Origin of the sequence: Klebsiella sp. AqSCr (assembly GCF_008452795.1) — a bacterium.
GTDB classification, from domain to species: Bacteria; Pseudomonadota; Gammaproteobacteria; order Enterobacterales; family Enterobacteriaceae; genus Klebsiella; species Klebsiella pneumoniae.
The window spans coordinates 1-115,343 of sequence record NZ_MJDM01000010.1; the positions used below are offsets into that span (position 1 = coordinate 1).

General features: G+C 56.5%; 95 protein-coding genes, 1 tRNA gene, 3 rRNA genes, 3 pseudogenes and 2 riboswitches. Of the genes and pseudogenes, 60 read left to right on the forward strand and 42 right to left on the reverse strand.

Features of this window, described 5'->3' with window-relative positions:
- From tuf to dcuB, 10 genes and pseudogenes are all read left to right on the forward strand, one after another.
- Positions 1-131 (forward strand): annotated as a pseudogene (gene tuf / locus BHE81_RS23865) (elongation factor Tu); the annotation flags it as partial.
- A gap of 336 nt (positions 132-467) precedes the next feature.
- On the forward strand, positions 468-851 hold the full coding sequence (secE, locus tag BHE81_RS23870) for a preprotein translocase subunit SecE (protein WP_002883772.1): 384 nt from the start codon (positions 468-470) through the stop codon (positions 849-851).
- 1 nt (position 852) lies between these two features.
- Entirely contained in the window at positions 853-1,398 is a 546-nt protein-coding gene (nusG, locus tag BHE81_RS23875) for a transcription termination/antitermination protein NusG (RefSeq protein ID WP_001287521.1), read from the forward strand.
- A gap of 156 nt (positions 1,399-1,554) precedes the next feature.
- Positions 1,555-1,983, forward strand: a complete 429-nt coding sequence (rplK, locus tag BHE81_RS23880) for a 50S ribosomal protein L11 (RefSeq protein WP_002884034.1) — start codon at positions 1,555-1,557, stop codon at positions 1,981-1,983.
- 3 nt (positions 1,984-1,986) lie between these two features.
- Positions 1,987-2,691, forward strand: coding sequence for a 50S ribosomal protein L1 (gene rplA / locus BHE81_RS23885; RefSeq protein WP_002884036.1), 705 nt, complete (start codon positions 1,987-1,989; stop codon positions 2,689-2,691).
- Between the two features lie 413 nt (positions 2,692-3,104).
- Entirely contained in the window at positions 3,105-3,602 is a 498-nt protein-coding gene (gene rplJ, locus BHE81_RS23890; protein ID WP_001207203.1) for a 50S ribosomal protein L10, read from the forward strand.
- 66 nt (positions 3,603-3,668) lie between these two features.
- Positions 3,669-4,034, forward strand: a complete 366-nt coding sequence (gene rplL / locus BHE81_RS23895) for a 50S ribosomal protein L7/L12 (RefSeq protein ID WP_002884142.1) — start codon at positions 3,669-3,671, stop codon at positions 4,032-4,034.
- A gap of 324 nt (positions 4,035-4,358) precedes the next feature.
- On the forward strand, positions 4,359-8,387 hold the full coding sequence (rpoB, locus tag BHE81_RS23900; RefSeq protein WP_004901914.1) for a DNA-directed RNA polymerase subunit beta: 4,029 nt from the start codon (positions 4,359-4,361) through the stop codon (positions 8,385-8,387).
- A 76-nt stretch (positions 8,388-8,463) separates the two neighbouring features.
- The gene (rpoC, locus tag BHE81_RS23905) at positions 8,464-12,687 is read left to right on the forward strand and encodes a DNA-directed RNA polymerase subunit beta' (protein WP_002884146.1); all 4,224 of its coding nucleotides are present in this window, start codon (positions 8,464-8,466) and stop codon (positions 12,685-12,687) included.
- Between the two features lie 400 nt (positions 12,688-13,087).
- A complete protein-coding gene (gene dcuB / locus BHE81_RS23910) occupies positions 13,088-14,428 on the forward strand; it encodes an anaerobic C4-dicarboxylate transporter DcuB (protein ID WP_002884148.1) in 1,341 nt (446 codons plus the stop codon).
- A gap of 42 nt (positions 14,429-14,470) precedes the next feature.
- Here dcuB and BHE81_RS23915 read toward each other — a convergent pair whose 3' ends face one another.
- The 10 genes from BHE81_RS23915 to BHE81_RS23960 form a co-directional block, all read right to left on the reverse strand.
- Positions 14,471-14,788 carry a PTS lactose/cellobiose transporter subunit IIA gene (locus BHE81_RS23915; protein WP_002884149.1) on the reverse strand — a complete coding sequence of 106 codons (318 nt, stop codon included), beginning with the start codon at positions 14,786-14,788 and terminating at the stop codon, positions 14,471-14,473.
- 3 nt (positions 14,789-14,791) lie between these two features.
- Positions 14,792-15,097 carry a PTS sugar transporter subunit IIB gene (locus BHE81_RS23920; protein WP_002884150.1) on the reverse strand — a complete coding sequence of 102 codons (306 nt, stop codon included), beginning with the start codon at positions 15,095-15,097 and terminating at the stop codon, positions 14,792-14,794.
- A 172-nt stretch (positions 15,098-15,269) separates the two neighbouring features.
- Positions 15,270-16,802: a sensor domain-containing diguanylate cyclase gene (locus BHE81_RS23925; RefSeq protein ID WP_004178221.1), complete on the reverse strand. Its 1,533-nt coding sequence runs from the start codon at positions 16,800-16,802 to the stop codon at positions 15,270-15,272.
- Between the two features lie 316 nt (positions 16,803-17,118).
- Positions 17,119-18,252 carry a 2-iminoacetate synthase ThiH gene (gene thiH, locus BHE81_RS23930; protein WP_023285700.1) on the reverse strand — a complete coding sequence of 378 codons (1,134 nt, stop codon included), beginning with the start codon at positions 18,250-18,252 and terminating at the stop codon, positions 17,119-17,121.
- Positions 18,249-19,019 (reverse strand): thiazole synthase, encoded by a 771-nt coding sequence (thiG, locus tag BHE81_RS23935; protein WP_004152308.1) that lies wholly within the window; start codon positions 19,017-19,019, stop codon positions 18,249-18,251. The genes thiH and thiG overlap by 4 nt, the downstream gene beginning before the upstream one ends.
- Before the next feature lies 1 nt (position 19,020).
- A complete protein-coding gene (gene thiS / locus BHE81_RS23940; protein ID WP_002884183.1) occupies positions 19,021-19,221 on the reverse strand; it encodes a sulfur carrier protein ThiS in 201 nt (66 codons plus the stop codon).
- The gene (thiF, locus tag BHE81_RS23945) at positions 19,205-19,960 is read right to left on the reverse strand and encodes a thiazole biosynthesis adenylyltransferase ThiF (RefSeq protein WP_004177871.1); all 756 of its coding nucleotides are present in this window, start codon (positions 19,958-19,960) and stop codon (positions 19,205-19,207) included. The genes thiS and thiF overlap by 17 nt, the downstream gene beginning before the upstream one ends.
- Positions 19,953-20,588, reverse strand: a complete 636-nt coding sequence (gene thiE, locus BHE81_RS23950) for a thiamine phosphate synthase (protein ID WP_004146300.1) — start codon at positions 20,586-20,588, stop codon at positions 19,953-19,955. Before thiE ends, thiF begins: the two co-directional genes overlap by 8 nt.
- The gene (thiC, locus tag BHE81_RS23955; RefSeq protein ID WP_023302347.1) at positions 20,588-22,483 is read right to left on the reverse strand and encodes a phosphomethylpyrimidine synthase ThiC; all 1,896 of its coding nucleotides are present in this window, start codon (positions 22,481-22,483) and stop codon (positions 20,588-20,590) included. The genes thiE and thiC overlap by 1 nt, the downstream gene beginning before the upstream one ends.
- An 85-nt stretch (positions 22,484-22,568) precedes the next feature.
- Positions 22,569-22,693: riboswitch (TPP riboswitch) on the reverse strand.
- A 52-nt stretch (positions 22,694-22,745) separates the two neighbouring features.
- Positions 22,746-23,243, reverse strand: coding sequence for an Rsd/AlgQ family anti-sigma factor (locus BHE81_RS23960; RefSeq protein WP_002884324.1), 498 nt, complete (start codon positions 23,241-23,243; stop codon positions 22,746-22,748).
- 93 nt (positions 23,244-23,336) lie between these two features.
- Here BHE81_RS23960 and nudC point away from each other — a divergent pair, with 93 nt between their 5' ends.
- The 6 genes from nudC (at position 23,337) to BHE81_RS23990 (ending at position 27,699) form a co-directional block, all read left to right on the forward strand.
- Positions 23,337-24,110, forward strand: a complete 774-nt coding sequence (gene nudC, locus BHE81_RS23965; protein WP_002884327.1) for an NAD(+) diphosphatase — start codon at positions 23,337-23,339, stop codon at positions 24,108-24,110.
- A 40-nt stretch (positions 24,111-24,150) separates the two neighbouring features.
- The gene (gene hemE, locus BHE81_RS23970) at positions 24,151-25,215 is read left to right on the forward strand and encodes a uroporphyrinogen decarboxylase (protein ID WP_004178235.1); all 1,065 of its coding nucleotides are present in this window, start codon (positions 24,151-24,153) and stop codon (positions 25,213-25,215) included.
- A 12-nt stretch (positions 25,216-25,227) separates the two neighbouring features.
- The gene (nfi, locus tag BHE81_RS23975) at positions 25,228-25,899 is read left to right on the forward strand and encodes a deoxyribonuclease V (protein ID WP_004152311.1); all 672 of its coding nucleotides are present in this window, start codon (positions 25,228-25,230) and stop codon (positions 25,897-25,899) included.
- Between the two features lie 42 nt (positions 25,900-25,941).
- Entirely contained in the window at positions 25,942-26,532 is a 591-nt protein-coding gene (locus BHE81_RS23980) for a YjaG family protein (RefSeq protein WP_002884331.1), read from the forward strand.
- Positions 26,533-26,718: 186 nt separating this feature from the next.
- Complete coding sequence (gene hupA / locus BHE81_RS23985; protein ID WP_002884342.1) at positions 26,719-26,991, forward strand: nucleoid-associated protein HU-alpha; 273 nt, start codon at positions 26,719-26,721, stop codon at positions 26,989-26,991.
- A gap of 12 nt (positions 26,992-27,003) precedes the next feature.
- Positions 27,004-27,699, forward strand: a complete 696-nt coding sequence (locus BHE81_RS23990; protein WP_002884344.1) for a DUF1481 domain-containing protein — start codon at positions 27,004-27,006, stop codon at positions 27,697-27,699.
- 3 nt (positions 27,700-27,702) lie between these two features.
- Here the strand turns inward: BHE81_RS23990 and zraP are convergent, their stop codons facing one another.
- Positions 27,703-28,140 (reverse strand): zinc resistance sensor/chaperone ZraP, encoded by a 438-nt coding sequence (zraP, locus tag BHE81_RS23995; RefSeq protein ID WP_002884346.1) that lies wholly within the window; start codon positions 28,138-28,140, stop codon positions 27,703-27,705.
- 259 nt (positions 28,141-28,399) lie between these two features.
- Between zraP and zraS the strand changes: the two genes are divergently transcribed.
- Positions 28,400-29,794 (forward strand): two-component system sensor histidine kinase ZraS, encoded by a 1,395-nt coding sequence (gene zraS, locus BHE81_RS24000; RefSeq protein WP_023302348.1) that lies wholly within the window; start codon positions 28,400-28,402, stop codon positions 29,792-29,794.
- A complete protein-coding gene (gene zraR, locus BHE81_RS24005) occupies positions 29,781-31,112 on the forward strand; it encodes a sigma-54-dependent response regulator transcription factor ZraR (RefSeq protein WP_004192667.1) in 1,332 nt (443 codons plus the stop codon). The genes zraS and zraR overlap by 14 nt, the downstream gene beginning before the upstream one ends.
- Here zraR and purD read toward each other — a convergent pair.
- On the reverse strand, positions 31,102-32,397 hold the full coding sequence (purD, locus tag BHE81_RS24010) for a phosphoribosylamine--glycine ligase (RefSeq protein WP_002884357.1): 1,296 nt from the start codon (positions 32,395-32,397) through the stop codon (positions 31,102-31,104). The genes zraR and purD overlap by 11 nt on opposite strands.
- Positions 32,398-32,412: 15 nt before the next feature.
- Entirely contained in the window at positions 32,413-34,002 is a 1,590-nt protein-coding gene (purH, locus tag BHE81_RS24015) for a bifunctional phosphoribosylaminoimidazolecarboxamide formyltransferase/IMP cyclohydrolase (RefSeq protein WP_002884359.1), read from the reverse strand.
- Between the two features lie 627 nt (positions 34,003-34,629).
- Between purH and BHE81_RS24020 the strand changes: the two genes are divergently transcribed.
- The 4 genes from BHE81_RS24020 (at position 34,630) to rrf (ending at position 39,626) form a co-directional block, all read left to right on the forward strand.
- Positions 34,630-36,169, forward strand: a 16S ribosomal RNA gene (locus tag BHE81_RS24020).
- A gap of 85 nt (positions 36,170-36,254) precedes the next feature.
- Positions 36,255-36,330 (forward strand) — tRNA-Glu (locus tag BHE81_RS24025).
- Positions 36,331-36,512: 182 nt separating this feature from the next.
- Positions 36,513-39,414: ribosomal RNA gene (locus BHE81_RS24030) — 23S ribosomal RNA — on the forward strand.
- A gap of 96 nt (positions 39,415-39,510) precedes the next feature.
- Positions 39,511-39,626 (forward strand): 5S ribosomal RNA (gene rrf / locus BHE81_RS24035).
- Together the 16S, 23S and 5S rRNA genes with 1 tRNA gene alongside form the textbook arrangement of a ribosomal RNA operon.
- 194 nt (positions 39,627-39,820) lie before the next feature.
- On the opposite strand, the pseudogene BHE81_RS24040 reads toward rrf, so the two are convergent.
- Positions 39,821-40,282: pseudogene (locus BHE81_RS24040) on the reverse strand (acetyltransferase).
- 156 nt (positions 40,283-40,438) lie between these two features.
- On the opposite strand from BHE81_RS24040, the gene metA reads away from it, so the two are divergent.
- The 4 genes from metA to aceK all read left to right on the forward strand — a co-directional run bounded on the left by metA (position 40,439) and on the right by aceK (position 46,501).
- Positions 40,439-41,368: a homoserine O-acetyltransferase MetA gene (metA, locus tag BHE81_RS24045; RefSeq protein WP_004146576.1), complete on the forward strand. Its 930-nt coding sequence runs from the start codon at positions 40,439-40,441 to the stop codon at positions 41,366-41,368.
- Positions 41,369-41,628: 260 nt separating this feature from the next.
- Complete coding sequence (gene aceB / locus BHE81_RS24050) at positions 41,629-43,230, forward strand: malate synthase A (RefSeq protein WP_002884559.1); 1,602 nt, start codon at positions 41,629-41,631, stop codon at positions 43,228-43,230.
- A gap of 79 nt (positions 43,231-43,309) precedes the next feature.
- Positions 43,310-44,614 (forward strand): isocitrate lyase, encoded by a 1,305-nt coding sequence (aceA, locus tag BHE81_RS24055; protein ID WP_004192658.1) that lies wholly within the window; start codon positions 43,310-43,312, stop codon positions 44,612-44,614.
- 102 nt (positions 44,615-44,716) lie between these two features.
- Positions 44,717-46,501, forward strand: coding sequence for a bifunctional isocitrate dehydrogenase kinase/phosphatase (gene aceK / locus BHE81_RS24060; RefSeq protein WP_023285706.1), 1,785 nt, complete (start codon positions 44,717-44,719; stop codon positions 46,499-46,501).
- Between the two features lie 50 nt (positions 46,502-46,551).
- Here the strand turns inward: aceK and iclR are convergent, their stop codons facing one another.
- Positions 46,552-47,382 (reverse strand): glyoxylate bypass operon transcriptional repressor IclR, encoded by an 831-nt coding sequence (iclR, locus tag BHE81_RS24065; protein WP_016946580.1) that lies wholly within the window; start codon positions 47,380-47,382, stop codon positions 46,552-46,554.
- 194 nt (positions 47,383-47,576) lie between these two features.
- On the opposite strand from iclR, the gene metH reads away from it, so the two are divergent.
- Together metH and BHE81_RS24075 are read left to right on the forward strand one after the other, a co-directional pair.
- A complete protein-coding gene (metH, locus tag BHE81_RS24070) occupies positions 47,577-51,260 on the forward strand; it encodes a methionine synthase (protein WP_004151753.1) in 3,684 nt (1,227 codons plus the stop codon).
- Between the two features lie 129 nt (positions 51,261-51,389).
- Positions 51,390-53,021, forward strand: coding sequence for a Na/Pi cotransporter family protein (locus BHE81_RS24075; protein WP_002884582.1), 1,632 nt, complete (start codon positions 51,390-51,392; stop codon positions 53,019-53,021).
- Between the two features lie 112 nt (positions 53,022-53,133).
- On the opposite strand, the gene pepE is transcribed toward BHE81_RS24075, so the two are convergent.
- A complete protein-coding gene (gene pepE / locus BHE81_RS24080; protein WP_004895000.1) occupies positions 53,134-53,823 on the reverse strand; it encodes a dipeptidase PepE in 690 nt (229 codons plus the stop codon).
- 198 nt (positions 53,824-54,021) lie between these two features.
- Between pepE and rluF the strand changes: the two genes are divergently transcribed.
- A complete protein-coding gene (gene rluF / locus BHE81_RS24085) occupies positions 54,022-54,897 on the forward strand; it encodes a 23S rRNA pseudouridine(2604) synthase RluF (protein WP_009309459.1) in 876 nt (291 codons plus the stop codon).
- On the opposite strand, the gene BHE81_RS24090 is transcribed toward rluF, so the two are convergent.
- From BHE81_RS24090 to lysC, 3 genes are all read right to left on the reverse strand, one after another.
- Entirely contained in the window at positions 54,894-55,166 is a 273-nt protein-coding gene (locus BHE81_RS24090) for a DUF3811 domain-containing protein (protein ID WP_002884625.1), read from the reverse strand. The genes rluF and BHE81_RS24090 overlap by 4 nt on opposite strands.
- Before the next feature lie 116 nt (positions 55,167-55,282).
- A complete protein-coding gene (panS, locus tag BHE81_RS24095) occupies positions 55,283-56,212 on the reverse strand; it encodes a ketopantoate/pantoate/pantothenate transporter PanS (protein WP_002884627.1) in 930 nt (309 codons plus the stop codon).
- Between the two features lie 138 nt (positions 56,213-56,350).
- On the reverse strand, positions 56,351-57,700 hold the full coding sequence (gene lysC / locus BHE81_RS24100; RefSeq protein ID WP_004146591.1) for a lysine-sensitive aspartokinase 3: 1,350 nt from the start codon (positions 57,698-57,700) through the stop codon (positions 56,351-56,353).
- Positions 57,701-57,879: 179 nt separating this feature from the next.
- Positions 57,880-58,115, reverse strand: a riboswitch (Lysine riboswitch).
- Positions 58,116-58,464: 349 nt separating this feature from the next.
- Between lysC and pgi the strand changes: the two genes are divergently transcribed.
- Positions 58,465-60,114 (forward strand): glucose-6-phosphate isomerase, encoded by a 1,650-nt coding sequence (gene pgi, locus BHE81_RS24105; RefSeq protein ID WP_002884631.1) that lies wholly within the window; start codon positions 58,465-58,467, stop codon positions 60,112-60,114.
- A gap of 49 nt (positions 60,115-60,163) precedes the next feature.
- Here the strand turns inward: pgi and BHE81_RS24110 are convergent, their stop codons facing one another.
- The 6 genes from BHE81_RS24110 to BHE81_RS24135 all read right to left on the reverse strand — a co-directional run bounded on the left by BHE81_RS24110 (position 60,164) and on the right by BHE81_RS24135 (position 64,060).
- Complete coding sequence (locus tag BHE81_RS24110; RefSeq protein ID WP_019725463.1) at positions 60,164-60,619, reverse strand: acyltransferase; 456 nt, start codon at positions 60,617-60,619, stop codon at positions 60,164-60,166.
- Positions 60,620-60,627: 8 nt separating this feature from the next.
- On the reverse strand, positions 60,628-61,137 hold the full coding sequence (locus BHE81_RS24115) for a GNAT family N-acetyltransferase (protein ID WP_023302349.1): 510 nt from the start codon (positions 61,135-61,137) through the stop codon (positions 60,628-60,630).
- Positions 61,138-61,244: 107 nt separating this feature from the next.
- Positions 61,245-61,625: a Rid family detoxifying hydrolase gene (locus BHE81_RS24120; RefSeq protein ID WP_002884637.1), complete on the reverse strand. Its 381-nt coding sequence runs from the start codon at positions 61,623-61,625 to the stop codon at positions 61,245-61,247.
- A gap of 20 nt (positions 61,626-61,645) precedes the next feature.
- Entirely contained in the window at positions 61,646-61,966 is a 321-nt protein-coding gene (locus BHE81_RS24125) for an AzlD domain-containing protein (RefSeq protein WP_004177855.1), read from the reverse strand.
- A complete protein-coding gene (locus tag BHE81_RS24130; RefSeq protein ID WP_004177854.1) occupies positions 61,959-62,699 on the reverse strand; it encodes an AzlC family ABC transporter permease in 741 nt (246 codons plus the stop codon). Before BHE81_RS24130 ends, BHE81_RS24125 begins: the two co-directional genes overlap by 8 nt.
- Before the next feature lie 83 nt (positions 62,700-62,782).
- Positions 62,783-64,060 carry a serine dehydratase subunit alpha family protein gene (locus BHE81_RS24135; RefSeq protein WP_021441021.1) on the reverse strand — a complete coding sequence of 426 codons (1,278 nt, stop codon included), beginning with the start codon at positions 64,058-64,060 and terminating at the stop codon, positions 62,783-62,785.
- Positions 64,061-64,433: 373 nt separating this feature from the next.
- Between BHE81_RS24135 and psiE the strand changes: the two genes are divergently transcribed.
- Positions 64,434-64,844 carry a phosphate-starvation-inducible protein PsiE gene (psiE, locus tag BHE81_RS24140; protein ID WP_002884721.1) on the forward strand — a complete coding sequence of 137 codons (411 nt, stop codon included), beginning with the start codon at positions 64,434-64,436 and terminating at the stop codon, positions 64,842-64,844.
- 191 nt (positions 64,845-65,035) lie between these two features.
- Here the strand turns inward: psiE and malG are convergent, their stop codons facing one another.
- From malG to malE, 3 genes are all read right to left on the reverse strand, one after another.
- Complete coding sequence (gene malG, locus BHE81_RS24145) at positions 65,036-65,926, reverse strand: maltose ABC transporter permease MalG (RefSeq protein ID WP_002884725.1); 891 nt, start codon at positions 65,924-65,926, stop codon at positions 65,036-65,038.
- Between the two features lie 14 nt (positions 65,927-65,940).
- A complete protein-coding gene (gene malF / locus BHE81_RS24150) occupies positions 65,941-67,485 on the reverse strand; it encodes a maltose ABC transporter permease MalF (RefSeq protein WP_002884726.1) in 1,545 nt (514 codons plus the stop codon).
- A 117-nt stretch (positions 67,486-67,602) separates the two neighbouring features.
- The gene (gene malE, locus BHE81_RS24155; RefSeq protein WP_002884740.1) at positions 67,603-68,793 is read right to left on the reverse strand and encodes a maltose/maltodextrin ABC transporter substrate-binding protein MalE; all 1,191 of its coding nucleotides are present in this window, start codon (positions 68,791-68,793) and stop codon (positions 67,603-67,605) included.
- 370 nt (positions 68,794-69,163) lie between these two features.
- On the opposite strand from malE, the gene malK reads away from it, so the two are divergent.
- From malK to ubiA, 5 genes and pseudogenes are all read left to right on the forward strand, one after another.
- Positions 69,164-70,273 carry a maltose/maltodextrin ABC transporter ATP-binding protein MalK gene (malK, locus tag BHE81_RS24160; RefSeq protein WP_002884743.1) on the forward strand — a complete coding sequence of 370 codons (1,110 nt, stop codon included), beginning with the start codon at positions 69,164-69,166 and terminating at the stop codon, positions 70,271-70,273.
- Between the two features lie 83 nt (positions 70,274-70,356).
- Positions 70,357-71,646, forward strand: coding sequence for a maltoporin (locus BHE81_RS24165; RefSeq protein WP_002884747.1), 1,290 nt, complete (start codon positions 70,357-70,359; stop codon positions 71,644-71,646).
- Between the two features lie 114 nt (positions 71,647-71,760).
- Positions 71,761-72,684 carry a maltose operon protein MalM gene (gene malM / locus BHE81_RS24170; protein ID WP_004151749.1) on the forward strand — a complete coding sequence of 308 codons (924 nt, stop codon included), beginning with the start codon at positions 71,761-71,763 and terminating at the stop codon, positions 72,682-72,684.
- A gap of 187 nt (positions 72,685-72,871) precedes the next feature.
- Positions 72,872-73,368: pseudogene (gene ubiC / locus BHE81_RS24175) on the forward strand (chorismate lyase).
- Between the two features lie 12 nt (positions 73,369-73,380).
- Positions 73,381-74,247, forward strand: coding sequence for a 4-hydroxybenzoate octaprenyltransferase (gene ubiA / locus BHE81_RS24180; protein ID WP_002884808.1), 867 nt, complete (start codon positions 73,381-73,383; stop codon positions 74,245-74,247).
- Between the two features lie 48 nt (positions 74,248-74,295).
- On the opposite strand, the gene plsB is transcribed toward ubiA, so the two are convergent.
- Entirely contained in the window at positions 74,296-76,719 is a 2,424-nt protein-coding gene (plsB, locus tag BHE81_RS24185) for a glycerol-3-phosphate 1-O-acyltransferase PlsB (RefSeq protein ID WP_004178269.1), read from the reverse strand.
- A gap of 128 nt (positions 76,720-76,847) precedes the next feature.
- On the opposite strand from plsB, the gene BHE81_RS24190 reads away from it, so the two are divergent.
- The 3 genes from BHE81_RS24190 (at position 76,848) to dinF (ending at position 79,333) form a co-directional block, all read left to right on the forward strand.
- The gene (locus BHE81_RS24190) at positions 76,848-77,216 is read left to right on the forward strand and encodes a diacylglycerol kinase (protein WP_002884819.1); all 369 of its coding nucleotides are present in this window, start codon (positions 76,848-76,850) and stop codon (positions 77,214-77,216) included.
- 122 nt (positions 77,217-77,338) lie between these two features.
- A complete protein-coding gene (gene lexA, locus BHE81_RS24195; RefSeq protein ID WP_002884822.1) occupies positions 77,339-77,947 on the forward strand; it encodes a transcriptional repressor LexA in 609 nt (202 codons plus the stop codon).
- A gap of 69 nt (positions 77,948-78,016) precedes the next feature.
- The gene (dinF, locus tag BHE81_RS24200; RefSeq protein WP_004151748.1) at positions 78,017-79,333 is read left to right on the forward strand and encodes an MATE family efflux transporter DinF; all 1,317 of its coding nucleotides are present in this window, start codon (positions 78,017-78,019) and stop codon (positions 79,331-79,333) included.
- 19 nt (positions 79,334-79,352) lie between these two features.
- Here the strand turns inward: dinF and BHE81_RS28380 are convergent, their stop codons facing one another.
- Entirely contained in the window at positions 79,353-79,502 is a 150-nt protein-coding gene (locus BHE81_RS28380; RefSeq protein WP_032410122.1) for a hypothetical protein, read from the reverse strand.
- Positions 79,503-79,567: 65 nt separating this feature from the next.
- Here BHE81_RS28380 and BHE81_RS24205 point away from each other — a divergent pair, with 65 nt between their 5' ends.
- The gene (locus BHE81_RS24205) at positions 79,568-79,777 is read left to right on the forward strand and encodes a CsbD family protein (RefSeq protein WP_004151747.1); all 210 of its coding nucleotides are present in this window, start codon (positions 79,568-79,570) and stop codon (positions 79,775-79,777) included.
- A 95-nt stretch (positions 79,778-79,872) separates the two neighbouring features.
- Here the strand turns inward: BHE81_RS24205 and zur are convergent, their stop codons facing one another.
- The gene (gene zur, locus BHE81_RS24210; RefSeq protein WP_002884931.1) at positions 79,873-80,388 is read right to left on the reverse strand and encodes a zinc uptake transcriptional repressor Zur; all 516 of its coding nucleotides are present in this window, start codon (positions 80,386-80,388) and stop codon (positions 79,873-79,875) included.
- A 249-nt stretch (positions 80,389-80,637) separates the two neighbouring features.
- Here zur and BHE81_RS24215 point away from each other — a divergent pair, with 249 nt between their 5' ends.
- The 3 genes from BHE81_RS24215 to pspG all read left to right on the forward strand — a co-directional run bounded on the left by BHE81_RS24215 (position 80,638) and on the right by pspG (position 82,607).
- Positions 80,638-81,126: a cupin domain-containing protein gene (locus BHE81_RS24215; protein WP_002884935.1), complete on the forward strand. Its 489-nt coding sequence runs from the start codon at positions 80,638-80,640 to the stop codon at positions 81,124-81,126.
- Between the two features lie 100 nt (positions 81,127-81,226).
- On the forward strand, positions 81,227-82,225 hold the full coding sequence (gene dusA, locus BHE81_RS24220; protein WP_024623071.1) for a tRNA dihydrouridine(20/20a) synthase DusA: 999 nt from the start codon (positions 81,227-81,229) through the stop codon (positions 82,223-82,225).
- A 139-nt stretch (positions 82,226-82,364) separates the two neighbouring features.
- The gene (gene pspG / locus BHE81_RS24225) at positions 82,365-82,607 is read left to right on the forward strand and encodes an envelope stress response protein PspG (RefSeq protein WP_002884940.1); all 243 of its coding nucleotides are present in this window, start codon (positions 82,365-82,367) and stop codon (positions 82,605-82,607) included.
- 182 nt (positions 82,608-82,789) lie between these two features.
- Here the strand turns inward: pspG and BHE81_RS24230 are convergent, their stop codons facing one another.
- A complete protein-coding gene (locus tag BHE81_RS24230) occupies positions 82,790-83,773 on the reverse strand; it encodes a quinone oxidoreductase (protein ID WP_002884941.1) in 984 nt (327 codons plus the stop codon).
- Between the two features lie 169 nt (positions 83,774-83,942).
- On the opposite strand from BHE81_RS24230, the gene dnaB reads away from it, so the two are divergent.
- The 6 genes from dnaB to BHE81_RS24260 all read left to right on the forward strand — a co-directional run bounded on the left by dnaB (position 83,943) and on the right by BHE81_RS24260 (position 89,650).
- On the forward strand, positions 83,943-85,358 hold the full coding sequence (dnaB, locus tag BHE81_RS24235) for a replicative DNA helicase (RefSeq protein ID WP_002884942.1): 1,416 nt from the start codon (positions 83,943-83,945) through the stop codon (positions 85,356-85,358).
- A 31-nt stretch (positions 85,359-85,389) separates the two neighbouring features.
- Positions 85,390-86,469, forward strand: coding sequence for an alanine racemase (gene alr / locus BHE81_RS24240; RefSeq protein WP_004214117.1), 1,080 nt, complete (start codon positions 85,390-85,392; stop codon positions 86,467-86,469).
- A 176-nt stretch (positions 86,470-86,645) separates the two neighbouring features.
- Entirely contained in the window at positions 86,646-87,839 is a 1,194-nt protein-coding gene (tyrB, locus tag BHE81_RS24245) for an aromatic amino acid transaminase (RefSeq protein ID WP_110246482.1), read from the forward strand.
- A 190-nt stretch (positions 87,840-88,029) separates the two neighbouring features.
- The gene (gene aphA, locus BHE81_RS24250) at positions 88,030-88,743 is read left to right on the forward strand and encodes an acid phosphatase AphA (RefSeq protein ID WP_004151745.1); all 714 of its coding nucleotides are present in this window, start codon (positions 88,030-88,032) and stop codon (positions 88,741-88,743) included.
- Between the two features lie 130 nt (positions 88,744-88,873).
- Entirely contained in the window at positions 88,874-89,290 is a 417-nt protein-coding gene (locus BHE81_RS24255; protein WP_002884951.1) for a secondary thiamine-phosphate synthase enzyme YjbQ, read from the forward strand.
- A 3-nt stretch (positions 89,291-89,293) separates the two neighbouring features.
- Complete coding sequence (locus BHE81_RS24260; protein WP_002884953.1) at positions 89,294-89,650, forward strand: MmcQ/YjbR family DNA-binding protein; 357 nt, start codon at positions 89,294-89,296, stop codon at positions 89,648-89,650.
- Here the strand turns inward: BHE81_RS24260 and uvrA are convergent, their stop codons facing one another.
- Positions 89,651-92,476: an excinuclease ABC subunit UvrA gene (uvrA, locus tag BHE81_RS24265; RefSeq protein ID WP_149888840.1), complete on the reverse strand. Its 2,826-nt coding sequence runs from the start codon at positions 92,474-92,476 to the stop codon at positions 89,651-89,653.
- A 251-nt stretch (positions 92,477-92,727) separates the two neighbouring features.
- Here uvrA and ssb1 point away from each other — a divergent pair, with 251 nt between their 5' ends.
- A complete protein-coding gene (ssb1, locus tag BHE81_RS24270; RefSeq protein WP_004151744.1) occupies positions 92,728-93,252 on the forward strand; it encodes a single-stranded DNA-binding protein SSB1 in 525 nt (174 codons plus the stop codon).
- A 124-nt stretch (positions 93,253-93,376) separates the two neighbouring features.
- Here ssb1 and BHE81_RS24275 read toward each other — a convergent pair whose 3' ends face one another.
- Positions 93,377-94,957 carry a lytic transglycosylase F gene (locus BHE81_RS24275; RefSeq protein WP_023302354.1) on the reverse strand — a complete coding sequence of 527 codons (1,581 nt, stop codon included), beginning with the start codon at positions 94,955-94,957 and terminating at the stop codon, positions 93,377-93,379.
- A 586-nt stretch (positions 94,958-95,543) separates the two neighbouring features.
- On the opposite strand from BHE81_RS24275, the gene BHE81_RS24285 reads away from it, so the two are divergent.
- Positions 95,544-97,802: a TonB-dependent siderophore receptor gene (locus tag BHE81_RS24285; protein WP_021441030.1), complete on the forward strand. Its 2,259-nt coding sequence runs from the start codon at positions 95,544-95,546 to the stop codon at positions 97,800-97,802.
- A 263-nt stretch (positions 97,803-98,065) separates the two neighbouring features.
- Here the strand turns inward: BHE81_RS24285 and BHE81_RS24290 are convergent, their stop codons facing one another.
- The 3 genes from BHE81_RS24290 to BHE81_RS24300 form a co-directional block, all read right to left on the reverse strand.
- Positions 98,066-98,434, reverse strand: a complete 369-nt coding sequence (locus tag BHE81_RS24290; RefSeq protein ID WP_004177844.1) for a helix-turn-helix transcriptional regulator — start codon at positions 98,432-98,434, stop codon at positions 98,066-98,068.
- Positions 98,435-98,467: 33 nt separating this feature from the next.
- The gene (locus tag BHE81_RS24295; RefSeq protein WP_004177843.1) at positions 98,468-100,228 is read right to left on the reverse strand and encodes a tannase/feruloyl esterase family alpha/beta hydrolase; all 1,761 of its coding nucleotides are present in this window, start codon (positions 100,226-100,228) and stop codon (positions 98,468-98,470) included.
- Between the two features lie 373 nt (positions 100,229-100,601).
- Entirely contained in the window at positions 100,602-100,832 is a 231-nt protein-coding gene (locus tag BHE81_RS24300) for a potassium:proton antiporter (protein ID WP_004146634.1), read from the reverse strand.
- 21 nt (positions 100,833-100,853) lie between these two features.
- Between BHE81_RS24300 and bamA the strand changes: the two genes are divergently transcribed.
- Together bamA and iraM are read left to right on the forward strand one after the other, a co-directional pair.
- Positions 100,854-103,277, forward strand: a complete 2,424-nt coding sequence (gene bamA / locus BHE81_RS24305; protein ID WP_023285711.1) for an outer membrane protein assembly factor BamA — start codon at positions 100,854-100,856, stop codon at positions 103,275-103,277.
- A gap of 551 nt (positions 103,278-103,828) precedes the next feature.
- Complete coding sequence (gene iraM / locus BHE81_RS24315; protein ID WP_002885039.1) at positions 103,829-104,182, forward strand: anti-adapter protein IraM; 354 nt, start codon at positions 103,829-103,831, stop codon at positions 104,180-104,182.
- Positions 104,183-104,220: 38 nt separating this feature from the next.
- Here the strand turns inward: iraM and BHE81_RS24320 are convergent, their stop codons facing one another.
- The 3 genes from BHE81_RS24320 to BHE81_RS24330 are packed head-to-tail and all read right to left on the reverse strand — an operon-like array spanning position 104,221 to position 106,773.
- Positions 104,221-104,982, reverse strand: coding sequence for an inositol monophosphatase family protein (locus BHE81_RS24320; protein WP_004198387.1), 762 nt, complete (start codon positions 104,980-104,982; stop codon positions 104,221-104,223).
- A 10-nt stretch (positions 104,983-104,992) separates the two neighbouring features.
- Positions 104,993-106,006, reverse strand: a complete 1,014-nt coding sequence (locus tag BHE81_RS24325) for a LacI family DNA-binding transcriptional regulator (RefSeq protein ID WP_002885046.1) — start codon at positions 106,004-106,006, stop codon at positions 104,993-104,995.
- Entirely contained in the window at positions 106,003-106,773 is a 771-nt protein-coding gene (locus tag BHE81_RS24330; protein ID WP_002885048.1) for an MBL fold metallo-hydrolase, read from the reverse strand. Before BHE81_RS24330 ends, BHE81_RS24325 begins: the two co-directional genes overlap by 4 nt.
- 163 nt (positions 106,774-106,936) lie before the next feature.
- Between BHE81_RS24330 and BHE81_RS24335 the strand changes: the two genes are divergently transcribed.
- Genes BHE81_RS24335 through BHE81_RS24350 form a run of 4 tightly spaced genes read left to right on the forward strand, consistent with a single transcriptional unit; the run spans position 106,937 to position 110,884 of the window.
- Positions 106,937-107,968, forward strand: coding sequence for an ABC transporter ATP-binding protein (locus BHE81_RS24335; RefSeq protein WP_004177837.1), 1,032 nt, complete (start codon positions 106,937-106,939; stop codon positions 107,966-107,968).
- 29 nt (positions 107,969-107,997) lie between these two features.
- A complete protein-coding gene (locus tag BHE81_RS24340; protein WP_004177835.1) occupies positions 107,998-109,137 on the forward strand; it encodes an extracellular solute-binding protein in 1,140 nt (379 codons plus the stop codon).
- A 59-nt stretch (positions 109,138-109,196) separates the two neighbouring features.
- On the forward strand, positions 109,197-110,030 hold the full coding sequence (locus BHE81_RS24345) for an ABC transporter permease (protein WP_004177833.1): 834 nt from the start codon (positions 109,197-109,199) through the stop codon (positions 110,028-110,030).
- Entirely contained in the window at positions 110,027-110,884 is an 858-nt protein-coding gene (locus tag BHE81_RS24350; RefSeq protein WP_004186517.1) for an ABC transporter permease, read from the forward strand. Before BHE81_RS24345 ends, BHE81_RS24350 begins: the two co-directional genes overlap by 4 nt.
- Before the next feature lie 46 nt (positions 110,885-110,930).
- Here the strand turns inward: BHE81_RS24350 and BHE81_RS24355 are convergent, their stop codons facing one another.
- Positions 110,931-111,212 (reverse strand): YjcB family protein, encoded by a 282-nt coding sequence (locus BHE81_RS24355; protein ID WP_004177826.1) that lies wholly within the window; start codon positions 111,210-111,212, stop codon positions 110,931-110,933.
- Positions 111,213-111,718: 506 nt separating this feature from the next.
- Here BHE81_RS24355 and BHE81_RS24360 point away from each other — a divergent pair.
- Positions 111,719-113,323 (forward strand): EAL domain-containing protein, encoded by a 1,605-nt coding sequence (locus BHE81_RS24360; RefSeq protein WP_023283136.1) that lies wholly within the window; start codon positions 111,719-111,721, stop codon positions 113,321-113,323.
- Here BHE81_RS24360 and soxS read toward each other — a convergent pair.
- The gene (gene soxS / locus BHE81_RS24365; protein WP_004151738.1) at positions 113,308-113,637 is read right to left on the reverse strand and encodes a superoxide response transcriptional regulator SoxS; all 330 of its coding nucleotides are present in this window, start codon (positions 113,635-113,637) and stop codon (positions 113,308-113,310) included. The genes BHE81_RS24360 and soxS overlap by 16 nt on opposite strands.
- Before the next feature lie 84 nt (positions 113,638-113,721).
- Between soxS and soxR the strand changes: the two genes are divergently transcribed.
- Both soxR and BHE81_RS24375 read left to right on the forward strand, forming a co-directional pair.
- Positions 113,722-114,180, forward strand: a complete 459-nt coding sequence (gene soxR / locus BHE81_RS24370) for a redox-sensitive transcriptional activator SoxR (RefSeq protein ID WP_002885077.1) — start codon at positions 113,722-113,724, stop codon at positions 114,178-114,180.
- 259 nt (positions 114,181-114,439) lie between these two features.
- Positions 114,440-115,108: a glutathione S-transferase family protein gene (locus BHE81_RS24375; RefSeq protein ID WP_002885078.1), complete on the forward strand. Its 669-nt coding sequence runs from the start codon at positions 114,440-114,442 to the stop codon at positions 115,106-115,108.
- The last annotated feature ends 235 nt before the right edge of the window (positions 115,109-115,343 follow it).

Consider the following 115,343-nt stretch of genomic DNA (forward strand, 5'->3'; position numbering starts at 1 on the left):
TGCCGGGCGACAACATCAAAATGGTTGTTACCCTGATCCACCCGATCGCGATGGACGACGGTCTGCGTTTCGCAATCCGTGAAGGCGGTCGTACCGTTGGCGCGGGCGTGGTTGCTAAAGTTCTCGGCTAATCGCTGATAACATTTGACGCAATGCGCAATAAAAGGGCATCATTTGATGCCCTTTTTGCACGCTTTCACACCAGAACCTGGCTCATCAGTGATTTTATTTGTCATAATCATTGCTGAGACAGGCTCTGAAGAGGGCGTTTATACACCAAACCATTCGAGCCTCAGGGCGACGGCTAATCAACTCCTTCTTTGCAACAGCAGGGCAGGGGTGACACCACCGTCAACATTGAAGCAATTTGAATAGTTAAGTGTATAATCCGAAACTTAATTTCGGTTTGGATCGCCTCGCCCCCGCGGGGTGAAATTGTTTGTAGAATACTTCTGACAGGTTGGTTTATGAGTGCGAATACCGAAGCTCAAGGGAGCGGGCGCGGCCTGGAAGCGATGAAGTGGATTATCGTTGCCGTGCTGCTGATCGTGGCGATCGTGGGCAACTTCCTTTATCGTGACATTATGCTGGCGGTGCGTGCGCTGGCCGTGGTTATTCTTATTGCTGCTGCCGGTGGCGTCGCGCTGTTGACGACGAAAGGTAAGGCGACCGTTGCTTTTGCTCGCGAAGCGAGAACCGAAGTTCGTAAAGTGATTTGGCCGACTCGCCAGGAAACGCTGCATACTACGCTGATTGTTGCTGCCGTGACTGCAGTAATGTCACTGATCCTGTGGGGACTGGATGGTATTCTGGTTCGCCTGGTCTCCTTTATCACTGGCCTGAGGTTCTGAGATGTCTGAAGCTCCTAAAAAGCGCTGGTACGTCGTTCAGGCGTTTTCCGGTTTTGAAGGTCGCGTAGCCACGTCGCTGCGTGAACATATCAAATTACACAACATGGAAGAGTTATTTGGCGAAGTCATGGTCCCGACCGAAGAAGTGGTTGAGATCCGTGGCGGCCAGCGTCGCAAAAGCGAACGTAAATTCTTCCCGGGCTATGTCCTGGTTCAGATGGTCATGAACGACGCAAGCTGGCACCTGGTGCGCAGCGTACCGCGCGTGATGGGCTTCATCGGCGGCACCTCTGACCGTCCGGCGCCGATCAGCGACAAAGAAGTCGACGCCATCATGAATCGTCTGCAGCAGGTTGGCGATAAGCCGCGTCCGAAAACGCTGTTTGAACCGGGTGAAATGGTTCGCGTTAACGACGGTCCGTTCGCTGACTTTAACGGCGTGGTGGAAGAAGTGGACTATGAGAAGTCCCGCCTGAAAGTTTCCGTTTCTATCTTCGGTCGTGCGACCCCGGTAGAACTGGACTTCAGCCAGGTTGAGAAGGCGTAAGCCGGCGATCAAAAAAGCAGCGATTTAATCGTTGCATAGGGCGCGAAATTGGCATACAATTCCGCGCCTTTTGTTTTTATGGGCCCGGCCCGTAAAACGATGTTTAATCACGGGGAGCTTCTCTGAAGCGTTAATACCCATTTTGAGGATTTAAGAATGGCTAAGAAAGTCCAAGCCTACGTCAAGCTGCAGGTTGCAGCTGGTATGGCGAACCCGAGCCCGCCGGTCGGCCCAGCACTGGGTCAGCAGGGCGTGAACATCATGGAATTCTGCAAAGCGTTCAACGCCAAAACTGATTCCCTGGAGAAAGGTCTGCCGATCCCGGTTGTTATCACCGTTTACGCTGACCGTTCCTTTACCTTTGTTACCAAGACTCCGCCGGCTGCTGTTCTGCTGAAGAAAGCTGCAGGCATCAAGTCTGGTTCCGGTAAGCCGAACAAAGATAAAGTGGGTAAAATCTCCCGCGCTCAGCTGCAGGAAATCGCGCAGACCAAAGCTGCCGACATGACTGGTGCCGACATTGAAGCGATGACTCGCTCCATCGAAGGTACTGCACGTTCCATGGGCCTGGTAGTGGAGGACTAAGAAATGGCTAAACTGACCAAGCGCATGCGCGTGATCCGTGAGAAAGTTGATGCAACTAAACAGTACGACATCAACGAAGCCATTGCTCTGCTGAAAGAGCTGGCCACCGCTAAATTTACCGAAAGCGTAGACGTTGCCGTTAACCTCGGCATCGACGCTCGTAAATCTGACCAGAACGTCCGTGGCGCAACTGTACTGCCGCACGGTACTGGCCGTTCCGTTCGCGTAGCCGTATTTACCCAAGGCGCAAACGCTGAAGCTGCTAAAGCTGCAGGCGCTGAGCTGGTAGGTATGGAAGATCTGGCTGAGCAGATCAAAAAAGGCGAAATGAACTTTGACGTTGTTATTGCTTCCCCGGATGCAATGCGCGTTGTTGGCCAGCTGGGCCAGGTTCTGGGTCCGCGTGGCCTGATGCCGAACCCGAAAGTAGGTACCGTAACTCCGAACGTTGCTGAAGCGGTTAAAAACGCGAAAGCAGGCCAGGTTCGTTACCGTAACGACAAAAACGGCATCATCCACACCACCATCGGAAAAGTGGACTTTGACGCTGACAAACTGAAAGAAAACCTGGAAGCTCTGCTGGTTGCGCTGAAAAAAGCAAAACCGACTCAGGCGAAAGGCGTGTACATCAAGAAAGTTAGCATCTCCACCACTATGGGTGCAGGTGTTGCAGTAGATCAGGCTGGCCTGAACGCTTCTGCAAACTAATGCCTTTACGTGGGCGGTGATTTTGTCTACAATCTTACCCCCACGATTCTGTCAATAAGACAGACGCTATGCGAGTCATTTGAATTGCAGCAAGGCAGCAATCGAGTGAATCACCGGGAGTGTAGTTAACTACATGACCGGTGTGAACGAGAGCAGCTAACGCCGCTGCGGTTCGAAGGACGAAGTCATAGGAAGAATTTGTTCGTTGGAGCCTGGCCTATCCAGGCCTCCGTCGAAGACCGCAGGTGTTTCGCAAGAAACTTAATCCCCTGCGTAGACGGTGACAGAACGCTAAGATTATTTTTGGATATTCTGGCTTGTTTCTGCTCACCGTATTTAGACGCTCTTTTCGTTGAATTGAGTGAAGTGAGTTCCAGAGCATAGGCTCTGGCAAACATCCAGGAGCAAAGCTAATGGCTTTAAATCTTCAAGACAAACAAGCGATTGTTGCTGAAGTCAGCGAAGTAGCCAAAGGCGCGCTGTCTGCAGTAGTTGCGGATTCCCGTGGCGTAACTGTAGATAAAATGACTGAACTGCGTAAAGCAGGTCGTGAAGCTGGCGTATACATGCGTGTTGTTCGTAACACCCTGCTGCGCCGCGTCGTTGAAGGTACTCAGTTCGAGTGCCTGAAAGACACGTTTGTTGGTCCGACCCTGATTGCATACTCTATGGAACACCCGGGCGCTGCTGCTCGTCTGTTCAAAGAGTTCGCGAAAGCGAATGCAAAATTTGAGGTCAAAGCCGCTGCCTTTGAAGGTGAGCTGATCCCGGCGTCGCAGATCGACCGCCTGGCAACTCTGCCGACCTACGAAGAAGCAATTGCACGCCTGATGGCAACCATGAAAGAAGCTTCGGCTGGCAAACTGGTTCGTACTCTGGCTGCTGTACGCGATGCGAAAGAAGCTGCTTAATCGCAGTTATCTTTGTAAAGCATTCGCTTACGTATAAACTTATTCTGATATTCAGGAACAATTTAAATGTCTATCACTAAAGATCAAATCATTGAAGCAGTATCCGCTATGTCCGTAATGGACGTTGTTGAGCTGATCTCTGCAATGGAAGAAAAATTCGGTGTTTCCGCTGCTGCTGCTGTAGCTGTAGCTGCTGGCCCGGTTGAAGCTGCTGAAGAAAAAACTGAATTCGACGTAATTCTGAAAGCTGCTGGCGCTAACAAAGTTGCTGTTATCAAAGCAGTACGTGGCGCAACTGGCCTGGGTCTGAAAGAAGCTAAAGACCTGGTAGAATCTGCTCCGGCTGCACTGAAAGAAGGCATCAGCAAAGACGACGCTGAAGCTCTGAAAAAATCTCTGGAAGAAGCTGGCGCTGAAGTTGAAGTTAAATAAGCCAACCCTTCCGGTTGCAGCCTGAGAAATCAGGCTGAGGCTGGTGACTTTTTGGTCACCAGCCTTTTTGCGCTGTAAGGCGCCAGTAGCGTTTCACGCTGTTTGACTACTGGTTTGCCTCTCAATGCTTGTTTCTATCGACGACTTAATATACTGCGACAGGTTAGGGTTCCTGGGCTGTGTAAATCGCAATGAAATGGTTTAAGCGTGATAGCAACAGGCATTGCGGAAAGTGTTCCATTTTCCGGTCAACAAAATAGTGTTGCATAAAAAACTGCCCTCTGCGGGCAGATGGGTCGACTTGTCAGCGAGCTGAGGAACCCTATGGTTTACTCCTATACCGAGAAAAAACGTATTCGTAAGGATTTTGGTAAACGTCCACAAGTTCTGGATGTGCCATATCTCCTTTCTATCCAGCTTGACTCGTTCCAGAAGTTTATCGAGCAAGATCCTGAAGGGCAGTATGGTCTGGAAGCTGCTTTCCGTTCCGTATTCCCGATTCAGAGCTACAGCGGTAATTCCGAGCTGCAATACGTCAGCTACCGTCTGGGCGAACCGGTTTTTGACGTTAAAGAATGTCAGATCCGTGGCGTGACTTATTCTGCACCGCTGCGCGTAAAACTGCGTCTGGTGATCTACGAGCGCGAAGCGCCAGAAGGCACCGTCAAAGACATTAAAGAACAAGAAGTCTACATGGGCGAAATTCCGCTCATGACCGACAACGGTACCTTTGTTATCAACGGTACCGAGCGTGTTATCGTTTCTCAGCTGCACCGTAGCCCGGGCGTCTTCTTTGACAGTGACAAAGGTAAGACCCACTCCTCCGGTAAGGTTCTGTATAACGCACGTATCATCCCTTACCGCGGTTCCTGGCTGGACTTCGAATTCGACCCGAAAGACAACCTGTTCGTTCGTATCGACCGTCGTCGTAAGCTGCCGGCTACCATCATCCTGCGCGCGCTGAATTACACCACTGAGCAGATCCTTGACCTGTTCTTCGAAAAAGTGGTCTTTGAAATTCGCGACAACAAGCTGCAGATGGAGCTGATTCCGGAGCGTCTGCGCGGTGAAACTGCCTCCTTCGATATCGAAGCCAACGGCAAAGTGTACGTTGAGAAAGGCCGTCGCATCACGGCTCGTCATATCCGTCAGCTGGAAAAAGACGATATCAAGCATATCGAAGTGCCGGTTGAATATATCGCGGGCAAAGTGGCGGCTAAAGACTATATCGATGAAGCGACTGGCGAACTGATCTGCCCGGCGAACATGGAGCTGAGCCTGGATCTGCTGGCTAAGCTGAGCCAGTCTGGCCACAAGCGTATCGAAACGCTGTTCACCAACGATCTGGACCACGGCCCGTACATCTCTGAAACGGTACGCGTCGACCCGACTAACGATCGTCTGAGCGCGCTGGTAGAAATCTACCGCATGATGCGCCCTGGCGAGCCGCCGACTCGTGAAGCCGCTGAAAGTCTGTTTGAGAACCTGTTCTTCTCTGAAGACCGCTACGATCTGTCCGCGGTTGGTCGTATGAAGTTCAACCGTTCTCTGCTGCGCGACGAAATCGAAGGTTCCGGTATCCTGAGCAAAGACGACATCATCGAAGTGATGAAGAAGCTCATCGATATCCGTAACGGTAAAGGCGAAGTGGACGATATCGACCACCTCGGCAACCGTCGTATCCGTTCCGTTGGCGAAATGGCGGAAAACCAGTTCCGCGTTGGCCTGGTACGTGTAGAGCGTGCGGTGAAAGAGCGTCTGTCTCTTGGCGATCTGGATACCCTGATGCCTCAGGATATGATCAACGCCAAGCCGATTTCCGCAGCAGTGAAAGAGTTCTTTGGTTCCAGCCAGCTGTCTCAGTTTATGGACCAGAACAACCCGCTGTCTGAGATTACGCACAAACGTCGTATCTCCGCACTCGGCCCAGGCGGTCTGACCCGTGAGCGCGCAGGCTTCGAAGTTCGAGACGTACACCCGACCCACTACGGTCGCGTATGTCCGATCGAAACGCCTGAAGGTCCGAACATCGGTCTGATTAACTCCCTGTCCGTGTACGCGCAGACCAACGAATATGGCTTCCTTGAGACGCCGTATCGTAAAGTGACCGACGGTGTGGTTACTGACGAAATTCACTACCTGTCTGCTATCGAAGAAGGCAACTACGTTATCGCTCAGGCGAACTCCAACCTGGATGAAAACGGCCACTTCGTAGAAGATCTGGTTACCTGCCGTAGCAAAGGCGAATCCAGCTTGTTCAGCCGCGACCAGGTTGACTACATGGACGTATCCACCCAGCAGGTGGTATCCGTCGGTGCGTCCCTGATCCCGTTCCTGGAACACGATGACGCCAACCGTGCATTGATGGGTGCGAACATGCAACGTCAGGCGGTTCCGACTCTGCGCGCTGATAAGCCGCTGGTTGGTACCGGTATGGAACGTGCTGTTGCCGTTGACTCCGGTGTTACTGCCGTGGCTAAACGTGGCGGTACCGTTCAGTACGTGGATGCTTCCCGTATCGTTATCAAAGTTAACGAAGACGAGATGTACCCGGGCGAAGCAGGTATCGACATCTATAACCTGACCAAGTACACCCGTTCTAACCAGAACACCTGCATCAACCAGATGCCTTGCGTGTCCTTGGGCGAACCTATTGAGCGCGGCGACGTGCTGGCAGACGGCCCGTCCACCGACCTCGGTGAGCTGGCGCTGGGTCAGAACATGCGTGTAGCGTTCATGCCGTGGAACGGTTACAACTTCGAAGACTCCATCCTCGTTTCCGAGCGTGTTGTCCAGGAAGACCGTTTCACCACTATCCACATTCAGGAACTGGCGTGCGTGTCCCGTGACACCAAGCTGGGGCCGGAAGAGATCACCGCTGACATCCCGAACGTGGGTGAAGCTGCGCTCTCCAAACTGGATGAATCCGGTATCGTTTATATCGGTGCGGAAGTGACCGGCGGCGACATTCTGGTTGGTAAGGTAACGCCGAAAGGTGAAACCCAGCTGACGCCGGAAGAGAAACTGCTGCGCGCGATCTTCGGTGAGAAAGCGTCTGACGTTAAAGACTCTTCTCTGCGCGTACCGAACGGTGTCTCTGGTACCGTTATCGACGTTCAGGTCTTTACCCGTGACGGCGTAGAAAAAGACAAACGTGCTCTGGAAATCGAAGAGATGCAGCTGAAGCAGGCCAAAAAAGACCTGTCTGAAGAACTGCAGATCCTCGAAGCCGGTCTGTTCAGTCGTATCTACGCGGTGCTGGTCTCCGGTGGCGTTGAAGCTGAGAAGCTCGACAAGCTGCCTCGCGATCGCTGGCTGGAACTGGGCCTGACCGACGAAGAGAAACAAAATCAGCTGGAACAGCTGGCTGAGCAGTATGACGAACTGAAACACGAGTTCGAGAAAAAACTCGAAGCGAAACGCCGTAAAATCACCCAAGGCGACGATCTGGCACCGGGCGTGCTGAAGATTGTTAAGGTATATCTGGCCGTTAAACGCCGTATCCAGCCTGGTGATAAGATGGCGGGTCGTCACGGTAACAAGGGTGTTATCTCTAAGATCAACCCGATCGAAGATATGCCGCACGATGCTAACGGTACGCCGGTAGATATCGTACTGAACCCGCTGGGCGTACCGTCTCGTATGAACATCGGTCAGATCCTTGAAACTCACCTGGGTATGGCTGCAAAAGGCATCGGCGATAAGATCAACGCCATGCTGAAACAGCAGCAGGAAGTCGCGAAACTGCGCGAATTCATCCAGCGTGCTTACGATCTGGGCGCTGACGTTCGCCAGAAAGTTGACCTGAATACCTTCAGCGATGAAGAAGTTCTGCGTCTGGCTGAAAACCTGCGTAAAGGCATGCCGATCGCAACGCCGGTATTCGACGGTGCGAAAGAAGCTGAAATCAAAGAGCTGCTGCAGCTGGGCGACCTGCCGACTTCCGGTCAGATCACCCTGTTTGATGGCCGCACCGGTGAACAGTTCGAACGTCCGGTAACCGTGGGTTACATGTACATGCTGAAACTGAACCACCTGGTCGACGACAAAATGCACGCTCGTTCCACCGGTTCTTACAGCCTGGTTACTCAGCAGCCGCTGGGTGGTAAGGCACAGTTCGGTGGTCAGCGCTTCGGTGAGATGGAAGTGTGGGCGCTGGAAGCATACGGCGCGGCCTACACCCTGCAGGAAATGCTCACCGTTAAGTCTGATGACGTGAACGGTCGTACCAAGATGTATAAAAACATCGTGGACGGCAATCACCAGATGGAACCGGGCATGCCGGAATCCTTCAACGTACTGTTGAAAGAAATTCGCTCGCTGGGCATCAACATCGAACTGGAAGACGAGTAATTCTCGCTCAAACAGGTCACTGCTGCCGGGTTAACGCCCGGCAGCGGAATGTGCTAACTCCGACGGGAGCAAATCCGTGAAAGACTTATTAAAGTTTCTGAAAGCGCAAACTAAAACCGAAGAGTTTGATGCGATCAAAATTGCTCTGGCTTCGCCAGACATGATCCGTTCATGGTCTTTCGGTGAAGTTAAAAAGCCGGAAACCATTAACTACCGTACGTTCAAGCCTGAGCGTGACGGCCTTTTCTGCGCCCGTATCTTTGGGCCGGTAAAAGATTATGAGTGCCTGTGCGGTAAGTACAAGCGCCTGAAACACCGCGGTGTGATCTGTGAGAAGTGCGGCGTTGAAGTGACCCAGACTAAAGTGCGTCGTGAGCGCATGGGCCACATCGAGCTGGCATGTCCGACTGCGCACATCTGGTTCCTGAAATCCCTGCCGTCCCGTATCGGTCTGCTGCTGGATATGCCGCTGCGCGATATCGAACGTGTACTGTACTTTGAATCCTATGTGGTTATCGAAGGTGGCATGACCAACCTCGAACGCAACCAGATTCTGACGGAAGAACAGTACCTGGACGCGCTGGAAGAGTTCGGTGACGAATTCGACGCGAAAATGGGCGCGGAAGCGATCCAGGCGCTGCTGCGCAATATGGATCTGGAGCAGGAATGCGAGCAGCTGCGTGAAGAGCTGAACGAAACCAACTCCGAAACCAAGCGTAAAAAGCTGACCAAGCGCATTAAGCTGCTGGAAGCTTTCGTTCAGTCTGGCAACAAGCCGGAGTGGATGATCCTGACCGTTCTGCCGGTACTGCCGCCAGATCTGCGTCCGCTGGTTCCGCTGGACGGTGGTCGTTTCGCGACGTCTGACCTCAACGATCTGTATCGTCGCGTGATCAACCGTAACAACCGTCTGAAACGTCTGCTGGATCTGGCTGCGCCGGATATCATCGTACGCAACGAAAAACGTATGCTGCAGGAAGCGGTTGACGCCCTGCTGGATAACGGTCGTCGCGGTCGTGCGATCACCGGTTCTAACAAACGTCCTCTGAAATCTTTGGCCGATATGATCAAAGGTAAACAGGGTCGTTTCCGCCAGAACCTGCTCGGTAAACGCGTTGACTACTCCGGTCGTTCTGTTATCACCGTAGGTCCATACCTGCGTCTGCATCAGTGCGGTCTGCCGAAGAAAATGGCGCTGGAGCTGTTCAAACCGTTCATCTACGGCAAGCTGGAACTGCGTGGCCTGGCCACCACCATCAAAGCCGCTAAGAAGATGGTTGAGCGCGAAGAAGCTGTCGTTTGGGATATCCTGGACGAAGTTATCCGCGAACACCCGGTCCTGCTGAACCGTGCGCCAACCCTGCACCGTCTGGGTATTCAGGCATTCGAACCGGTTCTGATCGAAGGTAAAGCCATCCAGCTGCACCCGCTGGTTTGTGCGGCATACAACGCCGACTTCGATGGTGACCAGATGGCTGTTCACGTACCGCTGACGCTGGAAGCCCAGCTGGAAGCGCGTGCGCTGATGATGTCTACCAACAACATCCTGTCCCCGGCGAACGGCGAACCAATCATCGTTCCGTCTCAGGACGTTGTACTGGGTCTGTACTACATGACCCGTGACAGTGTTAACGCCAAAGGCGAAGGCATGGTGCTGACTGGCCCGAAAGAAGCTGAGCGTATTTATCGCGCCGGCCTGGCCTCTCTGCATGCGCGCGTTAAAGTGCGTATCACTGAATACGAAAAAGACGACAATGGTGAGTTTGTCGCGAAAACCAGCCTGAAAGACACGACCGTTGGCCGTGCCATTCTGTGGATGATCGTACCGAAAGGTCTGCCGTTCTCTATCGTGAACCAGGCGCTTGGTAAGAAAGCGATCTCCAAGATGCTGAACACTTGTTACCGTATTCTGGGTCTGAAACCGACCGTTATTTTTGCGGACCAGACGATGTACACCGGCTTTGCTTACGCAGCGCGTTCAGGTGCATCCGTTGGTATCGATGACATGGTCATCCCGGAGAAAAAATACGAAATCATCAGCGAAGCGGAAGCGGAAGTTGCTGAGATTCAGGAACAGTTCCAGTCCGGTCTGGTGACCGCGGGCGAACGCTACAACAAAGTTATCGATATCTGGGCTGCGGCGAACGATCGTGTATCCAAAGCGATGATGGATAACCTGCAAACCGAAACCGTGATTAACCGTGACGGTCAGGAAGAGCAGCAGGTTTCCTTCAACAGCATCTACATGATGGCCGACTCCGGTGCGCGTGGTTCTGCGGCACAGATTCGTCAGCTGGCTGGTATGCGTGGTCTGATGGCGAAGCCGGATGGCTCCATCATCGAAACGCCGATCACCGCGAACTTCCGTGAAGGTCTGAACGTACTCCAGTACTTCATCTCCACCCACGGTGCTCGTAAAGGTCTGGCGGATACCGCACTGAAAACAGCGAACTCCGGTTACCTGACTCGTCGTCTGGTTGACGTTGCGCAGGACCTGGTCGTCACTGAAGACGACTGCGGCACCCTGGAAGGCATCACCATGACGCCGGTTATCGAAGGTGGCGACGTTAAAGAGCCGCTGCGCGATCGCGTACTGGGTCGTGTGACTGCGGAAGATGTTCTGAAGCCGGGTACCGCGGATATTCTGGTTCCACGCAACACGCTGCTGCATGAGCACTGGTGTGACCTGCTGGAAGCGAACTCCGTTGACTCCGTCAAAGTGCGTTCCGTTGTATCCTGTGACACCGACTTTGGCGTCTGCGCGCACTGCTATGGTCGTGACCTGGCGCGTGGCCACCTCATCAACAAAGGTGAGGCTATCGGCGTTATCGCGGCACAGTCCATCGGTGAGCCGGGTACACAGCTGACGATGCGTACGTTCCACATCGGTGGTGCGGCATCTCGTGCGGCTGCTGAATCCAGCATCCAGGTGAAAAACAAAGGTAGCATCAAGCTCAGCAACGCGAAGTCGGTTGTGAACTCCAGTGGTAAGCTGGTTATCACTTCCCGTAATACCGAGCTGAAGCTGATCGACGAATTCGGTCGTACCAAAGAGAGCTATAAAGTACCTTACGGTGCGGTTATGGCGAAAGGCGACGGTGAGCAGGTTGCCGGCGGTGAAACCGTCGCAAACTGGGATCCGCACACCATGCCGGTTATCACCGAAGTTAGCGGTTTCATCCGTTTCACTGACATGATCGACGGCCAGACCATTACTCGTCAGACTGACGAGCTGACCGGTCTGTCTTCGCTGGTGGTTCTGGACTCTGCAGAACGTACCGCAGGTGGTAAAGATCTGCGTCCAGCACTGAAAATTGTTGATGCTCAGGGCAACGACGTTCTGATCCCAGGCACTGATATGCCTGCTCAGTACTTCCTGCCGGGTAAAGCGATTGTTCAGCTGGAAGATGGCGTACAGATCAGCTCTGGTGACACCCTGGCGCGTATTCCGCAGGAATCCGGCGGTACCAAGGATATCACCGGTGGTCTGCCGCGCGTTGCGGACCTGTTCGAAGCACGTCGTCCGAAAGAGCCGGCTATCCTGGCTGAAATCAGCGGTATCATTTCCTTCGGTAAAGAAACCAAAGGGAAACGTCGCCTGGTTATCACCCCGGTAGACGGTAGCGAGCCGTACGAAGAGATGATCCCGAAATGGCGTCAGCTTAACGTGTTCGAAGGTGAACGTGTGGAACGTGGTGATGTGGTTTCCGACGGTCCGGAAGCACCGCACGACATTCTGCGTCTGCGTGGCGTACATGCTGTGACCCGTTACATTGTTAACGAAGTCCAGGACGTATACCGTCTGCAGGGCGTTAAGATTAACGATAAGCACATCGAAGTTATCGTTCGTCAGATGCTGCGTAAAGCCACCATCGAAAGCGCAGGCAGCTCCGACTTCCTCGAAGGCGAGCAGGTGGAATACTCCCGCGTCAAGATCGCGAACCGCGAACTGGAAGCGAACGGCAAAGTGGGCGCAACGTTCTCCCGCGATCTGCTGGGTATCACCAAAGCGTCTCTGGCCACCGAGTCCTTCATCTCCGCGGCATCGTTCCAGGAGACCACTCGCGTGCTGACCGAAGCAGCCGTTGCGGGCAAACGCGACGAACTGCGCGGTCTGAAAGAGAACGTCATCGTGGGTCGTCTGATCCCGGCCGGTACCGGTTATGCGTATCACCAGGATCGTATGCGCCGTCGCGCTGCTGGCGAGCTGCCGGCGGCACCGCAGGTGAGCGTGGAAGAAGCGTCTGCCAACCTGGCAGAGCTGCTGAACGCAGGTCTGGGCGGTTCTGACAACGATTAATCGTTGATGCACTGCTAAAAAGCCGGTCAGGTTTCCTGACCGGCTTTTTTTATTGTCTATTTTTCGCCGCTTTCCCGGCCCTTAATTACATTTACGACATATTAAATCTTCATTTTCTTAGCAATTAATTCATGCAAAATATCTATTAGAAGCCTTTTTCTAAAACCTTTCTTTATGTATGGGTAAAACTTCTACTCATATCAAAAAATAATCAATTCAAAGGGTATATATTCAAAATACCTGATGAATCATGGGATTACTTCTGTTGCTGTATCTTCGGCGCGACGGCGCTGGAGAGGGATAGCCGCATCTCATGCTTCTCCCGGTCAGGCGCAGAAATAATCCCGACAGGCAGGTAGGGATCATTTTTAGATCTGAGTGGACAGGCTCTGGGGGCTGCATGGAATTCGCGATACAACTCATTATTATATTAATTTGTCTGTTTTATGGTGCCCGAAAAGGGGGGATTGCGCTGGGGCTGCTGGGCGGCATCGGTTTGGTGATCCTCGTCTTTGTTTTTCATCTCCAGCCGGGCAAACCGCCGGTTGATGTGATGCTGGTGATCATTGCAGTGGTAGCCGCCTCGGCGACCCTGCAGGCGTCCGGCGGGTTAGACGTGATGCTGCAGATTGCCGAGAAGCTGCTGCGGCGTAACCCGAAATATGTTTCTATCGTGGCGCCTTTCGTCACCTGCACGCTGACCATCCTCTGCGGTACCGGCCACGTGGTGTATACCATCCTGCCGATTATCTACGATGTGGCGATTAAGAATAACATTCGTCCGGAGCGTCCGATGGCCGCCAGCTCCATTGGCGCTCAGATGGGGATCATCGCCAGCCCGGTCTCGGTGGCGGTGGTATCGCTGGTGGCGATGCTGGGAAATTTTACCTTTAACGGGAAACACCTGGAGTTTCTCGATCTGCTGGCGATAACCATTCCGTCCACGCTGCTGGGTATTTTAGCCATCGGTATCTTCAGCTGGTTCCGCGGCAAAGACCTGGATCAGGACGAAGCCTTCCAGGCGTTTATTGCGCTCCCGGAGAACCGCCATTACGTCTATGGCGATACGGCGACGCTGCTGGACAAAAAGCTGCCGACCAGCAACTGGATAGCAATGTGGATTTTTCTGGCCTCTATCGCCGTGGTGGCGCTGCTTGGCGCTTTTTCTGAACTGCGCCCGGCCTTTGACGGTAAACCACTGTCGATGGTGCTGGTTATCCAGATGTTTATGCTGCTCTCCGGAGCGCTGATCATCATCATTACAAAAACTAACCCGGCATCGATTTCCAAAAATGAGGTCTTTCGTTCGGGAATGATCGCTATCGTCGCGGTGTACGGCATCGCGTGGATGGCGGAGACCATGTTTGGCGCGCACATGACCGAGATTAAAGGCGTGCTTGGTGAGATGGTAAAAGAGTATCCGTGGGCTTATGCCATCGTGCTGCTACTGGTTTCGAAATTTGTGAACTCCCAGGCGGCAGCGCTGGCGGCGATTGTGCCAGTAGCCCTGGCCATCGGCGTCGACCCGGCCTATATCGTGGCTTCTGCGCCGGCCTGCTATGGCTATTATATTCTGCCGACCTACCCAAGCGATCTGGCGGCGATCCAGTTTGATCGCTCAGGGACCACCCATATCGGCCGCTTTGTGATTAACCACAGCTTTATCCTGCCCGGGCTCATCGGCGTCGGCGTCTCCTGCGTGTTTGGCTGGGTATTCGCGGCGATGTACGGCTTTCTGTAAGAAGGACGGGCGCCGACAGCGACGCCCGTTAAATCCGTGAGATTATTGCGCGAGGGGCAGACGACGATAGAGTTCAATCATGTCGGTCGCCAGATCCTGAATGACCATAGCGTTCATCAGATGGTCCTGGGAATGCACGGTGATCAAGTTGACCGGCAATTTACCGCTGCCTTCATCCATGCCGATAAGCTGGGTCTGAATTTTATGCGCATGTTTGACGAACTCATGGGATTCAGCCATGGCCTGCTCCGCGGCGACAAAATCGCCTTTGCGCGCCAGCTGTAGCGCCGTCAGCGCCGCGCTACGTGCGGAACCCGCGTTAACCAGCAGCTCCATGATGATCGTTTCTAAATCTTCCATCGATTACTCCAGCATCTTAAGGGCTTTATCCAGAACGGCATCACCTTTCATCATGCCGTAGTCCATCATATCGATCACGGCGACCTTCTTGCCGAACGGGTCGGCCAGCGCCTGCAGCTTCGCCTGCTCATATTTCACCTGCGGGCCGAGCAAAATAATGTCGGCGGCGGCCAGATTATCTTTAAACTCAGCGACCGGTACGGCCTTGATAGAGACCTCAACACCCTTCTTCTGCGCGGCATCTTGCATACGCTGAACCAGCATGCTGGTAGACATACCGGCGGCACAGCACAAAACGATATTCTTCATAGTCAGTGGCCCTTGTGTTCCGTGATGTCTTATCTTTATCGCGGCCCTGGCGATGCGACAACCGCTTTACCGTGATTGTGTGTAAGGCATCACACAATAATTGAAACCGGTTTCATTTTTTCCGGAAAAAATAAAAAAGCCCACCGAAGTGGGCGGTGGCGGCGCTGAAGTCTTACGCGCGCAGGATACGGTTTTTACCCTGCTGTTTGGCTTTGTACAGCGCTTCATCGACGCTCACCACCAGCTTATCCAGTGGCTCCATATTCCATTCCCCGAGGCCGGCGCTGAAGGTGACCGTCAGGCCATCTTCGCGCCAGGTGCGTCGTTCGACGTTTACCCGCCATGTTTCCAGCAGCGTGCGGGCGTTATCGATATGTTCGGCAGGAAAGACCACCGCGAACTCTTCGCCGCCGTAGCGATAGAGAGATATCTCCAGCGGCTGGAGGACCTGCAGCCCTTCGCGGGCGACGTTACGCAGGACGATATCGCCATTGAGGTGGCCCCAGGTGTCGTTGATCGATTTAAAGTTATCGATATCGACCAGCGCGAGGGCGAACGGCTGGTGATCGTTCATCAGGGCGGCAATATCGCTGTCGAAGGCGCGGCGGTTTTTGCAGCCGGTGAGAGCGTCGATGGTCGCCTGGCGGACGTAGGACAGTTCGCGCTGTTTATTGGTTTCAATCGCTTTACTCAGCATCGCCTCAAGGCGCGGGGCGCGTTTGACGTCACCGGTTTTAATCGCATTGATGATATTCATCAGCACGGTACGGGAAGCATGACGCAGATAAAGACCGAACAGGATAATAATGATCGCTGCGAGAGTGAAACCGCCGATCACTAAATTGGTCTCATGACGTGTCAGATTGACCAGGGTGGCGTTATCGACACGGAAAATCACAAACCAGTCGGGATTGGTAAAGGAGTAATAGTAATACCAGGTGTCGCTCCCGGGATCGTAAAGCTGCCCCTCTCCGCTGGTCATTTTATCCATCAGTTCGTCCCTGACGAAGGGTTTAAACAGCGCGCCCGGGTCGGAGTGCAGGACCACTTTGCCATCCCGTTGCACCACAAAAAATTCCCCCTGTACGGGCGCCACCATCTGGCGCAGCGCGAACCCCATGGAGGTGAGATCGAGATGAAAGGCGAGGCTGCCCTTGAGTTTCCCTTCCGGGGTAATGATGGGTTTGAAAATGGTAATCGTCGGATGGTGGGTGAAATAATCCATATACGGACTGGTGTAGTGGCTGAAGGTGCTGGCTTCCGCCTGTTTGATAAACCAGGGCCGCGTTCTGGGATCGAAAGCCCGGCTGTCTTCGTTTTCCAGCACCTCCGGGGCGCGCAGATAGTGGCCCTCGGTATCCGCCAGCGAGATGGATGAGACGCTTGGCATCATGTTCTGTAACTGCATCAGCGTGGTTAACCCTTTCTCCGGCTCCACATTGACTGCGCGATTCAGTTCGTCATTGCGGGCAAAGAAGGCGGCTGCGCGCCCGAGGATAAAATCATTTTCCCGCAGCAGGGTTTCCGTATAGTTAATCGCCAGGTTATGGGTAAAATTGCGGTTAATATCGTGATAATCTTCGAGAAAATCTTTCTGTTGCGCCAGAGTCACAAAAATAGCGATCAGCATAAAACTGAGCAAAATACCGGCAAACCCCACGACGATCGGCGTCGTAAAAGAGAGCTTTCTGTTGTGTAGAGCCATGAATCGTTAATCGTCCCGGATGTATAAACCATGGGTCCGAACGCAGGTTGCGTCTGGGACGCCTGCCGATCGAATCAGTTCACTATTGCTCAATTATAACTCTGAGGCCTTCATGTATCGTGATTTATATTCGGCGATAATGTGCAGGCCTCTGCTCAGCGCGGAGAGGCAGGGCGAAAATGAGGAAGAAAAGGTTCGCCCTGGTCAGCGTCCGCTGCTGACCCGGGCAGAATAGAAAAACGGCGTCGGGCGGGCCAGCCTCCGTTTTTCATCTCTCGTGCAGGCGCGCAAAATTATCAGGCGTTTACACTGTACATCATGAGGTTTGCGAAGCGCGTCCCAGCCAGCTATCCCAGTCTTTCCATACCGGCTGCAGGCCGCGGGCGGCCAGCGCGCTGGCGACCACTTCAGGGCGGCGATCGTCGTGCGGGGCAAATTGCTCGAGCTCCGGATGATCGTCGGCGTAGCCGCCGGGCTGGGTTTTAGAGAAGGCGCTGACGTTATTGATCGCCAGCGGGATCACCCGGTCGCGGAACCAGGGTGATTCGCGGGTGGATAGCGACAGCTCAACCTCTGGCGCCAGCAGGCGGAAGGCGCAGATAGTTTGCACCAGCTGGCGCTCATCCATCAGCGAAGCCGGTTCAATACCGCCGGCGCAGGGACGCAGGCGCGGGAAGGAGACCGAATAGCGGCTGCGCCAGTAGCGCTGCTGCAGCCACAGCAGGTGCTCAGCGACTATAAAGCAGTCCACTCGCCAGCTGTCGGAAAGGCCGATGAGCGCGCCAAGGCCGATCTTATCGATCCCCGCCGCGCCTAAGCGATCCGGCGTATCCAGCCGCCAGAAGAAATCCTGCTTTTTTCCTTTCAGATGGTGTTGGGCGTACATGCTTTCATGATAGGTCTCCTGATAGACCATCACCCCGTCGAGCCCCAGGGTTTTCAGCTCGGCATACTCTTCAGTCGCCAGCGGCTGCACCTCCATATGCAGCGAGGCAAACTGGCTGCGGATAGCCGGTAGGTGCCGACGGAAATAATCCATTCCCACCTTACCCTGATGTTCGCCGGTCACCAGCAGCAGATGCTCAAAGCCCAGGTTGCGGATTGCGGCGCACTCGCGGGCAATCTCGGCGGCATCCAGTGTCTTGCGCTTAATGCGGTTGCTCATCGAGAAGCCGCAGTAGGTGCAGTCGTTAGCGCACAGGTTGGAGAGATACAGCGGCACGTAGAAGCTGACGGTATTGCCGAAGCGCTGCCGGGTGAGGCGCTGCGCGCGCTGGGCCAGCGGTTCAAGGTAATTGGCCGCGGCAGGCGAGAGCAGGGCCATCATATCGTCGCGGGTGAGCTGTTTGGCCGCCAGCGCCCGTTCGACGTCGGCGGCGGTTTTGCTGTTGATGCGCAGGCGGATATCGTCCCACTCCAGCTGCCGCCAGCGATCGCTAAAGGTTTTCATGCTAGCGCCTCCAGGAATCCGGTGAGCGGGCTGGTGGCCTGCGCCTGCGTACTGCGTGCCCCCGGTCCGGCCTGACGCGCCAGTAATCCGGCATCGATCGCCATACGGAAGGCGCGGGCCATGGCCACGGGGTCGTCGGCGACGGCAATGGCGGTATTGACCAGCACCGCGTCCGCGCCCATCTCCAGCGCCTGCGCTGCATGGCTCGGGACGCCGATCCCGGCGTCGACCACCACCGGGACCGTCGCCTGCTCGATAATAATCTCCAGCATGGCTTTGGTTTCCAGCCCCTGATTGGAGCCGATCGGCGCACCCAGCGGCATCACCGCCGCGCAGCCCACCTCTTCCAGTCGTTTACACAGCACCGGATCGGCGCCGCAGTAGGGCAGCACCACGAACCCTTCGCGGACCAGCAGCTCCGCCGCTTTCAGGGTTTCAATCGGGTCGGGCAGCAGCCAGCGGGCGTCCGGGTGGATCTCCAGCTTCAGCCAGTGGGTACCCAGGGCTTCCCGCGCCAGACGGGCGGCAAACACCGCCTCTTCCGCCGTCTTGGCGCCCGAGGTATTCGGCAGCAGGTTAACCCCCGCCGCCAGCAGCGGGGCGAGGATGGCGTCATTGCGCTGGCGTAAATCGACGCGCTTCATCGCCAGGGTTACCAGTTGGCTGCCCGAGGCGCGAATCGCCTCGACCATCACCTCCGGGGCGGCGAATTTGCCGGTACCGGTGAAAAGATGGGATTCAAACGTTTTGTCTGCAATACGTAACATGTCAGCCTCCAGCGATAACCTGAAAAAGCAGGACCCGATCGCCTTCCTGCAAGAGATGATCTTCCCACCGGTCGCGCGGCAGGATGTGTTGATTGAGCGCCAGCGCAACGCCAGGCTGCTGCTGTTCGAGCTGGGTCAGCAGGGCGCTGACGCTGAGATTGTCGGCGCACGCCAGCGGCTCGTCGTTAAACCAGATCTGCATGCCGCCCTCCGCACACCGGGCAGCTCCGGGAACGCTGTAGCGCAAGGGCGCGCCAGTTGCTGGTGCGGGCGTCGAACAGCCGCAGGGTGTTGCGCGGCGTCGCCATGCCGCTGAGCAGCTTAATCGTCTCCAGCGCCTGCAGGGTGCCCATCATGCCGACCACCGGGCCGACGATCCCCGCGGTGCGGCAGTTGCGCTGCGGTTCATCGCTTTCCGGCCACAGGCAGCGATAGCAGCCCTGCGTCCAGGGCGGGGTGAGCACCATCAGCTGACCGCCGAAGCCCACGGCGCTGGCGGTCACTAACGGGGTATCGAGGGCCACACAGGCGGCATTGATCGCCTGGCGGGTGACCATATTATCGGTACAGTCCAGCACCACGTCCGCTTTCGCCACTTCGGCGCGGAGCGCCTCGCCGCTTAAGCGCTGCTGGAGCGCTACCAGTTTGATCTGCGGGTTTAGCTGGCTGAGCCGGGTCTGTGCCGCTGCGGCTTTTGGCCGATCGATATCCGCGCTAGTGAACAAGATCTGCCGTTGCAGGTTGCTGAGATGCACCGCGTCGTCATCGGCCAGGGTCAGCGTCCCGACGCCAGCCCCGGCCAGATAGAGCGCCGCCGGGGAGCCCAGCCCGCCAAGGCCGATAATCAGCACTCGACTGGCTAACAGCTTCTGCTGCCCTTCGATGGCAATATCCTCCAGCAGCAGCTGGCGGCTATAGCGCATAAAGTCGTGATCATTCATCGCCCGCTCCCGCCAGCGCCAGCAGTTGGTTGGTCGCTGCCCGCCAGTCCGCCGCCTGGGTGATGGCGCTGACCACCGCGATGCTGCCGACGCCGGTCGCCAGTACCCCCGGCGCCTTTTCCAGGCTAATTCCGCCGATCGCCACGGTGGGGTAATCCGCCAGGCGTTGAATATGTCTGGCAAGCTGCTCGAGGCCCTGCGGCGCGGAAGGCATCTGTTTGGTTTGCGTCGGGAAGACGTGACCTAGCGCGATGTAAGAGGGGCGCGCCGCAAGGGCGACATCAATTTCCATATCATCGTGAGTAGAGACGCCAAGACGCAGCCCGGCCTGGCGGATAGCGCTCAGATCGGTGGTTTCCAGATCTTCTTGTCCGAGATGCACGCCATAGGCCTGGTGCTTAATCGCCAGTTGCCAGTAATCGTTAATGAACAGTCGGGCGTGATAGCGGCGACCAAGGGCGATGGCGGCGATCACGTCATCCTCAACTTCGCTGTCGCGCCGGTCTTTGATGCGTAACTGAAGGGTACGTACCCCAGCTTCGAGCAGGCGCTCAATCCACGCCACGCTGTCCACCACCGGGTAGAGTCCGAGACGAAACGGGACGGGTGGAAAATCAGGTTGATACATCAGGCTTCCTCCTGTTTCAGGTAGATTTCGCCGCCGCGGGCGCGGAAGTTATTCGACATATCGGCCATGCCGGCTTCGATACTTTGCTTCGCGGCGTAGTCGCGGACCTCCTGAGTGATTTTCATCGAACAGAATTTCGGCCCGCACATGGAGCAGAAGTGGGCGACTTTGCCGGACTCCTGCGGCAGGGTTTCATCGTGATAGGCCCGCGCGGTGAACGGGTCGAGCGCGAGGTTGAACTGGTCTTCCCAGCGGAATTCAAAACGCGCTTTAGACATCGCGTTGTCGCGGATCTGCGCCCCGGGGTGGCCTTTCGCGAGGTCGGCGGCGTGGGCGGCGATTTTGTAGGTAATCAGCCCCTGTTTGACATCCTCTTTGTTGGGCAGGCCGAGATGCTCTTTCGGCGTGACATAGCACAGCATGGCGCAGCCGAACCAGCCGATCATTGCCGCGCCGATACCGGAGGTGAAATGGTCGTAGCCCGGCGCGATATCAGTGGTGAGCGGCCCCAGGGTGTAGAACGGCGCTTCGTGGCAGTGCTCCAGCTGTTCGGTCATATTGCGGCGGATCATCTGCATCGGCACGTGGCCAGGGCCTTCAATCATCACCTGCACGTCATATTCCCAGGCGATTTTCGTCAGTTCGCCGAGGGTGCGCAGCTCGGAAAACTGCGCCTCGTCGTTGGCATCCTGAATGGAGCCGGGGCGCAGGCCATCGCCCAGCGACAGCGACACGTCATAGGCGGCGCAGATTTCGCAGATTTCGCGGAAATGCTGGTAGAGGAAGTTTTCCTGATGATGCGACAGGCACCACTTAGCCATGATTGAGCCGCCGCGCGAGACGATACCGGTCAGGCGCTTCGCCGTCATCGGGACGTAGCGCAACAGTACGCCGGCGTGAATCGTGAAGTAGTCGACGCCTTGCTCGGCCTGTTCCAGCAGGGTATCGCGGAAGACTTGCCAGGTGAGATTCTCGGCGATGCCGTTGACCTTCTCCAGCGCCTGGTAAATCGGCACGGTACCAATCGGCACCGGGCTGTTGCGCAGGATCCACTCGCGGGTTTCGTGGATATAGCGGCCGGTGGAGAGGTCCATCACCGTGTCGGCGCCCCAGCGGGTTGACCAGACCAGTTTCTCGACCTCTTCTTCGATGGAAGAGGTCACCGCCGAGCTGCCGATATTGGCATTCACTTTCACCAGGAAGTTGCGGCCGATAATCATCGGTTCAGACTCCGGGTGGTTGATGTTGGCGGGGATGATGGCGCGTCCGGCGGCCACTTCATCGCGAACAAACTCGGGGGTGATGTTTTCCGGAAGGTGGGCGCCGAAGCCTTCACCTGCGTGCTGCTGGCGCAGAACCTCGCTGCGGATACGTTCGCGACCCATGTTTTCGCGAATGGCGATGAACTCCATCTCCGGGGTGACTATCCCCTGGCGGGCGTAATGCAGCTGGGTAACGCATTTGCCAGCGACGGCGCGTTTGGGCGTCAGCAGGCCGCTGAAGCGCAGCTCATCGAGACCGTCGTCGGCCAGCCGCGCTTTGGTATAGGCCGAGCTGCGTTCGCTGAGCGGCGCGCAGTCGTTACGCGCGTCGATCCACGGCTGGCGCAGCTTTGCCAGCCCCTGGCGGACATCAATGCTAATATCCGGGTCGCCATACGGCCCGGAGGTGTCATACACCGGGATCGGTTCGTTGGTTTCGTACCGGGGGTTATCTTTATCGCCGCCGACGAGAGTTGGGCTGAGCTGAATTTCACGCATCGGGACGCGGATATCCGCTTGTGAGCCGTGAACATAGATGCGGCGTGAATTAGGAAAAGCGGTACCCGCCAGCGTATCAATGAATCGCTGCGCGTGCTCGCGTTGTTCCCGACGGGTTAGTTTGGTAGTAGACATAGCGCATTCCAGTTAAAAAAGGACATGGCTTGTCAGACGACGGATGGAGTAACAGATGCGATCGGCCCTGACGGACTGACGCGAACAGCAGTTTACTCTTGTTCCCTTCGCAGGTATTAGCCTGATCAGGTTCCGCGGATCCCGAATTAACGGTCTCAGCCTTTTCCACGTTAGCCTGCGCATGGAAAATAGGCACTCCGACAAGATGAAATCCCTCCGCAGAGGGATAATGTACGTAAATTACGCGTTAACGGTTCACAACTCAAGCGGTCGGCGCAATATTATCGCGCACGTCATTGCTCAGGTTATGGGCGACAGCCAGGGCGATCAGTTTATCTTCCAGCGCGAAACGCGCCTCCAGCGACTCGCCGATATCCGACAGCGCCTGCTGAAATTCAAGATAGTTATCGTGATCGATGGCGTTTTCGAGGCAGGTATCGTAGTAGTCCATCATCTGCTGGGTATTGGCTTCCAGCTGCGGGTAAAGCCGGGTGGCGGCTAAAAGAGGGGTATCGCCTTCCATTTCGCCAATAATGCGTTCATAAATACTAAAATGACCGGATGAGAGGTAATCCACCAGACTTTGGCAAAAGTCATCCAGCGCCTTTTCGTTTAGCCGCATAAACGACTCTTTGCCCGGTTTCAGGCCAACCAGGTTGTAGTAAGCCACGAGCAGATGCTTACGCACTTGTAGCCAGCGATCGACCAGTTCATTACTACCGCCAACGCGCTCCGTCAGATTTTCCAGCTGGTTTAGCATGATTGACTCCGCTAGTTTTGATTTAAATCTGCTCACCAAAATGTAAATATAATGTTAACAACATGCCAGTGAAGCAAAGGTAGTGCAATAGATATGGATCGTATTATTGAAAAATTAGATCGCGGCTGGTGGGTTGTCAGTCACGAACAAAAATTATGGTTGCCTGGTGGAGAATTACCACATGGCGAAGCGGTTAATTTCGATCTTGTCGGCCAGCATGCGCTGCATATTGGCGAGTGGCAGGGCGAGTCCGTGTGGATGGTGCGCCAGGATCGTCGCCATGACATGGGATCGTTGCGCCAGGTGCTGGATCAGGATCCGGGACTCTTCCAGCTGGCTGGGCGGGGGATCCAGCTCGCCGAATTTTATCGCTCGCATAAATTTTGCGGTTACTGCGGCCACCCGATGCATGCCAGCAAAAGCGAATGGGCGATGCTGTGCAGCCACTGCCGCGAACGTTACTACCCGCAAATTGCCCCCTGCATTATCGTGGCAATCCGTCGCGACGATGCGATCCTGCTGGCGCAACATACGCGGCATCGCAACGGCGTGCACACCGTGCTGGCCGGCTTTGTCGAGGTCGGCGAAACCCTTGAGCAGGCGGTGGCTCGCGAGGTGATGGAGGAGAGCGGTATTCGGGTAAAAAATCTGCGTTACGTGACCTCTCAGCCATGGCCGTTCCCGCAGTCGCTGATGACCGCCTTTATGGCGGATTACGCAGATGGCGAGATCGTGGTCGACAAAAAAGAGTTACTGACCGCGGACTGGTATCGCTATGACGACCTGCCGCTTCTGCCGCCGCCGGGGACAGTGGCGCGGCGGCTTATCGAAGATACCGTCGCGATGTGTCGGGCAGAGTTCGAGTGACATGTTACACTGGGCGTATCAACGCTAAAGGAATGTAAAAATGACCGAACTGAAGAACGATCGTTACCTGCGCGCGCTGCTGCGTCAGCCGGTTGATGTCACCCCGGTGTGGATGATGCGCCAGGCGGGCCGCTATTTACCGGAGTACAAAGCCACCCGTGCGCAAGCGGGCGACTTTATGTCGCTGTGTAAAAATGCCGAGCTGGCCTGCGAAGTGACGCTCCAGCCGCTGCGCCGTTACCCGCTGGACGCGGCGATCCTCTTTTCGGACATCCTGACCATCCCGGACGCCATGGGGCTGGGGCTGTACTTTGAAGCTGGCGAAGGTCCGCGCTTCACCTCGCCGGTAAAAAGTAAAGCCGACGTCGACAAACTGCCGATCCCGGATCCGGAGCAGGAGCTGGGCTATGTAATGAACGCCGTGCGCACCATTCGCCGCGAACTGAAAGGCGAAGTGCCGCTGATCGGTTTTTCCGGTAGTCCATGGACGCTGGCTACGTACATGGTGGAGGGCGGCAGCAGCAAGGCCTTCACCGTGATTAAAAAGATGATGTACGCCGAGCCGCAGGCGCTGCATGCGCTGCTGGATAAGCTGGCGAAGAGCGTTACCCTGTATCTCAACGCGCAGATCAAAGCCGGCGCGCAGTCGGTGATGATTTTTGACACCTGGGGCGGGGTGCTGACCGGCCGCGACTATCAGCAGTTCTCCCTCTACTACATGCATAAGATCGTCGATGGCCTGCTGCGGGAAAACGAAGGCCGTCGCGTGCCGGTGACCTTGTTCACCAAAGGCGGTGGTCAGTGGCTGGAAGCGATGGCGGAGACCGGCTGCGATGCGTTGGGTCTCGACTGGACCACCGATATTGCCGATGCTCGCCGTCGCGTGGGTAACAAAGTAGCGCTACAGGGCAATATGGATCCGTCGATGCTCTATGCGCCCGCCCCGCGTATTGAAGAAGAAGTGGCGACCATTCTTGCCGGCTTTGGCCAGGGGGAAGGCCACGTCTTTAACCTTGGACACGGTATTCATCAGGACGTTGACCCCGAGCATGCGGGCGTCTTTGTTGAGGCTGTGCACCGTCTGTCCGCACCCTATCACCAGTAGGAGATAAGCCCTATGGATTTAGCCGCACTACGTACCCAACAGCAACAGTTAGCCGCGTCGGTAGAGCGTGCGGATCGACTGGATCGCGACCCGCCGGCGTTGATCGGCGGCGCGGACGTCGGGTTTGAGCAGGAAGGGGAGATCACCCGGGCTGCGATGGTGCTGCTGACCTGGCCTGAGCTTGAGCTGGTGGAATACCAGGTGGCGCGGGTCGCCACCTCTATGCCCTATATTCCCGGCTTTCTCTCGTTTCGCGAAACGCCTGCGCTGCTGGCGGCGTGGGAGCAGCTTTCGCAAAAACCGGACCTACTCTTCGTTGACGGACACGGCATTTCTCATCCCCGGAGATTGGGCGTCGCCAGCCATTTTGGCCTGATGATTGATGTGCCGACTATCGGAGTGGCGAAAAAACGCCTGTGCGGCAAAATCGGCGACCTGGGTGATGAGCCTGGCGCGCTGGCCCCGCTGATGGATAAAAATGAGCAACTGGCCTGGGTCTGGCGCAGCAAAGTGCGCTGCAACCCGCTGTTTATTAGCACCGGCCACCGGGTAGGCATGGACAGCGCTTTAATGTGGGTTGAGCGCTGCATGCGAGGCTACCGTCTGCCCGAGCCGACGCGCTGGGCCGATGCGGTGGCGTCCCGTCGTCCGTCGTTTGTGCGTTGGCAAGCAAATCACAGCTGATTCAGGTACACTGCGCCTAATTTCTGACTTCGAGAATTCATCATGTTACAAAACCCGATTCACCTGCGCCTGGAGAAGCTGGAAAGCTGGCAGCATGTCACTTTTATGGCCTGCCTGTGCGAACGTATGTATCCCAACTACGCGATGTTCTGCAAGCAAACCGAGTTTGGCGACGGCCTGCTTTATCGTCGTATCCTGGACCTGATCTGGGAAACGCTGACGGTTAAAGATGCGAAGGTGAATTTCGACAGCCAGCTGGAGAAGCTGGAAGAGGCGATCCCGGCGGCAGATGATTTCGACATGTACGGTGTCTATCCGGCCATAGACGCTTGCGTGGCGTTGAGTGAACTGATTCATTCTCGTCTGAGCGGCGAAACGCTCGAGCACGCGATCGAGGTGAGCAAGACCTCCATCACCACCGTGGCGATGCTGGAAATGACCCAGGAAGGTCGCGAAATGACCGACGAAGAGTTGAAAGCGAATCCGGCGGTAGAGCAGGAATGGGATATTCAGTGGGAAATTTTCCGCCTGCTGGCCGACTGTGAAGAGCGTGATCTTGAGCTGATAAAAGGCCTGCGCGCGGACCTGCGCGAGGCTGGCGAGAGCAATATTGGTATAAATTTTCAGCAGTGAGACCAGAAAACGTGATTTACCGCCTGAATTGTAGCGTCTGAAGGCTTCCATTCCGCCCCCCGTCTGGTCTACATTTGGAGGGCGAAAAAAAGTGGCTATCGGTGCGTGTATGCAGGAGGGTGCTTTTTTGGCATTTCCGTCGCACTCGATGCTTAGCAAGCGATAAACACATTGTAAGGATAACTTATGAACAAGACTCAACTGATTGATGTAATTGCGGACAAAGCTGACCTGTCCAAAGCACAGGCTAAAGCTGCCCTGGAATCTACCCTGGCTGCAATTACTGAGTCTCTGAAAGAAGGTGATGCTGTTCAACTGGTTGGTTTCGGTACCTTCAAAGTGAACCACCGCGCTGAGCGTACTGGCCGCAACCCGCAGACCGGTAAAGAGATCAAAATCGCTGCAGCTAACGTGCCGGCATTTGTTTCTGGCAAAGCACTGAAAGACGCAGTTAAGTAAGACCGCGTGGCAGTGAACAGTTTTATCGAAGGGGCTATTAAGCCCCTTTTGTCTGTCTGGCGCCGGCCTCTGGCGCTGGCGGGCATCCTGTTGCTGACTGCCTGCAGCCACGACACGTCGCTACCGCCGTTTACCGCCAGCGGATATGCGGACAATCAGGGAGCGATGCGCATCTGGCGTAAAGATTCTGGCGATGAAGTCCATCTTCTCGCCGCCTTCAGCCCGTGGCGTCACGGGGACACCTCGACCAGCGAATATCGCTGGCAGGGCGATCAACTGGCGCTTATCGAACTCAATGTCTATGGCAAACCGCCGGAACATATTCGCGCCCGTTTCGACGCGCAGGGCGATCTGAGCTTTATGCAACGGGAAGTGGACGGGCAGAAGCAGCAGCTCTCCAGCGACCAGGTCGCGCTATATCGTTATCGCGCCGAACAGATCCGCCAGACCAGCGACGCCCTCCGCCAGGGGCGGGTCGTCCTGCGCCAGGGGCGCTGGAACGCTGCCGCGCATACCGTGCTGACCTGCGAAGGGCAGACGGTTACGCCCGACCTCGATAGCCGGGCCCTGGCGCACATTGAACGCCGCCAGAGCCACGCTTCCGCCGCAGTGAGCATTGCCTGGCTTGAGGCGCCGGAAGGCTCTCAACTGCTGCTGGTCGCCAATGAAAACTTCTGCACCTGGCAGCCGACGGAAAAAAGCTTCTAACCTTTACCAGTGGTTCATGCCCATATGACCGCCGGCGCTACCGCGACAGCCGCCATATCCCATTCCTGCGCCGCGGGGAACGCCTGCCTCAGCCAGGGCGATATCAAACTTCACCCGCTGCTGATCCAGCTTCTGGCGTAAGCCTTCCATCTCCTGAGCGACAGCTTCAATCTTCCCGCTGTCCGGCTTTTGCGCCGTGAGCAGCGCATTGTACTCATAGCGTTTGGACTGCAGCTGCTGGCGCAGGGCGCTGGTTTGCGCATAGTAATCGTTATGCAGCTTTTGCACGGTAGCCTGCTGCTCCTGGGTCAGCTGACTGTAGCCCTGGTTGCCCATCCCGTTATTGTTGCCCCAGTGGTGGTTGGCCCAGGCCGCGTTGCTGGCGAAGGTCAGCGCGGCAAAGGTAACGAGGGCGAGAGGTAAGGTACGGTTCCGTTTCATGGCATTTTCTCCTGTGTGGTTTCCCTCGGTATTGCATCTTCCATGCCAGTCTGAAAAAGCCCGTCTGTGTCGGCCTGCCGAAGCCTTTGCCGAGGAGAGCGAGTAAAAATGACCCGTTCCGCCAGGGTCAGGCGAGTCATTTTTACTCGCTTAAGCGCAGGCGATATGTTTGAGAGCAGGATTGGCCGCGCGGAAACATGGCATGATTTCTGCTGAAGGAGCCTGCAGATAGTGAAAAAGAGATGACAAGGACTCGCCGATGAAGATCAAATCTCTCTCCCGGGACGCCGCCGCTGGCGCGCTGAGCTGGCTGCTGACCGGCACGGTTGTGCTGCTGGTCATGCTGTTCTCCGCGATGATCGTCCGCGACTACGGTCGCGAGACGACCGCTGCCCGACAAACCATTGAAGAGAAAGGGAGCGTGCTGATCCGCGCGCTGGAGTCCGGCACGCGCGTCGGGATGGGGATGCGTATGCATCATGCGCAGCTGCAGGCCCTGCTGGAAGAGATGGCCTGGCAACCGGGCGTCCTGTGGTTCGCGGTGACCGATGAAAACGGTAAAATTATCGCCCATAGCGATCCGCAGCAGGTGGGTAAAACGCTGTATAGCCCGGCGCAGATGCGTGCGTTAGCGGTTGGCGAACAGGCCCGCTGGCGCCGGCTTAGCGAACCGCAGCCGGCGCTAGAGATCTATCGCCATTTTCGCCCGCTTAATCCGGCCCGCGGCCACCATATGGGAATGATGAACCGCGGCAATAGCGCCCTGGCTCAGGCCATCGTCCCGCAGGTGATTTTTATCGCCTTTGATAGCCGCGAGCTGGATGCCGCGCAGGCCCGCGGGCAGCGGAATATGGCCATCATGCTGGGTGCCGCCGCGCTGGTGATAGCGGCGACGATCCTCGCTCAGTTCTGGTTCCGCCGCTATCGTCGCTCGCGGAAACAGCTGCTGGAGGCGATGGCCCGCAAGGAAAAGCTGGTGGCGCTTGGCCATCTGGCGGCGGGGGTCGCGCACGAGATCCGCAACCCGCTCTCGTCGATTAAAGGGCTGGCGAAATATTTTGCCGAGCGCACGCCGCCTGGCGGCGAGTCGCATCAGTTAGCCCAGGTGATGGCCAAAGAGGCTGATCGCCTGAACCGGGTGGTCAGCGAGCTGCTGGAGCTGGTCCGGCCCGCCCATCTAAACTACCAGACAGTCGATATCAACGCGCTTATCCGCCACTCATTGCAGTTGGTAAGCCAGGATGCGCAGAGCCGCGGGATCGCGCTGCAATTTACTCCGCGACCTGAGTTAACCACGATCAGCGCCGACCCCGATCGCCTGAATCAGGTGCTGTTGAATCTGTACCTGAATGCAATGCAGGCGATTGGCCGTGACGGCGTCATTCGCGTAACAGCAAGCGAAGCCGATCGTCAGCGGGTGAAAATCGTCGTCACGGATAGCGGTAAGGGGATGAGCGATGAAGAGTTACAGGCTATCTTCACGCCGTATTTCACCACCAAGGCGGACGGCACCGGGCTGGGGCTGGCCGTAGTGCAGAATATTATCGAACAACATGGCGGGACGATCCGCGCCGAAAGTCAGCCGGGAGCTGGAGCGATATTTACGCTTTGGTTACCGGTGGATGCTCAACGGAGGGAAGATGAGCAGCGATAAAGTACAGATTCTGGTCGTTGATGATGACATCAGCCACTGCACGATCCTGCAGGCGCTGCTGCGCGGCTGGGGCTATCAGGTGGGGTTGGCTCACAACGGCCTGCAGGCGCTGGAGCAGATCCATCAGCAGGTCTTCGACCTGGTGCTGTGCGATATCCGTATGGCGGAGATGGACGGTATCGCAACGTTAAAAGAGATTAAGGCCTATAACCCGGCGATACCGGTTCTGATCATGACGGCGTTTTCCAGCGTCGGTACGGCGGTAGAAGCTATTAAGTCCGGGGCGCTGGATTATCTGGTTAAACCGCTGGATTTTGACACCCTGCAGCAGACGCTGGTTCAGGCATTGGCGCACACCCGGCAGAGCGAGAGCGACCCCAGCGTTGCGACGGATTCACGGTGGGGCATGATTGGCGACAGCCCGGCGATGCAGGCGCTTCTTAACGATATTACGCTGGTGGCCCCTTCGGACGCGACGGTGCTGATTTATGGGGAGTCGGGAACCGGTAAGGAGCTGGTGGCGCACGCCATCCACGCCTGCAGCGAGCGTCGTGACAAGCCGTTGGTCACGCTCAACTGCGCGGCGCTGAATGAGTCACTGCTGGAATCCGAGCTATTCGGTCATGAAAAAGGGGCGTTTACCGGGGCGGATCGGCGGCGGGAAGGACGCTTTGTCGAAGCGGATGGCGGCACGCTGTTTCTTGATGAGATAGGCGATATCTCGCCAGTGATGCAGGTCCGCTTGCTGCGGGCGATTCAGGAGCGGGAGGTGCAGCGGGTCGGCAGCAACCAGACGCTTGCCGTTGATGTGCGGCTTATCGCCGCCACCCATCGCAACCTTGCGGAAGAGGTGAGCGCCGGGCGCTTTCGCCAGGATCTCTATTACCGACTCAACGTCGTGACCATCGAGATACCGCCGCTGCGCCGGCGACGGGAAGATATTCCGCAGCTGGCGCAGCATTTTCTCAAACGCTATACCGAACGCAATCGTAAGACGGTAAAGGGGTTCACGCCACAGGCGATGGACCTGCTGATCCACTACCCCTGGCCGGGCAATATTCGCGAGCTGGAAAACGCGGTGGAGCGGGCGGTGGTGCTACTGACCGGAAACTATATCTCTGAGCGAGAACTGCCGCTGGCGATCGCCGGTACGCCGCTGCCATCAGTCGGGAGCGAGGAGGGGGGAATTCAGCCGTTAGTGGAAGTGGAGAAAGAGGTGATTCTGGCGGCGCTGGAAAAAACGGGCGGCAACAAAACCGAAGCCGCCCGTCAGTTAGGCATTACGCGCAAAACGCTGCTGGCGAAACTTAGCCGTTAGCCTTTTCACGTTCGATGGCGCGCCAGCCGATATCGCTACGGCTAAAGCTACCGTCCCAGCGAATGTCGGTCAGCAGCTGATAGGCGCGCTGCTGCGCCTGCGCCACGGAGTCACCCAGCGCGGTGACGCACAGCACGCGCCCGCCGTTGGTGACCACGCGCTGGTCGTCAGACAGTTTGGTGCCGGCGTGGAAGACCTTACCGTCTGCGACTTCCTGCTGCGGCAGGCCGTAGATCTCATCGCCCGTATTGTAGCTGCCCGGATAGCCGCCGGCGGCAACCACCACGCCCAGCGACGCGCGGTCATCCCACTCGGAGGTTTTCTCGTCCAGCTTGCCCGCGCAGGCGGCGAGGCACAGCTCGACCAGGTCGGACTTCATGCGCAGCATGATCGGTTGGGTTTCCGGGTCGCCAAAGCGGCAGTTGAACTCAATCACCTTCGGGTTGCCCTGCTTGTCGATCATCAGACCGGCGTAGAGGAAACCGGTATAGGTGTTGCCTTCAGCGGCCATGCCTTTCACGGTTGGCCAGATAATCCGCTCCATGGTGCGCTGGTGGACTTCGTCAGTAACCACCGGCGCCGGGGAGTACGCCCCCATCCCGCCGGTGTTCGGGCCGGTATCGCCGTTGCCGACGCGCTTGTGATCCTGGCTGGTGGCCATCGGCAGGACGTGCTCGCCGTCGACCATCACAATAAAGCTAGCCTCTTCGCCATCGAGGAACTCTTCAATCACGATGCGGTGGCCTGCGTCGCCAAAGGCGTTGCCGGCCAACATATCTTTGACCGCCGCTTCGGCTTCCTCGAGGGTCATCGCCACGATAACGCCTTTACCCGCCGCCAGACCGTCGGCTTTGATGACGATCGGCGCGCCTTTCTCGCGCAGATAAGCCAGCGCAGGCTCCACTTCGGTGAAGTTCTGGTATTCCGCCGTCGGAATATGATGACGGGCGAGAAAATCTTTGGTGAAGGCTTTTGAGCCTTCCAGCTGTGCGGCGCCTTCGGTTGGCCCGAAGATGTTCAGCCCGGCGGCACGGAACGCGTCGACCACGCCAATGACCAACGGCGCTTCCGGGCCAACGATGGTCAGATCGATGTTCTCATCCTGCGCGAAGCGAAGCAGCGCCGGAATATCGGTGACGCCGATGGCGACGTTTTGCAGCGACGGCTCCAGGGCGGTACCGGCGTTGCCCGGCGCGACGTAGACGGTATCAACCAGCGGCGACTGAGCCGCTTTCCACGCCAGCGCGTGCTCGCGCCCGCCGTTGCCGATTACTAATACTTTCATCTGCTGCTCCAGGAATTAATGGCGGAAGTGGCGCATGTCGGTGAAGATCATGGCGATGCCGTGTTCGTCAGCGGCGGCAATCACTTCGTCGTCACGGATAGAGCCGCCCGGCTGAATAACGCAGGTGATGCCTACCGCGGCTGCGGCATCGATGCCGTCGCGGAACGGGAAGAAAGCGTCAGAGGCCATGGCGGAACCTTTCACTTCCAGACCTTCATCACCGGCTTTAATTCCGGCGATTTTCGCCGAGTAGACGCGGCTCATCTGACCGGCGCCTATGCCGATGGTCATATTATCTTTGGCATACACAATGGCGTTGGATTTGACGAATTTCGCCACTTTCCAGCAGAACAGCGCATCGCGCAGTTCCTGCTCGGTTGGCTGACGTTTGCTGACCACGCGCAGTTCACCTGCGGTGACCATGCCGAGATCGCGGTCCTGAACCAGCAGACCACCGTTAACGCGTTTGAAATCGAGGCCGGCAACGCGAGTATCCCACTGGCCGCAGGTCAGTACGCGGACGTTCTGCTTCGCGGCGGTGATTTTCAGCGCTTCTTCGCTGGCGGACGGCGCGATGATCACTTCGACGAACTGGCGAGAGATGATCGCCTGCGCGGTTTCAGCATCCAGCTCGCGGTTAAAGGCAATGATGCCGCCGAACGCGGAGGTCGGGTCGGTTTTGTAAGCGCGATCGTAGGCGTCAAGAATCGAGTCGCTGACGGCAACGCCGCACGGGTTGGCATGCTTGACGATAACGCAGGCCGGCTCGTTGAACTCTTTCACGCACTCCAGCGCCGCATCGGTATCGGCAATGTTGTTATAGGAGAGCGCTTTGCCCTGCAGCTGAGTGGCGGTCGCCACGGAGGCCTCTTTTACATTCTCTTCTATATAGAAAGCCGCCTGCTGGTGGCTGTTTTCGCCGTAGCGCATATCCTGCTTCTTAATGAAGTTCAGATTCAGGGTACGCGGGAAGCGGCCAGCGGCTTCTTTGCTTTCGCCGTGATAGGCCGGAACCATGCTGCCGAAGTAGTTGGCGATCATGCTGTCGTAAGCGGCGGTGTGTTCGAAGGCTTTAATGGCGAGGTCGAAGCGGGTGGCCAGCGTGAGGGAACCTTCGTTGGCGTCCATCTCATTAATGATGGCGTCGTAGTCGCTGCTCTTAACTACGATGGCGACATCTTTATGGTTCTTCGCCGCGGAGCGCACCATGGTCGGGCCGCCGATATCGATGTTTTCCACCGCGTCTTCCAGCGAGCATCCTTCACGAGCGACGGTCTGGGCGAACGGGTAAAGGTTAACGACAACCATATCGATAGGCGCGATACCGTGTTGCTGCATGATACCGTCATCCTGACCGCGACGACCGAGGATGCCGCCGTGTACTTTCGGATGCAGGGTCTTCACGCGTCCATCCATCATTTCCGGGAAACCGGTGTAGTCAGAGACTTCGGTAACCGGCAGGCCTTTATCTGCCAGCAGGCGAGCGGTGCCGCCGGTGGACAGCAGCTCGACACCACGAGCGGAAAGCGCCTGCGCGAATTCGACGATACCGGCCTTGTCAGAAACACTGAGCAGAGCGCGGCGGACTGGACGACGTTGTTGCATGGTATTAAATCCCCAGGATTTGAACATTACAGAGAGCGTTAGGTGAGTTTTTGCCTAAAAACTCACCTAACGCACCCAACCGGGCATCCGTGTCATAGCGCGGCATTGTAACGAAAACGTTTGCGCAACGCTCGCGAATTTTTATGTTTCTCTCCAGTCCGGTGATTCTCCTTCTATATAGCTGGCGATCCACGGGGCTAGCGGTCATGTTTTTACGCTCTCCTGTGGATAATTCTGTGTGTAACGAGGTATAAAGCGGGGTTTTGCTGGGGAATGCAGCAGTCAGTCATTTTTCTGCCATTTTTCTATTGCGGACGCTCGAGAACTCCCTATAATGCGCTCCCACTGACACGGCGGATGTGAATCACTTCACACAAACAGCCGGTTCGGTTGCAGAGAAAAATCCTGAAAAACGGGTTGACTCTGAAAGAGGAAAGCGTAATATACGCCACCTCGCGACAGAGCGCTAAAGCGCGTCGCAACTGCTCTTTAACAATTTATCAGACAATCTGTGTGGGCACTCAAAGTGACATGGATTCTTAACGTCCTCGGACGAAAAATGAATACCAAGTCTCAAGAGTGAACACGTAATTCATTACGAAGTTTAATTCTTTGAGCATCAAACTTAAATTGAAGAGTTTGATCATGGCTCAGATTGAACGCTGGCGGCAGGCCTAACACATGCAAGTCGAGCGGTAGCACAGAGAGCTTGCTCTCGGGTGACGAGCGGCGGACGGGTGAGTAATGTCTGGGAAACTGCCTGATGGAGGGGGATAACTACTGGAAACGGTAGCTAATACCGCATAACGTCGCAAGACCAAAGTGGGGGACCTTCGGGCCTCATGCCATCAGATGTGCCCAGATGGGATTAGCTAGTAGGTGGGGTAATGGCTCACCTAGGCGACGATCCCTAGCTGGTCTGAGAGGATGACCAGCCACACTGGAACTGAGACACGGTCCAGACTCCTACGGGAGGCAGCAGTGGGGAATATTGCACAATGGGCGCAAGCCTGATGCAGCCATGCCGCGTGTGTGAAGAAGGCCTTCGGGTTGTAAAGCACTTTCAGCGGGGAGGAAGGCGTTAAGGTTAATAACCTTGGCGATTGACGTTACCCGCAGAAGAAGCACCGGCTAACTCCGTGCCAGCAGCCGCGGTAATACGGAGGGTGCAAGCGTTAATCGGAATTACTGGGCGTAAAGCGCACGCAGGCGGTCTGTCAAGTCGGATGTGAAATCCCCGGGCTCAACCTGGGAACTGCATTCGAAACTGGCAGGCTAGAGTCTTGTAGAGGGGGGTAGAATTCCAGGTGTAGCGGTGAAATGCGTAGAGATCTGGAGGAATACCGGTGGCGAAGGCGGCCCCCTGGACAAAGACTGACGCTCAGGTGCGAAAGCGTGGGGAGCAAACAGGATTAGATACCCTGGTAGTCCACGCCGTAAACGATGTCGATTTGGAGGTTGTGCCCTTGAGGCGTGGCTTCCGGAGCTAACGCGTTAAATCGACCGCCTGGGGAGTACGGCCGCAAGGTTAAAACTCAAATGAATTGACGGGGGCCCGCACAAGCGGTGGAGCATGTGGTTTAATTCGATGCAACGCGAAGAACCTTACCTGGTCTTGACATCCACAGAACTTTCCAGAGATGGATTGGTGCCTTCGGGAACTGTGAGACAGGTGCTGCATGGCTGTCGTCAGCTCGTGTTGTGAAATGTTGGGTTAAGTCCCGCAACGAGCGCAACCCTTATCCTTTGTTGCCAGCGGTTAGGCCGGGAACTCAAAGGAGACTGCCAGTGATAAACTGGAGGAAGGTGGGGATGACGTCAAGTCATCATGGCCCTTACGACCAGGGCTACACACGTGCTACAATGGCATATACAAAGAGAAGCGACCTCGCGAGAGCAAGCGGACCTCATAAAGTATGTCGTAGTCCGGATTGGAGTCTGCAACTCGACTCCATGAAGTCGGAATCGCTAGTAATCGTAGATCAGAATGCTACGGTGAATACGTTCCCGGGCCTTGTACACACCGCCCGTCACACCATGGGAGTGGGTTGCAAAAGAAGTAGGTAGCTTAACCTTCGGGAGGGCGCTTACCACTTTGTGATTCATGACTGGGGTGAAGTCGTAACAAGGTAACCGTAGGGGAACCTGCGGTTGGATCACCTCCTTACCTTAAAGAACCTGCCTTTGTAGTGCTCACACAGATTGTCTGATGAAAGTAAAGAAGCAAGGCGTCTTGCGATTGAGACTTCAGTGTCCCCTTCGTCTAGAGGCCCAGGACACCGCCCTTTCACGGCGGTAACAGGGGTTCGAATCCCCTAGGGGACGCCACTTGCTGGTTCGTGAGTGAAAGACGCGTGCCGAACTATCTCAAAACTCATCTTCGGGTGACGTTTGAGATATTTGCTCTTTAAAAATCTGGATCAAGCTGAAAATTGAAACGACACACAGTCAATGTGTGTTCGAGTCTCTCAAATTTTCGCAACCAGAAGTGAAACATCTTCGGGTTGTGAGGTTAAGCGACTAAGCGTACACGGTGGATGCCCTGGCAGTCAGAGGCGATGAAGGACGTGCTAATCTGCGAAAAGCGTCGGTAAGGTGATATGAACCGTTATAACCGGCGATGTCCGAATGGGGAAACCCAGTGTGATTCGTCACACTATCGTTAACTGAATACATAGGTTAACGAGGCGAACCGGGGGAACTGAAACATCTAAGTACCCCGAGGAAAAGAAATCAACCGAGATTCCCCCAGTAGCGGCGAGCGAACGGGGAGCAGCCCAGAGTCTGAATCAGCTTGTGTGTTAGTGGAACGGTCTGGAAAGTCCGACGGTACAGGGTGATAGTCCCGTACACCAAAATGCACAGGTTGTGAACTCGAAGAGTAGGGCGGGACACGTGGTATCCTGTCTGAATATGGGGGGACCATCCTCCAAGGCTAAATACTCCTGACTGACCGATAGTGAACCAGTACCGTGAGGGAAAGGCGAAAAGAACCCCGGCGAGGGGAGTGAAAAAGAACCTGAAACCGTGTACGTACAAGCAGTGGGAGCACCTTCGGGTGTGACTGCGTACCTTTTGTATAATGGGTCAGCGACTTATATTCTGTAGCAAGGTTAACCGTATAGGGGAGCCGCAGGGAAACCGAGTCTTAACTGGGCGTTAAGTTGCAGGGTATAGACCCGAAACCCGGTGATCTAGCCATGGGCAGGTTGAAGGTTGGGTAACACTAACTGGAGGACCGAACCGACTAATGTTGAAAAATTAGCGGATGACTTGTGGCTGGGGGTGAAAGGCCAATCAAACCGGGAGATAGCTGGTTCTCCCCGAAAGCTATTTAGGTAGCGCCTCGTGAATTCATCTTCGGGGGTAGAGCACTGTTTCGGCTAGGGGGTCATCCCGACTTACCAACCCGATGCAAACTACGAATACCGAAGAATGTTATCACGGGAGACACACGGCGGGTGCTAACGTCCGTCGTGAAGAGGGAAACAACCCAGACCGCCAGCTAAGGTCCCAAAGTCATGGTTAAGTGGGAAACGATGTGGGAAGGCACAGACAGCCAGGATGTTGGCTTAGAAGCAGCCATCATTTAAAGAAAGCGTAATAGCTCACTGGTCGAGTCGGCCTGCGCGGAAGATGTAACGGGGCTAAACCATGCACCGAAGCTGCGGCAGCGACACTATGTGTTGTTGGGTAGGGGAGCGTTCTGTAAGCCTGCGAAGGTGTGCTGTGAGGCATGCTGGAGGTATCAGAAGTGCGAATGCTGACATAAGTAACGATAAAGCGGGTGAAAAGCCCGCTCGCCGGAAGACCAAGGGTTCCTGTCCAACGTTAATCGGGGCAGGGTGAGTCGACCCCTAAGGCGAGGCCGAAAGGCGTAGTCGATGGGAAACAGGTTAATATTCCTGTACTTGGTGTTACTGCGAAGGGGGGACGGAGAAGGCTATGTTAGCCGGGCGACGGTTGTCCCGGTTTAAGCATGTAGGCTGGTTGTCCAGGCAAATCCGGATAATCAAGGCTGAGGTGTGATGACGAGGCACTACGGTGCTGAAGTAACAAATGCCCTGCTTCCAGGAAAAGCCTCTAAGCATCAGGTAACATCAAATCGTACCCCAAACCGACACAGGTGGTCAGGTAGAGAATACCAAGGCGCTTGAGAGAACTCGGGTGAAGGAACTAGGCAAAATGGTGCCGTAACTTCGGGAGAAGGCACGCTGGTGTGTAGGTGAAGTCCCTGCGGATGGAGCTGAGACCAGTCGAAGATACCAGCTGGCTGCAACTGTTTATTAAAAACACAGCACTGTGCAAACACGAAAGTGGACGTATACGGTGTGACGCCTGCCCGGTGCCGGAAGGTTAATTGATGGGGTTATCCGTAAGGAGAAGCTCTTGATCGAAGCCCCGGTAAACGGCGGCCGTAACTATAACGGTCCTAAGGTAGCGAAATTCCTTGTCGGGTAAGTTCCGACCTGCACGAATGGCGTAATGATGGCCAGGCTGTCTCCACCCGAGACTCAGTGAAATTGAACTCGCTGTGAAGATGCAGTGTACCCGCGGCAAGACGGAAAGACCCCGTGAACCTTTACTATAGCTTGACACTGAACATTGAGCCTTGATGTGTAGGATAGGTGGGAGGCTTTGAAGCGTGGACGCCAGTCTGCGTGGAGCCAACCTTGAAATACCACCCTTTAATGTTTGATGTTCTAACGTTGGCCCCTTACCGGGGTTGCGGACAGTGTCTGGTGGGTAGTTTGACTGGGGCGGTCTCCTCCCAAAGCGTAACGGAGGAGCACGAAGGTTAGCTAATCCTGGTCGGACATCAGGAGGTTAGTGCAATGGCATAAGCTAGCTTGACTGCGAGCGTGACGGCGCGAGCAGGTGCGAAAGCAGGTCATAGTGATCCGGTGGTTCTGAATGGAAGGGCCATCGCTCAACGGATAAAAGGTACTCCGGGGATAACAGGCTGATACCGCCCAAGAGTTCATATCGACGGCGGTGTTTGGCACCTCGATGTCGGCTCATCACATCCTGGGGCTGAAGTAGGTCCCAAGGGTATGGCTGTTCGCCATTTAAAGTGGTACGCGAGCTGGGTTTAGAACGTCGTGAGACAGTTCGGTCCCTATCTGCCGTGGGCGCTGGAGAATTGAGGGGGGCTGCTCCTAGTACGAGAGGACCGGAGTGGACGCATCACTGGTGTTCGGGTTGTCATGCCAATGGCACTGCCCGGTAGCTAAATGCGGAAGAGATAAGTGCTGAAAGCATCTAAGCACGAAACTTGCCCCGAGATGAGTTCTCCCTGAGACTTTAAGTCTCCTGAAGGAACGTTGAAGACGACGACGTTGATAGGCCGGGTGTGTAAGCGCAGCGATGCGTTGAGCTAACCGGTACTAATGAACCGTGAGGCTTAACCTTACAACGCCGAAGATGTTTTGGCGGATTGAGAGAATTTTCAGCTCTGATACAGATTAATCGATACGTTGGTGAGACGTGTTGATAAAACAGAATTTGCCTGGCGGCACTAGCGCGGTGGTCCCACCTGACCCCATGCCGAACTCAGAAGTGAAACGCCGTAGCGCCGATGGTAGTGTGGGGTCTCCCCATGTGAGAGTAGGGAACTGCCAGGCATCAAATAAAGCAGAAAGCCCGGTCGAAAGACCGGGCTTTTTGTTTTTGCGTTTAAAAAGAACCCCGTCCCGAAAGGTGCGGGTTTTTTTGCTGTGTGGGGTATATCTCCCCCGGTGGCGCTGCGCTTACCGGGGCTACAGATCCTCGGCCACCTGCTGGCCGAGGGGACATCAATGCCGCAAAGTTACCGACGTCAATCGTAGTCTGCTTCAGCCTGCTGCTCATACATCAAATTCAATAACGGATACGGTTGCCCCAGATCGTCCGTTTCAGAGCGCCCTGTCACCCTAAAACCCATCTTCTGATAAAACCCGACCGCTTGTTCATTCTGCTCATTTACATTGGTCGTCAGCTTCGGCGTTAACGACAGCGCATGCTCAATCAGCAACTTCCCCACGCCACAGCCGCGGACATCCGGATCGACGAACAGCGCATCCATATGATCTCCGGTCAGCAGCATAAAGGCGATCGGCTGGTCTTCCGTATTAACCGCCACTCACAGCGGAGCCTCCGGTAAAAATGCGCGTACCATCTCCTCCAACTCCTTTCGATACGCTTTTGTCAGAAAATCATGCGTGGCGTCGACCGACCGACACCAGATCGCAGTCAGTTTATCCCCTTCATCAGGCCGGGAACGGCGGATGTTAATAACCATACTTTCTCCTTTTCTACATTCTTATATTCTAACTCAACAAGCGCCGTGAAATTTTCTCACCGTGTACATGCAGACTCGACATTCACCCGATTCCTGGTTATCTTCAGCTATCTGGATGTCTAAACGTTTATACGTATGCTATGAGGTAATACAGTTATGCCAATTCGGGTGCAGGACGAGCTGCCAGCCGTCAATTTCTTGCGCAATGAAAACGTCTTCGTAATGACGACAACACGTGCAACGACTCAGGAAATCCGCCCCCTGAAGGTGTTAATCCTCAACCTGATGCCGAAGAAAATCGAGACGGAAAACCAGTTCCTGCGTCTGCTATCAAACTCTCCGCTGCAGGTGGATATCCAGTTATTACGTATCGATGCGCGCGAGTCGCGTAATACCCCTGCGGAGCATCTGAATAACTTTTACTGTAATTTCGATGAGATCTGCGATCAGAACTTTGACGGCCTGATTGTTACCGGCGCTCCTTTAGGCCTGGTTGAGTTTAACGATGTTGCTTACTGGCCGCAGATCAAACAGGTGCTGGAGTGGGCCAAGGATCACGTCACTTCGACGCTGTTCGTCTGTTGGGCGGTTCAGGCCGCGCTGAACATTCTGTACGGCATTCCCAAGCAGACCCGCGCCGAAAAGATTTCCGGCGTCTATGAACACCATATTCTTCATCCGCACGCCTTACTGACCCGCGGTTTCGACGACTCTTTCCTGGCCCCGCACTCACGCTATGCTGATTTTCCGGCCGGACTTATTCGCGACTATACCGATCTCGAGATCCTCGCGGAGACGGAAGAGGGCGATGCGTATTTGTTCGCCAGCAAAGATAAGCGCATCGCCTTTGTCACCGGCCACCCGGAGTACGATGCCAATACCCTGGCAAGCGAATATTTCCGCGATGTGGAAGCCGGTTTGAACCCTGAGATACCTCATAACTATTTCCCACAAAACGACCCGCAGAACAAACCGCGCGCCACCTGGCGCAGCCACGGCAATCTGCTGTTCGCTAACTGGCTTAACTATTACGTCTACCAGATTACGCCATACGATCTGCGTCATATGAATCCGACGCTGGAATAATACTCTACGTGAGACGATCCTAAAGCGTTTCAGCATTTTGCCTCTGGCACCTTCGGGTGCCTTTTTTATTTCCGAAATTCACTTCATACGCGAGGATAACTTTAATTTCATTGTTATCAATGTGTTAATGATAAATTAAAATTAAAATGGAAATTGTTTTTGATTTTGGAAATTAATTGAGTAGTCTTAATTGTGCTGAGCGAAAACTGCACAACGATCTTTCGCTCGCTTCCAGCGGATCAACCAAGAGGAGCAGCACAATGACGCAGCAGGCGACAATCACCGATGAACTGGCCTTTAGTCAGCCCTATGGCGAGCAGGAGAAGCAGATCTTAACGCCTGAGGCGGTAGAATTTCTGACGGAACTGGTGAGCCGCTTTACGCCGGCGCGCAATAAGCTGCTGGCCGCGCGCTTGCAGCAACAGCAGGCTATTGACGACGGGCAGCTTCCGGATTTTATTTCGGAAACTGCTTCCATTAGAAATGGCGACTGGACTATTCGCGGTATCCCGGCTGATTTGCAGGATCGCCGCGTGGAAATCACCGGCCCCGTCGAGCGCAAGATGGTCATTAACGCGCTGAATGCCAACGTCAAAGTCTTTATGGCGGACTTTGAGGATTCGCTGGCGCCTGACTGGCGCAAAGTCATTGATGGTCAAATCAACCTGCGCGATGCCGTGAACGGAACCATCAGCTACACCAACGAGGCCGGCAAAATCTATCAGTTGCAGCCCAATCCCGCTGTGCTGGTATGCCGTGTGCGCGGCCTGCATCTGCCGGAAAAGCATGTGACCTGGCGTAATGAGGCCATCCCCGGCAGCCTGTTCGATTTTGCGCTCTATTTCTTTCATAACTACCAGGCGCTGCTGGCGAAAGGAAGTGGTCCCTACTTCTATCTGCCAAAAACACAGGCCTGGCAGGAGGCGGCATGGTGGAACGATGTCTTCAGTTTTACGGAAGATCGCTTTGACCTGCCGCGCGGCACCATCAAGGCCACGCTGCTGATTGAGACGCTGCCAGCGGTGTTCCAGATGGATGAGATCCTGCATGCGCTGCGCGACCATATTGTTGGCCTGAACTGCGGCCGCTGGGATTACATCTTCAGCTATATCAAAACGCTGAAAAACCATCCGGACCGCGTGTTGCCGGACCGGCAGGTGGTGACGATGGATAAACCGTTCCTCAGCGCCTACTCACGCTTGTTGATTAAGACCTGCCACAAACGCGGCGCGTTTGCGATGGGCGGTATGGCGGCGTTTATCCCGAGCAAAGATACCGAACGTAACCGCCAGGTGCTGAGTAAAGTCACCGCCGATAAAGAGCTGGAGGCCAACAACGGTCACGATGGGACCTGGATCGCCCACCCGGGCCTGGCGGATACCGCCATGGCGGTGTTTGACCGCGTGCTGGGCGATAAGCCGAATCAGCTCTCGGTCACCCGGAGCGAGGATGCGCCAATTACCGCTGAACAACTGCTGGCTCCCTGCGAGGGCGAACGCACGGAAGCCGGAATGCGCGCCAACATTCGCGTGGCGGTGCAGTACATCGAAGCGTGGATCTCCGGCAACGGCTGCGTACCGATTTATGGCCTGATGGAAGACGCCGCAACGGCCGAGATCTCGCGCACCTCTATCTGGCAGTGGATCCATCATCAGAAAACCCTGAACGACGGTACCCCGGTCACTAAGGCGCTGTTCCGCCAGTGGCTGGCGGAAGAGCTGATGGTGATTCAGGAGGAGCTGGGAGAGCACCGCTTCAGCCACGGCCGCTTTGACGATGCGGCGCGACTGATGGAGCAGATCACCACCTCCGACGAGCTAATTGATTTTCTGACATTGCCGGGCTACCGCCTGCTGGCCTAATCGCCAGATGGTGTGGTTCGCCATTTAGTCCTTCACCTATGAGCCTGGGGAGCCAGGAAATTATATGGAGCATCTGCACATGAAAACCCGTACCCAACAAATCGAAGAATTAAACAAAGAATGGACGAATCCGCGCTGGGAAGGCATTACCCGTCCCTACAGCGCGGAAGAGGTGGTGAAGTTACGCGGCTCGGTGAATCCGGAATGCACGCTGGCGCAGCTTGGCGCGGCGAAACTGTGGCGTCTGCTGCACGGGGAGGCGAAAAAAGGGTACGTCAACAGTCTCGGCGCGCTGACCGGCGGCCAGGCCTTGCAGCAGGCGAAGGCGGGTATCGAAGCCATTTATCTCTCCGGCTGGCAGGTGGCGGCGGATGCTAACCTGGCGTCCAGCATGTATCCGGATCAATCACTGTATCCGGCCAACTCGGTACCGGCGGTGGTGGATCGGATCAACAACACCTTCCGCCGCGCCGATCAGATCCAGTGGTCAGCGGGAATTGAACCGAACGATCCGCGCTTTATCGACTACTTCCTGCCGATCGTGGCGGATGCAGAGGCCGGTTTTGGCGGCGTCCTGAACGCCTTTGAGCTGATGAAATCGATGATTGAAGCCGGTGCAGCGGCTGTTCACTTCGAAGATCAGCTGGCATCGGTGAAGAAGTGCGGCCATATGGGCGGTAAAGTGCTGGTTCCGACTCAGGAGGCGATTCAGAAGCTGGTGGCGGCGCGTCTGGCGGCCGACGTGATGGGGGTCCCGACGCTGGTCATCGCCCGTACCGATGCCGACGCCGCGGATTTAATTACCTCAGACTGCGATCCGTACGATCGTGAGTTTATTACCGGGGATCGCACCAGCGAAGGGTTCTTCCGCACCCACGCCGGGATCGAGCAGGCGATCAGCCGCGGGCTGGCCTACGCGCCGTATGCGGATCTGGTGTGGTGTGAAACGTCGAAACCGGATCTCGAGCAGGCGCGCCGCTTTGCCGAGGCTATCCATGCGCGTTTCCCGGGCAAACTGCTGGCCTATAACTGCTCGCCGTCGTTTAACTGGAAGAAAAATCTCGATGATAAAACCATCGCCAGCTTCCAGCAGCAGCTGTCGGACATGGGATACAAGTACCAGTTTATTACCCTCGCGGGGATCCACAGCATGTGGTTCAACATGTTCGACCTCGCCCATGCCTACGCTCAGGGTGAGGGGATGCGCCACTATGTTGAGAAAGTGCAGCAGCCGGAATTCGCCGCCGGGCCGGAAGGCTACACCTTCGTCTCGCATCAGCAGGAAGTGGGCACCGGCTACTTCGACAAGGTCACCACCATTATCCAGGGCGGTACCTCGTCGGTAACGGCGCTGACCGGCTCGACCGAAGAAGATCAGTTTTAAGCCATGCCCGGTGGCGCGACGCTGACCGGGCCTGCAAGAGGACGCAGGCCGGATAAGCGAGCGCGCCATCCGGCATGACGTGGCGCCGGATGGGGGAAAGCGATGACGCGTGGTCTTGAATTACTGATTGCCCAAACGATATTGCAGGGATTTGACGCGCAGTATGGGCGTTTTCTTGAAGTCACTTCCGGCGCGCAGCAGCGCTTTGAACAGGCTGACTGGCACGCCGTGCAGCAGGCGATGAAGCAGCGGATCCATCTCTACGATCACCACGTGGGCCTGGTAGTAGAGCAGCTGCGCTGCATCACCGAAGGGAAAAGCACCGACGTCGATTTTCTTCTGCGGGTGAAACAGCAGTACATCCAACTTTTACCGGATTACCCTCGCTTTGAAATTGCTGAGAGCTTTTTCAATTCGGTCTACTGCCGCCTGTTTGACCACCGCTCGCTGACCCCCGAGCGGCTCTTTATTTTCAGCTCGCAGCCCGAGCGACCCTTTCGTACCCTCCCGCGACCGCTGGCGAAAGATTTCTTTCCGGAACGCGGTTGGTCGCACCTGCTGGGTAAAGTACTGTCCGATCTGCCGCTGCGGCTACCGTGGCAAAACAAAGCGCGGGATATCGGCTATATCATTGCCAGTCTGCAGGAGGCGCTGGGGGAGGAACTGCTCGCCACCTGTCATCTGCAGGTCGCCAATGAGCTGTTCTACCGCAATAAAGCCGCCTGGCTGGTGGGCAAACTGGTCATGCCGATGGCGACGCTGCCTTTTTTGCTGCCGATCCACCGCAGCGAAGAGGGTGAGCTGTTTGTTGACACCTGCCTCACAACCCATGCCGAAGCGAGTATCGTTTTTGGCTTCGCGCGTTCCTATTTTATGGTTTATGCGCCGTTGCCCGGCGCGCTGGTGGAATGGCTGCGCGAGATCTTGCCGGGTAAAACGACGGCCGAGCTGTACATGGCGATTGGCTGTCAGAAGCACGCCAAAACCGAAAGCTATCGCGAATATCTACACTACATTACTCGCTGCGATGAGCAGTTTATTGAAGCGCCGGGTATTCGCGGGATGGTGATGCTGGTGTTTACCCTGCCGGGCTTTGACCGGGTGTTTAAGGTGATCAAGGACCGCTTCGCGCCGCAGAAAGAGATGACTGCCGCCCATGTGCGGGCTTGCTATCAGCTGGTAAAGGAGCATGACCGCGTCGGGCGGATGGCGGACACCCAGGAGTTTGAAAATTTCGTGCTGGATAAACGGCAAATCGCGCCGGCGCTGCTGGCGCTGCTGCAGGCGGAAGCGGGGAACAAACTCACCGATCTCGGCGACCGCATCGTCATCAGCCATCTCTATATTGAACGGCGAATGGTGCCGCTCAACCTGTGGCTGGAGCAGGTTAACGGCCAGGCATTGCGTGATGCGGTAGAAGAGTATGGCAATGCTATCCGCCAGCTGGCCGCCGCCAACATCTTTCCCGGCGATATGTTATTTAAAAACTTCGGCGTCACCCGCCATGGCCGGGTGGTGTTCTACGACTATGATGAAATCTGCTATATGACGGAAGTGAATTTTCGCGAGATCCCGCCGCCGCGCTATCCGGAGGATGAGCTGGCCAGCGAGCCGTGGTACAGCGTTTCGCCTGGCGATGTGTTTCCGGAGGAGTTCCGCCACTGGCTGTGCGCCGACCCGCGCATTGGGCCACTGTTTGAAGAGATGCATGCCGACCTGCTGCGCGCCGACTACTGGCGCGCACTGCAGATGCGGATTAAAAACGGCCATGTGGAAGATGTCTACGCCTACCGGCGCAAGCAGCGTTTTAGCGTGCGCTATGGCGCCGACAGTAGACCGGATAAGGTGTTTACGCCGCCATCCGGCAAGGTGCGCCGATCTGCCTGATGGCGCTACGCTTATCAGGCCTACTTAAAATGCCCTTCTGGGGCATTTTTTTATTTAACCCCGCCATACGCCAGCGTCACTTCCTTCGCCGCCTTGATCACCAGCGCGCCCAGCTCAGTCACCCGATCATCGGTCATACGCGAGATGGGGCCTGAGATGGAGATTGCCGCGAACGGTTCGCGATGTTCATCGTAAATGCAGGCGGCGACGCAGCGCAGGCCGAGCGCGTGCTCCTCATCATCGAAAGAGTAGCCCCGCTTGCGGGTCTGGGCTAAATCTTCCTTCAGATGCAGCGGGGAGACCAGCGTGGCATGCGTATAGGCATGCAGCCCTTTACGGTGCAGCAGACTGGTGACCTGCTCTTCGCTCAATTGCGAGAGAAACGCCTTCCCGGCGCCGGAAGCGTGCATCGGCAGTTTACCGCCGATTGGCGCCGACATCCGCATCAGCTGGGTGCACTGCACCTGATCGATAATGATCGCCTGGTGGTCGCTCTGGTCGAGCACCGCCAGATTCACCGTTTCACCGGAATCTTCCATCAGCTGGCGCAGGATCGGGTGGACAATGGCCAGCAGATTGCGGCTTTGTAGAAAGCTGCTGCCGACCACGAAAGCATGCGCCCCGACGGCCCAGTGACCCAGCTCGCCAACCTGGCGGACGAAGCCCAGCTGTTGCATGGTGGTCAGCAGACGGTGAGTCGTGGAGTTGGGCAGACCCGCCTGCTGCGCCAGTTCGGTCAGCGCGACGCTGCTGTGGGACTCGGCAATCCATTCGAGTAATTTCAGGCCGCGGGTCAGCGACTGAACCTGACCGCCAGCCTGCTGGGCAGTGGCAGCCGCGGGTTTTCTGCCGCGTTTCGCGGGAATGGGGGTAGTGGCCATCGCGAACTCCTTTTTCTGTATCGTGGAAATAATTTTCGTTTTATTTGGCAATAATGCAATCACAACCGGACTCATCGGAGGAGTGAAGCTGAACATGTCTCATATTGCCCGTTGTTGTCTTTTCCGCTCCGGTGGTTTATGCCAGTATGGTTTGTTGGCTATTTGGCCTGAGTCGAGCGTTGTCGGGAGCAAGTGTGAGCAGCAAAGTTGAGCAACTGCATCAGCAGTTAAAAGAACGTATTCTGGTTCTGGATGGGGGCATGGGCACCATGATCCAGGGCTATCGTCTGAGTGAGCAGGACTTTCGCGGTGAGCGCTTTGCTGACTGGCCGTGCGACCTGAAAGGCAACAACGACCTGCTGGTGCTCAGCAAACCCGAAGTGATCCGCGAGATCCACGACGCCTATTTCGAGGCCGGCGCGGATATCATTGAGACCAACACCTTTAACTCGACGACCATCGCGATGGCGGATTACCAGATGGAATCCCTGTCGGCCGAGATCAACTTTGCCGCGGCGAAGCTGGCCCGCGCCAGCGCCGACGCCTGGACGGCCCGCACGCCGGAAAAGCCGCGCTATGTCGCGGGCGTGCTTGGCCCGACCAACCGCACCGCTTCTATTTCGCCTGATGTGAACGATCCGGCGTTCCGTAATATTACCTTTGACCAGCTGGTGGCCGCCTATCGCGAATCCACCCGGGCGCTGGTGGAAGGTGGCGTGGATCTGATCCTGATTGAAACGGTATTTGACACCCTGAACGCTAAAGCGGCTATCTATGCGGTGAAAGAGGAGCTGGAGGCGTTAGGCGTTGACCTGCCGCTGATGATCTCCGGGACCATTACCGATGCCTCTGGCCGCACGCTTTCCGGACAGACCACCGAAGCCTTTTATAACTCGCTGCGTCACGCCGAAGCCTTATCGTTTGGTCTGAACTGCGCCCTCGGGCCGGACGAGCTGCGGCAGTACGTCCAGGAGCTGTCGCGCATTGCCGAATGCTACGTCACCGCGCACCCGAACGCCGGCCTGCCCAACGCCTTCGGCGAATACGATCTGGACGCCGACACCATGGCGACGCAAATTCGCGAATGGGCGGAAGCCGGTTTCCTCAATATCGTTGGCGGCTGCTGCGGTACCACCCCGGAGCATATCGCCGCCATGAGCCGGGCGGTAGCGGGCCTGCCGCCGCGTCAGTTGCCGGAAATTGCGGTGGCCTGCCGCCTCGCCGGCCTGGAGCCGTTGAATATCGGCGACGATAGCCTGTTCGTTAACGTCGGTGAACGAACTAACGTCACCGGCTCGGCGAAATTTAAGCGGCTGATTAAAGAAGAGAAGTACAGCGAAGCGCTGGACGTTGCGCGTCAGCAGGTGGAAAGCGGCGCGCAGATTATCGATATCAACATGGACGAGGGGATGCTCGACGCGGAAGCGGCGATGGTGCGTTTCCTTAACCTGATTGCCGGCGAGCCGGACATTGCCCGCGTGCCGATCATGATTGACTCCTCCAAGTGGGAAGTCATTGAAAAGGGCCTGAAATGTATTCAGGGCAAAGGCATCGTTAACTCGATTTCGATGAAAGAGGGCGTCGAATCCTTTATCCACCATGCGAAACTGGTTCGCCGCTACGGCGCCGCGGTGGTGGTGATGGCTTTCGACGAGGTTGGTCAGGCCGACACTCGCGAACGTAAAATAGAGATTTGCCGTCGCGCCTACAAAATCCTCACCGAAGAGGTCGGCTTCCCGCCGGAAGATATTATCTTCGACCCCAATATCTTTGCCGTCGCCACCGGTATCGAAGAGCATAACAACTACGCACAGGACTTTATCGGCGCCTGCGAAGACATCAAACGCGAGCTGCCGCATGCGTTAATCTCCGGCGGGGTCTCCAACGTCTCCTTCTCCTTCCGCGGTAATGACCCGGTACGTGAGGCGATCCACGCCGTATTCCTCTACTACGCGATCCGCAACGGCATGGACATGGGGATCGTCAACGCCGGTCAGCTGGCCATCTATGATGACCTCCCGGGCGAGCTGCGCGACGCGGTCGAAGACGTGATCCTCAACCGCCGCGATGACAGTACCGAACGGTTACTTGAGCTGGCGGAAAAATATCGCGGCAGCAAAGCGGACGACGGCGCGAATGCCCAGCAGGCGGAGTGGCGCACCTGGGAAGTGAAAAAACGCCTCGAATATTCGCTGGTTAAGGGCATTACCGAATTTATCGAACAGGACACCGAAGAAGCGCGTCAGCAGGCCGCCCGCCCGATTGAGGTCATTGAAGGGCCGCTGATGGACGGCATGAACGTGGTCGGCGATCTGTTCGGCGAAGGCAAAATGTTCCTGCCGCAGGTGGTGAAATCCGCCCGTGTAATGAAACAGGCGGTGGCCTACCTTGAGCCGTTTATTGAAGCCAGTAAAGAGCAGGGCTCCAGTAACGGCAAAATGGTGATTGCCACGGTAAAAGGCGACGTTCATGACATTGGCAAAAACATCGTCGGCGTGGTGCTGCAGTGCAATAACTACGAAATCATCGATCTTGGCGTGATGGTCCCGGCGGATAAAATTCTCAAAACGGCCAAAGAGGTAAACGCGGATCTAATTGGTCTTTCCGGGCTGATTACCCCATCGCTGGACGAGATGGTTAATGTGGCGAAAGAGATGGAGCGCCAGGGCTTTACCATCCCGCTGCTGATAGGCGGCGCGACCACCTCGAAAGCGCATACGGCGGTGAAAATCGAGCAGAACTACAGCGGCCCGACCGTTTACGTACAGAACGCCTCGCGCACCGTCGGCGTGGTGTCTGCGCTGCTCTCGGACACGCAGCGCGACGAGTTTGTCGCCCGCACGCGCAAAGAGTATGAAACGGTGCGTATCCAGCATGGGCGTAAAAAACCGCGTACGCCGCCGGTGACCCTTGCCGCCGCGCGGGAAAACGATCTGGCCTTTGACTGGGAGAGCTACACGCCGCCGGTGGCTCATCGTCTGGGAGTACAGACGGTGGAAGCCAGTATCGAGACTCTGCGCAACTACATCGACTGGACGCCGTTCTTCATGACCTGGTCGCTGGCGGGTAAATATCCGCGCATTCTGGAAGATGAAGTGGTAGGGGAAGAGGCGCAGCGCCTGTTCAAAGATGCTAACGAGCTGCTGGATAAGCTGAGCGCAGAGAAAACCCTGAACCCGCGCGGCGTGGTGGGTCTGTTCCCGGCCAACCGCGTGGGCGACGATATTGAAATCTATCGCGATGAAACCCGCACCCACGTGCTGACGGTGAGCCATCATCTGCGCCAGCAGACGGAGAAGGTCGGCTTCGCCAACTACTGCCTCGCCGATTTTGTCGCGCCGAAGCTGAGCGGCAAGGCGGACTACATCGGCGCCTTCGCCGTGACCGGCGGCCTGGAAGAGGACGCGCTGGCGGACGCCTATGAAGCGCAGCATGATGACTATAACAAGATCATGATCAAGGCCATCGCCGATCGCCTGGCGGAGGCCTTTGCCGAGTATCTGCATGAGAAAGTGCGCAAGGTTTACTGGGGATATGCGGCCAATGAGAACCTCAGCAATGAGGAGCTTATTCGCGAGAACTACCAGGGGATCCGACCGGCGCCGGGATATCCGGCCTGTCCGGAGCATACCGAAAAGGGGACCATCTGGCAGCTACTGGACGTCGAAGCCCATACCGGCATGAAGCTCACCGAATCGTTCGCCATGTGGCCGGGCGCATCGGTTTCCGGCTGGTACTTCAGCCATCCGGATAGCAAGTACTTCGCCGTGGCGCAGATCCAGCGCGATCAGGTCGAAGATTACGCGCTGCGTAAAGGAATGACGCCGGCGGAGGTCGAGCGCTGGTTAGCGCCTAATCTGGGCTATGATGCGGACTAGTCGTCATCTTTCCTTACAACAAACAAGGCGCTCTGTGAGCGCCTTGTCTCTTTATTGAGGTTAACCCCTTATACTGAGATAGGTTCCTGAACTTCGGAAAACCTATAACGATAAGGAGAAGCTGATTCCGTGTTAACTCTGCTACACCTGTTGTCCGCGGTTGCTCTGCTGGTGTGGGGCACGCATATCGTGCGTACCGGGGTGATGCGCGTCTATGGCGCTCGCCTGCGTACCGTTCTCAGTAGCAGCGTAGAGAAAAAGCCGCTCGCCTTCTGCGCGGGTCTTGGCGTGACTGCGCTGGTGCAAAGCAGTAACGCCACCACCATGCTGGTGACCTCATTTGTCGCCCAGGATTTAGTGGGTCTGATGCCAGCGCTGGTGATGGTGCTGGGGGCCGACGTCGGGACGGCGCTGATGGCGAGGGTGTTGACCTTCGACCTGTCGTGGCTGTCGCCGTTGTTGATATTTATCGGGGTGATTTTCTTCCTCGGCCGCAAGCAGACCCGCGCCGGGCAGCTTGGACGGGTGGGGATTGGTCTGGGGCTGATCCTGTTGGCCCTCGAGCTGATTGTCCAGGCCGTACACCCCATAACCCAGGCGAACGGTGTGCAGGTGATTTTCGCCTCGCTGACCGGCGATATCATGCTGGATGCTTTGATTGGCGCCGTATTTGCAATCATTAGCTACTCCAGCCTGGCGGCGGTGCTGTTAACGGCGACGCTGACCGCGGCGGGAGCGATCTCTTTCCCGGTGGCGCTGTGTCTGGTGATTGGCGCCAACCTGGGATCGGGGCTGCTGGCGATGCTTAACAACAGCGCGGCGAACGCGGCGGCGCGCCGGGTGGCGCTGGGCAGCCTGCTGTTTAAGCTGGTGGGGAGTCTGATTATTCTGCCGTTCGTCCATCCGCTGGCCGCGGCGATGCAAAAGCTGCCGTTGGCCGAGTCCGAGCTGGTTATCTACTTCCACGTCTTTTACAACCTGCTGCGCTGCATCGCGATGGTGCCCTTTGCCGGACCGATGGCGAAGCTGTGCCAGCGTCTGATCCGCGATGAGCCCGAGCTGGATAACCATCTCAAACCCAAGCATCTCGACCCGTCGGCGCTGGACACCCCGGCGCTGGCGCTGGCCAATGCCGCGCGTGAGACGCTGCGCATTGGTGACGCGATGGAGCAGATGCTGGAGAGCCTGCACAAGGTGATGCATGGCGAACCGCGTCAGGAGAAAGAGCTGCGCCGTATGGCGGATGATATCAACGTACTTTACACCGCTATTAAGCTCTATCTGGCGCGAATGCCAAAGGATGAGCTGGCGGAAGAGGAATCCCGGCGCTGGGCGGAAATTATTGAGATGTCGTTAAACCTCGAACAGGCGTCCGATATCGTCGAGCGAATGGGCAGCGAGATCGCCGATAAATCGCTGGCGGCGCGGCGCGCCTTCTCGGTAGAAGGGTTAAAGGAGCTTGATGCGCTGTACGATCTGCTGCTCAGCAACCTGCAGCTGGCGATGTCGGTCTTCTTCTCCAGCGATGTGCCCAGCGCCCGCCGCCTGCGGCGCAGCAAACACCGGTTCCGCATTCTTAACCGCCGCTACTCGCATGCGCACGTTGACCGTCTGCATCAGCAGAACGTGCAGAGCATCGAAACCAGTACGTTGCACCTGGCGCTGCTGGGGGATATGAAGCGTCTGAACAGCCTGTTCTGCTCGGTGGCTTACAGCGTGATGGAGCAGCCGGATGAAGACGACGAACGAGATGACTACTGAGCCATTCCCCGGCGGCGCTGTACTAACCGGGGTTTTGCGTTTGGACGTTCCGTTGAGGCAGCCCGGATAAGGCGCAATGCGCCGCTATCCGGGAAACGTTAGCCACCCAGGCTCAGAAGCGGTGGCCCGCAGGCAGGGTTATCGCTTCTTCCCCCGCTTTGAACAACAGCGTCGGGTTCGGGCCACCGAGCGTCGCGTGACCATCGGTGACCTGGATCCAGTTTCCTTCCGGCAAACCAATCACCGTTAATTCCGGCGCCACGACCAGCAGTTCGCGGATACGCTGTTCGCGGGTTTCGCCCTGATGCCCGGTCGGCAACGCGTTGGTGAAGTGCGGGTTAATCTGTAGCGGGAACAGCCCCAGCGCATCAAATCCCTGCGGATCGACAATCGGCATATCGTTGGTGGTGCGAATGGTCGGGCAGGCAAGGTTTGAACCTGCACTCCAGCCGATATACAGCGCCCCGCGTTTGACGACATCGACAATCGGCGCCAACAAACCGCGACTGCGGCACTCTTTCAACAGCTGGAAGGTGTTCCCGCCGCCGACGATCACCATCTCGGTGCTTTCAATGGCGGCGATAGGGTCGTCGACGCTGTGGATACCGGTTACGCTGACCGCCATGGGCGCCATAACCGCAGCCACTTTGGCCGTATAATCATCCCAGGATTGCGTCACGCCAGCGAAGGGGATGAATACCGCCTTACGGCGGCCTTTGACCTGACCGGCAATCAGCGGCAGGGCGTGTTCCAGCCAGGCTTTCCCCGGCAGCGTGGAGTTACTGAGTAACAGCAGTTCCATCTTTTCTTCCTGTTTTAAAAATATTATTGAAGCAGAAATTCTAGCATCGCCCCCATACCGACGCGCTGATATGGCGCATGATGTGGGTAAGCGGAATGCTGTTCACAAGCCCGACGAAGCTTCTGGATAATGAATCACACAATCCAGGTTTTTTCTCGCCCACAAGGTAGGGTATATTTCGCTTTTACAGGAGAATCTATGCTGCCCGACTCATCAACCCGATTAAACAAATACATCAGTGAAAGCGGCATCTGCTCGCGTCGCGAAGCGGACCGCTTTATTGAACAAGGCAACGTCTTTATCAATGGCAAGCGCGCCACGATTGGCGATCAGGTGAAGCCTGGCGATTTAGTCAAAGTGAACGGACGGTTGATTGAGCCGCGCGAAGCGGATGATCTGGTACTGATTGCGCTGAATAAGCCGGTCGGCATTGTGAGCACCACCGAAGATGGCGAGCGCGACAACATTGTCGATTTCGTCAATCACAGCAAGCGTATCTTTCCTATCGGCCGTCTGGATAAAGATTCTCAGGGGCTGATCTTCCTCACCAACCATGGCGATCTGGTGAACAAGATCCTGCGCGCCGGCAACGACCATGAAAAAGAGTATCTGGTCACGGTCGATAAGCCGGTAACCGATGAGTTCATTCGCGGCATGGGCGCGGGGGTACCGATTCTCGGGACCGTGACGAAAAAATGTAAAGTGAAGAAAGAGGCGCCGTTCGTTTTCCGCATCACCCTTGTGCAGGGGTTAAACCGCCAGATCCGTCGCATGTGCGAGCACTTTGGCTATGAAGTGACGAAGCTTGAGCGTACGCGGATTATGAACGTCAGCCTGACGGGGATCCCGCTGGGAGAGTGGCGCGATCTGACCGATGACGAGCTGATCGACCTGTTCAAGCTGATTGAAAACTCCTCTTCCGAAGCGAAGCCGAAAGCCAGGCCGAAGCCTAAAGCGGCGACCCCCGGCATCAAGCGCCCGGTAGTGAAAATGGAAAATAGCAACGATAAGGGCCGCCCGGCTGGCAACGGGAAACGTTTCACCCAGCCGGGACGTAAAAAGAAAGGTCGTTAACGCCTGCCGCGGGTCGGCGTATTCGCCGACCAGGAAAAGGTCGCTTCCTTGTCCGTTTTGTAAGCCTGCTGTTTTCTCACCTGGCGGGCTTTCTTCGCTTCCGCTTCGCGCTGCGCCATCAGCTTATCGATATATTCCTTTTTTACGCTGTTCGTTTCCGCATTGCTCAGCGGGCGGCCGTGCGCGATACGCGCGCGGTCCAGCAGCGTTTTCAATTCGCGCTGTTCGCGCTCGGTCATCTCTTTTTGTGTAATACGGGGGAGTGCCATGGTGGTGCCCTCAGTCAGACCAGAGCATCCAGTGTACGGCAATGAATATTTTACTGATAGCCTGTATGGCAACTAAAGCAGGCACACGCCCGGGCCTGCGCCCGGACGTATCACGCTCAGCGCTTGTCGGCTTTTTTGGCGATGGGCTTTCCTGACCAGTACCCGGCCAGCAGCGAACCGGACAGGTTATGCCAGACGGAGAACAGCGCGCCTGGCAGCGCCGCCAGCGGGCCAAAGTAAATTTTACCCAGCGCGGCCGCCAGGCCGGAGTTCTGCATCCCCACCTCGATCGCCAGCGTACGGCAGGTGGATTCATCAAAACCAAACAGACGTCCGCCCCAGTACCCGCCAAGCAGACCAATAGTGTTATGCAGGATCACCGCGATAATCACCACCAGGCCGACGGAGGCGATATGGGCGGCGGAACCCGCCACCACCGCGCTGATGATCGCCAGAATGCACACCATCGAGAAGGCAGGCAGGAACGGCTCTACCGCTTTCACCACCTTCGGCAGCAGATGATGGACAATCAGTCCCAGCGCGATGGGAATGACCACAATCTGCAGAATGCTGAGCAACATGCCCATGACGTCGACCTGAATATGCGCGTCGACGTACAGACGGGTGAGCAGCGGTGTCGCCACGACGCCGACGAGGGTGGAGACCGAGGAGATGGTTACCGACAGCGCCACATCCCCTTTGGCAAGAAAGATCATCACGTTGGAGGCGGTCCCGCTGGCGACGCTGCCGACCAGCACCATCCCGGCGGAAAGCTCCGGCGGCATATGAAACAGCAGCGCCAGCAGCCAGGCGGCGAGCGGCATCACCAGATAGTGCAGAAATATCCCCGCAGCGACCGGCGCCGGACGCGACAGGACGCGTTTGAAATCCTCCAGCTTCAGATGCACGCCCATACCGAACATGATCAGCATCAGCAGGGTGGTGACCCATGGGCCAATTGGGGTGAAGGTTGTGGGAGTGTAATAGGCCAGAACGGAGAGCAGCAGTGCCCATAACGGGAACAGCCGCGTCAGAGTTGCGAGCATGTTGTGTTCCTTGCGATACGCGAACCGGGCCGCGCCATCCCGATGGGCGGCGAGCAGGTCAGCTGGTTGTGTTGATGTTGTTATAAAAAAGCCGGGTTCGAGCCCGGCTATAGGTATTGTTTATCGTGCTAAGGAATTTTATTCAAACAAATTATGATGCAGCTTCTGCACAACCTTCTCCGCATCGTCGCCCGGCACCAGGAAGCACAGGTTGTGGCTGGAGGCGCCATAGCAGATCATGCGGATGTTAAACGGCTCGAGGACGCCAAAGACCTCTTTGCCGACGCCGCAGGCTTTCGACAGCTCATTGCCAATCAGGGCGACCAGCGCCAGATTTTCTTCCACTTCCACGCGGCACAGCGAAGAGAGCTCGGTCAGCAGCGCCTGGGTCAGCAGGGTATCGCCCGCAGAGGTCGAGCCGGTGGTGTCCATGGTCAGGGCCACGCTCACTTCGGAGGTGGTGATCAAATCAACTGAGATGTTATGGCGCGCCAGAATACCGAACACTTCGGCGAGGAAGCCGCGGGAGTGCAGCATATTCAGGCTGTGCAGCGTCAGCAGCGTTTGCCGGCGACGCAGCGCCAGCGCGCGGAACAGCGGCGGGTTCTCGGTGGTTTTACACACCAGCGTACCGCCCGCTTTAGGCTCTTTACTGGAACCGACAAACACCGGGATATCGCTGCGCACGGCAGGCAGCAGGGTTGCCGGATGCAGCACTTTGGCGCCAAAGGTGGCCATTTCCGCAGCCTCTTCAAAGGCGATGACGTCGATGCGTTTCGCCGCCGGCGCGACGCGCGGGTCGGTAGTATAGATCCCCGGGACATCGGTCCAGATATCGACGCGGGTGGCATTCAGCGCTTCGCCGAGCAGAGCGGCGGTATAATCGCTGCCGCCGCGGCCGAGGGTGGTGGTGCGGCCTTTCGCTTCGCTGCCGATAAAGCCCTGGGTCACCACCAGGCCTTCCGCCAGGCGCGGCGCCAGCTGCTGCTGGGTCAGTTCGGCGACGGCGGCGATGTCCGGTTCGGCGCGGCCAAAGCGATCGTTAGTGCGCAGCACTTTACGGGCGTCAAACCACTGCGCCTGAATACCGCGTTCACGCAGAATTTCCACAAACAGCAGGGTAGACATCAGTTCGCCATGGCTGACCAGTTCGTCAGTCAGGGCGGTTGAGGAGGCGAGCGCGGCGGCTTCCGCCAGCGTCGTGATATTTTCCAGCAAGCGCTCAATCTCTTCGCGGATCACGTTGGGATAACGCAAACGCTCCAGAATATTGAACTGGATCTGACGCAGAGCGTCCAGCTGGGAAAAACGTTCGGTGGGTTCCAGCCCTCCCGCTAAGGCCACCAGAATGTTGGTCACGCCGGCAGAGGCGGAGAGCACAACAATACGGGTATTGGCATCGAGCAGCGCCACATCGATGCTGCGGTTCATTGCGTCAAAATCAGCAACGCTGGTGCCGCCAAATTTGGCGACGACTAGATCTGTCATAACAACCTCGTGTCAGGGGGCCTGACTTATTAAAACGATTCCTGAGCACCGATCCTGGCAGGGGCTGGACGCCGCCGGATCGCAACAAAATGTCTTAATAAGCCAGGCCAAATTATTCAGCCATGGCACAAGGGAAGAGCGATAAACAGGGTGGCGCAGAGTGATAAACAACTACGATGTCACCCAGAAGTGCTCCACCTTGTAGACCCGACTCACCGCTTTGGGCGCTGAGGTGTTCGGGTATGAAACGCCCGACTGCGAACGTTTCTGGTGACAACCCAGGGGATTCAGCCCCTGTGGCCGGCGAGGAGCGTGACCAGACGCTCTTTCACCTCGGCGTTGCTCCCCCTCACGTATCTTCCCCGGACTGGTTCCTCCAATACGGTTACCTGGGCAACGCACCTCTTCTGGCAATTACTGACGTCTTTCACCTGGCCGGGGGAACAGGGACATTATATCCCCCGCGAATACCCTTTCGCTGTAGCGTGAAATGCGCGAGCAATAGATACCTACCAATACGTAAGCACTGCGGATATATAAAGGCTTAACGCCAGCTATGTCAACGCTGCGGTTATGCGGATTTTTCATGCCTCTGCGGCTAACAGAAAAAAGCCTTATGATAGCTATACTAATGGGGCTTTTTACTCCGTTTTGACCCGATTCCTGACCGGCGTCAGGGTCAAGTCACAAAAATCATCACAATTTTCCGTCACCGGCGCTACAATCGACCGAAGTCACAATCTCAAATCAGAAGAGTATTGCTAATGAAAAACATCAACCCAACGCAGACCTCTGCCTGGCAGGCATTACAGAAACACTTCGACGAAATGAAAGATGTCACTATCAGCGAGCTTTTCGCCAAAGATAGCGACCGTTTTTCTAAATTTTCCGCGACGTTCGACGATCTGATGCTGGTGGACTTCTCCAAAAACCGCATCACTGAAGAGACGCTGGCTAAACTGCAGGATCTGGCGAAAGAGACTGACCTGGCGGGCGCTATCAAGTCGATGTTCTCAGGTGAGAAGATCAACCGCACCGAAGACCGCGCGGTACTGCACGTCGCGCTGCGTAACCGCAGCAATACGCCGATTGTGGTTGATGGCAAAGATGTGATGCCGGAAGTGAACGCTGTGCTGGAGAAGATGAAAACCTTCTCCGAAGCGATTATCTCCGGTAGCTGGAAAGGCTACACCGGCAAACCGATCACCGACGTGGTTAACATCGGTATCGGCGGCTCCGACCTCGGTCCTTTCATGGTGACCGAGGCGCTGCGTCCGTATAAAAACCACCTCAACATGCACTTTGTCTCTAACGTCGATGGCACCCATATCGCCGAAGTGCTGAAGAACGTGAATCCGGAAACGACTCTGTTCCTGGTGGCGTCCAAGACTTTCACTACCCAGGAAACCATGACCAACGCCCACAGCGCGCGCGACTGGTTCCTGGCAACCGCGGGCGACGACAAGCACGTGGCGAAACACTTCGCCGCGCTTTCCACCAACGCGAAAGCGGTTGGCGAGTTCGGCATCGACACCGCCAACATGTTCGAATTCTGGGACTGGGTTGGCGGCCGTTACTCCCTGTGGTCGGCGATTGGTCTGTCCATCATTCTCTCCGTGGGCTTCGACAACTTCGTTGAGCTGCTGTCCGGCGCGCATGCGATGGATAAGCACTTCTCCACCACTCCGGCGGAGAAAAACCTGCCGGTGCTGCTGGCGCTGATCGGCATCTGGTACAACAACTTCTTCGGTGCGGAAACCGAAGCGATTCTGCCGTACGACCAGTACATGCACCGCTTTGCCGCTTACTTCCAGCAGGGCAACATGGAGTCCAACGGTAAGTATGTTGACCGTAACGGCCACGCGGTAGACTACCAGACTGGCCCAATCATCTGGGGTGAGCCGGGCACCAACGGTCAGCACGCGTTCTACCAGCTGATCCACCAGGGCACCAAAATGGTACCGTGCGATTTCATCGCTCCGGCTATCACCCACAACCCGCTGTCTGACCACCATCAGAAACTGCTGTCTAACTTCTTCGCCCAGACCGAGGCCCTGGCCTTTGGTAAATCCCGCGAAGTGGTTGAGCAGGAATATCGCGATCAGGGTAAAGACCCGGCGACCCTGGAGCACGTGGTGCCGTTCAAAGTGTTCGAAGGTAACCGCCCGACTAACTCCATCCTGCTGCGTGAGATCACCCCGTTCAGCCTCGGGGCGCTGATTGCCCTGTACGAGCACAAAATCTTCACCCAGGGCGCGATCCTCAACATCTTCACCTTTGACCAGTGGGGCGTTGAGCTGGGCAAACAGCTGGCTAACCGCATCCTGCCGGAGCTGAAAGACGGCAGCGAAGTTAGCAGCCACGACAGCTCTACTAACGGCCTGATTAACCGTTATAAAGCCTGGCGCGCATAACGCTTGCGCAGCTAAGACGGAATGCCGACCCTTTGGTCGGCATTTTTATTTATAGCCGCCGCAGCAGCCTCGCCGGATTCCCCGCCCACACGCCTTTCTCGGTAATGGACTTCGTTACCACGCTGCCCGCGCCTATCACCACCCCATCGCAGATGCTGACGGCCAGAATCGTGGCGCCGCTGCCGATCGACACGTCATCGCCAATCTCGATCCGCCCCCAGCTGGCGCGGTCGGCGTTTGGTTTACCCTCGCGAAACAGGTCGTTGGCAAACATCACGCCGTGACCGATAAAGCAGCGCTGGCCGATGGTGACGTACTCGCAGATAAAGGTATGGGACTGAATTTTACTGTTCGCGCCGATGCGGGTATTCCCCTGGATCTCAACGAACGGCCCGACGAAGACGTTATCGCCGAGCTGGCAATTATAGAGGTTGGCGGGCTGGTAAATAACGACATTTTCCCCACAAACGACGTTACGTACGCCGGTATCACGAAGCTCAGGCATAGTTCCTCTCAAATCGGTTTGGCCAGAATATGTAAGATGCTTTGCTGGCTGGCGGAGTGGAAAGTCGTGTCTCTGATGTGCTGCATCCCCTGGCGTTCGTAAAAACGGCGCGCGGCGGGATTCGCGGCGAGTACTTCCAGCCACAGCCAGCTTTCACCGGCCGTTTTTGCTCGCGTCTCGACGGCGTGAAAAATATGCTCGCCGTAGCGGTGGCCAGTCTTCCCCGGCATCAGGTAGAGCTTATGCAGCAGCGTACCAATCTTGCCGTCGTCAGCCATTCGCTGCTGATAGCTATATTTAGCGAAACCAACAGGAGAGGGGGCTTCGGCGATGAGCCAGTGTTGGGTCGCATCCGCAAGACTCCGACGTAGCGCATCTTCGGCATATTCTTGCTTAAGAAATAACGCCAGTTCATCGGCATCGCGCCAGAGATGAGCAAAGTGGTGATGATAGCTGGCATAGCCCATCGCGCTAAGCTGGGGCGCGTCCTCGGGACATGCCTGTCGAATAGTTAACATGCTGCGTTCCTCGCGTCGTTCTGCGGCTATATTGCCTGTAAAGTGAACAATGTGGAACGACAAAAATCGGTGGGAGAAGGCTGGAGGCGCTCCCTCCAGCCTGGGGGTTAGCGGGCGAAAGCGATCGCTTCGATTTCGACGCCGGCATCTTTCGGTAACCTTGCTACCTCCACACAGGAGCGCGCCGGAAAGGCCGCCTGGTGTTCGATAAAGAAGGCCTCGTAGGCGGCATTGATGGCGGCAAAATCCGCCAGGTCTTTGACAAACACCGTAGTTTTAACGATCTGCCCGACCGTGAGTCCGGCGGCTTCGACGATGGCTTTCACGTTCTCCAGCGACTGGCGCGCCTGTTCGGCGATATCGCCTGGCATGGTGCCGTCCAGCGGATTAATCGGCAGCTGACCAGAGGTGATGGTCATCGCGCCGAGATTGACGCCCTGCACGTACGGGCCGATAGCGGCAGGCGCGTCAGCGGTGGTAATAATCATACGGTTTATCCTTCAAACGGTTACATAAAATAATTTAACAACACCAGCGAGCCGACGCCGCTCACTACCACCCATACCAGGCCTAAACGGAAGCTGGCGAGCGTGCAGATGATGGCGGCGATCACCTTCGGATTTTTTAAGTCGAACTCCATGCTGGAATTCACGCTCAGGATCTGAATGGTGATGATGGCCGGCAGAACGGTGACCGGCACGAAGCGTAGCGTTTTGGTCACCCGCTCGGACATCTGGATCTTGCCGGCCAGGCCGATAAACGAGAAACGGATGAGAAAAGTCACCGCGGCCATGCCCAGCGTCAGCGCGATAAAATAGCTATTACTCATTTTCCATCGCCTCCACTAACGGCATATCGGATTCGGTTTTTGCCATCTGCTTGCGCTCTTCCGCCAGGTCGACGCACAGGCCGGCGAGGACGCCAAGCACTGAGGCGACGACGATACCCAGCGAATAGGGTAGGACCACTAACAGCACGCCGGAAACGGCGGCTACAACCGCGGCGACGGTGCAGGCCTGGCTTTTAATTTGCGGCACCACGATGGCGATAAAGGCGGCGACCATGGCGAAATCGAGACCGTATTTCTCAATGTGGGGAAACGAGGCGCCGACCAGCGCGCCAAGAAAATCAGCCAGCACCCAAATCGCCCAGAAGGTAATCATCGCCGAACCATAAAACAGATATTTTTCCTTTTTATTTCCTTCCATCTCTTTGACGGTGGTGGCATACACCTCGTCGGTGAGCGCATAGGACATAAAGCATTTTTTAAAGAATGAAGCTTCGCGCACGGTGCCGGAAATAGAGGCGCTATACAGCACGTGGCGAAGATTGATAATTAATGTGGTGAAAATAATCACGCCGAGCGTGGCGCCGGTTTTTAACATATTCAGTGCCAGCATTTGCGCCGAGCCGGCAATGACGATCGCCGACCACGCCGTACTCTGCCAGACGCTCATGCCCGCGCTAACGCTTAATGCGCCGACAATAAATGAAAATGGAAAGTCGCCGATGCATAGGGGCATAATAGCGCTGGCGCCGCGGAAGATGACTTTTTTATTCATCTGCTATACCTGCTAATTTATAAATAATAGTGTGGGTAGAGTACGTTAATCGGGGCCTGCTCTTTCAGGCCCGTGAAATGGTATTATTTAGCGACCATAATGCTGATAATTTCTTTATCGGTGAGAGTCATTGGTTTAATCACCAGACGGCACAGGTTATTAATAGTCTGCTCGACATCGGCGCAGACAATACCGTCATTGGCGCCAGCGCAGCTATTTTGCATTGCCATTAGTACCGCCTTAAAGGCGCTGGATACCACTGACGAGACTTTCATCGCGCAGCTGTTGGAAGCGCCATCACAAATCATGCCGGTAATATCGCTGACCATATTAATAATTGCGGTATTAATGGTATTGATGTCGCGGGTAAACAGCCAGGCCATACCGGCGGCGGCGCCCATAGCGGCGGTTGAGGCTGCGCATAGCGCAGATAAGCGCGTATAACGAGAATGAATTGAGATGGCGGTGAGATGAGAGAGAGACAAAGCGCGAGCCAGGGTCTCTTCATCGACGCCGAGATGATCTGCAACCACCACTACCGGCATGGTTGCTGTAATGCCCTGATTGCCTGAGCCGAAGTTAGACATCGCTACCACCGGCGCGCCGCCCATGCGGGCATCTGAAGCGGCGACGGTGTTGATGATCACCTTGCTTAACAGATCGTTGCTCATCAGGCCGTTTTTCACTGCGTCAGAAAAGGTACCGTTAATGTTCAGGCCATATTTTTTTGTTTTGCCTTCTGCCGCCAGCGCGGAGTTTAAGCGCGCGGCGTCGAGAATAAAGCGAATATCATTAAAGTCGACGCGATTAATAAATTCGTAAGCCTGTTGTAGCGAGAAAGTGGGCAGCGTTTCGCGCTGGGTGCGCGTATTCTGTTTTTCGCTTAATGGCTGCGGCTGGCCATTAATATAAAGTTCGACCACGTTGGTGTGGGTTCCTTTGACCACGACACGACAGCAATTCTCGCCAGCAGAGAGGGTTAAATCGAGATGGATAAAATCCGGGGTCTCTTCGACGGCAATATCAACGGCGTTATTGGCGATCAGCTTCTGCGCCATTTCAACGTGTCGCGGAGTGATATCTTCCAGCGTTTTTAATCCCTTTTGCGGGTCGCCGCCAAATGCGCCAATTGCGGCTGCCAGCGGTACACCGCAAACGGTGGTGCCGGGTATGGTGACGCCCATCGCGTTTTTATAAAGATTGGCGGAAATAAAACCGCTAATTTTAGTGCAAGGCTGATCCAGATATTGTGCGGCGTAGGCGGCCGCGAAGGAAATAGCGACGGGTTCAGTACAACCTAAAGCCGGGGCGACCTCTTGTTTGAGCCATTTTACGTACAGGGAAGCGTTATCGGTGTTCATAATGATTTAATGTCCAAAATTAAATTTTATTCAGCTGCGATAATGCTAAGACAAAAGATAAGAAAAAACTTACCCTAATAACCATAAAAAGACTGTGGTTTGGAGAAAAATTTTATCTTACGGGAGGTTTTAAGATACACCTGTTTCAAAAAGTAAACTTTTTATATTTCAGTTAGTTGGGTTGATTCGTTCTAAGCGTAACGGATGATTTTGTTAATCTGCTCACAGCGTTGCTGGAAGGACAATTTTCTCTTGTTCGTACTTTTCGAATCAATAGCCCGGAGATAGCGTAAGACGAAGGAATCATAGGTAGATCTGGATCACACTTTTGCGCTATACAGATCGACAACGTTCATGCATTTGAGGTGTCACTATGCCGTCGGTATATCGTCCGCTGGTTAATTTCGTTGCGAAGGCCATGCAGGCCGTGCTGAATCTGGCACTGCTGTGCCTGGGAATTATTCTGGTGGTGTTCCTGGGTAAGGAGACCCTGCATCTGGCGCACGTACTGTTTACGCCGGAGCCGGTGAGTAAGTACAAGCTGGTCGAAGGGCTGGTGGTCTATTTTCTCTACTTTGAGTTTATCGCGCTGATTGTTAAATATTTTGAATCCGGTTTTCACTTTCCACTGCGCTATTTCGTCTATATCGGTATTACCGCAATTGTGCGGCTTATTATCGTCGATCATGAGTCGCCGCTGGCGGTGCTCATTTACTCCGCGGCGATCCTGATCCTGGTGATTACGCTCTGGCTGTGTAACTCCAATCGCCTGAAACGCGAATAAAAAAAAGCGGCCTCCAGGGCCGCTGACCAACAGTCACAAATAGAATTTATGTAGGGTCCAGTTGAGGATAGCAGTGGCATTGACCTTACTTTTTCAGCTGAGGGCGACGGCGACAATACCCGGTTGGGGTCGTGTATTGCGGCTAGACCGTCGGCCCTCCTCTGAAATTTGGGGCCGGTGTTACAAAAAAATTAACCTTTCACTCCACCCGCCGTCAGGCCATTAACCAGCCAGCGCTGCGCCAGCAGGAAGACAACCGTGATCGGAATGGCGGAGAGCACCGCCGCGGCGGCAAAGTCGCCCCACAGATAGTTCTGCGGGTTGAGATACTGTTGCATACCTACCGCCAGGGTATAGCTGTTCACATCGCGCAGCAGCAGCGAGGCGACCGGCACTTCGGTGATGGCCGCGATGAACGACAGAATAAACACGACTGCCAGAATCGGCACCGACAGCGGCAGCAGCACGAGGCGGAAAGCCTGCCATGGGGTCGCGCCATCCAGCGCCGCCGCTTCTTCCAGCGAGCCATCGATGGTTTCGAAGTAGCCTTTAATCGTCCAGACGTGCAGCGCGATACCGCCCATGTAGGCAAAGATGACGCCGCCGTGGGTGTTGAGGCCGACGAACGGGATGTACTGGCCCAGGCGGTCAAACAACGCGTACAGGGCAACCAGCGACAGCACCGCCGGGAACATCTGGAAAATCAGCATCCCTTTCAGCAGGGTCGCTTTCCCCGGGAAGCGCATACGGGCGAAAGCGTAAGCGCAGGTGGTGGAGAGAGCGACGATACCGATCGCGGTGATCCCGGCGACCTTAATCGAGTTCCACAGCCACAGCAGGACCGGGAACGGCGGCGGCGTGACGCGGCCATCGGCGTGTTCGACGCTGAAGCCTAACGCCAGACGCCAGTGCTCCCAGGAGATGGTATCCGGGATCAGGCTGCCGGTGGCGAAGTTACCCTCGCGCAGCGAGATGGCGATAACCATCAGCAGCGGAAACATAATCGCGGCGATAAAAATAAGTAGCAGGAGATGCGTGGTAAATAAACGTAGCTTCTGCGATTTGGGTTGGACCATAGCCATTATCGTTATCTCCCTTAATCAAACTTCATGCGCGTGGCTTTCAGATTCACAATCGCTAACGCGCCAACCAGCAGGAAGATTAGCGTTGCGATAGCCGCCGCCAGGCCGAAGTCCTGACCGCCGCCGCCTTCAAAGGCGATGCGATAGGTGTAGCTCACCAGCAGGTCGGTATAACCGGCCGGGGTGGTGGTGCCGAGACGGTCCGGACCGCCGTTGGTCAACAATTGAATCAGGACGAAGTTGTTAAAGTTAAAGGCGAAGCTGGCGATCATCAGCGGCGTTAGCGGCTTAATCAGCAGCGGGAAGGTAATTTTAAAGAAGTTCTGGAACGGGCCGGCGCCATCCATTGCCGACGCTTCGTACAGATCGTCCGGAATCGCCTTCAGCAGCCCCATGCACAGGATCATCATGTACGGGTAGCCCAGCCAGGTGTTGACGATGATGATCATGGTGCGCGCGGTGGTAGGGTCGCTAAACCATGCCGGCTTAATGCCGAACAGCGTGCTGAGCATCATGTTGATTTCACCAAAGCTCTGGTTGAACAGTCCTTTGAAAATCAGAATCGAAATAAACGACGGTACGGCGTACGGCAGAATCAGCAGGACGCGATAAATCGCTTTGCCTTTCAGCGCTTCCCACTGCACCAGGCAGGCGAGGATCATCCCCACCGCGACGGTCAGCACCACGGTCAGCACCGAGAACACCACCGTCCAGACGAAGATCGCGAAGAACGGTTTCTGAATGCCTTCATCGTGGAAGACGCGGGTAAAGTTGTCCCAGCCGATAGTCACAGTGTAGCCCGGGCTCAGCTTCTCATTGCCCCAGCTGCCGTCGGCGTTAATTGACTGGTAGAAGCCGACGTCGTTGTTCGGGCGGTATTTAACGTGGGTCTGATTGTTGGTCAGTACCCCGTCTTCGCCGAGGGTATACAGAGGCTGGGTACCGGAGAACTGGCGCAGGGAGCTCATGATGACTTTGCTGTCATCCGGCAGCACAGCGGTCAGCTGGTTCAGCGCGGTGCGATTCTGGGTAATCACGCGCAGGTTGGCGCGCTCGCCTTCCGGCAGGGCGTCGGTTTCTTTTAACGCCAGCTTCTGCTCGCCGCCAAATTTAAAGGCGTCAGAAAGGTAGTTTTTACCGCTTTCGCCGTCGGTCAGCGCCAGCTTCCACTCGTCACCCGCAGGGATCAGCGTGAAATTATAGGCTTTGCCGGCCTGGAAGGAACGATCCATCAGCACCTGCTGCGCACGCTCAAAGGTCAGCTGGTTGGTGCTGCTGTAGTTGGTAAACGCGATAGCGATAGTGCAGATCAGCGGAAACAGGACAAACAGGCCCATGCCGGCGAGGCCGGGATAAACATAGCGCCAGGCATAAGCCTTGCGATTAGCGAAAATATACAGGCCAACTGAGCTTAAAATCAGCGTCATGATGGCGAACAGGTACTCCCCCTGGGCGTACATCAAAACAACAAGGTAACCCACCAGCAGGCACAGTAAGCCAATCACAGACCATGTGAGTTGCGGGCTTTGCCACCAGTGTCTCTTTTTAACGGCATCCATGGGGATCATCCTCTACAGCGGTGAAAACTTATTTGTCAGGTGGCGCTTCGCTTACCTGACCTACGGTCCGAGCCGTAGTGGTAGGGCGGGTAGGCGCACGCGCCACCCGCCGTTTTCTTACTTAGTGATACGGCTCTGTGCATCTTTCAGCGCAGCATCGACAGTCTGGCGACCGCTGGCGGCGTTGATAACCGCGGTACGAACGGCATACCAGAAGGCAGACATCTGCGGGATGTTAGGCATGATTTCGCCTTTCTGGGCGTTCGCCATGGTGGCAGCGATGCGCGGATCTTTTTCCAGTTTTTCCTGGAAGGATTTCAGCGCCACGGCACCCAGCGGTTTGTCGTTGTTAACGGCTTCCAGACCCTGATCGGTCATCAGGTAGTTTTCGAGGAACTCTTTGGCCAGCTCTTTGTTCGGGCTGGCGGCGTTGATCCCCGCGCTCAGCACGCCAACGAACGGTTTCGATGGTTTGCCTTTAAAGGTTGGCAGTAGGGTCACGCCGTAGTTAACCTTGCTCTTATCGATGTTAGACCACGCCCACGGACCGTTGATGGTCATCGCGGTTTCGCCTTTGTTGAAGGCCGCTTCCGCGATGGAGTAATCGGTATCGGCATTCATGTGCTTGTTCTTGATCAGGTCAACCAGGAAGGTCAGGCCCGCTTTCGCGCCTGCGCTGTCCACGCCGACGTCTTTCACATCGTACTTGCCGTTTTCAAACTTGAACGCGTATCCGCCGTCGGCAGCGATCAGCGGCCAGGTGAAGTACGGTTCCTGCAGGTTGAACATCAGCGCGCTCTTACCTTTCGCTTTCAGTTCTTTATCCAGCGCCGGGATCTCTTCCCAGGTCTTCGGCGGGTTCGGCACCAGGTCTTTGTTGTAAATCAGGGACAGGGCTTCGACTGCGATCGGGTAGGCGATCAGTTTGCCGTTATAGCGAACCGCATCCCAGGTGAACGGATAGAGTTTGTCCTGGAACGCTTTGTCCGGGGTGATTTCCGCCAGCAGGCCCGACTGCGCGTAGCCGCCGAAACGGTCATGCGCCCAGAAGATGATGTCCGGGCCGTCGCCGGTCGCCGCAACCTGCGGGAATTTCTCTTCCAGCTTGTCCGGGTGTTCTACGGAAACTTTAATGCCGGTGTCTTTTTCAAACTTTTTACCCACTTCAGCGAGGCCGTTGTAGCCTTTGTCGCCGTTAATCCAGATAACCAGCTTACCTTCTTCAATTTTTGCGAGGGCAGAGGCGGAAAACATCATCGTGGTCAGTGCCGACAGCGCGAGGATGCGAGCGCCAGTTTTGATTTTCATATACCCGTCCTTTTTGGTGTTGTACTCGTGGATACACTTCGGTGGCTTAACGATGATGAGTTTCCTTTTTTAACAACCCCTTTCCATCCTCCCCAGGTCTACGCCCCACCCGCTGGTTGTGTGATCTCCATTGCAAAAACGGCCGTATTGCGTCCTGGAGCACAGAAAAAAGCGCCCAATTTTGTCGCCTCCATCACGAAATCACGCTCCGCCCGCCATCCCCCGCGGCGAGAGCCAATCTCTCATCCTCCCATCTCCTCCCCCATAAAAAAGCCGGGGGGTGGAGGATTTGCCTGCGTAATGAATGCCGCATAGTCGACCCATCTTGAATGTGACTGTTAGTGACAGGTTGTAACGAAGGGAGAAGGGCATGGCGAGCGTACAGCTGCGAAATGTAACGAAAGCCTGGGGTGACGTGGTGGTATCGAAAGATATCAATCTCGATATCCACGAAGGGGAATTCGTCGTGTTTGTCGGGCCATCGGGCTGCGGCAAATCTACCCTGCTGCGTATGATTGCCGGGTTAGAAACTATTACCAGCGGGGACCTGTTTATCGGTGACACCCGCATGAACGAGATCCCACCGGCAGAACGCGGCGTTGGGATGGTATTCCAGTCTTATGCACTCTATCCCCACCTTTCCGTTGCGGAAAATATGTCGTTTGGCCTGAAGCTGGCCGGCGCGAAAAAAGATCTGATTAACCAGCGGGTGACTCAGGTTGCGGAAGTGCTGCAGCTGGCCCATCTGCTGGAGCGTAAACCGAAAGCCCTCTCCGGCGGTCAGCGCCAGCGCGTGGCGATTGGTCGTACGCTGGTGGCAGAGCCAAGCGTTTTCCTGCTGGATGAGCCGCTTTCCAACCTCGATGCCGCCCTGCGCGTCCAGATGCGTATCGAAATCTCCCGTCTGCATAAGCGACTGGGCCGCACCATGATCTATGTCACCCACGATCAGGTGGAAGCGATGACCCTCGCCGACAAGATCGTGGTCCTCGACGCCGGCCGTGTGGCGCAGGTTGGGAAACCGCTGGAGCTCTATCACTATCCGGCTGACCGCTTCGTTGCCGGCTTCATTGGTTCACCGAAGATGAACTTCCTGCCGGTCAAAGTCACCGCGACGGCTATCGATCAGGTGCAGGTTGAACTGCCGAACCGTCAGCAAATCTGGCTACCGGTGGACAGCGCCAACGTGCAGGCGGGCGCCAATATGTCCTTAGGTATTCGACCGGAGCATTTACTGCCCAGCGATATCGCCGATGTAACCCTTGAAGGCGAGGTCCAGGTCGTCGAACAGCTCGGTCACGAAACGCAAATTCATATCCAGATCCCCGCCATCCGTCAGAACCTGGTTTACCGCCAGAACGACGTGGTGTTGGTAGAAGAGGGAGCCACATTCGCTATCGGTTTGCCGCCAGAACGTTGCCATTTATTCCGTGAGGATGGCACCGCTTGTCGTCGGCTGCATAAAGAGCCGGGCGTGTAAGGCTTCCCATTAAAAAAGCGCGAACCCGGCTGGCGATATACCGGCGAAGCGTGCAAAGAAAAGCAATGATCTCAGGAGATAGAATGATGATTACTCTGCGCAAACTTCCTCTGGCGGTCGCCGTCGCAGCAGGCGTGATGTCTGCTCAGGCGCTGGCTGTCGATTTCCATGGCTACGCGCGTTCCGGCATTGGCTGGACCGGCAGCGGCGGCGAGCAACAGTGCTTCAAAGCAACCGGCGCTCAAAGTAAATACCGTCTTGGTAACGAATGTGAAACCTATGCGGAACTGAAGCTGGGCCAGGAGCTGTGGAAGGAAGGGGATAAGAGTTTTTATTTCGATACTAACGTTGCCTATTCCGTGAATCAGGAAGATGACTGGGAAAGCACCTCTCCGGCGTTCCGTGAAGCCAACATCCAGGGTAAAAACCTGATCGACTGGCTGCCGGGCTCCACGCTGTGGGCGGGTAAACGCTTCTATCAGCGTCATGACGTTCACATGATCGACTTCTACTACTGGGATATCTCCGGCCCGGGTGCAGGTCTGGAAAACGTTGACCTTGGCTTCGGTAAGCTCTCTCTGGCCGCTACCCGTAACTCAGAAAGCGGCGGCTCTTATACTTTCTCCAGCGATGACACCAAAAAATATGCTGCGAAAACTGCCAACGACGTCTTTGATATCCGTCTGGCGGGTCTGGAAACCAACCCGGGCGGCGTGCTGGAGTTAGGGGTCGATTACGGCCGTGCTAACCCGCAGGATGACTATCGCCTGGAAGACGGCGCGTCGAAAGACGGCTGGATGTGGACCGGTGAACATACTCAGTCTATCTGGGGCGGCTTCAACAAGTTTGTGGTTCAGTACGCCACTGACGCAATGACCTCCTGGAACAGCGGCCACTCTCAGGGGACCAGCATCGATAACAACGGCAGCATGATCCGCGTTCTGGATCACGGCGCGATGGACTTCAACGATGACTGGGGCCTGATGTACGTGGCAATGTACCAGGACGTGGATCTGGACAGCAAGAACGGTTCTACCTGGTACACCGTGGGTGTCCGTCCGATGTACAAATGGACGCCGATCATGAGCACCCAGCTGGAAATCGGTTACGACAACGTGAAATCCCAGCGTACCAGCGAAAACAACAACCAGTACAAAATTACTCTGGCTCAACAGTGGCAGGCAGGCAACAGCGTCTGGTCTCGTCCGGCTATCCGTATCTTCGCAACCTACGCGAAGTGGGATGAAAACTGGGGCTACAGCAACACCTCCGGTCTGCAGACGAAAGACAGCAGCGGAAGCGGCGCTTTCACCTCCAGCCGCGGTGACGACAGCGAAGTTACCTTCGGTGCCCAGATGGAAGTGTGGTGGTAATACCGTCCGCAGGACGGGTGTAACCTGGGAGGGGCGTCAGCCCCTCCTGATTATTCAGGGTTAGCGCGCTATTGCCTGGCTACCGCTAAACCGATGCTATCCAAGGTGAGAAGAATGAAAATGAAGAAAACTCTCGTCGCTCTGTGTTTATCCGCAGGGATGTTGGCATGCGTGCCGGGGATGAGCCTTGCCGATGTTAACTTTGTACCGCAGAACACCAGCGCCGCGCCGGCTATTCCAGCCAGCGCGCTGCAGCAGCTGATCTGGACGCCTGCCGATCAATCAAAGACGCAGAGCGTTGATTTAACCACCGGCGGTCAACGCCTGGATGTCCCGGGGATCGTCGGACCGGTCGCCGCCTGGAGCGTGCCGGCCAATATCGGTGAGCTGACCCTGACGCTCGATAGCGAACTGAACAAACATAAGCAGATTTTTGCGCCGAACGTGCTGATTCTCGACCAGAACATGACGCCCGCGGCGTTCTTCCCCAGCAATTACTTTACCTATCAGCAGCCGGGCGTGATGACCGCTGACCGCCTGGGCGGCGTGATGCGCCTGACCCCGGCGCTGGGCCAGCAAAAGCTCTATGTGCTGGTGTTTACCACTGAAAAAGATCTCCAGCAGACCACGACCCTGCTGGATCCGGCGAAAGCCTATGCCAAAGGCGCCGGCAATGCGGCCCCGGATATCCCGGATCCGATCGCTAAACATACCACCGATGGCGTGCTGAAGCTGAAAGTGAAAACTAATAGCACTTCCAGCGTGCTGGTGGGGCCGCTGTTCGGCTCCTCCGGCCCGGGTCCGGTAACCGTCGGCAATACCGCGGCGCCGGTAGCCGCGCCAGCCGCCGCCGCGGCGCCGGCCGCCAAAAGCGAACCGATGCTCAGCGATACCGAAACCTACTTCAACAATGGTATTAAGCAGGCGGTGAAACAAGGTGACATCGACAAAGCCCTGAAATTGATGAACGAAGCTGAGCGCCTCGGCTCGAAATCCGCTCGTTCCACCTTTATCAGCAGTGTAAAAGGCAAGGGGTAATCGTCTCCCCACAATGCTGATGTTTAGGCACAGCCTTTAGGTGCATCCTCCGGGATGCACCTTTTTTTGCACGCGCGGCAGCCTGTTGCATGGCTGTTGCGTGAATGATCGTATATTGACGTTTGCCCGCCACCAACCGCCTATTCTGCGATACAATGCTTTCACGTTATGTACCGGAGAATCAGGCATGTCCCATCCTGCGCTTACGCGACTGCGTGCGCTGCGCTATTTTGCCGTTATGCCATCCCTGCCGCCGCCGCTAAGTGACTGGCTGCTGCTGGAGGACTCAATGACCCAGCGCTTTGAACAACAAGGAAAGCAGGTCACCGTGACCCTGGTTAACGAAGGGTATATCGGCCGTGACGCGCTGACTGACGAAGCGGCGCTGCTGCCCGACGAGCCGCGCTACTGGCTGCGGGAGATTATACTCAATGCCGATGGCGAGCCCTGGCTGGCCGGGCGCACGGTGGCGCCGGAGTCGACGCTGTGTGGTCCGGAGCTGGCGCTACAGCAGCTCGGGCAAACTCCGCTGGGCCGATACCTGTTTACGTCGTCGACATTAACCCGCGATTTTATTGAAATTGGTCGCGATGCAGCGCTGTGGGGGCGTCGTTCCCGTCTGCGGCTGAGCGGCAAACCCCTGCTGCTGACCGAGCTTTTTTGCCTGCGTCGCCGTTGTACTAAGAGGAAGAAAAAATGGAGTGGAGTCTGTCGCAGAATAAGCTGTTGGCGTTTCATCGCCTGATGCGCACTGACAAACCGATCGGCGCTTTGCTGCTGCTGTGGCCGACGCTGTGGGCGCTATGGGTGGCCTCGCCGGGCGTCCCGCCGCTGTGGATCCTGGCGGTATTCGTCGCCGGCGTCTGGCTGATGCGCGCCGCCGGCTGCGTGGTGAATGACTATGCCGACCGAAAATTTGATGGTCACGTAAAGCGTACCGCCCGCCGTCCGCTGCCGAGCGGCGATGTTACCGAGAAAGAGGCGCGAACGCTGTTTATCGTGCTGGTGCTGCTCTCTTTCCTGTTGGTGCTCACCCTCAACACCATGACCATTCTGCTGTCGGTGGCGGCGCTGGCGCTGGCGTGGGTCTATCCGTTTATGAAGCGCTACACTCATCTGCCGCAGGTGGTGCTGGGCGCGGCCTTTGGCTGGTCGATCCCGATGGCCTTCTCGGCCGTCAGCGAATCGCTACCGCTGAGCTGCTGGCTGATGTTCCTCGCCAATATTCTGTGGGCGGTGGCCTACGATACCCAGTATGCGATGGTGGATCGCGATGACGACGTTAAGATCGGCATCAAGTCGACGGCGATCCTGTTTGGCGAAAACGATCGTCTGATTATCGGTATCCTGCAGGTGGCCGTACTGGCGCTGATGGGCGCGGTGGGTTGGCTGAATGGGCTGGGCTGGGAATATTACTGGTCGCTGTTCGTGGCGGCGGGTCTGTTTGGCTGGCAGCAGAAGCTTATCTTCAATCGCGACCGCGATAACTGCTTCAAAGCGTTTATGAACAATAACTACGTCGGGCTGGTGCTGTTCCTCGGCCTGGCGATGAGCTATCTGTAACCTCCTGTCCGCTGCCCCCCGGCATTCCGGGGGGCAGCAAACGCCGCGTTACGCGTCGTCCTGCGTGACGCTCTCAATGGTCAGTCGGACATCCGACGTAATCAAATCCGCCAGCATCCGATAAACCTTCAGGGTCTCTTCCGGCTCGGCGTCGCCGGTGTCGCTGATATAGCCTTCATCGCGCAGGGTCAACACCAGGGTGCTGAACACCGCTTTGTCGAAGAACTCCGGCGCATTGATGCCGTGTAGCACCGACAGACGCTGGGCCACGGTGCGACTCTCTTTTTCCAGCGAGCTGCGGTTGATCGCCGGGTTAGCGCTCAGCAGCCAGAAGGTGATGGCATAGCGCTGCAGCGTCTCGCGGGCGCCAGCGGCCAGCAGCTGCAGGGAGCGAGAGTGCGACGGGTTGAGGCTCATGACATCGCCATCGACGACGATCAGCTCCTGACGCAGCATCTCGGCAATCAGCGCATCCACCACTCCGGCCAGCTCCGCTTTTTCCCAGCGCAGGAACAGCTCGGCCTTGAGGAACGGATAGAGTGTTTCCACATGACGCAGCACTTCGGCGCGGCTGAGATGACGATGCTGAGTCACCAGAGCGGCTAACAGCGACGGCATCACCAGCATATGGGCGATATTGTTGCGATAGTAGGTCATCAGCACCGCCTGCTCGCGCGGCAGGATGATGATGTCGCCAATGGTGTCCTTCTCCACTTCGAACTTGTTCATCTGCAGCGCATGATCGATGAGCTCGCTGGCTGAAGCGGATGGGGCGGTCGCATCCGGAGAATAGGGCACATTGCGCAGCAGCGCGAGGTAGCACTCTAACTGCTGGGTGAGCTGCTCACGGGTCAGCGAACGCTGGCGGGAGGCCAGTAGCGCCGTACAGCACAGGTTCATGGCGTTGGCCGCGCCGGCGTTATTGATGCGCACCATCAGGTCAGCGGCGATGCTATTCACCGTCGGCGTCAGCCAGGAGGGGCGAACCGCTTCGATCGGGTCGATCGCTTCCCGCCAATCCGGCACATGCTGGTTAAGATAGGTCATCAGCGGCAGCGGTTCGCCGAAGTTAACGTAACCCTGGCCCAGGTTGCGCAGCTTGCTTAAACCGCGCACCATCTGCGGCAGACTCTCTTTCTCTTTAGTGGCGCCGCGCAGCTCTTTGGCGTAGGTTCCTACCTCCATCACGTGCTCATAGCCGATGTAAATCGGCACCAGGGTGATCGGTCGGGTTCCGCCGCGCAGCATCGCCTGGATGGTCATCGACAGCGTACCGGTCTTCGGATCGAGCAGACGGCCGGTACGGGAGCGGCCGCCTTCGACGAAATACTCCACGGAATAGCCGCGGCTGAACAGTTCGCCAAGGTATTCGCGGAACACGGTGGAATAGAGCTTGTTGCCCTTAAAGGTGCGGCGAATAAAGAAGGCGCCGAGGCGGCGGAAGATCGGTCCGGCCGGCCAGAAGTTGAGGTTGATGCCCGCCGCGATATGCGGAGGGACCAGCCCCTGATGGTACAGGACGTAGGAGAGCAGCAGATAGTCCATGTGGCTGCGGTGGCAGGGGACATAGACAATTTCATGGCCGTCGTGCGCCAGCTGGCGTACGCGCTCGGCGTTATGCACGTTGATGCCCTGGTACAGGCGGTTCCAGGTGAAGCCGAGAATGCGGTCGGTCAGGCGGATCATCTCGTATGAGAAGTTCGCCGCAATCTCTTCCATCAGCGCGATAGCGTTCTGCTGTGCCTTCTCGTGCGAAATTTTCTTGCTGCGCGCTTCGTCTTCCACCGCGCGGGCAATCGCTTTCGAGGCCAGCAGTTTATTAAACAGATCCTGGCGGGCCGGCAGACGCGGGCCAACGGCGGCCAGCCGCTGGCGGGCAAAATGCATGCGAGCGACGCGAGCCAGCTTCTGGGCGATGATCTTATCGGTACCGTGCTCATCCGCCATGCGGCGCAGCGAAACGGACGGCGAGAAGCGCACGAAACTGTCGCGGCCGAGCCAGGAGACGGCGAAAAATTTCTGAATGCCGTTCAGCATCCGCAGCGGCGGATTGACTTCTCCTTTCTCGCGACCCGGCGAACGGCCGAACATGACCGAAACCGGCACCATTTGCACATCGAGGTCCGGATGGTTGCGGTGCAGATCGAGGTAATCGTGGAACAGCTTGATGGACTCTTCTTTTGGCGTGTAATAAGTAAATACGCGCGGCCCACCGTGGATGAATACGTAACGCGGCAGCAGGGCGCCGTCGATTTCCAGCGGTTCAAGCGGGTCAGGTAAATCATGCGCCAGGCATTGGGCGCGCAGCGTCAGCAGGTCCGCCTTCGAATTATAGGGCAGGACGTACATGACCGGACGCGAGGTATCGAGTCCTAATTCCTGGGCAGGCTCTGCCGGAATAGACTTGCTTTTTACCAGCACCTGTAATGGTAAATTCAGTAATTTATAGTAAATTCGTTGCCAGCCGGACATAAACGATGTGAAGCCTCTGGTTAATCATGCAAATGCGCGGCAAGAATAACAGAAAGTGGGCAAAATTTCCGTTACCACGCGGCAAACGCGCACACTCATCGACGTCATTTACGTAAAAAGGTTTTGTGATGGCCAATAATACCACCGGGTTAACCCGGATCATTAAGGCGGCAGGTTACTCCTGGAAAGGATTTCGCGCGGCGTGGATCAACGAGGCTGCGTTTCGTCAGGAAGGCGTCGCCGCTATCGTGGCCGTCGCGGTAGCCTGCTGGCTGGACGTCGACGCCATCACCCGCGTATTGCTGATTGGCTCGGTCCTGCTAGTGATGATAGTCGAAATTCTCAACAGCGCGATTGAAGCGGTTGTGGACCGTATCGGCTCGGATTTTCACGAGCTTTCAGGGCGCGCCAAAGATATGGGGTCGGCGGCGGTTCTGCTGGCGATTATCATCGCGCTGATCACCTGGGGAACGCTGCTGTGGAGCCATTATCACTAACGTTCTTCGCTAACCCTCGCAAAATATGAACAATCCGCCGATTTTTGTGTGCCATGTGGTTCCAAAATCACCGTTAGCTGTATATACTCACAGCATAACTGTATATACACCCAGGGGGCGGAATGAAAGCGTTAACGACCAGGCAGCAAGAGGTGTTTGATCTCATTAGGGATCATATCAGCCAGACGGGCATGCCGCCGACGCGTGCGGAAATTGCTCAGCGCTTGGGGTTCCGTTCCCCAAACGCGGCGGAAGAACACCTGAAAGCGCTGGCGCGTAAAGGCGCGATCGAGATCGTCTCCGGCGCTTCTCGCGGTATTCGCCTGCTGACGGAAGAAGAGCAAGGCCTGCCGCTGATCGGCCGCGTCGCCGCCGGTGAGCCGCTGCTGGCGCAGCAGCATATTGAAGGCCACTATCAGGTCGACCCGTCGATGTTTAAGCCCAACGCCGATTTCCTGCTGCGCGTCAGTGGGATGTCGATGAAAGACATCGGTATTCTGGATGGCGATTTGCTGGCGGTCCACAAAACCCAGGATGTGCGTAACGGCCAGGTGGTTGTCGCGCGTATCGATGAAGAAGTGACGGTGAAGCGCCTGAAAAAGCAGGGCAATGTCGTTGAACTGTTGCCGGAAAACAGCGAGTTTTCCCCGATCGTCGTCGATCTGCGCCAGCAGAGTTTTACCATTGAGGGTCTGGCCGTTGGCGTGATCCGTAATGGAGAATGGCTGTAGCGCCTGCCTCTGCGCAGCGTCATCTGTTGCGTGACGCTGCGACGTTTTTCCTCAATCAGGTCCTCAAACATGCTGCTCAACGCTGCCGATAAAGCGCTGTGGCGTCTTGCCCTCCCTATGATTTTCTCCAACATCACCGTCCCGCTGCTGGGGCTGGTGGATACGGCGGTGATCGGCCACCTGGACAGCCCGGTATACCTCGGCGGCGTAGCGGTCGGGGCGACGGCCACCAGTTTCCTCTTCATGCTGCTGCTGTTCCTGCGCATGAGCACCACCGGGCTCACCGCTCAGGCCTGGGGCGCCAAAGATCCGCAGCGCCTGGCGCGGGCGCTGGTGCAGCCGCTGGCCCTGGCGCTGGGCGCCGGGGTGCTGATTATCCTGCTTCGCCTGCCGCTAATTGACCTCGCTCTGCATATTGTCGGCGGCAGCGAGGCGGTGCTTGAGCAGGCGAGACGGTTTCTCGAAATTCGCTGGCTCAGCGCCCCCGCCTCGCTGGCCAACCTGGTGCTGCTCGGCTGGCTGCTGGGCGTCCAGTACGCCCGGGCGCCGGTTATTCTGCTGGTGGTGGGTAATCTGTTGAATATTGTGCTCGATCTGTGGCTGGTGATGGGCCTGCGGATGAACGTCCAGGGAGCGGCGCTGGCCACGGTCACCGCGGAGTACGCCACCCTCATTATTGGCCTGCTGATGGCGAAGCGGGTGCTGACGCTGCGCGGCGTGTCGCTGGCGATGCTGAAAAATGCCTGGCGCGGGGATCTGCGCCGTTTATTGGCGTTGAATCGGGACATCATGCTGCGCTCGCTGCTGCTGCAGCTGTGCTTTGGCGCACTGACCGTATTCGGCGCCCGTCTGGGCAGCGACATCGTGGCGGTTAACGCCGTACTGATGACCATGCTGACCTTTACCGCCTACGCGCTGGATGGCTTTGCCTATGCCGTGGAGGCTCACTCCGGCCAGGCCTACGGCGCGCGCGACGGTAGCCAGTTGCTGGAGGTGTGGCGGGCGGCCTGCCGGCAGTCCGGCATGGTAGCGCTGGCGTTTGCCCTGATTTACAGCCTGGCGGGGCAGTACATTATCGCGTTGTTAACCTCACTGCCTTCCCTGCAGCAGCTGGCCGATCGCTATCTGATCTGGCAGACGATCCTGCCGGTGGTCGGCGTCTGGTGCTATCTGCTGGACGGCATGTTTATCGGCGCGACGCGCGGCGCTGAGATGAGGAACAGTATGGCGGTCGCCGCGGCGGGGTTTGCCGTGACGCTGCTTACGCTACCGGTGCTTGGCAACCATGGTCTGTGGCTGGCGCTGGCGGTGTTCCTCGCCCTGCGCGGCCTGTCGCTGGCGCTGATCTGGCGTCGTCACTGGCGACGCGGCACATGGTTTAGTTAGTCATCTCCCGTCATTGCCGCTAGCCGTGACCTTCCCCGGTCGCGCTACGCTTACAGGGCGATTCAATAGCCCGCCTCAGCGTGGCGCAAGCCGGGAACATCCTCTTCGCGTTATCCCGCGGTGCGATGGTTAAAAATTCCGAATAACGAATCGACGCCAGCATTCTCATCTATAGTTAATACCATGTCCGGCACAAAACGGGCTGTAAACCCACCGAATGATGAGGACGTTATTATGAATAAAGACGAAATCGGCGGTAACTGGAAACAGTTTAAAGGTAAAGCCAAGGAACAGTGGGGCAAACTTACCGATGATGATATGACCGTAATCGAAGGGAAGCGCGACCAGCTGGTCGGCAAAATTCAGGAGCGTTACGGCTATGAGAAAGATCAGGCTGAGAAAGAAGTCTCAGACTGGGAGCATAAGAACGACTATCGCTGGTAGCGTTCCTTGATCCGAAGAATGAAGCATTTGTGTTAGTGCCTGTCTGAATGGCGCAGGGACGCGCCGTTAACCCTTTTTCCCGCTGCGGCAGCCGCTCAGCGGGCTTTCTTTTTGAGCTGAATAGTATGATCGTGCTGGCAGTGTCCCGGGGTGCTGCAGGCTTCGACTTCCACGCAGCCCGCGCAAAGCCCGTGAGCTTCTATCACATTGTGGCGCAGGGCAAACCCCATGCGGGCCGCCAGCGTATGCATGATATCTTCCACCCCTTCCGCCGCTTCTTCTTTTACCACGCCGCAGCGGTCGCAGATAAACATGGCCGAGCTATGGGTCGGCTGGTCGAACAGATGGCACAGCACATAGCTATTGGTTGACTCTACCTTATGGACAAAACCCTGCTCGAGTAAAAACTCCAGCGCACGGTAAACCGTCGGCGGCTTCGCCTGCGGCTCTTTCTCACGTAGCAAGTCCAGCAGATCGTAGGCGCTGATTGCCCCTTGCTGCAGGCTCATCAGGCGCAACACTTCCAGACGCTGTGGAGTCAGGCGTACGCCGCGCTGTGCGCAAAGCTTTTCAGCATGCGCTAACATCTCTTGCGAAGGGGTCTTATCCATGAGCATCCTCGGGTTGCGTGAATTTGAATCTGTTACTTTATCACGTTCCTCAGAAAACACCGAGAGCCGGCAGGTGATACGGGTCATACTTCAGGTTGTCGGCACCGGCGCCCGTCCCGAGCGCTGGCCGCTTATTCTCGAGCAGACTACGCCTTAGCCGCTCGCTAAAACCACCATGTCCGATTTAATCACAACACGCCCGACCCTGGGTATGCTATATCTGAAGTGTCTCATTTTCGGGAGAAAACGATGAAACGACCTGATTGCATTCGCCACTGGCGCGAACTGGAAGGGCCCGACGATGCTACTTATCCCGACAGCCCGGAGCGTTTTTCAATCGGCGCGCCGCTGGGGCGAGGTTTACGTCTCAACCGGCTGGGGATCCACCACGAGCGGCTGCCGCCCGGGCGGCGCACCTCTTATCCACACGCGGAGAGCGATGAGGAAGAGTTCATCTACGTGCTGGAGGGCTATCCGGAAGTGTGGATAAACGGCTATCTCTGGAAGCTGGAGCCCGGCGACAGCGTGGGTTTTCCCGCTGGTACCGGCATCTGCCACACCTTTCTCAATAACACCGAGCAGGAAGTTCGTCTGCTGGTGGTGGGCGAGGCCAATAAGAAGTACAACCGCATTTATTACCCGCTCAATCCCGGCTATGCCGCGACGCGCCAGGATCGTTGGGTTGACCATCCGCCGCAGTTCTTCGGTCCACACGACGGCAAGCCGCGGAAAAAGTAATCATTTCAGGTGAGGGGCGAAGCGCGGCGCACTATGCGCCTGTGGTGTATCTTTATGCTATAGTAGCGCCCCTTTTTACCCGGATGCTTATTTATTCGCCATGATGCCTGAATCAACGTCACCTGTTTTCCCTGCTCACCGCTTCTCCATCGCGCCGATGCTCGACTGGACCGACCGACACTGCCGCTACTTCCTGCGGCTGCTGTCGCGGCATACGCTGCTGTATACCGAAATGGTGACCACCGGGGCGATTATTCACGGCAAAGGGGACTATCTGGCCTATAGCGAAGAAGAGCACCCGGTTGCTCTGCAGCTCGGCGGCAGCGATCCCCAGGCCCTGGCGCAGTGCGCGAAGCTGGCCGAGGCGCGCGGCTATGATGAGATCAACCTCAACGTCGGCTGCCCCTCCGACCGCGTGCAGAACGGGATGTTTGGCGCTTGCCTGATGGGCAATGCGCCACTGGTGGCCGACTGCATCAAGGCGATGCGCGATGTGGTGTCGATTCCGGTCACGGTGAAAACCCGTATCGGCATTGACGACCAGGACAGCTATGAGTTTCTGTGCGATTTCATTGAGACAGTCTCCGGCAAGGGCGAGTGTGAGATGTTTATTATTCACGCCCGCAAAGCCTGGCTCTCCGGCCTGAGTCCAAAAGAGAACCGCGAGATCCCGCCGCTGGATTACCCCCGCGTCTGGCAGCTGAAGCGCGATTTCCCCCACCTTACGATGGCGATCAACGGCGGCATCAAATCGCTGGACGAAGCCAGAGTACAGCTTGAGCATATGGATGGGGTGATGGTCGGGCGTGAGGCCTATCAGAACCCGGGCATTCTGGCCTCGGTCGACCGCGAAATTTTCGGCGTCGCCGGCGCGGATGCTGATCCGGTAGCGGTGGTGCGAGCCATGTACCCCTATATTGAGCGCGAGCTCAGCAAGGGCACCTATCTGGGCCATATTACCCGCCATATGCTGGGGCTGTTTCAGGGGATCCCCGGCGCTCGCCAGTGGCGTCGCTACCTGAGCGAAAATGCGCATAAAGCCGGCGCCGATATTGTAGTGCTGGAGCATGCCCTGAAGCTGGTGGCAGATAAACGTTAATTTCTGACCAAAACCTGGTGAAATTGACCACGCCTCGCGCACTGACGCGGGGCGTTTTCTTTTAAAGTCAAGTGCTTATGTTTGGCATGCTTTTTGTAATACCTGCAGAGTGAAGTATTCATTTTTTGGGGAGAGAACCATGCTGGAACTGCTATTTGTCATTGGATTTTTTGTCATGCTGCTGGTCACCGGCGTATCGCTGCTGGGGATTATCGCGGCAATCGTGGTGGCGACGGCGCTGATGTTCGTCGGCGGGTTGTTCGCCTTGATGATCAAATTACTGCCGTGGCTGCTGCTGGCGGTGGCGGTGGTGTGGGTTATTCGGGCGCTGAAATCCCCGAACGGAAATGCTTTTCGCGACAATAACCGTTGGCGTTACTAAGGTATTGAGGGGTGCGTCACAACCTGAACAATTTTGCAGACAACCGCGTAGGCATTGCTGCGCAAATCTGTCACTATTAGCGCGTTAACGAATTCATCGCGCTGTACCCTACATACAGCCGAACTAAAAAAAAGTAAGGGCTTCCCAGGTGGAAGCCCTAAACTTTTGCCCCTTCTGCCAACTTATGGCAGCAGCAAACTCGAACCCTGCGTCACCCGGCTCTCCAGAACTTCATGCGCCCGCCGCGCTTCGCTCAGCGGATAGATCTGACTTTCAGCCACGTCCACTTTAATCACCCCGCTGGCGATCAGCGAAAACAATTCACTGCAGGCTTCCTCCAGTTCTTCCCGGTTGGTGATATAGCCCTGCAGCGATGGGCGAGTGACGTACAGGGAGCCTTTTTGATTCAGGATCCCCAGATTAACGCCGGTCACCGGACCGGAGGAGTTACCAAAGCTGACCATCAGGCCGCGGCGCTGCAGGCAGTCCAGAGAGGCCTCCCAGGTATCTTTCCCCACCGAGTCGTAGACGACGGCCACTTTCTTACCGTCGGTGAGCGCCTTGAGCCGCTCCACGATAGACTCCTCGCGATAGTTAATCACCTGCCAGGCGCCCGCCTCTTTGGCGCGCTGCGCTTTCTGCGCGCTGCCGACGGTACCGATAAGTTTCGCCCCCAGCGCTTTCGCCCACTGACAGGCTATCAGCCCCACGCCGCCAGCGGCCGCGTGAAACAGGAACATCTCATCAGGCTTAATTTCATAGGTTTTGCGCAGCAGATACCAGACCGTTAATCCTTTGAGGAACGACGCGGCGGCCTGTTCGAAAGAGATAGCGTCCGGCAGGACCGCCGCTTTGTCGGCCAGCACATTGTGTACCGTGCTGTAGGCGCCGAGCGCCGACTGGGCGTACACCACCCGATCGCCTACCTTAATATGCGTGACCCCATGGCCAACTTTACTGACGATGCCGGCCGCCTCGGTGCCCAGGCCGCTCGGCAGCGACGGCGGCGGATAGAGGCCGCTGCGGACATAGGTGTCGATATAGTTGATGCCGATGGCTTTGTTTTCGACCTGAATCTCATGTTCTGCGGGATCGCGTGGCGTGAACTCAACCGCCTGAAGCACCTCCGGTCCCCCGTGTTTCGAAAATTCGATGCGTGTTGCCATGTTCGCTCCTGTGTTGTTCCGAGATTATTCAGTAAGCTTAACAGCCTGCGCCGGCGGCGACGGATTTTCTTACCCGCCTCAGGCCTGCCACGCTTAATGGGTTCTTTAGCGGCAATGGCTTTCTCGCTATACTGTCACGCTCTTTTCCGGATCGGTGAAATGTTAGGCTATGGCAGGAAATAAACCCTTCAACAAACCACAGACAGAAACCCGCGAACGCGATCCGCAGCTCGCCGGGCTGAAAGTCCCGCCGCACTCGATTGAAGCGGAGCAGTCGGTGTTGGGCGGTTTAATGCTGGATAACGAGCGCTGGGACGACGTCGCCGAACGCGTCGTTGCCGACGACTTTTATACCCGTCCGCACCGTCATATTTTTACCGAGATGGCGCGCCTGCAGGAGTCCGGCAGCCCGATTGACCTGATTACGCTCGCCGAGTCGCTGGAGCGTCAAGGGCAGCTGGACAGCGTGGGCGGCTTCGCCTATCTGGCCGAACTGTCCAAAAACACGCCCAGCGCGGCTAACATCAGCGCCTATGCCGACATCGTGCGCGAACGCGCGGTGGTGCGCGAAATGATTTCGGTGGCCAACGAGATCGCCGAAGCCGGCTTCGACCCACAGGGGCGAACCAGCGAAGATCTGCTCGACCTCGCCGAATCCCGGGTTTTCAAAATCGCCGAAAGCCGGGCCAACAAAGACGAAGGGCCGAAGAACATCGCCGATGTCCTCGATGCCACCGTCGCCCGTATCGAACAGCTGTTCCAGCAGCCCCATGACGGCGTCACCGGGGTCAATACCGGCTACGACGACCTCAACAAAAAGACCGCCGGCCTGCAGCCGTCGGATCTGATTATCGTCGCCGCCCGTCCATCGATGGGTAAAACGACCTTCGCGATGAACCTCGTGGAAAACGCGGCGATGCTGCAGGACAAACCGGTATTAATCTTCAGTCTCGAGATGCCCTCGGAACAGATCATGATGCGTTCTCTGGCCTCGCTGTCGCGCGTCGATCAGACCCGCATTCGTACCGGTCAACTGGACGACGAAGACTGGGCGCGGATCTCCGGCACCATGGGCATCCTGCTTGAAAAGCGCAATATCTATATCGATGACTCCTCCGGCCTGACGCCGACGGAGGTGCGCTCCCGCGCGCGGCGTATCGCCCGCGAGCACGGCGGCATCGGACTGATTATGATCGACTACCTGCAGCTGATGCGCGTGCCGTCGCTCTCCGACAACCGTACCCTTGAGATTGCCGAAATCTCCCGCTCGCTGAAGGCGCTGGCGAAAGAGCTGCAGGTGCCGGTGGTGGCGCTGTCGCAGCTTAACCGCTCGCTGGAGCAGCGCGCCGATAAGCGCCCCGTCAACTCCGACCTGCGTGAGTCCGGCTCTATCGAACAGGATGCCGACTTAATCATGTTCATTTACCGTGATGAGGTCTATCACGAGAACAGCGATCTTAAAGGCATCGCGGAAATTATCATTGGTAAACAACGTAACGGCCCGATCGGCACCGTGCGACTGACCTTTAACGGCCAGTGGTCGCGTTTCGATAATTATGCCGGTCCTCAGTATGATGATGAGTAATCCTTCCGCCTTCTTTTATTAAGGAATTCAAATGCAAGCGGCAACTGTAGTTATCAACCGCCGCGCTCTGCGACACAACCTGCAACGTCTGCGTGAACTGGCGCCCGCCAGCAAACTGGTTGCGGTAGTGAAAGCGAACGCCTACGGACACGGTCTTCTCGAGACCGCGCGAACGCTGACCGACGCCGACGCCTTTGGCGTCGCCCGCCTGGAAGAGGCGCTGCGCCTGCGAGCGGGGGGCATCGCCCAGCCGATCCTCCTGCTGGAAGGCTTTTTTGCTGCGGAAGACCTGGCGGTGATCGCCGCCCAGCGCCTGCATACGGCGGTGCATAGCCCCGAACAGCTGGCGGCGCTGGAGCAAGCCGATCTCCCCGAGCCGGTGACCGTGTGGATGAAGCTGGATACCGGCATGCATCGCTTAGGGGTGCGCCCGGAGGAAGCCGAGGCGTTTTATCAGCGTCTGAGCCAGTGTAAAAACGTCCGCCAGCCGGTGAACGTGGTGAGCCACTTCGCGCGCGCCGATGAGCCGACCTGCGGCGCCACCGAACGCCAGCTGGATATCTTCACCACCTTTACCGAAGGCAAACCGGGGCTGCGCTCTATCGCCGCCTCGGGCGGCATTCTGCTGTGGCCGCAATCGCATTACGACTGGGTGCGCCCCGGAATTATCCTGTATGGCGTGTCGCCGCTGGACGATCGCTCCACCGGGAAAGATTTCGGCTGCCAGCCGGTGATGACCCTGACGTCCAGCCTGATTGCGGTGCGCGAGCATAAAGCAGGGGAGCCCGTCGGGTACGGCGGCACCTGGATCAGCGAACGCGATACCCGTCTCGGCGTGGTGGCGATGGGCTATGGCGACGGTTATCCGCGTGCGGCACCGTCGGGCACGCCGGTGCTGGTCAATGGCCGGGAAGTGCCGATTGTCGGCCGGGTGGCGATGGATATGATCTGCGTTGACCTCGGACCGCAGGCCCAGGATAAGGCCGGCGATGCGGTAGTGCTGTGGGGAGAGGGGCTCCCGGTAGAGCGCATCGCCGAGATAACGAAAGTGAGTGCTTACGAACTTATTACGCGACTGACCTCCCGCGTCGCCATGAAATACTTCGACTAAGCCTCTGGCGTACCGGATAGCACAGAGGCTGATCCGGTACGCACCAGGCCTGCGGCGCTCAAAAAAGCGGTTTATACCGCTGCGCGGTCACTTTCCCCTCAACATCCTCTCGACCTGCCGTCATATCCGGTTTATTGTGTAAGAACCTGCCCCATGTAAACCTGGAGATACATCGCGTGTTTCAAAAAGTTGACGCCTACGCCGGCGACCCTATTCTTTCTCTGATGGAACGCTTCAAAGAAGACCCGCGAAGCGACAAAGTCAACCTGAGTATCGGGCTGTACTACAACGATGACGGCATTATCCCGCAGCTGCAGGCGGTGGCGGAAGCGGAAGCACGCCTGAACGCCGAGCCGCATGGCGCCTCGCTGTATCTGCCAATGGAAGGGTTGAGCGGCTACCGTCAGGCGATTGCGCCGCTGCTGTTTGGCGCAGAGCATACCGCGCTTAAGCAAAATCGCATTGCCTCTATTCAGACGGTCGGCGGTTCGGGCGCGCTGAAGGTCGGGGCCGACTTCCTCAAACGTTACTTTCCTGAGTCTCATGTCTGGGTCAGCGATCCGACCTGGGAAAACCACATCGCCATTTTTGAAGGGGCTGGCTTCGAAGTAAGTGCTTACCCCTGGTTTGATAAAGCCACCAACGGCGTGCGCTTTGAGGACCTGCTGGCGACGCTGCAAACGCTGCCGGCCCGCGATATTGTGCTGCTGCACCCTTGCTGCCACAACCCGACCGGCGCCGACCTGACGCCAGCCCAGTGGGACCGCGTGGTTGAGGTATTAAAAGCGCGTCAGCTGATCCCCTTCCTCGACATCGCCTACCAGGGCTTTGGCGGGGGGCTGGAAGAGGATGCCTACGCTATTCGCGCCATCGCCAGCGCCGGGATGCCGATGCTGGTCAGCAACTCGTTCTCCAAAATTTTCTCGCTGTACGGGGAGCGCGTCGGCGGTCTGTCCGTGGTCTCTGAAGACAGCGAAACCGCGGGCCGCGTGCTGGGGCAGCTGAAGGCCACCGTGCGCCGCAACTACTCCAGCCCGCCGAGCTTTGGCGCGCAGGTGGTGGCGACGGTGCTGAACGATGCCGGGCTGAAAGCCACGTGGCAGGCGGAAGTGGACGCCATGCGCGCGCACATCCTGACCATGCGCCAGGCGCTGGTCGACGCGCTGCAGCAGGTTGCCCCTGGCAGCAAAGTGGATTACCTGCTCAAGCAGCGCGGGATGTTCAGCTATACCGGATTCAGCGCGGCGCAGGTGGATCGTCTGCGCGATGAGTTTGGCGTCTACCTGATTGCCAGCGGACGCATGTGCGTGGCGGGGTTAAACTCACGTAATGTTCAGCAGGTAGCGAAAGCTTTTGCCGCGGTAATGTAAGCCGCTCTCCAGCAGGTTGTCTCTGCCGGTCAACGGGCAGGGGCAACCCCCTCGGATGTGATCATCCTCTTTTTCTATGACATCTGCGCGAAAAAGGCTTTTCATCCATGCCGCCGGCGGGTAAGGTCGGGACGTTGATAAGCATGCACATTATTGAAAACAATAATGATTGATAGATTTAGGGATAAATATGCGCAAACTTACTCTCGCCCTTGCGGCGGCTTCTCTCCTGTTCACGCTGAACAGCGCCGTTGTGGCGCGCGCCTCCACGCCGCAGCCGCTGTGGGTCGGCACCAACGTGGCCCAGCTGGCCGAGCAGGCGCCGATCCACTGGGTTTCGGTGGCGCAAATTGAGAACAGCCTGCTGGGGCGGCCGCCGATGGCCGTCGGCTTTGATATCGATGACACCGTCCTCTTCTCCAGTCCGGGTTTCTGGCGCGGGCAAAAAACCTTCTCTCCCGGCAGCGAGGATTACCTGAAAAACCCGCAGTTCTGGGAAAAAATGAACAATGGCTGGGATGAATTCAGCATGCCGAAAGAGGTGGCGCGCCAGCTGATTGCGATGCATGTGAAGCGCGGGGACAGCATCTGGTTCGTCACCGGCCGCAGCCAGACCAAAACCGAAACCGTTTCTAAAACCCTGCAGGATGATTTTCTCATCCCGGCCGCCAATATGAATCCGGTGATTTTCGCTGGCGATAAGCCTGGCCAAAACACCAAGACCCAGTGGCTGCAGGCGAAGCAGATAAAGGTTTTCTACGGCGATTCGGATAACGATATCACCGCCGCCCGCGAAGCGGGCGCCCGTGGCATCCGCGTGCTGCGGGCCGCCAACTCCTCCTATAAGCCGTTGCCGATGGCTGGCGCGCTGGGCGAGGAAGTAATCGTCAATTCCGAATACTGATGACCGCCTGAACGCGATAAACGGCAGCGACGGCGCTGCCGTTTTTTTATGCAAAATCAGGGGTGGAAGGTTTTACCTTTTCACGTATTGCTGCACACTTAGAAGGATTCATTCGCAAAAGGAGTCAATGATGTGGTATCAGCAAACCCTGACGCTTGGGCCAAAATCCCGCGGTTTTCATCTGGTCACCGACGAAATCCTTGGCCAGATCCGCGGGCTGTCCGGGGTGAAGGTTGGCCTGCTGCACCTCCTGCTCCAGCATACTTCCGCTTCCCTGACGCTCAACGAAAACTGCGATCCCACCGTCCGCTATGACATGGAGCAGTATTTTCTCAACGCCGTACCGGACAATGCGCCGTATGAACATGACTATGAAGGCCCTGACGATATGCCGTCGCACATCAAATCATCGATGCTTGGCGTGTCGCTAATGCTGCCGGTCGAGGACGGGCGCGTCAGGCTGGGAACCTGGCAGGGCATCTGGCTGGGGGAGCATCGGATACACGGCGGTTCGCGGCGCATCGTTGCGACGCTCATGGGGGAATAAAAGATGACAATTTCGGAGTTATTACAGTACTGCATGGCGAAACCGGGAGCAGAGCAGAGCGTCCACAGCGACTGGAAAGCCACGCAGATTAAGGTCTCAGACGTGCTGTTTGCCATGGTGAAGGAGGTTGAGGACCAGCGGCCGGCGGTCGCGCTGAAGGCGAGTCCGGAGCTGGCTGAGCTGCTGCGTCAGCAGCATCGCGATGTCCGGCCCAGCCAGCATCTCAATAAAGCGCACTGGAGCACCGTCTATCTGGATGGCTCGCTGCCGGATTCGCAAATCTACTACCTGGTCGATGCGTCTTATCAGCAGGCGGTGAAAATGCTGCCGGAGCCGGTCCGGCAGCAGCTTACCCGCTAATTATTTCAGCATGGGCTTGAGGAAGCGCGCGGTGTGCGAGGCTTCGCACTCGGCGACGGTTTCCGGCGTACCGGAGACCAGGATTTCGCCGCCGCCGCTGCCGCCTTCCGGGCCGAGATCGACAATCCAGTCGGCAGTTTTAATCACATCGAGGTTGTGCTCAATCACCACGATGGTATTGCCCTGATCGCGCAGCTGGTGCAGCACTTCCAGCAACTGCTGGATATCGGCGAAGTGCAGACCGGTGGTCGGCTCATCGAGGATATACAGCGTCTGGCCGGTACCGCGCTTGGACAGCTCGCGCGCCAGCTTCACGCGCTGCGCCTCGCCGCCGGACAGAGTCGTCGCCGACTGGCCAAGGCGGATATAGGTCAGGCCGACGTCCATCAGGGTTTGCAGCTTACGCGCCAGCGCCGGTACGGCATCAAAGAATTCACGCGCCTCTTCAATGGTCATATCCAGCACTTCGTGGATGGTCTTACCCTTGTACTTAATCTCCAGCGTTTCGCGGTTATAGCGTTTGCCTTTGCACTGGTCGCACGGCACGTAGATATCCGGCAGGAAGTGCATTTCGACCTTGATCACTCCATCGCCCTGGCAGGCTTCGCAGCGCCCACCGCGAACGTTAAAGCTAAAGCGCCCCGGCGTATAGCCGCGTGAGCGAGACTCCGGTACGCCGGCGAACAGCTCGCGCACCGGGGTAAACACCCCGGTATAGGTTGCCGGGTTGGAGCGCGGCGTCCGGCCGATCGGGCTCTGGTCGATATCGATCACTTTATCGAAATGTTCCAGCCCCTGGATATCGCGATACGGCGCTGGTTCGGCGATGGTCGCGCCGTTGAGCTGGCGCTGGGCAATCGGGAACAGGGTATCGTTGATCAGCGTGGATTTACCCGAGCCGGAGACGCCGGTGATGCAGGTAAACAGGCCCACTGGCAGGGTCAGCGTTACATCCTTCAGGTTGTTGCCGCGCGCGCCGGTCAGCTTGAGGACTTTTTCCGGGTTGGCGGGCACGCGCTGTTTCGGCACTTCAATTTTGCGTTTACCGCTCATGAACTGGCCGGTCAGGGATTCCGGTACCGCCATAATGGCCTCCAGCGGCCCTTCCGCTACTACCTGGCCGCCATGAACGCCAGCGCCGGGACCGATATCGATCACATGGTCGGCGGCGCGAATGGCGTCTTCGTCGTGCTCAACGACGATCACCGTGTTGCCTAAATTACGCAGGTGGATCAGGGTGCCGAGCAGGCGTTCGTTATCGCGCTGGTGCAGGCCGATAGAGGGTTCATCCAGCACGTACATCACGCCAACCAGCCCGGCGCCAATCTGGCTTGCCAGACGGATACGCTGGGCTTCGCCGCCGGAGAGCGTTTCCGCCGAGCGGGAGAGCGTCAGGTAGTTGAGGCCGACGTTGACGAGGAATTTCAGACGATCGCCAATCTCTTTCAGCACTTTTTCGGCGATTTTCGCCCGCTGGCCGGAGAGCTTCAGATTGTTGAAGAAATCCATCGCATGGCCGATGCTCATATCGGAGATGGTCGGCAGCGGGGTGTTTTCCACAAACACGTGGCGCGCCTCGCGACGCAGACGCGTGCCGTCGCAGCTGGCGCACGGACGGTTGCTGATGAACTTCGCCAGCTCTTCGCGCACCGCGCTGGATTCCGTCTCTTTGTAACGGCGCTCCATGTTATGCAGCACGCCTTCGAACGGATGGCGGCGCACCGAGGTATCGCCGCGGTCGTTCATGTATTTGAATTCAATACTTTCTTTACCTGAACCGTACAGCACCACTTTCTGCACGTTGGCGCTGAGGGTGCCCCATGGCGCTTCGACGTCGAATTTATAGTGCTCCGCCAGCGACTTCAGCATCTGGAAGTAGTAGAAGTTACGCCGATCCCAGCCGCGGATGGCGCCGCCCGCCAGCGACAGCTCGGGATTTTGCACCACGCGATCGGGATCGAAATATTGCTGCACGCCGAGGCCGTCGCAGGTCGGGCAGGCGCCCGCCGGGTTGTTAAAGGAGAACAGACGCGGCTCCAGCTCGCGCATGCTGTAGCCGCAGATCGGGCAGGCGAAGTTGGCGGAAAACAGCAGTTCTTCCGCTTTCTCATCATCCATATTAGCCACAATGGCGGTCCCGCCGGAGAGCTCCAGCGCGGTTTCAAACGACTCGGCCAGGCGCTGCGCCAGATCGTCGCGCACCTTGAAGCGGTCGATGACTACCTCAATGGTGTGCTTCTTCTGCAGCTCCAGCTTCGGCGGATCCGACAGATCGCAGACCTCGCCGTCGATCCGCGCGCGGATGTAGCCCTGACTGGCGAGGTTTTCCAGGGTTTTAGTGTGCTCGCCTTTGCGCTCTTTAATAATGGGCGCCAGCAGCATCAGGCGCAGGCCTTCCGGCTGGGCGAGGACATTATCGACCATCTGACTGACGGTTTGCGCCGCCAGCAGCACGTCGTGATCCGGACAGCGCGGTTCGCCGACGCGGGCGTACAGCAGACGCAGATAGTCGTGAATTTCGGTAATAGTACCCACCGTCGAGCGGGGGTTGTGAGAGGTTGATTTCTGTTCGATGGAAATCGCCGGCGACAGCCCTTCGATATGGTCGACGTCCGGCTTCTCCATCAGCGACAGGAACTGTCGCGCATAGGCGGAGAGCGATTCGACGTAGCGACGCTGGCCTTCGGCATACAGGGTGTCGAAAGCGAGTGAAGATTTGCCAGACCCGGAAAGCCCGGTGACGACAATGAGTTTGTCGCGCGGGATAACGAGGTTGATGTTTTTGAGATTATGGGTGCGGGCGCCCCGAACTTCGATCTTATCCATTCACCTTTCCCGGTAGGTAGATACACGGATTGCCTGGTTTGCTTAAAGGACAAACGGCAGAAACGGCTAATTATGACACAATTTAACCTGAATGAATATACAGTGTCGGAATGCAAATTCGGGTCGAGTGTGCAACAATGTCGTAGCCGGGTACTATCTCTGGAATCAGCCTCGCAGCTATTAAAATGCTACGTGGAAATGGTACACTCGCGCGTTTACACTATTAAGAAACGTATTCAGGAGACACGAACATGGCCAGCAGAGGCGTAAACAAGGTGATTCTCGTCGGTAATCTGGGGCAGGACCCGGAAGTACGCTACATGCCAAGTGGCGGCGCTGTCGCCAACTTCACGCTGGCAACTTCCGAATCCTGGCGTGACAAGCAGACCGGCGAAATGAAAGAGCAGACCGAGTGGCACCGCGTTGTGCTGTTCGGCAAACTGGCGGAAGTCGCTGGTGAGTATCTGCGTAAAGGCTCTCAGGTGTACATTGAAGGCCAGCTGCGTACCCGCAAGTGGACCGATCAATCCGGTCAGGACAAATACACCACCGAAGTGGTGGTGAACGTGGGCGGCACCATGCAGATGCTGGGCGGCCGTCAGGGCGGCGGCGCACCGGCAGGTGGCGGCCAGCAGCAGGGCGGTTGGGGTCAGCCGCAGCAGCCGCAGGGCGGCAACCAGTTCAGCGGCGGCGCGCAGTCCCGTCCGCAGCAGCAGGCCCCGGCAGCGCCTTCCAACGAACCGCCGATGGACTTCGACGACGACATCCCGTTCTAAGGCTTGCCTTAGGCGCACTGTCTGCGCAGTCGAAAACAGAAAGCCCCGGTTTCGCCGGGGCTTTTTCTTTGTTATTCCTGCACCGTCATTTCAGGATGGAATTTGACCTACGGTAACGAGCGATTCAGATGACGGGCACCTGAGCGGTGGCGGCTGTCGCCACGCTGGGCTGCGGTTTGGCTGGCTGCGCCACCGGCTCCTGCCGCGGTACGGCCGTCGCTTTCTGTTTGCGGGCCATGTCATCGACGATCAGCCGATAGGCGATGTAATACTTATAGATATTGCTGACGTAGGTTACCGTCTCGGCGCCAATTTTTTCTGCCGCCATATTTTCGACGTTACCGAACCAGACGTTCGGGTCAAATCCTCGCTGTTTAGTCATGGTGCGCAGGCGGGCGATACGCGCCGGACCCGCGTTATAGGAGGCAAAGGTAAACAGCGCTTTATCGAGCCGGGTCATGGGCTCATCGGCATAGTACCGATCCATCATCCAGCGCATGTATTTCACGCCGGCATGGATATTGGGATCCAGCTGTTTAATATCGCCCACCTTCAGCTCTTTTCCAGTGCTGGGCATCACCTGCATAACGCCGATGGCGCCGACGTGGCTCCGTACCGACTGATTCAGCCGCGACTCCTGGTATCCCTGGGCCGCCATCAGCAGCCAGTCGACGTCGTAACGATCGCCGTACTTGCGGAAGACATCTACCATCGCGAGGAATTTGCGTCGTTCCTTACTCGCCGCGGCATTTTTGACATATTTAGCATTTTTCAGGTAACGCAGCAGGAGAGTATTGCCCAGCGTGGTGCCCTGACGATTCTTTTTGACGAAGTTGTTCAGTACCGTCAGCAGCTGCGGGCTGCCTTTGCGTACCGCCCAGGCAATGTCGCCGCCGTCGCGCAGCACCACATTGTCATGGACCTGAATTTTTGGAAACACCTGTTTCCAGAACAACGCTTTATGCTGATCGACGACGATCAGCGGAATCAGCCCGGCGTTGAGCATTTCCAGCAGATCTTCATCCTCCAGCGCTTCCGGCGCCGCCTCCAGTATCACCGGTGGGCGCGACTCACCGGCAAATCGGGCGTTCAGCGCTTGCAGGCTGTCGTAATAGCTGGAGGAGCGGCGAACAAAGACGGTTTGACCAGAGAGTTGCTCCAGGCTGTCGACCTTCGGTGAAGCCGGGCCGGAGATCAGTAATTCTTTCACGTTGCTGTAGAGCGGCTGGGCGAAATCGACCTGTGCTTCCCGCGAGGGCGTGATAGTCAGATTGGCAGCCGCAATATCGCCTTTACCTTCATTAAGCGCGATAAAGAGATTGTCCCGACTGACCGGCACAAAAACGATATGCAGCTTCAGGTGGCGCTGTTTGAGCTTTTTATCCTTCGCTAGCTGTTTATTCAGATCGTTTTCCAGCGCGATAAAAATGTCGTGCGTCGCCCCGCGCTGGGTGCCTTTATCAATAAAAAAGAAGGTCTTGCTGTAGGTGGTTAATACCCGAATGGTACGACGGTCGATCATGCCAGGCAAATCGCCTCTCCATGGCCGTAGCATATCGTCGATATGAATCGATAGCGTGTTGTCTTCGGCTGCTGCCGGCGGCGCTTTTTCCGCCTCTACTGCCGGCAGCAGAGGAGCGAATAACAGTGTCGCGAGGCAGGTGAGCCAGGCGATAAACAGACGTGATAGCGAGTAGGCGTTCATGGAGGAATACTCCGCAGGGGATGTGATTATTTTAGCAGAACGGCCGCCGTTAGCTGGGAACGACAAGGGCGTAAAAAACATAACAATGCCGACAAATAGTTTTCTCCCATTTTATCGCTTACTATTAATGTTTTTTATCTTTAATTTAACTATGGAGATAATATGGCGAAAATGTGTGTTTTTAATGATAAATAGAAAATAATGATGATGTTTTTATTTTATTTCTCCCCATCTGTTTTGTTGTAACCTTTTGATTGTTAGTGTTTATTTTATTTTTCTCCGATATTGATTATTATCATCTTGATAATGAATCTCATTTTTATTACCGTAACACGGCACATTACTCTAATGACACGCTGTCTGGATTACGCTATCAAAGAATAGCGCGCAGCGCTTTTTCTCTAATGATGAAACAGGGCACTTAATTTTATTATGTCTCACGCTGTTTTTTTATTCCCATTAATGCCGGGAAGGCGCTGACCTGCGCCAAAATCTGGCGAGGCGCTGAGGCAAGTATTTTATCCCATTGTTTTTTCAATTGGGGAAGGCGTTATGCCCGACAGCAACAGAAAACAGGGCATATTCTATGAAATACACGTCTCACTTCCCGCTGGGGATCGTCATTCCTTTGCTCGCCTGTAGCGTGCCGCTGCAGGCGGCAGAGAACATGACCGAACAATCGACGCCTGACGAGAGCGCCGCCACTGCCGAAAATCACGAGGAGACGATGGTCATAACCGCCGCCAGGCAGAACCTGCAGGCGCCGGGCGTGTCGACCATCACCGCAGAAGAGATCCGCAAACATCCCCCCGCCCGCGATGTGTCGGAGTTAATTCGTACGCAGCCCGGGGTAAACCTGACCGGCAACTCTACCAGCGGGCAGCGCGGCAACAACCGGCAAATTGATATCCGTGGCATGGGGCCCGAGAATACGTTGGTGCTGGTCGATGGTAAACCGGTGACCAGCCGTAACTCGGTGCGGTATGGCTGGCGCGGCGATCGTGACTCCCGCGGCGATACCAGTTGGGTGCCAGCGGAGATGATCGATCATATCGATGTGATCCGCGGCCCGGCGGCGGCGCGCTATGGTAATGGCGCGATGGGTGGGGTCGTCAACATCGTGACCAAACCGACCACACCAGAATGGCACGGGTCGTGGAATACCTATATGAACGCTCCGCAGCACCGTAAAGAAGGGGCGACGAAACGTACTAACTTTAGCCTCAATGGTCCGCTGTCGGACAGTGTCAGCTTCAATCTCTGGGGTAATCTGAGTAAAACCCAGGCCGATGCGCAGGATATTAACGCCGGGCATGAAGCGGAACGTACCGGTTCCTACGCCGGTTCTTATCCCGCCGGACGTGAAGGGGTGGTGAACAAAGATATTCACAGTAAGCTGCGCTGGGAGTTTGCCCCGATGCAGGCCCTGGAGTTTGAGGCCGGTTACAGCCGCCAGGGTAATCTCTATGCCGGCGACACACAAAACACCAATACCAGTACGCTGGTGAAGAGTATGTACGGGAAAGAGACCAACCGTCTCTACCGGCAAACTTACGGCGTAACATGGACCGGCGGCTGGGATAATGGCGTGACCAGCAACAGCTATGCCCAGTACGAACACACCCGTAACTCGCGAATGGATGAAGGGCTGGCGGGCGGTACGGAAGGGATCTTCTCCAGTAGCGAGTTTTCAGATATCGATCTGGCCGATGTCCTGCTACATAGTGAAGTGAATATTCCGTTTACGCTGGGGGTCGATCAGAATCTGACGCTGGGGACAGAATGGAATCAGCAGCGGATGAAAGATGGCGTATCGACAACCCAGGCGCTCTCTTACGGCACTATCGATGGCGTATCGGCTACCGGTCGTAGCCCGTACTCCAGCGCCGAGATCTTCTCGCTGTTTACCGAAGATAATATGGCGCTAACGGACAGCATCATGCTGACACCCGCTCTGCGCTTCGATCACCACAGCATCGTCGGCAATAACTGGAGCCCCTCACTGAACCTGTCTCAGGAGCTGACGGACGACTGGACGCTGAAGCTGGGCATTGCCCGCGCTTACAAGGCGCCTAACCTCTACCAGTTGAACCCGAACTATATTCTCTACAGCAACGGTCAAGGCTGTTACGCCAGTAGTTCCGCCTGCTATCTGATGGGGAATAGCGATCTGAAAGCGGAGACCAGCGTTAATAAAGAGATTGGTCTTGAGTACAAGCATGATGGCTATCAGGCGGGGATCACCTGGTTCCGTAACGACTATCACAATAAGATTGAGTCAGGGTATGCGGCGGTGGGTACCGCCAGCAACGGCACCACCAATATCTATCAGTGGGAAAACGTACCAAAGGCGTTAGTGGAAGGCCTGGAAGGAACGCTGAATCTGCCGGTGGGGGAGGCGGTTAACTGGAGCAATAACCTGACCTGGATGCTGCAGAGCAAGAATAAGACGACCGGCGACCGGCTGTCAGTGATCCCGCAGTTTACCCTGAACTCGACCCTAAGCTGGCAGGTTCGTGAAGATCTCTCCCTGCAGAGCACCTTTACCTGGTATGGTCGACAGAAACCAAAACGCTTCAATTATAAGGGCGAGGCGGTCAGCGGCAGCGAACTAAACGAAGTCAGCCCATACAGCATTGTCGGCCTCAGTGCGACCTGGGATGTGAACAAAAATCTGAGCTTCACCAGCGGGATAGATAACCTGTTTGATATCCGCCACTACCGGGCAGGGAATGCGCAAACGACCGGCAACGCGACGACGGGAGCTTATCTGTATGGCGCGGGTGCCGAGACCTATAACGAGTCGGGGCGGACCTTCTTTATGAGCGTTAATACTCATTTCTGATGATCCTGATGAGGAGTAAACCGGGTGCAACGCGACCCGGTTTTTTTATTTCAGATGAGAGCGGAGGTGGCGGTTATAAATCGTGACAAAATCTTCACGCCCTCTACATTATTAGCTCAACATATCCTTTTATACTGATTTCCGTCGCGCAAGGTCGTTGATCCCGACCGGGTTCGATAATAGCATCCTGCTATTTCCCTTCTGTAATATCCCCTGTCCCCCTTCCATTCCCAACCGCAGCGATGCGGAGGAGGGGGACCTCCTTATTTTTGCCGCGTGATCTGATAGCGATACTGAGTGGGCGTGAGCGCATGATATTTTTTGAAGGTACGATTAAACGCACTGAGATCGTCATAACCGACCATCATACAAATATCGACGATTCGGTAACCAGGCGTTGTCAGTAATAAACGGCGACACAGCGACATGCGCTGCTGGCGGATATATTCCATTGGCGAACGATCAAAATAATGACGGAAGAGCCGAAACAAATGCCAGGGGGAATAACCAGAGATATCGCTCAGATCGTCGACGGTCAGTTTCTTATCCAGATTATTATCGATCCACAAGAGCAGGTCGCTTAATACCGATTGCTGGAGCGTTTTGCTACGCATAATTGCGGCCAATCCCATAACGCAGGGCTCCTCAGTGAGGAGCCCTGGGGTTTATTGAACAGTGAGTGTGCCGTGGCGAACCTGATAATTTTTTTGATTATCAGGGCCAATATAGTCGCTGGCGGGTTTTGCCAGCTGCAGATGACCAAAGGCGGTTGTTTGCTCTGCATGATAATTTTCGCCGTCATTCACGTCGCCGCGCCCGTTATAACGGGCAATGGCCGGGAAGGGATACACCGGACGAGTCGCGATAACCGCTGGAGCGGCGTCAGCGTAAGGCTGACTGACTTTCTGCACGCCGTGAAACTGCGTTTGCGCATCTGGTTTTTCTGTCATCGGCGGCAGGTCGGCAGCGGCTGTTGCCCGTTTGCCGGCCATGATCTCCTGCGGCGCGATGCCTTCCTCGGTCCAGCGCATCAGCGGGGTAAGGAGATCAATTTGATCGTAACCTTCGCCATTACCGCAATGGGCTACCCCAGGCAGCAGGAATAACCGCAGGAAGGTATCCGTTGCGGCATGGCCCATCTCTGCTTCTACGCCGCGATAATAGGCGATAGAAAAGGCCGGGCTGACGGAGTCATCGGCCAGACCGTGCCAGAGGATAAGCTTGCCGCCGCGCTGTTGATAGGCATGAAGATTGGTATTTGCCGCGTTATAGAGCGGCGCCAGTTGGGCGACGGCGTCAAAATTCTGCTGGTTAAGCGGGAAATCCCGCATCGATTGGATCTTCTGTTTTTCTCCTGGCAGGAGCACGGATTGCAGAGCCGGTAGTACCATCATTTCCGACATTGAGTGGCCGGTCGGCGTCTCGGGCACCGGCCAGCGTAGCTCGGAACCCAGCGGCAGACCGCCCGCGACGAACTGGGCGCCGTGGCTGTCGTAAGCGCCGCGGTAGAGCTTTTTCACCACCTCGATCTCTTCCTGCGTCAGGCAGGTAGAACGGTCCCGAGCATCGGCAGGACAGCGGGGGAGCCATGACTCAGAGAACTGACAGGCATACGGATTTTGCAGGACACCATCCTGCACGCCGGAAAGCGTCGGGCAGTGAGCCAGCACGGCCTGGTGAATCAGAGGAAGGCGATTTTTCAGCAGGATAGCGGTACCGTCCGGGCGCTGATTGGCGGCCACATTCCAGCCGTGGAAGAAGGAGTTCTGAAACTGGAAAAAGGCCGCTGGCGCGCCAGCGCTGATACCGTCAAAATCCTGCGGAAAGCGCTGCGCTTCCATCAATGCTTCGCGACCGCCGTCTGAGCAGCCCATAAAGTAGGCATACTTTGGCGGCTGGCGGTAAAGCGTCTGCATCACCGCTTTGGCCAGCACGGCGGTCAGGTGGTTGGCGCGCCAGGCAAAATCGATGCGCTTTTGCGGATCTTCGGCCCATGACGCATCCATCATACTGCCATGGTGCCCCATATCGGTTGCTGCCACCACAAACTCGCCGTTCATTGCCGGCAGGCAGCCGCTGGCATTCGACAGACTCAGGTTAATACTCCCGCACAGTCCGCCACAGCCGACCTGCAAAAAACGTTGACTCCAGCGTTGAGTCGGCAGGGCAATCTGCACGCCAATCTCAGGGGCGATAGTGGCGCTCACCTTGCACCAGCTTCCCTGCGCGGAGGTCTGCATTTCAGTGTGATTGATAGTGACCTTTGCGCCAACGGCCGCGCTGAAGTCGGTAGCGCTTAGCGCATCGCATGTCAGCGCGGGAAGAACGATCGGCAGACTGGCGACAGCCTGCGTGGGTGAAGCGAACGATAACCCGAAGAGGGCGCAGAGGATGATGGGCAAGATTGTCTTGAGTAAGCGTGTCATACGCAGTTCCCTGTGGCTGATGATGGGAGGCGGCAGGATGGCGAAACCTATGCCTCACCTTCCCTGGCGAGGCGCCACTGCTTGGCTATTGTAGATAACGATAGACTTTCCTTGATGCCTTGATAAGGCGACCCTACTGTATTCTGCTATTTTGAGGAAAATATGGAGATGTTTGCCAACGGCGTCTGGCGGTGAATTCGGGGTAGAATGTTGTGATATCAGTTGCATAATTTATTCAATTTCTCTTCATTAAATCTGCTGGGTTGCAGGTTATTTTTCTCCCTGTTCCTGGTGATCCCAGAGAGCATCATTCCTAACGAGATCCTTCCCCCTTTCCATTAATAAGAAAGGGGGCTTTTTATTAATAAAACGTTCAGGCAAATCTAAATATAGTACTGGTGTTGGCCATTAGAACAATGCGCTTCAGAAAAAGTTCCATCATTAAATATATTTTTAAAGATGCTTTAATATCCATTTTTTCTCCATTTTGTCGCCATAATTGCATGTAATTCTGCGCCTCGCTCAGGTTATTTTCTGTCGCATATTTTAGAGATGCATCCTGAACAAATAAGCTCAACGCCAGCAGGACACTGCTATTGCTCATTATCTCGTAGACGACACATTCATGTTAAAAAAGACTCATATCATCAGCGGATTATTGATCACCCCTTTAACGTTATATGCCGCAACATCATATCAAGTTGATGATATCCGTTTTGAAGGGCTACAGCGCGTGACCGTCGGGGCGGCGCTATTAAGTATGCCATTGCACGCGGGAGATGCGGTGACGCCAGAAGATGTCAGCGAGGCAGTGCGCGCGCTGTATGCGAGCGGCAATTTCGAAAATGTGCAGATCCTGCGCGATGGGAAAACGCTGGTGGTGCAGGTTAAGGAACGGCCCACTATTGCCAGCGTCAGTTTTTCCGGGAATAAGGCAGTGAAGGATGATGCGCTAAAGGAAAATCTCACCGCATCCGGTATTTCTGCAGGTAGTGCACTGGATCGAAATTCGCTTAGCGAAATAGAAAAGGGGTTGCAGGATTTCTATTACAGCGCGGGGAAATACAGTGCGCAGGTTCACGCGGTGGTGACCCCGTTACCGCGTAATCGCGTTGACTTAACGTTCGTCTTTCAGGAAGGCATCTCGGCGAAAATCGCACAAATAAACATTATCGGTAATCAGGCGTTTCGGGAAGAGACGCTCCTGGACCAGCTTCAGCTACGTGATAATGTGCCGTGGTGGAACGTGGTAGCCGATAAAAAATACCAGAAGCAGAAGCTGGAAGCCGATCTGGAAACGCTGCGCAGTTTTTATCTCGATCGCGGCTATGCGCGCTTTGCTATCGAGTCCACGCAGGTCAGTATGACGCCAGATAAAAAATCCCTGTATATCACTATCGCCCTCAATGAAGGCGAACGTTATCGGGTCGACCGAACTCAGGTGACAGGCGATCTGGCTCAGCATGGGCCGGAGATCGAGGCGCTTGCCCAGCCGCTGGCGGGGGCATGGTATAGCGGGGCGCAAGTCACCACGGTTGAAAATGAGATCAAAAAGCATTTTGGTAAGTATGGTTATGCCTGGCCGCAGGTGACGTCCACGCCGGAAATCGATGATGCGCATCACCGCGTGGTGCTGCATATTCAGGTCAACGCGGGCCGCCGCTACTCGGTACGCCAGATCCGCTTTTCCGGTAACGACACCTCCCGGGACGCGGTGCTGCGTCGTGAAATGCGCCAAATGGAAGGGGCGTGGCTCAACAACGAAAAAGTCGATCAAGGGAAGGTACGTCTTGATCGAACGGGTTTTTTTGAGAACGTTGAACAGCAGATCGTTCCGGTCAATGGAACGGCGGATCAGGTCGATGTGGTCTACAAGGTGAAGGAGCGCAACACCGGCTCATTCAACGTGGGCCTGGGATTTGGTACGGACAGCGGCGTGAGCTATCAGCTTGGCGTGACGCAGGATAACTGGCTGGGAACGGGTAATAGCGTGAGCTTCAACGGGACGCGCAACAGCTACCAGTCTTATCTTGAACTGGGGGCGACGAACCCGTGGTTTACCGTAGATGGCATCAGCCTGGGCGGAAAGATTTTTTATAACAGCTATGATGCTTCTGATGCGGATGCCGGGAGCTACAACCAGCAGAGCTATGGTTTAGGTAGTACGCTAGGGTTTCCCATTAGCGAAAATAACTCCCTGAACCTGGGACTGGATTATGTCCATAATCGCCTGACCAATATGGATCCGGAGCTGACGACCTGGCGCTACCTCAGCTCTCGGGGAATCGAGCCCAGCGTAGTGACGAAAGATGGCGACAGCGGCGCAAAATATAGCGCCAACGATTATTTTGTGAGTCTTGGATGGGGCTACAACGATCTCGATCGCGGCTTCTTCCCGCGTGCGGGAAACAAGAGCAGCCTGAGCGGTAAAGTGACGCTCCCCGGTTCGGATAATAGCTACTACAAACTCTCTTTTGACACCGCCCAGTATCTGCCGCTGCGCGAGAACAAGCGCTGGGTCTGGATGGAACGCCTGCGCGCAGGCTATGCCGGCGGGTTAGACGGCAAAAGTGTGCCGTTCTACGATAACTTTTACGCTGGCGGTTCGTCGTCAGTGCGCGGATTTTCTTCTAACACCATTGGGCCTAAAGCGGCCTATTACCGCTGTAACGGTAGCGAAAGCAGCTATAGCGCCTGCCCGCTGGACGCCTCGTCTGATGCGGTCGGCGGGAATGCCATGGCGGTGCTGAACAGCGAATTTATCATTCCAACCCCCTTTGTGAATGACAAATACGCCGATAGTCTGCGAACCTCGCTGTTTGTTGACGCGGGGACGGTCTGGAGTACATCCTGGCACAACACCGCGCAGACGCTGGCGGCAGGGATCCCTGACTACGGCGATCCGAGTCATATTCGTCTCTCCGCGGGGATTGCCGTGCAGTGGATGTCTCCCCTCGGTCCACTGGTCTTCTCCTGGGCAGAGCCGTTTAAAAAGTACGATGGTGATAAAGCAGAACAGTTTCAGTTTAATATCGGCAAAACCTGGTAGGGCTCCAACGGGGCCTGATAGACCGGCGTGGCTATATTCTGTGGACTGTCCTCCGATATAGCGATTGAGCAGAATATACTCAACCGCTATGTCGATATTATCGCTAAGGAATACGATCTGGCGGGACACCCACGACATTTACCCGAGCGCGGTCTGCGGGCCTCGCGGGCCTGGTGACGTACGACGAGGTAACCGCGCAATAAATAGCTGCCTGCTACTATCCTCTCTTCTTGCCAAACCGCGGGTAATACTCAGTGCTGCATCATCTAATACCAATGGCTGAGGCCTCATCCAGAGGGACTAAGACGTATTGTAAATTAAGTTTATATTATCTTATTTTTTATTATATTTTCTTTTTTAAGGGTAATTTGGCTGTTTTTCATCAGGCCTAACCATAAATTTAGAGAGGGAAATGAAACGTTACTAATAATGGAGTATGTCGTTAGGAATTGTCTTAAATCACATAATTGCCAGGGGCGCTTGCGATTTATAACAATGAATGCTATCACTATATATTGTAATAATTTGTAGCATCTTTATAAGGAAGGAATATGAAATGGACTATTCTTAATACCCTGATCTGCCCGCAATCTGGTATCGCCTTCTCGGCTATATCCAGTCTGCGTTTCTTGAAATTTATCATGTGGTACGAGGCCGATGTAATCCTGTTGCCCGGTGAGTCGATAAGACTCTATTCCTCGAGAGTTTTAATTAATGACCAGTATCATTCATTAAAAATCTATAATATTACGGTGTACGACGAGGCGCAGTGGGAAAAATTACGCGAGCGACCATCGTGCCCGTACCATGCCGGTGGCGAGCGGTCTGACTCCTGTTTTTACCAGTCCTTTTGCACGATTAAGCGTTGCCCGAATAATATTCCCCGCAGTGAACCCTGGCGTTAGCCAGTCCACGCCGCCGGTCAGACACCGGCGGCGTGGCGTCATTTCGCCAGCAGGGCGGCCAGTCGAGGCTGGACGCTTGCGCAGCCGGCCAGCACGAGGTTGCCTCGCCGCAGGCCCGCATTGGCGAGAAACGCATTGCACGTTCCGCCCGCCTCCTCAATCAATAGCATGCCTGCCAGCGCATCCCAGCTGTTCATATGCGCTTCATAATAGGCGTGGAGCTGACCGGCGGCGACATGCGCCAGCATCAGGGCGCCCGCGCCAAAACGGCGATACTCCAGACCGGCGTCGAGCAGCGTGTCGATGGCCCGGGCGTAGTCGCTGGCCGGGGCCCGGCTGGAGCGCCCCATGCCGATCACCACCGCATCGGGCTCCGGCTCGCGTAGCGTCAGGCGCCGACCGTTGAGATACGCGCCTTCGCCGCGGGCGGCGAAGAAAAATTCATCGCGATCGGGGGCGTAAATGATGCCGAGCGACAGCTCGCCCTGGCACACTCGCGCCAGTGAGATGCACCAGTAATCCATGCCGAGGATAAAGTTGGTGGTGCCATCGACAGGATCCAGCACCCAGACGGTCTGGTCGTTGCCTTCAAAACCGCTCTCCTCGCCGAGGAAACCCTCCTCGGGAAAGTGGGCCTGCAGCCAGCCTTTAATCTCTTGTTCTACCGCGAGATCCGCCTGCGACACAAAGTCCTGGCGCGCTTTTTTATCGACCTGTAATCCCGCATCGCGCAGCGCCTGGGCGTGGGCGCCTGCCTGGCGAATCAAGGCGCATAATGACTCTCGTTGTGCTTCCGTCATAGTCCTGCTCTCAGATAACAAAGGGCGACGTGCGCCGGTGAATTAAGGTTACCTCCACCCAGGTGGTGCGTGAAGGTTGCGAAGGGTCGGCGGCGCGCTCCAGAAGCCGGGCGAGCGCCTGGCGGGCGATCGCCGCCACATCCTGATGTAGCGTGGTGAGCTGATAGCTATATTGCGCGGTCGTCGGCGTGTTATCAAAACCAATCAGCTGAAAATCCGCCGGAGCCTCTCTGCCGCGCTGGCGCATTCCATCGAGAAAGCCACAGGCAAGCTGGGCGTTGGCGCAGAAGATCCCCTCCAGCGCCTCGTCGGCGAGCGCCGCAGCCTGTAACCCGCCCGCGTAACCTTCTTGCTGACAGGCGAGGATCGCCAGGTGGCGTTCGACGTCCACTCCGCGCGTTTGCAGCGCCCGGCCGAACGCTTCCCCGCGCATGCGGCCGGCCCAGGTGGAAGGATGGTGGTTGAGCCAGCCAAAGCGCTGACAGCCGCTGCGCAGCAGTTGGTCGGCGGCCAGTTCGGCGCCGGCGGCGTTGTCAGAACAAACGTAATCCACGCCGGGGATCGTCGGCTGACGATTAATGCCCACGACCGGAATATGCTGCTGGACGCACTCGTTCACCAGCGCCTCCGGCGGCTGGCCGGAGGTGACGATAACGCCGGAGACGCGAAACTGAGCGAAACGGCGCAAGGTCTGCGCCAGATCCTGCTCGCTGTGGATCTCGCTCACCAGCGCCTGAAAGCCCTGGCGCTGGATCTCGTTAAGCAGCGCATCAAGCAGGGTACTGCGAAAAGGATCGCTGATGCGCGAGACGATCACGCCGATTAAGTGGCTGCGCTGACGGTTCAGCCCCTGGGCGAGGAAGTTAACCTGATACCCCAGCTCTTCGGCGGCGCGCAGTACCCGCGCCCGGGCGTCGGGAGAGATGCTGCCGTTGTTGCTCAACGCCCGGGACACCACTGCCCGGGAGACGCCCGCTCGCCGGGCAACATCCTGGGCGGTGACGCTGGGTTTGCGTGGGTTCATAGGAGGTACGTCTCGTCAGTGGGCGTGGGACGCGGCAGCGTTAAGGTGAGTCCATCCCGGGAAACGAATAAGCCCGGCCACGGCTGACAGGCCTGCTTTAGCGCCGACAGGGAAGCATCCTCGCAGTGATAGAGCCCCATCGCCGGGAGCTGCAGCGTTCTGAACAGCATCAGGCAGGAGGGGAAATCGCCATGCGAGGCGTCATCGTCCAGGGCTGCTACCGAGGCGCACTCCTGAAACGCCAGCCCGGCGCCGGCCATCAGGGCTATCGAGTCGGCGGTCGGTCGGCCATCGCCGCTGTAAAACAGCGTCTGCCCGGCAATGGTGATGCGGATGGCGCGATTACTCAGCTCATGCTGGGTGGGGGCAGTGCGGATCTGCCAGTCCTGCCACGTCCAGGCTTCGCGGCATTCCTGCCAGTCGATGGTGAAACCAAGGTCCGCCTGCGGCCAGTTCGCCAGCGCGGCCAGCTGCATGAGCACCGGCTGCTGCGCCGGCTGGCAGTAGATAATGACTGGCTTCTGACGGGAATAACTTTTCCAGTGGTTCAGTAGCGCCGTCAGGCCGGTGCAGTGGTCCGGGTGAACGTGGGTGAAGTAGATCGCGTCGATATCGTTGACCTCGCCGCCGCGCTGCCAGAGCGCGCGGGGAACGGTGGGGCCGCAGTCGATTAACCACTGTTTGTTGTCCGCATCGATCACCCGCAGCGCGGAGGTATTTTGCGTGCAGGAAAAGGCGCTTCCGCAGCCAAGCACATCTATTTTCATTTACCCTCGCCAAAATTTTTTGCCGCTTAATTAAATTGTCATAAATACCCGACAAAGTAGGCTCACATCATGTCGAGTCAACGTTGCATTTTTTTTACAGCCAAATGAACACGTGTTCACCTTGCTAAAAAAAATGCCGCAGCAGCGCTTTCAGGTAGCGAATATGAGTTATTTACAGATCTCCGGCCTTAAAATTAGTTATGGCGATAAGGTGGTTTTACATAATATCGATCTGGCGGTAGAGCAGGGAGAGATGATTGCTCTACTGGGCCCGTCGGGATGCGGAAAAACCACGCTGCTGAACGCCCTCTGCGGCTTTATTCCGGTGCAAAGCGGCGAGGTGGCTATTGCCAGCCGAACGATCACTCATCTTGCGCCGGAGCAGCGCAATATCACCATGGTATTTCAAAGCTACGCCCTGTGGCCGCACCTGACGGTAGCGCGCAATATCGGCTATGGCCTGAAGCTGCGCAAATGGCGCGGGGCGGATATCGCGCGGCGGGTGGCGGAGCTGCTGCGAATAGTCAATCTCGAAGGGCTTGGCGAGGTGAAAGTGACCGAACTGTCGGGCGGCCAGCGGCAGCGGGTGGCGCTGGCGAGAGCCCTGGCCATAGAGCCCCAGGTGCTGGTGTTGGATGAGCCGTTATCTAATCTGGATGCCAAAGTGCGCCTGAATGTGCGCCATGAAATTAAATCTCTGCAAAAGAGACTGGGGTTCACGTCATTAATTGTCACCCACGATCAGCAGGAAGCCTTAGTGATGGCGGACCGCATTGCGGTATTAAATCAGGGGCGTATTGAACAAACCGGCACGCCTGAAGAAATATATCAACGCCCCGCGACGCCCTTCGTCGCTGATTTTATGGGGGCCGATAATAAAATAATTTCCGGTGAATTATCCGCTGCCGCAATATCCGGTTTATCTGCCGCTCAGCAGGGTGACAACGTTATTTATTTTCGCAGCGCCGATGCCGCGCTCGCTGAATTAACGCAGCCTGCGCCGCAGGAGGGGCTGGCTCTGGAAGGCGTGGTGGAGCAAAGCGCGTTTCTGGGCAATCTGTATCGTCACAGCGTGCGCTGCCATGACCGCCTGCTGCTGGCGGATGCCGCGCAGTGCTGGCCGACAAAAAGCCGCGTTCGGCTCCATGTGCCAACGCCGGCCCTGCATATTTTTCCTTTACCACTATCACAGTGATATCAGCGTGTTCATTCTGGGGACAATCCATGTTGACTAAGACGAAAGCAGCGATCGTAACGACCCTCTTCCTGAGCCTTGGCGCACAGGCCGACACCATTCTCAACGTCGCCACCGCGGGCGATCAGAATATGGTGGATTATGTAAAAACCTGGCTGGGGCCAAAATTTGAAGCCGCTCATCCCGGCGTCAAGGTGCGGGTGATCGGTACCGGCCCCGGCGACGCCGGGTCGAATAAAATTAGCGAGAAGCTAACGGCCCAGCAGGAGAGCGGCGCGCAGCAGTGGGATATCGACGTCGCGGTAGTGCACCAGAAGGCGGGCGGTGAGCAGGTGGCAAAGGGATTGCTGCAAAAATACCGTCAGGATATTCAGACCGGCGGCATGGTGAGTTCGCCGAGCGCCACCCAGGCGCTGGGCGTTAACGTTGACGGATACGTGATGCCGATGTTCTTAAGCCAGACCGCTATCGCCTGGAACAGCGATCTGGTCACTACCCCGCCGGCGTCGTATGACGAGCTGGTGGCCTGGACGCAGAAACACCCGCAGGCTTTTGGCTATAACGGCATCAAGAACGGCATGTCCGGCGTCAGCTTTGTGGTGGGCTGGATCTACGCCTACGGGACCGACGCCCAGCGTCTCTCCGCCGGGCCCTATGATAAAAGCGTCGAAAAAGGCTGGCAGCAGGCCTATGAGAAGCTAAAGGCGTTCAATAAAAACGTAACTTTTACCCCGGGCAACGCCGGGACGCTCGATATGCTGAGCCGGGGGGAAATCGCCATGGGCCCGGTGTGGGTCGATATGTTCTATAGCTGGAAAGATCAGGGCAAGCTGCCGCCGTCGATCAAGCTTGCTTTACTGGCGCCGGGCATGCCGGGCCAGCCGATGTATTACGTCATCCCGGCGAAGGCGGCGAATCCGCAGCTGGCGCGCGACTTTATCGCGCTGGCCACCAGCCCGGAAGTGCAGGCGCAGGGGATCGTCAAGCAGTTCAACTGGTATCCGGGCATCGACGCCGGGCAGGTGAAGCCGAAGCTGGATGCGGCGACCTGGCAAAAGCTGTTTGCCGAAATCTCGCCGGAAGCGCTGGCGAAGTATGGCAAAAGCTTCCCGATCGCCCCCTACTTTGACGATATCAAAGAGGGTTACGAAAGCCAGGTGGCTAATTAAACCTTTTCCAGCCCGGGCCGCCGTCCCGGGCGCTTGCTTGTGCTGACGCCAGGTTTATTATGTCCAGTTCATTAAAATATCTGCTGCTGGTTGCCCCGGCGGCGCTGATGATCGCGATCCTGTTTTTGTATCCGCTGGGGTTTTCGCTGGTCTCGGCGTTTACCGCGCCGGGACAGCCGTTCACCCTCGATCACTTCCGCAAGGTCTATGCGCTCTACGCCAGCGATGTGCTCTTTTCGCTGCTTATTGTGCTGATCTCGGTGGCGCTGTTAGCGCTGCTCGCCATTACCCTGTCGGCAGTGATTGCGCTGTCACCCTGCCGACCCGTTGTGCGTCTGCTGGGTTTTTTGTATCGCCTGCCGCTGTTTATTCCTTTTATCGTTGTTGCCCAGATGATGCGCACTTTTCTCGCCAAAAATGGCCTGATGAACAATGCGCTGGTGGCGGCCGACCTGGTCACGCCGCTGGAGACGCTCTCCTGGCTGGGATGGAAAGGGATAGTGATCACCTTTGTCTGGAAGCAACTGGCCTTTGCCACGCTGCTGATCTGCGGGGCGATGGCGGCGCTGGAGTCGTCGCAGATCCTTGCTGCACGTAATCTTGGCGCCTCCCGGCCGCGGATCCTGTTCGATATCATGCTGCCGCAGGTCCTGCCGACTATCGGCGTGGCGCTGGTGCTGTCGACGGTGACCATGATGTCGGTGCTGTCGGTACCGTTGATGATCGGCGTGGGGACCCCGACGATGCTAACCGTGGATATGGCGTTTCGCGTCAATTCCTATGGTGATTACGCGGTGGCGAATGCGCTTGGCGTGGTGTCGCTGGCGATCTGCGGCGCGCTGTCGTGGTTTTACCTGCGCCACAGCCTGCAGCAAAAAGGCGGTGAATCATGAAAGCGCTGGCCCTCGTATCAACCCCGGCATGGTGGGTGAAAGGGCGCCGTAAAGTGCGCGCCAGTCCGGTGCTGCAGACCCTGCTGCTGCTGTTTATGCTGCTGGCGATGTTTGGTCCGCTGCTGAACCTGTTGATCTGGACCGTAGCGGAAAGCTGGTATTTTCCCCATTCGCTGCCCAGTCGGTGGGGGCTGAAGTACTGGTATCAGGTTTTCAATCCATACAGCGATGTCTCTAGCTCGCTGTTAACCAGCGTGCTGATCGCTCTGTTATCGGTGGGGGTCTGTTTGCTGATTTCCGTACCCGCCGGCTATGCGCTTTCCCGGCGGAAAATGCCATTACGGATGCTGTTCATGCTGCTATTTCTTATCCCGCAGGCCTTTCCTAACCTGACGGTATACATGAATGTTGCCCGATTGTTTTATCAGTGGGGATTGAACGGCAGTATCGCAGGGGTGGTGCTGGTGCATAGCGTCCACGGCCTGATGTATTCGGTGTGGATCTGTGTAGCCGCGTTTTCAGCCATCGACCCGCTGCTGGCGCGGGCGTCGCGTAACCTTGGCGCCGGGCCAGTGTATACCTTCTGGCACATTGTGCTGCCGCAGGCGGCGCCGGGGATCGTTGCCGCCAGCATCTTTGTTTTTCTGGAGTCGCTGGATGAGTTTACCGGCACTTTCTTCGTCGGGGCGCCGGATATCACCACGCTGCCGCTGCTGCTCTATAACGCCAGCATGTCGGGTAACTATCAGGTCTCGTCGATTACCGCGCTGATTTTGCTGGCCCCATCGCTGCTCTTTATGGTGGTGATCCATAAATTTATGCGTCCGGAGATGATGGCGAAATTAGGGAAATAAGGGCTGCAGAAAACGAAAAAGCTTCCCGTCGGGAAGCTTTTTAACCTCAGGTCATCATCATTGGCCATTCTGGCGGTGTCTGACTCATGACTTCAATCATCACATCTTTGATATTGCCCCAGATTTTGGCCATATCGAGCAGGGTGATACCGAGCAAACCGGTGGCGAACCAGCAGGCGGCGGCCAGGCCGAGGCAGCTGCAGATCACCGCCAGACCGGCGTAATCGCTTTTGCGAAGCTGAATATTCAGTGAGCTGGCGAGAAACATCAGTACCGCGCTCACCAGGGGCCAGCGCAATAATACGACACTGGTAGTAATGGAAGCCATTAACCTATCCTCAAAGAAAGTCGGGAGCCATGGACGACCTGACGCGACTGACGATGGCATAGCGCTCTGGTCTCAACTGGCGTACTAGAGAGTGATGAAACGCCATTTCTGTTTCATCAACTTGTGTGAACTATATCACACTTGGCGCTTTATTCACCAGTCAAAAAATGAGCTTTTGCTGCGTTTAATAACTATGAAATTTGTGTGGATATTGATGAGCAACCCCGGGAAGCATATTTTCATTCACTGCCTAATGATTATTATTCTGCGGGTTTTATTACCTGTTCTTGTTTATTACACGGAGAAACCGAGTCAGATGCGCGTCTATTCTTAATCTTGCCGGAATATCTTCCGAATACCTGATAAATAAGTATTATTCATCACCATCAGAGGTAAAACTGACGCTCGTGAGGGCTGTCGGATGTCAGCTGATGTCTATCGCAATCGCGATTGCTAACGTGTTCGGGCTACCTTAATTAAGGCATATCGCATGGATGTAAGCGTAAATGGGTGACAGTGCGCCGCATAAGGCGCTAAGAGTCATCGGAACAGGTTTGGTTATTTTATTGCCAGTGGTGCTGGCATTGTGGTTTGCCCAGCTGCGGGCTAAAGCCGAAACCATTGATCAATTACACTCATTTTCGCAGCTGGCGCTGCAAAAAACGGAAATGGTCATCCGGGAAGCGGATCAGGCTCGGGCTAAAGCCAGCCAGTATCGCGGTGAGTTGTGTTCAGCGGATCACCAGCGTTATTTACTGCATATTGTGCGCGGCCTGCTGTATGTGGAAGATCTGATCTACGCTAACGGCCAGCGCTTTATCTGTTCAACGTCCGTTCATCAGCAAACCGGCTGGCGGATGCCGGCGGCTAATTACACCAAAAAGCCGGATGTCGCGATTTACTATTACCGGGACACGCCGTTTTATCCGGGCTTTGCCATGAATTATATGCAGAAGGGGCCCTATGTTGTGGTGGTTAATCCCTTCTCGTACAGCTCGGTGATCGCCAGCGACCGCGATTTAGCCTATGGCGTTTTCGATACCAAAACCAACCTCTTTTTCTCGGTAAGTAACAATGTCGAGCCCGCGGAACTCCATGCGTTAATTCGCGAAGGCGATACCTTTTTTAATCAGAATGGCCGGGTGTATACGATCGCCCGCTCCGCTATTCGCCCCATCGCCGTCATTATGTCCACCTCGCGGGCCAGCTACTATCACAACTTTTGTGACCAGGCCAGTCTGACGCTGCCGCTGGGGATAATTTGCAGTATTTTACTGGTGCTGGTGTGGTCGCGCACCCGCCGACAGTATCACTCGCCGCGCAATATGCTGCAGCGGGCTCTGAGCTGCCGCCAGCTGCGCCTGCACTACCAGCCGATTATCGATATTAAAAATAACCGCTGCGTTGGGGCGGAAGCGCTGCTGCGCTGGCCTGGGTTTGACGGTCCGGTGATGAACCCGGCGGAGTTTATTCCGCTGGCGGAAAATGAAGGCATGATTGCCCAGGTCACGGACTACGTGGTGGATGAACTGTTTTATGAAATGGGTGAGTTTCTGGCCAGCCATCCACAGTTGTATATAGCCATCAATCTCTCTGCGTCGGATTTCCATTCGGCGCGGCTGATTTCACAGATCAGTGAGAAAGCGCACAGCTACGCAGTCTGTATCGGACAAATCAAAATCGAAGTGACCGAGCGCGGGTTTATCGACGTACCGAAGACCACGCCGGTGATCCAGGCGTTCCGCGAAGCAGGCTATGAAATTGCCATCGACGATTTCGGCACCGGCTACTCGAATCTGCATAATCTGCACGCGCTGAACGTCGATATCCTCAAAATCGATAAAACCTTCGTCGATACGCTCACCACCAACAACACCAGCCACCTGATTGCTGAACATATCATCGAGATGGCGCGCGGGTTGCGGTTAAAGACGATTGCAGAAGGCGTGGAGACGCCGGAGCAGGTAAGCTGGCTCTACAAGCGCGGCGTACAGTATTGCCAGGGCTGGCTGTTTGCGAAAGCGATGCCGGCGCGGGAGTTTATGCAGTGGTTAGCCAATGCTCCCGCGCCCGCGAACGTGCCTCAGCCGCCGCGTCACGCGGAGATCTGATGGCGATAGTCGCTGGGAGTGCGGTCAAACTCGCGGCGGAACACTCGGGAGAAGGTTTGCTGCGAGACGTAGCCCAGATCCATGGCGATATCAAAGATCGGCCGCTGGGTGGTTCGCAACGCTTCCGCCGCCAGCAGCAGGCGGCGCTGGCGAATATAGTCCCCCAGCGTCTGATGCATCACGGTACGGAACATCCGCTGCAGGTACCACTTCGAGTATCCTGACTTTCTGGCGACTATATCAATGTTAAGTGGTTGATCGATATGTTCATCAATCCATTCAATCAAAGTTTGAATAATATCCTGATGGGACATAAAGCGGCCTCTCTCAATTCTCGATTCGTCGTTTTGTCTGCAGGCGAGTATAATTCCTCAAGTTAACTTGAGGTAAAGCGCTTTATGGAAAAGAAATCACCCCGCATCAAAATGCTGTTGACGCCTGGAGAAGTGGCAAAACGAACCGGCGTGGCGGTCTCGGCCCTCCATTTTTATGAGAGTAAAGGACTGATCCACAGTCAGCGGAATGCCGGCAATCAGCGGCGCTACCGGCGTGACGTTCTGCGCGCGGTGGCGATTATCAAAATTGCGCAACGTATTGGCATCCCGCTGGCCACTATCGGCGATGCGTTTGGCGTGCTGCCGGAAGGGCACAATCTCAGCGCAAAAGAGTGGAAGATGCTGTCATCGCAGTGGCGTGAGGAGCTGGATCGGCGCATTCATACCCTGACGGCGCTACGCGACCAGCTCGACGGCTGTATCGGCTGCGGCTGTTTATCGCGACGCGACTGCCCGCTGCGCAACCCGGGCGATAAACTGGGGGAAGAGGGAACCGGCGCCCGGCTGCTGGAAGACGAGTGATAAAACTAAAGCGCCACAACTGGGCGCTTTAGTTGTTTTCCGGTCTTGGTCTTTCGCATTATCTCGCTGGTTCGCGAGAGGGTTTCCCCCGACGTCGACGTCCCTCAGTATTGCGCAATCTGTTGATGGAGGTTCCGGTTTGCGTCGACACTTTAACTATGGCATCTGCCGTCGCTTTTTCCTCACTATTTTGCTGAAATTTTCCCGGCAATGAGCGCCTGTTCCTATAGTTAATTTGAACAAACTACGGGAGAGGCTCATGCTGACGGTACATCATCTTAATCAATCACGATCGCAACGCGTACTGTGGGCACTGGAAGAGCTGCAGCTGCCTTATCAGATAGTCCGCTATCAGCGGGAGAAAACGATGCTGGCGCCGGCGGCGCTAAAAAAAATCCATCCGTTGGGCAAATCACCGGTACTGGAAGACAACGGCTATGTGCTGGCGGAGTCCGGGGCGATCCTCGAGTATTTGCAGGAAACCTGGGACAGCGGCGGGTTGTTGAAGCCGCAGGGAATTGACGACAAACTGCAGTACCGCTTCTGGCTGCACTATGCCGAAGGCTCGCTGATGCCGCTGCTGTTAATGAAGCTGGTGTTCGCCAGCCTTGGCAAACCCCCTGTGCCCTTTGGCGTTCGCTCGCTGGGTTCGCTGCTGGGCAAGGGGATACAGAAAACGTGGCTCGATCCGCAGCTGGCCACCCATGCGCGGTTCATTGACGACCATCTTGCCGCGCGGCCATGGTTCGCTGGCGAGCGGCTGAGCATGGCCGATATCCAGATGAGCTTCCCGGTGATGGCATTGTTGGCGCGCGGCGGCATGCATGACCTTGTCCATATCGAGGCCTGGCGTCAGCGAGTGGAACAGCGACCGGCCTGGCAACGCGCCATCGAGCGCGGCGGCCCCTTCACCTTACCCGGCGCCTGAGATATCAGCGGATCCGATGACGTCGATAAATGAAAGCAACTCACTAAAAAATTGTTAGCGGATTGCGCATGGACGATAACGTTTGCGCATCGTCTGGTTATTTTCTGTTCGTCATAAGCGAAATTTAGCGAAATACGATAAACATCGGTTGAAAAGGGTTATCTAAAGGCCGGATAATCGTTTGCCTTTCTGTTTCGCTCCCCCTTTTTTCTGCTGTCCGGGGGAGGCGATAAGG

Coding starts and splice junctions, on each gene's coding strand:
- secE (WP_002883772.1), top strand. CDS start 468: ATGAGTGCGAATACCGAAGCTCAAGGGAGCGGGCGCGGCCTGGAAGCG.
- nusG (WP_001287521.1), top strand. CDS start 853: ATGTCTGAAGCTCCTAAAAAGCGCTGGTACGTCGTTCAGGCGTTTTCC.
- rplK (WP_002884034.1), top strand. CDS start 1,555: ATGGCTAAGAAAGTCCAAGCCTACGTCAAGCTGCAGGTTGCAGCTGGT.
- rplA (WP_002884036.1), top strand. CDS start 1,987: ATGGCTAAACTGACCAAGCGCATGCGCGTGATCCGTGAGAAAGTTGAT.
- rplJ (WP_001207203.1), top strand. CDS start 3,105: ATGGCTTTAAATCTTCAAGACAAACAAGCGATTGTTGCTGAAGTCAGC.
- rplL (WP_002884142.1), top strand. CDS start 3,669: ATGTCTATCACTAAAGATCAAATCATTGAAGCAGTATCCGCTATGTCC.
- rpoB (WP_004901914.1), top strand. CDS start 4,359: ATGGTTTACTCCTATACCGAGAAAAAACGTATTCGTAAGGATTTTGGT.
- dcuB (WP_002884148.1), top strand. CDS start 13,088: ATGGAATTCGCGATACAACTCATTATTATATTAATTTGTCTGTTTTAT.
- BHE81_RS23915 (WP_002884149.1), bottom strand. CDS start 14,788: ATGGAAGATTTAGAAACGATCATCATGGAGCTGCTGGTTAACGCGGGT.
- BHE81_RS23920 (WP_002884150.1), bottom strand. CDS start 15,097: ATGAAGAATATCGTTTTGTGCTGTGCCGCCGGTATGTCTACCAGCATG.
- BHE81_RS23925 (WP_004178221.1), bottom strand. CDS start 16,802: ATGGCTCTACACAACAGAAAGCTCTCTTTTACGACGCCGATCGTCGTG.
- thiH (WP_023285700.1), bottom strand. CDS start 18,252: ATGAAAACCTTTAGCGATCGCTGGCGGCAGCTGGAGTGGGACGATATC.
- thiG (WP_004152308.1), bottom strand. CDS start 19,019: ATGTTACGTATTGCAGACAAAACGTTTGAATCCCATCTTTTCACCGGT.
- thiS (WP_002884183.1), bottom strand. CDS start 19,221: ATGCAGATCTGGTTTAACGACGAGCCGCTGGCGTGCGCCGACAATCTC.
- thiF (WP_004177871.1), bottom strand. CDS start 19,960: ATGAATGATCACGACTTTATGCGCTATAGCCGCCAGCTGCTGCTGGAG.
- thiE (WP_004146300.1), bottom strand. CDS start 20,588: ATGTATCAACCTGATTTTCCACCCGTCCCGTTTCGTCTCGGACTCTAC.
- thiC (WP_023302347.1), bottom strand. CDS start 22,483: ATGTCTACTACCAAACTAACCCGTCGGGAACAACGCGAGCACGCGCAG.
- BHE81_RS23960 (WP_002884324.1), bottom strand. CDS start 23,243: ATGCTAAACCAGCTGGAAAATCTGACGGAGCGCGTTGGCGGTAGTAAT.
- nudC (WP_002884327.1), top strand. CDS start 23,337: ATGGATCGTATTATTGAAAAATTAGATCGCGGCTGGTGGGTTGTCAGT.
- hemE (WP_004178235.1), top strand. CDS start 24,151: ATGACCGAACTGAAGAACGATCGTTACCTGCGCGCGCTGCTGCGTCAG.
- nfi (WP_004152311.1), top strand. CDS start 25,228: ATGGATTTAGCCGCACTACGTACCCAACAGCAACAGTTAGCCGCGTCG.
- BHE81_RS23980 (WP_002884331.1), top strand. CDS start 25,942: ATGTTACAAAACCCGATTCACCTGCGCCTGGAGAAGCTGGAAAGCTGG.
- hupA (WP_002884342.1), top strand. CDS start 26,719: ATGAACAAGACTCAACTGATTGATGTAATTGCGGACAAAGCTGACCTG.
- zraP (WP_002884346.1), bottom strand. CDS start 28,140: ATGAAACGGAACCGTACCTTACCTCTCGCCCTCGTTACCTTTGCCGCG.
- zraS (WP_023302348.1), top strand. CDS start 28,400: ATGAAGATCAAATCTCTCTCCCGGGACGCCGCCGCTGGCGCGCTGAGC.
- zraR (WP_004192667.1), top strand. CDS start 29,781: ATGAGCAGCGATAAAGTACAGATTCTGGTCGTTGATGATGACATCAGC.
- purD (WP_002884357.1), bottom strand. CDS start 32,397: ATGAAAGTATTAGTAATCGGCAACGGCGGGCGCGAGCACGCGCTGGCG.
- purH (WP_002884359.1), bottom strand. CDS start 34,002: ATGCAACAACGTCGTCCAGTCCGCCGCGCTCTGCTCAGTGTTTCTGAC.
- metA (WP_004146576.1), top strand. CDS start 40,439: ATGCCAATTCGGGTGCAGGACGAGCTGCCAGCCGTCAATTTCTTGCGC.
- aceB (WP_002884559.1), top strand. CDS start 41,629: ATGACGCAGCAGGCGACAATCACCGATGAACTGGCCTTTAGTCAGCCC.
- aceA (WP_004192658.1), top strand. CDS start 43,310: ATGAAAACCCGTACCCAACAAATCGAAGAATTAAACAAAGAATGGACG.
- aceK (WP_023285706.1), top strand. CDS start 44,717: ATGACGCGTGGTCTTGAATTACTGATTGCCCAAACGATATTGCAGGGA.
- iclR (WP_016946580.1), bottom strand. CDS start 47,382: ATGGCCACTACCCCCATTCCCGCGAAACGCGGCAGAAAACCCGCGGCT.
- pepE (WP_004895000.1), bottom strand. CDS start 53,823: ATGGAACTGCTGTTACTCAGTAACTCCACGCTGCCGGGGAAAGCCTGG.
- rluF (WP_009309459.1), top strand. CDS start 54,022: ATGCTGCCCGACTCATCAACCCGATTAAACAAATACATCAGTGAAAGC.
- BHE81_RS24090 (WP_002884625.1), bottom strand. CDS start 55,166: ATGGCACTCCCCCGTATTACACAAAAAGAGATGACCGAGCGCGAACAG.
- panS (WP_002884627.1), bottom strand. CDS start 56,212: ATGCTCGCAACTCTGACGCGGCTGTTCCCGTTATGGGCACTGCTGCTC.
- lysC (WP_004146591.1), bottom strand. CDS start 57,700: ATGACAGATCTAGTCGTCGCCAAATTTGGCGGCACCAGCGTTGCTGAT.
- pgi (WP_002884631.1), top strand. CDS start 58,465: ATGAAAAACATCAACCCAACGCAGACCTCTGCCTGGCAGGCATTACAG.
- BHE81_RS24110 (WP_019725463.1), bottom strand. CDS start 60,619: ATGCCTGAGCTTCGTGATACCGGCGTACGTAACGTCGTTTGTGGGGAA.
- BHE81_RS24115 (WP_023302349.1), bottom strand. CDS start 61,137: ATGTTAACTATTCGACAGGCATGTCCCGAGGACGCGCCCCAGCTTAGC.
- BHE81_RS24120 (WP_002884637.1), bottom strand. CDS start 61,625: ATGATTATTACCACCGCTGACGCGCCTGCCGCTATCGGCCCGTACGTG.
- BHE81_RS24125 (WP_004177855.1), bottom strand. CDS start 61,966: ATGAGTAATAGCTATTTTATCGCGCTGACGCTGGGCATGGCCGCGGTG.
- BHE81_RS24130 (WP_004177854.1), bottom strand. CDS start 62,699: ATGAATAAAAAAGTCATCTTCCGCGGCGCCAGCGCTATTATGCCCCTA.
- BHE81_RS24135 (WP_021441021.1), bottom strand. CDS start 64,060: ATGAACACCGATAACGCTTCCCTGTACGTAAAATGGCTCAAACAAGAG.
- psiE (WP_002884721.1), top strand. CDS start 64,434: ATGCCGTCGGTATATCGTCCGCTGGTTAATTTCGTTGCGAAGGCCATG.
- malG (WP_002884725.1), bottom strand. CDS start 65,926: ATGGCTATGGTCCAACCCAAATCGCAGAAGCTACGTTTATTTACCACG.
- malF (WP_002884726.1), bottom strand. CDS start 67,485: ATGGATGCCGTTAAAAAGAGACACTGGTGGCAAAGCCCGCAACTCACA.
- malE (WP_002884740.1), bottom strand. CDS start 68,793: ATGAAAATCAAAACTGGCGCTCGCATCCTCGCGCTGTCGGCACTGACC.
- malK (WP_002884743.1), top strand. CDS start 69,164: ATGGCGAGCGTACAGCTGCGAAATGTAACGAAAGCCTGGGGTGACGTG.
- BHE81_RS24165 (WP_002884747.1), top strand. CDS start 70,357: ATGATGATTACTCTGCGCAAACTTCCTCTGGCGGTCGCCGTCGCAGCA.
- malM (WP_004151749.1), top strand. CDS start 71,761: ATGAAAATGAAGAAAACTCTCGTCGCTCTGTGTTTATCCGCAGGGATG.
- ubiA (WP_002884808.1), top strand. CDS start 73,381: ATGGAGTGGAGTCTGTCGCAGAATAAGCTGTTGGCGTTTCATCGCCTG.
- plsB (WP_004178269.1), bottom strand. CDS start 76,719: ATGTCCGGCTGGCAACGAATTTACTATAAATTACTGAATTTACCATTA.
- BHE81_RS24190 (WP_002884819.1), top strand. CDS start 76,848: ATGGCCAATAATACCACCGGGTTAACCCGGATCATTAAGGCGGCAGGT.
- lexA (WP_002884822.1), top strand. CDS start 77,339: ATGAAAGCGTTAACGACCAGGCAGCAAGAGGTGTTTGATCTCATTAGG.
- dinF (WP_004151748.1), top strand. CDS start 78,017: ATGCTGCTCAACGCTGCCGATAAAGCGCTGTGGCGTCTTGCCCTCCCT.
- BHE81_RS28380 (WP_032410122.1), bottom strand. CDS start 79,502: ATGAGAATGCTGGCGTCGATTCGTTATTCGGAATTTTTAACCATCGCA.
- BHE81_RS24205 (WP_004151747.1), top strand. CDS start 79,568: ATGAATAAAGACGAAATCGGCGGTAACTGGAAACAGTTTAAAGGTAAA.
- zur (WP_002884931.1), bottom strand. CDS start 80,388: ATGGATAAGACCCCTTCGCAAGAGATGTTAGCGCATGCTGAAAAGCTT.
- BHE81_RS24215 (WP_002884935.1), top strand. CDS start 80,638: ATGAAACGACCTGATTGCATTCGCCACTGGCGCGAACTGGAAGGGCCC.
- dusA (WP_024623071.1), top strand. CDS start 81,227: ATGATGCCTGAATCAACGTCACCTGTTTTCCCTGCTCACCGCTTCTCC.
- pspG (WP_002884940.1), top strand. CDS start 82,365: ATGCTGGAACTGCTATTTGTCATTGGATTTTTTGTCATGCTGCTGGTC.
- BHE81_RS24230 (WP_002884941.1), bottom strand. CDS start 83,773: ATGGCAACACGCATCGAATTTTCGAAACACGGGGGACCGGAGGTGCTT.
- dnaB (WP_002884942.1), top strand. CDS start 83,943: ATGGCAGGAAATAAACCCTTCAACAAACCACAGACAGAAACCCGCGAA.
- alr (WP_004214117.1), top strand. CDS start 85,390: ATGCAAGCGGCAACTGTAGTTATCAACCGCCGCGCTCTGCGACACAAC.
- aphA (WP_004151745.1), top strand. CDS start 88,030: ATGCGCAAACTTACTCTCGCCCTTGCGGCGGCTTCTCTCCTGTTCACG.
- BHE81_RS24255 (WP_002884951.1), top strand. CDS start 88,874: ATGTGGTATCAGCAAACCCTGACGCTTGGGCCAAAATCCCGCGGTTTT.
- BHE81_RS24260 (WP_002884953.1), top strand. CDS start 89,294: ATGACAATTTCGGAGTTATTACAGTACTGCATGGCGAAACCGGGAGCA.
- uvrA (WP_149888840.1), bottom strand. CDS start 92,476: ATGGATAAGATCGAAGTTCGGGGCGCCCGCACCCATAATCTCAAAAAC.
- ssb1 (WP_004151744.1), top strand. CDS start 92,728: ATGGCCAGCAGAGGCGTAAACAAGGTGATTCTCGTCGGTAATCTGGGG.
- BHE81_RS24275 (WP_023302354.1), bottom strand. CDS start 94,957: ATGAACGCCTACTCGCTATCACGTCTGTTTATCGCCTGGCTCACCTGC.
- BHE81_RS24285 (WP_021441030.1), top strand. CDS start 95,544: ATGAAATACACGTCTCACTTCCCGCTGGGGATCGTCATTCCTTTGCTC.
- BHE81_RS24290 (WP_004177844.1), bottom strand. CDS start 98,434: ATGGGATTGGCCGCAATTATGCGTAGCAAAACGCTCCAGCAATCGGTA.
- BHE81_RS24295 (WP_004177843.1), bottom strand. CDS start 100,228: ATGACACGCTTACTCAAGACAATCTTGCCCATCATCCTCTGCGCCCTC.
- BHE81_RS24300 (WP_004146634.1), bottom strand. CDS start 100,832: ATGAGCAATAGCAGTGTCCTGCTGGCGTTGAGCTTATTTGTTCAGGAT.
- bamA (WP_023285711.1), top strand. CDS start 100,854: ATGTTAAAAAAGACTCATATCATCAGCGGATTATTGATCACCCCTTTA.
- iraM (WP_002885039.1), top strand. CDS start 103,829: ATGAAATGGACTATTCTTAATACCCTGATCTGCCCGCAATCTGGTATC.
- BHE81_RS24320 (WP_004198387.1), bottom strand. CDS start 104,982: ATGACGGAAGCACAACGAGAGTCATTATGCGCCTTGATTCGCCAGGCA.
- BHE81_RS24325 (WP_002885046.1), bottom strand. CDS start 106,006: ATGAACCCACGCAAACCCAGCGTCACCGCCCAGGATGTTGCCCGGCGA.
- BHE81_RS24330 (WP_002885048.1), bottom strand. CDS start 106,773: ATGAAAATAGATGTGCTTGGCTGCGGAAGCGCCTTTTCCTGCACGCAA.
- BHE81_RS24335 (WP_004177837.1), top strand. CDS start 106,937: ATGAGTTATTTACAGATCTCCGGCCTTAAAATTAGTTATGGCGATAAG.
- BHE81_RS24340 (WP_004177835.1), top strand. CDS start 107,998: ATGTTGACTAAGACGAAAGCAGCGATCGTAACGACCCTCTTCCTGAGC.
- BHE81_RS24345 (WP_004177833.1), top strand. CDS start 109,197: ATGTCCAGTTCATTAAAATATCTGCTGCTGGTTGCCCCGGCGGCGCTG.
- BHE81_RS24350 (WP_004186517.1), top strand. CDS start 110,027: ATGAAAGCGCTGGCCCTCGTATCAACCCCGGCATGGTGGGTGAAAGGG.
- BHE81_RS24355 (WP_004177826.1), bottom strand. CDS start 111,212: ATGGCTTCCATTACTACCAGTGTCGTATTATTGCGCTGGCCCCTGGTG.
- BHE81_RS24360 (WP_023283136.1), top strand. CDS start 111,719: ATGGGTGACAGTGCGCCGCATAAGGCGCTAAGAGTCATCGGAACAGGT.
- soxS (WP_004151738.1), bottom strand. CDS start 113,637: ATGTCCCATCAGGATATTATTCAAACTTTGATTGAATGGATTGATGAA.
- soxR (WP_002885077.1), top strand. CDS start 113,722: ATGGAAAAGAAATCACCCCGCATCAAAATGCTGTTGACGCCTGGAGAA.
- BHE81_RS24375 (WP_002885078.1), top strand. CDS start 114,440: ATGCTGACGGTACATCATCTTAATCAATCACGATCGCAACGCGTACTG.